This window comes from Glaciecola sp. XM2 (genome assembly GCF_018595715.1).
In the GTDB taxonomy this organism is placed as follows: Bacteria; Pseudomonadota; Gammaproteobacteria; order Enterobacterales; family Alteromonadaceae; genus Glaciecola.
On the sequence record NZ_JAHEOJ010000014.1, the window covers coordinates 287555 to 402897 of the forward strand.

Consider the following 115343-nt stretch of genomic DNA (forward strand, 5'->3'; position numbering starts at 1 on the left):
CCTTGATGGCGTCAGCATGGTCGCGTAAACCTTGAGCCTGAACAGTGCACCCAGGTGTCATTGCTTTAGGGTAAAAATAAACAATTACCTTTTTCCCTTGATAGTCAGCGAGGTTTACCTGCTCACCATTATGATCTTGTAGTGAAAATGACGGTGCTTTATCACCAGCTTTCAATGTATTCATTATCTTCCTTTACCTGTTGATGACTAATTCGACCAGACAAACCAAGTGCGTGCAAGGCTGTCTTTATCTTACTATCGAATTCAACCAAATCTAGATCAGTGGGAGCAGATAAAATCATGTTGCACTCTACATGACATTTATTATCTACCGAGCTTACTTTTTGCCTCACTGCATTGACCGATACATGCTCTTGCGCGAGTAGGCGCGTCACAGAACGCATCAAACCGCTGGTATCTACACCTGCAAACTTCAAGCTAATAATCTGTTCGATATTTTGTTTAATGTGACCGCTAGTGCGTTTCATCATGCACAACAAGTCTTGCTCTGCGCACATCAGTGACATTGCAACCTCTAAACGAGCGATATGATTTTCATTGCCACTGACAATCATGGTGACCGAAAAGTCTTGTCCATAAATAGCATGACGAGAGTCTAAAATATTACATTGGTTATCACTGATACAACCGGAGATTTCACTTAAAATTCCAAGTTTATCGGCGCCTAAAACAGTGACGATGAGTTGTGCTTTCATGAATTACGTTACCCTTTGAAACACATGACAGTAATTTATGCCCAATATAAGGTTTTCTACTTGTTTTTACTAGTTCAGACCTCTAATATTGCGGATTGCTCGAAGGGGGTGGAATGTTTAAGGGAAGTTACGTCGCTTTGGTAACGCCAATGTTACCAAATGGAGAAATTGATAAGGTCAGCCTGCAAGACTTGGTAGAATGGCATATTGCATCTGGCACGCATGGTATTGTAGCGGTTGGAACGACTGGCGAATCAGCGACCTTACCAATGGATGAACACATAGATGTTGTCGGGCAAATTGTTGATTATGCGCAAGGTAAGGTACCTGTTATCGCTGGCTCTGGTGCTAATTCCACCGATGAAGCTATTTTGTTAAGTAAAGAAATGGCGCAGTTTAAGATTGATGGGTTTTTATCCGTCGTACCTTATTATAACAAGCCTCAGCAACGCGGCATGATTGCCCATTTTGAAGCCATTGCTGAAGCCACTGATTTACCCACAATGTTGTATAATGTGCCTGGGCGCACCGTGGCTGATATGTTAACCGAGACGGTTGCTGTGCTCGCTAAGCATCCAAACATCGTGGGTTTGAAAGATGCGACCGGTGATCTTAAACGGTTCGATGAAGCCAAACAGATGCTTGACAGTGATTTTTTGTTGTTCAGCGGTGATGATGCAACCGGATGCGAGTTTATGTGCAGAGGCGGCGATGGTGTCATTTCGGTGTCTGCGAACGTAGCGCCTAGCCATATGTCAAAAATGTGCGAGCAAGCATTAGCGGGCGATACGCAACAAGCCATCTTAACCGATGCTGAGATTGCCCAGTTACATCACTTGTTGTTCATTGAACCAAACCCAGTAATGCCCAAGTGGGCCCTTTATAAGATGGGCATGATTCGGGATGCGTTTTTGCGTCTACCCATGGTATTGCCTGAACTTTCCAGTCAAAAGCAAATCGAAGAGTCGTTGTTCAAATTAGGAATGGTAAAATAGTAATGAAAAGCCATATTATGTTGTCCTTGTGCGCTGTAGCTGCATTAACCGCTTGCACAAGTTCCGAAACACGTAAGCAAGTGTCTGGTAATCTAGACTATTTAGAAGTGGAAACTGCAGAAGCATTAAAAGTGCCGTCAGATTTGCAGCCGCCTAGTATGTCGAATCGTTATGAGCTCCCTCAGCTTCAAAGCGAGCTGAATATCAAAGGCACGGAAATTTCTATTGCGTCGCCACGCTTGGTTCTGCCATTAGTGAACGGTTCTCACGTTGAGGAAGGCTCGGCAGGAGCAGAGGTATTGTTTGACCAGTTGAACGATAACGAACCATTGTCCAAAACGATATGGGATACAGTATTATCATACTTAGAGTTAAATGAGGTCTCGGTTGAAAGTTTTGATCAACAGAAAAACGAACTATACACAGGCTGGGTGGTTACCCAAGAAGAGTTAGAGTCTAACTGGTATGAGTTTGGTAGCGAATTCACCGAAAATGCGAAACGCTTTAAACTTAGCCTCGAATTAGCGCCGCATGGACGAACAGCGGCTCTCAAAGCGGAATTAGTAGAGTTTATAGATGCCGATGGGTCTTCTTTGTTGCCCCAATTAAGTGTGTTTGAAGAGCGTGCGGAGCGAGTAGACTTTTTAAATAATATTATCGCTGAATATGACGTTGGTATTCGTTTAGAGCAAAGCCAGCGACTTGCCTTAATTAGAGATGGCTTTTCGTCTAAGCTAGGGTTCAATCCTAATGGAGATCCAGCGTTCGTAGTTGACGCTGCGTATGAAAACGCATGGCCAAGATTGTTACTTGTGCTGCGCAAAATGGGATTTGATGTCATTGATATGGACCAGTCATCGGGCCTAATGTTTGTAAAATACAATGGTCAAGAAGAATCATGGTGGTCGGGCTTTTTCAGTGAAGAAGAACTTCAGTTGGAGAAGGTCAACTATCGTTTAGCAATAGAAAGTGTAGGCGAACAAACGGCCATCACCTTTAAAGATAGCGAAAATGTTCCGTTTGACGCTCAAACCGTGACTGATTTGTTTGAGCCGTTTGCTGATTATATGGCGCAAGAAAATCTAGATATTTAAAAAGGGCTAAGTGTTTCATGCAAAAAGGCAAAGAGCTGTACCGCGGTAAAGCAAAAACAGTGTTTTTAACCGACAATCCATCATTACTCGTGCTTGAGTTTAGAAATGATACGTCTGCATTTGACGGTGAAAAGATTGAGCAACTCGATCGAAAAGGTGAAGTAAATAACAAGTTTAATCACTTCATCATGCAGCAACTCGAAGCGGCAGGCGTAAAAACGCAAGTGCAGTCGTTGATGAGTGATACCGAAAGTGTTGTAAAGAAACTCGATATGATCCCCGTAGAGTGTGTTATCAGAAACTTTGCTGCAGGCTCTTTGTGTCGTCGACTGGGTGTGGAGGAGGGCATAGCCTTATCTCCACCTACCTTTGAGTTCTTTTTGAAAAACGATGCGCTTCACGACCCAATGGTAAATGAATCTCATATAACCGGGTTTAACTGGGCAACAGAAGCGCAGATAGCGCAAATGAAAGCTATCAGCTTTGAAGTGAATAATGTGTTAAGTCCGTTGTTTGCCAAGGGCGGCATGTTGTTGGTTGATTTTAAGTTAGAGTTTGGGATAGATGCGAATAATGATCTTATCCTTGGTGATGAGTTCACGCCAGACGGTTGTCGTCTTTGGGATAGCGAAACGCGCAAAAAACTAGACAAAGATCGCTTCAGACAAGGCTTAGGCTCTGTTGTGGAATCTTATATTGAAGTGGCCCAACGCATTGGTTTGTCGCTGTAGATATTAGACCGAACTTATTGCTTCATCGCCCTAGTCATCGTACTGGGGTTTTTTATATGTGGACAACGGTGAGGGGGAGCTGTCAAAGAGGCAGTGACTAATATGTTTCTATTTCTACATTCGTAACAGGGATGCAACAGCAAGCCAAGATTTCGTCATCCTCAATACAAGCAAGTGGATCGACTTTATACTCTACTTTTCCGCTTAATAGCTTGGTTCTGCATGCGCCACAAAAACCCTCTCGACAGTGAAAATGCACATCGATGTTTTTATTTTCCATGGCAGTGAGCAAATTGTCTTCTCGCTCAAAGGAAAAGCGTATGGTCTTATTGACGCATACGCTTAACTTTTCGTCTTTAACAATCACAACTATAGTTCAAACTCTTCGAACTCAGCAGAGGCTACTTCACTATCGATTTGTCCAGTGAGGTAGCTGCTTATTTCAGCTTCTTGAGGCGCGACTTGAACGTTGTCTGACGCAAGATAGTTATTCATCCAAGGAAGAGGGTTGCTACTTACGTTAAATGGCTGCCCCATACCAATGGCAGACATACGCTGGTTGGCAATGTATTCAACGTACTGACTCAAGATTTCTTCATTGAGTCCGAGCATGGAACCATCTTTAAATAAGTATCTTGCCCATTCTTTTTCTTGCTCAACGGCTAACAAGAAAATGTCTTTTGCTTCTTGCTCACACTCTTTCGCAATTTCGGCCATTTCAGGATCGTCTTTGCCTTTGATCCACAAATTAAGAATATGCTGTGTTGAAGTAAGGTGAATATTTTCATCACGAGCTATGAACTTGATGATTTTTGAATTACCTTCCATGAGCTTACGCTCAGCAAACGCGAAGGTACAAGCAAATGATACATAGAAACGAATGGCTTCTAATGCATTTACAGAGTTCATGCATAAGAATAATTTCTTCTTCAATGCGCGTAGATTAACGTCATGGGTCTGTCCATCAATCGTGTACACGCCTTCGCCTTGAGTCTGATAAAGCTGCGTATAGTAAATCAAGTCATCGTAATATTTGGAGATATCCGTTGCACGGCGCTTTATCTCTTCATTCGTCACGATATCTTCAAAGATGTCGCTTGGGTCGGAGAAAAGGTTACGCAAAATATGCGTGTAAGAGCGTGAATGAATGGTCTCAAAAAATGACCATGTCTCTACCCAAGTTTCTAGTTCTGGCAGCGAAATAATAGGTAGAAACGCAATGTTAGGGCTGCGACCTTGCACAGAGTCTAACAAAGTTTGGTATTTTAGATTTGACGTGAAAATATGTTGCTCAGCGTCAGTTAACTTTTGGAAGTCAACTCTGTCTTTACTCACGTCCACTTCTTCTGGTCGCCAAAAGAAAGAGATTTGCTTTTCAATAAGCTTTTCAAAAATAGGATGTTTTTGCTGATCATAACGCGCCACATTAACCGGCGCGCCAAAGAACATCGGCTCTTCCATCGTATTCGTTGTTTGTTGATTAAACGTTGTATATTTCATCTATTACATCCACATCCGCGTTAATGATTGCTTTAAATTTTACAAGCGCCGCCGGCACAATCGTCATCATCTTCAATAATGGCAGTTTGAGCTTGAGGCTCTTGAACAACATTTGCCATTTCGACATCAGATTTGTCTGATGCACCGTCACGGGTGTTGTGGTAATACAAGGTTTTCACACCTAACTTATAAGTAGTCAGTAAATCTTTAAGCAAGAGTTTCATTGGAACTTTGCTGCCTTCATATTTACTCGGGTCGTAATTCGTATTTGCCGATATAGTTTGGTCAACAAACTTCTGCATAATCGCTACGAGCTGCAAATAACCATCATTCGAAGGAATATCCCATAGCAACTCATAACTGTTTTTCAACGCCTTATAGTCAGGTACCACTTGCTTTAACACACCGTCTTTACTGGTTTTGATACTAATGTGACCGCGTGGTGGTTCAATGCCATTTGTTGCGTTTGAAATCTGTGAAGAGGTTTCAGACGGCATGAGTGCTGATAGCGTCGAGTTTCGTAAACCGTACTTGACGATATCTTCTCGCAAACTATCCCAATCGTAATGTAAAGGCTCATCACAGATTTTATTAAGGTCTGCTTTATATGTGTCGATTGGCATTAGACCTTGTGAGTAGGTCGTCTCATTAAACTTAGGACACGCGCCTTTCTCTTTCGCTAGGTTGTTAGATGCTTTGAGTAGGTAATACTGCATTGCCTCAAACGTGCGATGTATAAGCGAGTTGGCGCTAAAATCGGAATACTTCACGCCATTTTTTGCTAAGTAGTAGGCGAAGTTAATCACGCCTATACCCAGTGTTCTTCTGCCTTCTGTGGCAGTAAGAGCAGCCGGTACAGGATAGTCTTGATAATCTAGCAAGCTGTCTAATGCGCGGACTGATAAGTCTGCTAGCTCTTCAAAATCATCTAAACTTTCTAGCGCGCCCAAGTTAAATGCTGAAAGCGTGCATAATGCTATTTCACCTTCAGGGTCATCAACGTTGCGAAGGGGCTTAGTAGGTAAGGCAATTTCTAGACATAAATTGCTTTGGCGAACCGGCGCTAGCTTCGGGTTGAAGGGGCTATGGGTATTGCAGTGATCTACGTTCTGTAGATATATGCGGCCAGTGCTCGCACGTTCTTGCATGAACTGACTAAATAACTCGATAGCCTTCACTCTTTTCTTACGAATGCTGTCGTCATTTTCGTATTGTACGTATAAACGCTCAAACTCTTCTTGATCCGCGAAGAATGCATCATATAGGCCGGGTACGTCTGACGGACTAAATAATGTGATGTAGTCGTCTTTGATCATTCGGGTATACATGAGTTTGTTGCACTGCACGCCATAGTCGAGATGGCGAACACGGTTCTCTTCAACACCACGGTTATTTTTAAGCACCAACAACGACTCAACTTCTAAATGCCATATAGGATAGAATAACGTCGCTGCTCCGCCTCTTACACCGCCTTGAGAGCAGCTCTTAACGGCCGTTTGGAAATGCTTGTAAAACGGTACGCATCCGGTATGGAAAGCTTCACCGCCGCGAATCGGGCTACCTAGCGCTCTAATACGTCCTGCATTGATACCAATGCCGGCGCGTTGGCTAACGTATTTAACGATAGCGCTTGAAGTCGCACTGATAGAGTCAAGACTATCACCCGCTTCGATAAGTACGCACGAGCTAAATTGACGAGTAGGGGTGCGCACGCCCGCCATGATGGGTGTTGGGAGCGATAACTTAAACATGGATGTTGCGTCATAAAAGCGTTTGACGTAGTCCATGCGTGTGTCTGCAGGATATTTTGCAAACAAACAAGCTGCTACCAATACATAAAGGAATTGAGCACTTTCGTATATCTCGCCGGACACACGATTTTGCACCAAATACTTTCCTTCTAACTGCTTAACCGCAGCATAGCTGAAGTTCATATCTCGCTGATGGTCAATGAACTCGTCCATTTCTGCGAATTCTTCTGGGGTATAATCTTCTAATAAATGCTTATCGTATTTTCCTGCTTCTACGAGTTTTTTGACATGATTATACAGTGCAGGTGGCTCAAACTGACCATAGGCCTTTTTGCGCAAGTGAAACACCGCTAAGCGGGCGGCGAGATACTGATAATCTGGCGAGTCAGTTGATATTAAATCAGCTGCAGATTTGATCAGCGTTTCATGAATTTCAGCTGTTTTGATGCCGTTATAGAACTGAATCTGCGCCTTAATTTCTACTTGAGAAACAGACACATCTTCAAGGCCTTTGGCGGCCCAAGTAACAACTTTGTGGATTTTGTCTAGTTCAATAGACTCGTTAGTACCATCACGTTTGGTGACCAGCAGATCATTGTTCATTATAATTATGCTCTTAATTTTGTTGCCGACGTGTGCGCCAGCTTAATTTTTATTTTAGCGCTAGAAGTAATTATATTGAGCGAATTTGGGAACCGTCTGCAGGTACGACACTGATCCAGTTGTTCGACGACCAAATCTCAATACACACAAGATAGTGAGTCTTGAGGTGTATTGCAACCACTATATCTAGTGTTTGTCGCGAATATGGGATGTAAGAAATTTAATGTTAGTAACGACTAACCGATAAGCATAAACATGTAAGGAAGTTTATATGTTGCAAGCGTTTTTCGATGAAAAAACAAAAAATAAATAAATCTAAAAATATATTTATTAGGTCAAAATGTGATTATAAAAAATCATCGAAAACTGGATAAAAAATGACTCGTAGATTACGGCGCACTTGTACAGCTGACAAAGTAATTTACGTCTACGTTCACATCCGATAGATAATATTGATTGAGCAAAGGATTGAAGTGCATGCCGGTCATTTCTTCGATGCGCAAACCGGTGCCCTCAATCATATTAACAAGCTCCGATGGGCGAATGAACTTCTTATGATCATGAGTGCCTTTTGGCACCATGTTAAGCAAGTATTCGGCCGCGACGATGGCAAGAACATAAGATTTAACGTTTCGATTGATGGTCGAAAATATCACATGACCATTAGGCTTCACCAAACGAGCGCATGCGCTGACAATTGCGCTAGGGTCTGGTACGTGTTCGAGCATTTCTAAGCAGCACACTACGTCGTAACGCTGTGGATGGCGTTGCGCCCAATCCTCAGCGGTACTGAGGTGGTAGTCTACCGTTACTCCGGATTCTAAGGTATGCAGCTTTGCCACGTCTAACGACGCTTGCACCATATCGATACCGTCTACCTTTGCCCCGCGCTCAACAAGTGCTTCTGACAAAATACCACCACCACATCCAACATCAAGAATATGTTTGTCAAATAACCCGCCGCATTGGGTTTCAATGTAGTCGACCCTTAGTGGATTGATATCGTGTAAAGATTTAAATTCTCCTTCCCGATCCCACCAATGACTGGCTAGCTCTGAAAATTTATGGAGTTCTTGGGCATCAACATTAGACATGGGTAATCTGCTTTGTTTTTTATAACGAGCATTATTGCACCAAAAATGAATTGCTTCAAAAAAACCGGCGTGCTTTGTTCAATTGCACAGCAAAAAAATAAATACGATTTGCCGCGATAAGCCGCTACAAATTATCGAAACACAGTGTTACTATCGCTAGTTGGAATAATGATAAAAACATAGTGTTGATATGAAGGTCTTTTAGGCAATCACACTCTTATGCCTGCGACTCGTCAGACTAGCGCTCATTTTTATGATGAGTAGGGCAGACGCATACAACACATAAAAAAGGACCATGCAGTTCATGACTGACAATGCCAAAGAAATCTCTCCAATTAATATAGAAGAAGAACTCAAGAACTCATATCTTGATTACGCCATGAGCGTTATCGTTGGACGCGCGCTACCTGATGTACGCGACGGCCTTAAACCTGTTCACAGGCGTGTTCTGTTCGCAATGAACGAACTTAAAAACGACCATAACAAGCCTTACAAGAAATCTGCCCGTGTGGTAGGGGATGTTATCGGTAAATACCACCCACATGGTGACTCAGCGGTTTACGATACGATTGTTCGTATGGCTCAGCCGTTCTCTCTTCGTTACATGTTGGTAGATGGGCAAGGGAACTTCGGTTCGGTAGACGGTGACTCCGCCGCCGCCATGCGTTACACCGAAGTCAGAATGGCCAAAATTGCACACGAGTTATTGGCCGATTTAGAAAAAGAAACGGTTAACTTTGTACCGAACTACGATGGTACCGAACAAATTCCAGAAGTCTTGCCAACACGTGTACCTAACTTATTGGTTAACGGCTCATCGGGGATTGCTGTTGGTATGGCGACGAATATTCCGCCGCACAACTTAAATGAAGTGATAGCAGGTTGTTTAGCCCTTATCGAAAATCCTGACATTACCACCGAAGAGCTTCTCGAGTATATTCCTGGACCAGATTTTCCTACCGCTGCAATGATCAGTGGACGCCAAGGCATTATTAACGCTTATAAAACAGGCCGAGGTAAAATTTATCTGAGAGCGAAGGCGGAAATTGAACAAGAAGAAAATGGGAAAGAGACCATTATTGTTCATGAAATTCCGTATCAGGTGAATAAAGCACGCTTGATTGAGAAAATCGCAGAACTCGTCAAAGAAAAACGTGTTGAAGGCATTTCGGCGCTGCGCGATGAGTCTGATAAAGATGGTATGCGCATTGTGATTGAAGTTAAACGCAATGAGTCTGCTGAGGTCTTGCTGAACCATTTATACGCTAATACGCAGCTGCAAACGGTGTTTGGCATCAACATGGTTGCCCTTGACCGCAATCAACCCCGTGTATTTAACCTGAAAGAAATTCTTGAGTTGTTTGTTCTGCATCGTCGCGAAGTGGTTACGCGTCGCACGGTGTTTGAACTGAAAAAAGCACGTGATAGAGCTCATATCTTAGAAGGCCTCGCCATTGCTTTGGTCAATATTGACCCCGTTATCGAAATGATCAAGCAGTCTAAGAGTCCAGCAGATGCCAAAAAGGCACTTATTGCTCAAGGTTGGGATTTAGGCGATGTCGCAGAGATGCTGTCGCGGGCCGGAAATGATGCCGCTCGACCTGATTGGTTGGCTGAAGAATATGGTATTAGAGACGGTAACTACTATCTTACCGAAGAACAAGCTCAAGCGATTCTTGACCTACGTTTAAATAAATTAACTGGTCTAGAGCACGACAAGATCTTAGAAGAGTATCGTGGTCTTCTGGACATCATCGCTGAACTATTGAAAATCTTGGCAAGCTCGGAGCGCTTAATGGAAGTGATTGCCGAAGAACTTGTGGCAGTGCGTGATGAATACGGTGATGAACGTCGCACCGAGATTACCGCTGCATCTCACGATATTGATATTGAAGATTTGATTGAGCGTGAAGAAGTTGTTGTAACACTTTCTCGTGAAGGGTACGTGAAATACCAGAAATTATCTGATTATGAAGCGCAACGCCGAGGCGGACGCGGTAAGTCAGCTACTAAAATGAAAGAGGAAGACTTTATAGAGCGTCTTCTGGTTGCCAATACGCACGACCATATATTGTGTTTCTCTACAAGAGGACGCCTTTACTGGCTTAAGGTATATCAATTGCCACTTGCCAGCAGAAACGCGCGAGGCCGTCCAATTGTGAATATATTACCGCTTGAAGATGGCGAGCGTATTACCGCAATATTGCCCATTAAAGAGTTTGCAGCTGGCTACTATGTATTTATGGCTACGACCAAGGGTACGGTTAAAAAGACTGAGCTTACTCAGTACTCCAGACCCCGTGCAAACGGCATCATTGCGGTCAACTTAACCGATGGTGATGAGCTAATTGGTGTGGATTTGACCAATGGTTCATCAGAAATCATGCTCTTCTCTGATGCGGGTAAAGTGGTTCGATTCAGTGAGGATCAAGTTCGTCCAATGGGCAGAACCGCTACCGGTGTAAGAGGTATCCGTATTGCAGAAAACGAGCGTGTCGTTTCGTTAATTGTTCCCAATGAAACCGGTGACATTCTAACGGCGACTGAAAACGGTTACGGCAAGCGCACACCAATTGGAGAATATCCAGCGAAGAGCCGCGCGACTAAGGGCGTAGTCTCTATTAAAGTCTCAGAGCGTAATGGCTCGGTTGTAGGCGCTGTGCAGGTGGACGAAAACGATGAAATCATGTTGATTTCTGACCAAGGTACGCTAGTGCGCACGCGCGCTGCCGAGGTATCTACCGTCGGCAGAAATACACAAGGGGTAACCTTAATTCGTACCGTTGATGGTGAGCATGTAGTTGGTCTTCAACGTATCGATGAGGTTGAAGAAGTCGCCGAGCTAGTAGACGCAGATGAAAACGCCGAAGGCGGTCAAGAAGTGGTCGCCAGTGACGATCCTTCTCCAACAGATGATGCTCCTTCAGTATCAGATGGTGGAGATGAACCGCAAGGCTAACGCTTAATTGCGTGTCATCCATTGTTAATTCAAGCGACCAATTACTGGTCGCTTTTTTTGGAAAAAATAGATGCAAACCATTTATAATTTTAGTGCAGGCCCAGCTGCATTGCCCAAAGAGGTTTTAAAGCAGGCGCAAGCAGAGATGCTCGATTGGAATAACCAAGGCACCTCAGTGATGGAGGTCAGCCATCGCGGCAAGCCATTTCTCGCCATTGCGCAAAAGGCAGAGCGCGACTTTCGTGAGCTTTTGAACATTCCTGAAAATTATAAAGTGCTCTTTCTTCAAGGTGGTGGTCGCGGTCAATTTTTCTCCGTCCCCATGAATTTAGCCCAGCGTGGTGATCTTTCACAGCATTTAGTATCAGGCCAATGGTCACAAATTGCGGTGTCTGAGGCTGAAAAATACATGAAGGCCGAGATAGTCGCAAAAACCCAAACAAGAGACGATAAATTGTGGGTGCCGACACAAGATAACTGGGAAATAGACCCTAGTGCGGCTTACTTCCACTATTGCCCAAATGAAACCGTTGACGGTATCGAGATAAATTGGGTGCCTAAATCCGAAAGTGTGCCCATCGTTGCAGATATGTCATCTAACATCCTAAGTAAGCCTATCGATGTGAATGATTTTGGCATTATTTACGCGGGTGCCCAGAAAAACATAGGCCCTTCGGGTTTGGCAATGGTCATCATCCGAGAGGATTTAGTAGGGCTTGCGCGTCCAGACACACCTGCTGTGTTTGATTATCAGCAACAGGTCAACAACGATAGTATGTATAACACGCCACCCACCTTCTCATGGTACTTGGCTGGTTTGGTATTTGAATGGCTACTTGCGCAGGGCGGTGTTGAGTCGATTGCGAAGATAAACGAAGAAAAAGCACGACTGCTTTACGAATGCATTGATAGCTCTGATTTTTATAGCAATAAAGTAGCGCATGAAAATCGCTCAAAAATGAACGTGTGTTTTCAATTAGCCGACAATAGTTTGGATGATACCTTCTTAGCTTATACCCAAGAGCAAGGCCTGCAAGCCCTTAAAGGGCATAGATTTGTTGGTGGTATGCGCGCAAGTATCTACAATGCAATGCCTTTAGAGGGTGTTAAAACGCTGGTAGAGTGTATGAAAACGTTTGAACGGAAGTATGGATAAATGGAGCACTTAGTTTTAGCACCCATTGCACAAGTTAATGGGGAAGTCAGGCTTCCAGGCTCTAAGAGTTTATCGAATCGTGCATTGTTGCTCGCGGCGCTAGCAAGCGGCACAACTCACCTCGATAACTTATTAGATAGCGACGATATAAAACACATGTTAGTTGCACTAAAGAAGCTTGGCGTACGTTATGAGTTGTCTGCAGATAAAACCCAGTGCACAGTAGAAGGGATTGGCGGAAAGTTTTCATCCAATGGGCCTTTAGAGCTGTTTTTAGGTAATGCGGGCACTGCGATGCGCCCACTTTGCGCAGCATTAGCATTCAGCGATGTTGACGTGACGCTTGGTGGCGAACCGCGCATGGAAGAGAGACCTATAGGCGACTTGGCTGATGCACTTATCGCATGCGGTGCCAATATTGAATATTTAAAGCAAGCTGGATATCCGCCACTTAGAATCAAAAGTGCCAAAATCACCTGTACTGAGTTTGAAGTAGACGGGTCGGTATCGAGTCAGTTCTTAACGGCTTTATTAATGGCCGCGCCCTTGTTAGTGCAAGATGTGACCATTTCAATCACCGGGACATTGGTTTCTAAGCCCTATATCGACATTACTTTAGATAGCATGCGCCGGTTTGGCGTGAGTGTTCAAAATGACAGCTATGAGCAATTCTTTATTTCAGCAGAACAGGCCTATACGTCACCCGGTGAATTTTGGGTGGAAGGGGATGCGTCATCTGCTTCGTACTTTTTAGCGGCCGCGGCAATTAAAGGCGGCAGTGTGAAAGTTGTCGGCGTAGGTAAAGCATCGATTCAAGGTGATGTGAAATTTGCGGATGTACTCGAGCGAATGGGGGCAAGCATTGAGTGGGAAGACAATGCGATAACGGCATCGGTCGGCTCACTTAGCGCCATCGACGAAGACCTCAATCACATTCCTGATGCGGCGATGACCATTGCAACAACCGCATTATTTGCCAAGGGTACCACCACCATACGAAACATCTATAATTGGCGAGTCAAGGAAACAGATCGTTTGTATGCAATGGCGACAGAGCTTCGAAAAGTAGGCGCACAAGTAGTAGAAGGCGAGGATTATATCTCCGTTACGCCGCCAGAGCATCTAAGCCATGCGGCGATTGATACGTATAACGATCATCGTATGGCAATGTGCTTTGCGCTCGTTGCTCTTGATGATGAGGTGGGCGTGACAATAAACGATCCCAAGTGCACATCAAAAACATTTCCAGAATTTTTCAATGAATTCAATCGGGTGAGTCAACAGAAGGTCTAGACAAGACGATAGGGTCTTTAAGCGCTAATTTGCTTAATTTATACCAAAAGACCCTAACGCATTCATTGCATCTCAAGCACACCTAAGTATAATTGCGCCGTTTTTAGCAATGAGCACAATCATATGCAGCAACACATACCGATTATCACGGTTGATGGTCCAAGTGGCGCAGGGAAGGGCACGCTTAGTGCGATGCTAGCCGACGCTTATCAATTTCAGTTTTTAGACAGTGGTGCCATTTATCGCGTACTTGCTGTTGCAGCCCTCCATCATGACATTCCTTACGACGATAACGATGCGCTTGTGCCTCTAGCAACAGGTTTGGACGTTTCTTTTAATACCACTGACGGTGATACGCGGATTGTACTTGAAGGTGAAGATGTTACCGACGACATTAGAACCGAAGAGATTGGCTCAATTGCCTCTCAGGTTGCAGCCATCCCCGTTGTCAGAGAAGCCTTGTTAAGGCGTCAACGCAACTTCGTGCAAGCACCGGGCTTGGTCGCAGATGGTCGCGATATGGGTACAGTGGTTTTCGCAAACGCAGACGCTAAAATTTTCCTGACCGCTAGCGCACAGGCGCGGGCCGAGCGGCGATATCAACAGTTGAAAGAAAAGGGGCATAATGTTAAACTCTCGCGCCTTTTGGCGGATATACAAGCACGGGATGAGCGTGATGCGAATCGAAAAACAGCTCCTCTTCGCCCCGCTGAAGATGCGTTTCAGATAGACTCTACAGAGCTAAATATTACGCAAGTGTTTGAAAAAGTAAAAGTATTTATCGACAGTAAGCTGTTCTCTGCCGATTAGTAACCGCCCATGACGAGGGCACCACCACGACCGATTTTAGGATGAAAAAGGTCTTATTAATAACCCCGTAATTCTGGATTGAATTGACGGATTAACATTGAAATTAAATATGACTGATAATTTTGCAGATCTTTTTGAAGAAAGCTTACTCCAGCTAGAAACGCGTCCAGGCGCGATCGTAAAGGGTACCGTTGTTTCCATAGACAAAGATATTGTACTTGTTGATGCAGGCCTCAAATCAGAGAGTGCTATTCCTGTTGAGCAATTTAGAGCAAACGATGGTTCATTAGAGATTGAAGTAGGTGACACTGTAGATGTGGCACTTGACGCGGTAGAAGATGGTTTCGGTGAAACAATCTTATCTCGCGAAAAAGCCAAGCGTCATGAAGCTTGGGTTGAGCTTGAGAAAGCTTACGAAGAAAAAGAAACAATCAAAGGCGTTATTAACGGTAAAGTTAAAGGCGGTTTCACCGTTGAAGTTAACACCGTTCGTGCCTTCCTTCCTGGTTCACTAGTAGATGTTCGCCCTGTTCGCGAAACAACTCACCTTGAAGGTAAAGAGTTAGAATTTAAAGTTATCAAACTTGATGCAAAACGTAACAACGTTGTTGTATCTCGTCGTGCTGTTATCGAAGCAGAAAGCAGTGCAGAGCGCGATCAACTTCTATCTAACCTTGAAGAAGGTGATGAAGTTAAAGGTATCGTTAAGAACCTTACCGATTATGGTGCGTTCGTTGACTTAGGTGGCGTTGACGGTCTACTTCACATTACCGATATGGCATGGAAGCGTGTTAAGCATCCTAGCGAAATCGTAAATGTAGGCGATGAAATCAACGTTAAAGTACTTAAGTTCGACAAAGACAAGTCTCGCGTTTCTTTAGGTATGAAGCAAATGGGTAACGATCCTTGGCAAGAAATTGCTGAGCGCTATCCAGAAGGTGCTCGCCTAAGCGGCGCGGTCACTAACCTCACAGATTACGGTTGTTTCGTTGAAATTGAAGATGGCGTAGAAGGTCTAGTACACGTATCTGAAATGGATTGGACTAACAAAAACATCCACCCATCTAAAGTGGTTAACCTAGGTGACGTTGTTAACGTAATGGTGCTTGAGATTGACGAAGAACGTCGTCGTATCTCTCTAGGCCTTAAGCAGTGCATCGACAACCCTTGGGAAACATTCGCTAAGTCTTACGAGAAAGGCGACAAAGTGTCTGGCAAGATCAAGTCAATCACCGACTTCGGTATCTTTATCGGTCTTGACGGCGGCATCGACGGACTTGTTCACTTATCTGATATTTCTTGGCAGAAAACTGGCGAAGAAGCGGTACGTGACTACAAGAAAGGCGACGAAATCAGCGCTGTTGTATTACAAGTCGACCCAGAGCGTGAGCGTATCTCACTTGGCGTTAAGCAAATCGAAGAAGACCCATTCAATAAGTATCTGACAGATAATAAAAAGGGTGCTATTGTTAATGGAGAAATCATCGAGGCCGATGCTAAAGGTGTAACTGTTAAACTTGGTGAAGAAGTTGAAGGTTATATCCGAATTGGTGACCTTGCACGTGATAGAGTCGAAGACGCAAATGATGTAGTGAAAGTGGGTGATACCATCGAAGCAAAATTCATGGGCGTTGATCGCAAGAACCGCATTGTGAACCTGTCTGTTAAAGCGAAAGATCAAGCTGACGAAAAAGAAGCGATCGATAGCGTTAACAAACAAGGCGAAGATGCTGGCTTTGCGAACGCAATGGCAGAAGCATTTAAAGCTGCTAAAGGCGAGTAATCGTACTATCAGGAGCGGCTATTCTGCCGCTCCTTTATCATCTGCACTAAAGGTTACCTCTCAATTGTACAACTTGGGGAATACTTGTGACCAAATCAGAACTTATCGAACGTTTAGCTGACAAAGCGCAGCACCTGCAGGGTAAAGAACTAGAATCATCCGTAAAAGAGTTGCTAGAGCAAATGGCGCAAACGCTTCAGCGTGGTGATCGTATAGAAATCCGAGGTTTTGGTAGTTTCTCATTACACTATCGCGCACCTCGCGTCGGCAGAAACCCAAAAACAGGCGAAACCGTTGAGTTAACGGGCAAGCATGTACCACATTTTAAAGCCGGTAAAGAATTAAGAGATCGTGTAGACCTTTAGGTTACACGTTGTCGCACAAAATCGTTATCGTTAAGGTGAGAAGAAAGGAAGCTTAATGAAAGCCATTTTTATTGCTGTAACAGTTGTATTATTGCTAATGTTGGCAGTAGTGGTTGGGGCAAGAAACTCTGAAGTCATCAGTGTCAATTACCTCATTGCTCAAACCGACATGCGTGTTTCTGCATTTATGGTCTGGTCTATCGGCGTCGGATTTATATTAGGCGTGTGCACCATGCTAAGCAAATACCTTGCGTTGCGTGTCAAACTCTCTTTATTGACCAGAAAACTCAATAAAATGTCCAAAGTAGATTCTTAGATGTTAGAAGCGCTTTTCCTTTTGCTACCTGTTGCGGTTGCCTATGGTTGGGTAATGGGGCGCAATAGCCTTCGAAAGGCGCAACGTAAACAATCCTCCATCATCTCTAATCACTATTATAAAGGTCTTAACTTCCTTCTCTCCGATCAGGCTGATAAAGCCGTTGATACCTTTATGAAAATGATCAGTGTCAATAACGACACGGTTGAAACGCATATTGCCATGGGCAACTTTTTTCGCCACAGGGGCGAATTAGACCGCGCTATTCGTGTACATCAAAATTTGATCAGCAGAGACGAGATAAATAAAAAGCAAGAGGCGATGGCACTCGTTGAACTAGGCACTGATTATTTGCTCGCAGGCTTTTTAGAGCGGGCGGAAGGTGCTTTTTTGCAGTTACTTGATGACGAAAAACACTTTGGTATTGCCCAACAAAAGTTGTTTAATATTTATCAGGTCACCAAAGAGTGGCACAAGGCAGTTGAATTAGCGTCACGCAGTCTAAAAATAACGCCTAACGATAAACACATGTATTTGCTACTCTCGCATTTTTATTGCGAACAGGCCTTAGAGCAAATGCAAGCTGGTGATTTAGTTGCTGCCGAAGAGACCCTGAAAAAAGCCATCATGGTGGAAGGTCAAGAGGTGCGAGCATGGCTAGAGATGGGCAAGTTGTGCATTCAAAAAGAAAATTATACACAGGCAATGGATTATCTGGCCGAAATCCCAAAGCGCGATTTAGACTGGCTCAGTGAAGCCATTCCCTTGTTAGAGGTGTGCGCATCTAAGATTGATGGCTGGGATAAATTAGAAACCTTGCTTGAACCGTATTGGCAAAAATGCGCCTCGTCTTATATTGCCAAGGTTAAAATTCTTGCGCGCAAAGGTGAGCTAAACCAAGCGATTGAAACACTCAACAAGCAACTCGAGCATCATCCGACCATGCGGGGCTTTGAGTCTCTGCTGAGTCTCTATCATACAGCCTTGCCAGACAATCAAACACAACAGAGTCTCGAGAAAATGCAGGCTTTGATTGTAAAACAAATTAAGCAACGTCCAAAGTATCGCTGCCAAAGCTGTGGTTTTGCTGGACGACAGCTATATTGGTTGTGCCCATCGTGTAAAAACTGGTCTGTGATCAAGCCCATAAAAGGCCTCGATGGGGAGTAAATTGCAGCGGTGACCACGGTACTACCTTGTTATTAACTACATTTATTAAACGGATATTGAATACGTGAAACAAAATCGAGTGTCTTCTCCGGTGGTCGTGGCACTAGACTACGACAATCTTGATACAGCTAAATCTTTAGTTTCTCAGCTTTCTCCTGAACAATGCCGAGTCAAAGTCGGAAAAGAAATGTTTACCTCCTTTGGGCCTGAATGGGTGCGTTATTTGGTGGGCGAGGGCTTTGACGTTTTCTTAGATCTTAAATTCCACGACATCCCTAACACCGTTGCTAAAGCGGTCACAGCCGCAAGTAAGCTCGGTGTATGGATGGTAAACGTGCATGCAAGTGGTGGGGCTAAGATGATTGAAGCTGCAAAAGAAGCGGCTCAAAGTGCACATCAAGTGCCGCTTCTTACCGCAGTGACGGTGCTAACAAGCATGGATGAAGCACAATTTAAGCCGGTTTATGATTCGTCGGATATTGCGTCAAAAGTAATGTCGTTGGCAACATTAGCACAACAAGCAGGGGCCGATGGCGTGGTGTGCTCTGCTAAGGAAGCCCGTTTACTAAGAGGCGCAGTTGCTGATGAATTTTGCTTAGTGACGCCTGGCATAAGGCCGCAGGGAAGTAATGTAGACGACCAAAAACGCGTGATGACGCCACAAGAGGCAATGAATGCTGGGGTGAATTATATGGTAATTGGCCGACCTATCACGCAGTCACAAAACCCAGCGCAAGTATTGCACGCGATCAATCAGTCAATTATGTAAAAGATGGGTATGGCTCACCGTTAACTAACGGTGAGACATGACATTGTGCTATCTGCTAAGGGCTTCTGCCGCATCACAGTATTCTAGGTTTAATTGCGCGCCTAACGCATCTACAACAGCCTTGTAAGTCACCAAGCCTTTATGCACGTTCAAACCATTAAGTAGATTTTTGTCATCTAGCATAGCTTGCTTAGCACCTTTGTTGGCAAGCGCTAGGCCAAACGGCAGTGTTGCATTGTTTAATGCCATAGTTGACGTGCGTGCAACGCCGCCTGGCATGTTGGCAACACAGTAATGCACCACGTCGTCAATGATGTACACAGGGTCTTGATGAGTGGTTGCCCGTGAAGTTTCAAAACATCCACCTTGGTCAATAGCAACATCCACTAACACAGAGCCTGGCTTCATTGCCTTGATGTGCTGCGCATTAAGTAGCTTAGGAGCCGCCGCACCAGGTATTAATACTGCACCTACCACTAAATCAGCACGGGACGAATAATGCTCAATGGCATCTGAGGTTGAATAAACTGTGTGAACGCGACCTAAGAAAATATCGTCAAGCTCTCTTAAGCGAGGCAATGAACGGTCTAATATCGTCACATCAGCACCTAAGCCGACCGCCATCTTCGCAGCTTGTGTACCTACAACGCCACCACCAATGATAAGCACTTTACCAGGTGCAACACCCGGGACGCCGCCTAATAATGTGCCGCTGCCGCCATGCGCCTTCTCTAGATAATGCGCGCCCGCTTGAATTGACATACGTCCAGCGACTTCAGACATAGGTGCGAGTAGGGGAAGGGTACCTTTGTTATCAGTGACCGTTTCATAGGCAATACAGGTAGCGCCAGAGGCAACTAAAAGCTCGGTTTGACGTGGGTCGGGTGCAAGATGCAGGTAGGTGTACAGAATTTGTCCTGCGCGTAGCATCTTGCATTCATTTTCTTGGGGCTCTTTGACTTTTACAATCATTTCAGCGCTTGCAAATACTTCTTGAGCAGTATTAAGCATAGTTGCGCCTGCCGACACATACATGTCGTCGGTAAAGCCTATTGCGGTGCCGGCATTTGTTTCAACATGCACAGAGTGTCCATGTGCCACAAATTCTTGGACAGCAGCTGGCGTTAGGCCAACACGATATTCATGATTTTTAATTTCTTTAGGTACGCCAATGATCATAGTTAAACGCTCTGGTTAGGAAAAATAACGAGCGCATTGTACCGAAGAATAATAAAATAATAATTTCGTATTTTCTTTAATTGCAGTATATTATGCTGAATATACATTAATTTGCAAAATATCATTATGCTGGTTAAAACACCCAAACATATTGACCGAATCGACCGCAGAATCTTAAATGAGCTTCAGTCTAACGGTAAAATATCTAATGTAGATCTCGCTAAGTTAGTTGGCCTAAGCGCAAGCCCTTGTCTTGAGAGGGTAAAGCGTCTGGAGTCACAAGGGTATATTGATGGCTACTACGCTAGGCTTAATCCAGACATGTTAGGGGCGGCTATGTTGGTGTTCGTTGAAATCACACTAACGAAAACCTCGGTCGACATCTTTGCCGAATTTTCTGCTGCAGTGCAACAACATGAAGATATTCAAGAATGCCACCTTGTATCAGGCAACTTTGATTTCTTATTAAAAGCAAGAGTGGCCGATATGTCGAGCTATCGTAAACTATTAGGTGACACTTTATTGCGTCTGCCAGGCGTTAGCGAATCGAGAACGTATGTTGTCATGGAGGAGGTAAAACATACCTCCAAAATTAAAATTAATTTGAAGTGATTTTTTGAGCACGTTAAGGCGCATTATCAAGTGAATACAAAGGCAGTGAAAAAACGTTTTTCTAGATGCTCCAAAGCCACGTTTTATGCTACCCTTATCCTGTTAATTTCATCCAACTATTGAGAAATAAATACCCGATGTCGAGATTGTCTGGGATACAGCGTATTATGGAAGTAGGCATGATTATTTCGTGCGCGTTTGCTTTCTTTTTGTTGATCTCGCTTGTCTACTTTAATCCAAGTGACCCCGGTTGGAGCCAAGCTGGCCTAAACGTTGAAGTGCAAAACATCATGGGCGGTGTGGGCGCTTATTTTGCTGATATTCTCTTGTTTACCTTCGGTATGACGGCATACCTTGTACCATTTGGCTTGGCATTTGTCGGCTGGTTCGTATTTTTACATCTGCGCAATTTAAAAGAGTTAGATTATCTCACTATCAGCCTACGCTTAATTGGCATCATTTTGTTGGTATTTGGGTTTACCGGCATTGCGAGCATAAACTTTGACGACATCTACAGCGTCTCTGCAGGCGGTGCAATGGGTGACATTATAAGTGCCGCGTTGCTGCCGCACTTTAGCTTTGTGGGCTCAGTATTGCTATTACTCTGCTTTTTTTGCACAGGCTTCACGCTGGCTACTGGCATTTCTTGGATGTCTATCATCGATGGCATCGGTGCAATCACCATTAAAAGCAGTAAAGGTATGATGGCCTTGCCTAACAAAATGAGCCACTTACGTCTACCTAGTCCAAAATCAGAAGATGAAACAGGCGCTGCAACCAAATCTGATAAAGTCACAATCACCAGTTTGCGTGCGGCGCCGGCTAAACCTCGCAAAGAAGAGCCTGCTTTTTCTATTCCTGATGAAGTATTTGAACAGGACGATGTGCCTTTTACAGCAAATACATCAGCTGACTGGGAAAATCCGGCAGACGCTGCGGATAAGCCCGTACAAGCAAAGACAAAGCCGGTCCCTAAGTCATCTTCTGTTACGCCAATAAGCGGTGAGGATGTTGGTGCAATGCCTTCATTTGAACTTCTAGAGCGAGCGAACAAACGCGAAAACCCAATTTCCCAAGAAGAGCTTGATCAGGTGTCACGCCTCCTTGAGGCTAAGTTAGCGGATTTTAACGTGCAAGCTGAAGTCGTCGATGTTTTGCCTGGCCCGGTGATCACGCGTTTTGAATTGAATTTGGCCCCGGGCGTTAAGGTGAGCAAAATTACCACCTTGGCTAAGGATCTCGCCAGAGCGATGTCCGCAATTTCTGTGCGCGTCGTCGAGGTCATCCCTGGTAAATCGGTCATCGGGTTGGAATTGCCCAACAAACATCGCGAGATGGTAAGGCTGAGTGAAGTCATAGGGTGCAGTGAATTTCAAAACAATGATTCGCCGTTAACGATGGTGCTCGGCGCGGATATTTCTGGTAATCCGGTGGTCGTTGATTTAGCGAAAATGCCACATTTACTTGTTGCGGGTACCACCGGTTCAGGTAAGTCTGTTGGCGTAAATGTCATGATTTTGAGCTTGTTGTATAAATCAACGCCAGAAGACGTACGCTTGATTATGATCGATCCTAAAATGCTAGAGCTGTCGGTGTACGAAGGAATACCGCACCTGTTGGCAGAGGTTGTGACTGACATGAAAGAGGCGTCGAATGCGCTGCGTTGGTGTGTTGGTGAAATGGAGCGTAGATACCGGTTGATGTCAGCACTGGGAGTGCGCAACCTGAAAGGTTACAACAAAAAGATTGCACAAGCGGCAGCGGCGGGGGAGTCAATCTACGATCCGCTTTGGCAGGCAAGTCAAAGTATGGAAGAAAGTGCGCCAGCGCTTGAAAAACTCCCGTCAATAGTGGTTATCGTGGATGAGTTTGCCGACATGATGATGATTGTCGGTAAAAAGGTAGAAGAGCTCATCGCACGCATCGCACAAAAGGCTAGGGCAGCCGGTATACACCTTATCCTTGCAACCCAACGCCCATCTGTTGACGTAATCACCGGACTGATAAAAGCCAATATTCCCACACGAATTGCGTTTCAGGTTTCAAGTAAAATAGATTCCCGCACGATTCTCGACCAACAGGGGGCTGAATCTCTCTTAGGAATGGGAGATATGCTCTATAATCCTCCCGGCACCAGCATTACAACCCGAGTGCACGGCGCGTTTGTCGATGATCATGAAGTGCATGCGGTCGTTGCGGATTGGAAAGCACGCGGTGCGCCTCAGTACGTTGATGAGATTTTAAATGGTGACGCAGTAGGTGATGTACTGCTACCTTCTGAGCAGGGTGAGGGCGGTAACAGTGAAGATTATGATGCGTTTTACGATGAAGCCATAGCGTTTGTTACCGAAACACGCAAAGTGTCTGTCTCTAGTGTTCAGCGTAAATTTCGTATCGGTTATAACCGTGCTGCACGGATAGTTGAACAAATGGAAATGGATGGCGTCATAACAACAGCAGGACATAATGGTAATCGCGAAGTACTCGCGCCACCGCCTCCAAAAGCTTAGTCATAATTGCACATATCGACATTAAGGAATTTCATTGAAGCCAATCAAGGATTATATTCAGCGCTCAATAGCAGCGTCTCGAAAGCGTTATAAAGCACTAGGTGCTTTATGTGCCGCATTATGTTTGTGTATAGGTGCAAATCCATTGGCGTATGCGCAATCTAGCGCCGATGTAAGTGAAACGCAAACTCTAGCAAAGCAAGAGTTAAAAGCCTTGTTGTCGAATTTACAGAGTTATCGCGGTGAATTTACACAAACCATCGAAGATTGGTCTGGAGAAGTGCTACAAACCTCACAAGGCAGATTGACGCTGAAGAAGCCTAATCAGTTGCGCTGGGAAGTGACTATGCCCGATGAGTCGTTGTTTATTGCAGATGGTGCTGTTGTATATAACGTCGATCCATTTGTAGAACAAGTAACCTTGTTAGATCAAGCGCAGATTGTTAATAACAACCCTTTGATGCTATTGATAAGTGACGATCCTTCAGCATGGGATGACGTTGCCATTGAAAAATCAGAAGACCGGTTTATTGTCAGTTCAACAAACCCTAACGCAAATATCACTGAACTACATCTGCGTTTTGTTGATGGGCAATTAAGTGCATTAGTCTCTCAAGACAAGCAACGTCAAATCAACCGTATTGAGTTTGTAAATGCCCAGCAAAACGTGGAGGTTTCCCCCGACGCATTTTTCCCTGTCTATCCTGATAATTTCATTGTTGATGATCAGCGTAGCCTTTCGCAACCATAATGCAGTAGTGTAAATGAGTAGTCGTTCACCGCTTGCCGATGCGTTAAGGCCAAGCTCTTTTGAAGAGTATGCAGGCAACGCAGATTTAATGGGACCGCAAGGGGTACTCACCACATTAGTCAAGGCCAACCAAATACCGTCGATGATTTTATGGGGGCCGCCCGGATGCGGAAAAACCTCATTAGTACATGTATTGAGCCAAGTCTTAGATGTTGAAATCATAAAAATTTCAGCCATCAATACCGGTATTAAAGATATCAAGCAGATTGCTGAGCAAGCACAGCAAAGCCGCGATAGCTTGTTTTCTCAGTCTTCACTCGTGTTCGTTGATGAGATTCATCGTTTTAATAAATCCCAACAAGATGCATTTTTACCGTATGTTGAGAGTGGTGCCATTCGCCTGATTGGCGCAACCACTGAAAACCCTTCGTTCTCTATTAATCAAGCCTTATTGTCTCGTCTACGCGTGTTTACCCTTACACCATTAACCGAAGCAGACTTAGAAAAGTTGACTGTTAGAGGTTTAACGCATTTAAACGCTGGGCGAGAAGGTAAACCGCTCAGTTTAAGTGATTCAAGCCAGCAGGCCTTAATCAAGCACGCAAACGGTGATGCAAGGCGATTGTTAAATGCACTTGAGTTAGCTGCAGATATTGTAGGAGAAGGTAGTGAGCTAACGCTGGCTATATTAGAGCAAGCTGTTGGCGAGACCATAGCAGCTTTTGATAAGCAGGGAGACCATTATTATGATTTGTTATCTGCTTTTCATAAATCCATTCGCGGCAGCGCTACCGATGCCTCGCTGTACTGGTTTGCTAGAATGCTCATTGCCAATACAGACGTATCGCCCATTTGCAGACGTTTGTTGGCCATTGCCAGTGAAGATATTGGCAATGCAGACCCCAAAGCGCTTCAGGTATGCTTAAATGCATGGGATATTTATCATCGGGTAGGAGCTGCTGAGGGCGAACGAGCCATTGCTCAAGCGGTTATTTATTGTGCGCTAGCCCCAAAAAGCAACGCTGTGTACAACGCATTTAAAGCTGCCAAGGCGGATGCCTTAAAGCATGCAAATGAACCTGTTCCTATTCACCTACGCAATGCGCCTACACAGTTAGCGAAAGACGCAGGTCACGGTGCTTCGTACGTTTATCCACATAATCTTAATACCGCATATGCTACGGGTGTTAACTATTTTCCAGAAAACATGCCTCAAAGTGAGTATTATCAGCCAAATCCGCGCGGATTTGAAAAACACTTACAGCAAAAAATCGCATATTTACAAGAATTAGAAGATAATACGCAAAAAAACAAACCATAAGCTGCTAGGGCCTGCGTATGACAATCACTTGGATGACCTACCTCTTCATCGCCATTGGTGGTGCGCTGGGCGCTTGCTTACGGTTTTTTGCAAATGTAACGGTAACTGAAACCTTTGGAAAGAGCCTGCCGTATGCCACTTTGGGCGTAAATGTGCTTGGCTCTTTTTGTTTAGGATTGGCATTTGCGTGGTTTTCTGACAACACCAACATCAATAATGATGTAAAATTAATGATAACCGTTGGCCTTTTAGGGGCCTTTACGACATTTTCGACATTTTCACTGGAAGTGTTTTTATATTTACAAGAAGGTGATTGGATAAGAGCCTTCGCCACCATTTTATTAAACGTATGCCTGTGCCTTGTTGCCGTGTGGTGTGCGTTGTCAATTATGAAAGGATAGTAATAGTTATGTTAGACCCACGTTTACTTCGAAACAACATAGAAGAAACGGCAGCCGCCTTGGCCACGCGAGGATATCAACTGGATGTAGATGCTTACAATGCACTTGAAGAAAAGCGCAAAGCACTGCAGGTTGAAACCCAAGACCTACAGAACGAACGAAACACTCGCTCAAAAGCGATTGGAATGGCCAAGCGTTCAGGGGAAGATATTGCGCCATTATTGGCACAGGTTGAAGCACTTGGCGGTAAATTAGACGAGGCAAAAGCGGCCTTAGAGCAAGTGATGCTCTCGCTCAATATTTTTTATCAAGAAACGCCTAATGTTCCAGCACCCGGCGTACCAAGTGGTAAAGACGAAGACGACAACGTTGAAGTATTGAAGTGGGGTACACCGCCAGATTTAGGCTTTAAAGCTAAAGACCATGTGGATATCGCACAAGCCTTAAATAAAGGCTTAGATTTTGAGACAGCGGCGAAATTATCTGGTTCACGATTTGTGGTGATGAACGGCAGTATTGCCCGCATGCACAGAGCCTTAGCGCAGTTTATGCTCGATTGTCATACCCAAGAGCATGGCTATCATGAAGTGTATGTGCCTTACCTTGTCAATTCTGAAAGCTTGTACGGTACTGGGCAGTTACCAAAATTTGGTGAAGATCTTTTCCATACCAAACCGGCGACCGAAGAAGGACAGGGCATGTCTCTTATTCCTACTGCAGAGGTGCCACTGACGAATATTGCACGAGATCATATATTTTCTAGCGATGAGTTACCGGTCAAAATGACTGCGCACACGCCTTGTTTTAGAAGTGAGGCCGGCAGCTATGGTCGTGATACCAGAGGTCTTATCCGTCAGCATCAATTTGACAAGGTAGAAATGGTGCAACTTGTTGCTCCTGAGACCTCGATGGATGCTCTAGAAGAACTGACCGGCCATGCTGAAGTGATACTTCAAAAACTTGGTCTGCCTTACCGCAAGGTGGTTTTGTGTACCGGAGACATGGGCTTTGGGGCTTGTAAAACATACGATCTCGAAGTGTGGCTACCTGCCCAAGATACTTATCGTGAAATAAGCTCTTGCTCAAATATGGGCGACTTTCAAGCGCGCAGAATGCAGGCCAGATACAAGTCAAAAGACATGAAAAAGCCAGAACTTATCCACACGCTTAATGGCTCTGGTCTGGCAGTAGGCAGGACGCTAGTAGCGATACTAGAAAATTATCAGCAGCAAGATGGTTCGGTCAAGGTCCCTGAAGTATTAGTACCGTATATGAACGGAGTGACTGAGATAACGCCAGCGTAAATGCATTTATAAACACTTGGCTGGTTTAGGTAAACCAGCCAACTTGGTAGCGAGTTTTGCGGGCCCATCAGGAAACAGGCGGTGTAGATAACGGCTGTTGCCTTTTTCGGGGCCAAATTTTTGCTGCATCGCTTTGACTAAGGCTCTTATCGCTGGGCTGGTGTCGTAGCTATCGTAAAATTCACGTACAAAGTAAATCACTTCCCAATGATCATCGGTCAACGTCATGTGTTCGCGCTGTGCAAACGCTAGGGCAATTTCGCGCTTCCATACGGCAGGGTCGGCTAAGTAACCGTTCTTATCGAGTGGGACGCTGATGCCATTTACCTGCAAGTTCTGATTCATTATTGCACCGTGACCACATTGAAATGCTCGGTGGTCATTGCGACCCATTGCATTGGGTTAATGAGGTTTATTTGTTTGCCTTCAAATATGCGCTGGTGTGCCAAGCCACTTGCCAACCAGTCTTGTTCAAGCACAAATACACGTGGCGCAGGCACCTCTTGAAGCAACAACGACAGCATGTACACGCCATCTTGCATTAACACAATGCTGACATCGTCATCTCCAAAATATGGGCTGACTTTATCTGGTTGATTAGAAAGAACTTGTAACAACATACTAAAATACCAATACGTGATGAGCGTTTTTGATGAGCGTCTTGACTTGTTCAGACTCTAAACGAGTACTTTCAAGTTTATCACTTTCAAGACTAATACCTCTATTTAACAAAGCTGTATCGTTAACGTAGATTTTTTCCACATCAAACAAGGGGAACGAACATAGTTTTTTGAACATGTTTTTGTGTGAGATTACCTCAGGGCTTTGCGTCTCTACTAACTGATAAACGCCGTCTTCATCAAACAAAACGCGTACTTCCAACCCAACATTGCTTGCGGCCAAGGCTGCTTCAAATGCGTCTTGGGCAGCGCTTGTGTGGTAGGGCGCCTTAGTATTTATAACTAATAGATAACCATTCAAAACTGAATACTCTTGATGCTATCGTCATGTAAACTAGCGAAGTACTCGCTCATACCCACTGAAGTAAAACATGCTGCAGTGGTATCATCTTCACTGTGTGAGGTAACGATCCCGCGGCGAGTACCCGCCGTTACGCAAAGGTATAAGGGGATCTTGTGCTGGGCGTTGAGCGCTTGCCAACGGTCTTTTACCGATACTTCGTCGGTATTTACACACAAGTGCTTAGAGCTATTGTGCACACCTGCTTGATAGAAAAATACATGTTTGACTTTATACCCTAACGCAACGGCCGCCTCACAAAAGGCAAGCGCGCTTTCTGCATTACGCGAATCGTAGGGACTCTTGGTTATAAACAAAGCGAAAATAGGGCTATCAGACATGATGCGTTTTATAAAATAATCATGATGAAAGTATACAGCCTTATGCTGAAAACAAAAACGCCCCATTCAAGGGGCGTTTTATCATTTGTAAAATAGCTTACTCTTCGCCTGCACCTAGCAGAGCAAGAATAGACATAAAGATGTTGTAGATGCTTAAGTATAAGCTCACAGTCGCGCGGATGTAATTGGTCTCACCTCCATGAATGATGCGGCTGGTATCAAACAAAATCAGCCCCGACATCACAAAGATGATAAGCGCGTTAATCGCCATGCTCATTGCTTGCATTTGGAAGAAGATGTTTGCGATGATGGCAAGTAGCGCAACCACCAAACCAACCATTAAGAACCCGCCTAAGAAGCTAAAGTCCTTCTTCGATACCAAAGCATAACCCGACAACGTGAAAAATACGACTGCAGTTGCACCTAACGCTTGGGCTACAAGTCCACCAGCACCTGCTGCTACATACATACTAATGATTGGGCCTATTGCACCACCAATTAAACCAGTGAATACGAATACCCAAACAAGTCCTGATGCGGAATCAGCTTTTTTCTGAACAATAAACAGACTGATGAACGCACCAATGATCATGGCAAAATAGCCAACCATGCCAATATTCAGCATTGACGTGATGGTGGCCGTTATCGCGCTAAAACCGATGGTAAGTGCGAGTAACATATACGTGTTGCGAAGTACCTTATTAATCTCAATCGCTGATGACTCAGCTGAGGTTGAATACATAGTACGCCTGTCCATTTTTTTCTCCAATATAATGCTAAGTGTAAATACCGAGACTTTTCTCAGTATTTGTTAGTGTCTTTGTATGGTGTTTGGTTCAGTTTTTCAAGTTTTTTCGATTATAAACTGTTTAGGAATAATGACATGTCGGAAATTTGTGCGATCGAGTCAGGTTTTTACGATTTTTTGTTATTTAGGCTTTACATTGAAGCAATTCGCTTTTAATATTCTGCCCCTCTGGAGAGTTGGCAGAGCCCGGTTGAATGCACCTGACTTGAAATCAGACGAACGGTTAAACGTTCCGGGGGTTCGAATCCCTCACTCTCCGCCAAATACTAGAAGCCCCGATTAAGTCGGGGCTTTTTTATGGACGGCCCTTTTGTAGTATTCGGGCTGCAAATATCTGTCTAGCCTGATGCGTGGTTTTGCGCATTATCTTTTCCAACAAACTCTAATAACATCACCAAGCCAAAGCCAAGCAGCATCAAGCCAAGTGCTGGCAACATAAAAGAAGGTTGTTGCGTTACTTGTTCAAACGTATGGGGTAACACGTTGCGTTCATCCAGTGGAACGATATCACCATGACGGTCAATCATCGTGCTCAAGGTTTCTTTCCATGGCCATACTTTGTTTAAAGAACCAAGTACAAAGCCGCCTAGTAGCGCGAGGGTGATTTCTTTATGCTTTGTAAACATCCAATCCAATACGCGTGAAAAACTCAGTATGCCAACGATACATCCGCTGGCAAACAAGGCAAGAAGTGAAAACTGAAACTCCTTAATAGCCAGCATGACATGGCTGTACATTCCTAGTAGAAGCAGAATGAATGCACCAGATATGCCAGGTAAAATCATCGCGCATATAGCCAGCATCCCCGATAAAAAATAATATACTGGGGTGGGTTCAATAGACGTTGGCGATATTTCTGTCAAAAAATAAGCTATTGCCGTACCTAACGCAAAGGTTAGGGCCAGGGGAATACTCCACTTCTTTATATGCCGTAAAAGCGAATATACCGCCGCCGAGATAAGTCCAAAAAAGAAGGACCACAGTAATTCTGGGTAATTGTTTAAAAGGTAGACAACGATTCTAGATAAACTCACAATGCTTAGTAAAATACCGCTTCCTAGCACGAGCAAAAATGCGCCGTTCACATAGTTAAACGCAGCAACCGGTCCTTGACGCCACAGTACTTGTAGCGCGTGCACGCCGCATAGCTTGATTGAGTGAATTAGTTCTTGATAGATACCGGTGATAAACGCAATGGTGCCACCCGACACTCCTGGTACTGCATCAGCCGCGCCCATTAGCATGCCCTTAGCGGCTAAAAACCCATAATCCTTTGTCCGACGCTGAGATTCCATAACTTCTCCAAGTGAATCATTTTATAACTGAATATGCGAGATAACGCTTCTATGCCCGTCTGGGTTGGCAACTATATGACCGCGCCGATTATCATACACTATCACCGCGTTTTACAGTTTTCATTGTGACTATTTTACGAGCGGTTCAACATGTACGGTGGCGTCTTGAATATCAAACTCAGAGCGCAACACCTTTTCAATATCGTCGGTTAGGTCGTGAGACACAGATAAAGACACCTTCGAATCGACGCTGATCACAATGTCGGCAAAATTGGTTTTACCATCGCTACGTGTGCGCACTGAGGTCACCGATAGCACCAGTGGCATTGCTTTTATGCGTCTTGATATGATCGCTTGATCTAATAGGTTTTTATCCACCAAGATAGGAATAGATGAGAGAAACAATTGGTAAGCAAGATACAGTATAATAGCGGCCACCACTAACGCGAATACCGTGTCTAGCCAGTAGTAACCGCGCGCGGCTAATTGCCACCCTACGATGACCGCAATTGACGTTAATACGTCGCTAAAAGTGTGGCTTGCATCTGCTTTTAACAGGCTAGAGTCGAGCCTTTTTGCCCAGTACGACTGCCAAATTGAAAGGCAAGTGTTGAGCACAAGCACAAGCACCATTACGCCCAGGCCATAAGTGCTATTTAAAACCGGCTCTCCAATGCGCTCTAATGCATGCACAATCACCTCAAGTGCTACAACGCAGAGCATGGTAGCTAAGAAAAAGATGGCAAGCGGGATGAATTTACTGTGGCCATAGTTATGATCAGCATCTGCTGGAAGCTCAGCCTGTTTAACGGCGAACCATGCAATAATATTGTTACTGACGTCGGTGAGTGAATGAAAGGCATCCGCTAAAATAGCGGTAGAGTGGGTGACTAAACCCACCATCAGCTTAATTGACATCATTATCAGATTAATGCTGCCTTCAATAATTAATACTTTTTTGACATTCATATCACAGCCAATTCGTGAACGGACATGGTTTTGGTGTGCAGCAACACCTTAGCGAGTGCCAAATATTTTATCTCCTGCATCACCCAGCCCAGGTAAAATATAGCCTTGCTCATTCAAGCGCTCATCAATGGCCGCCACATAAATATCAACGTCTGGGTGTTTTTTTGTTACTGCAGCTATGCCTTCTGGTGCAGCCACTAGAAATAGCCCCACAATACGTTTGCATCCTTTTTGTTTTAATAGCTCGATTGTGGCGTTTAAGGTGCCGCCGGTGGCGAGCATTGGGTCGACGATGAGCGCGGTGCGCATATCAATATCCGCGACTACTTTGTCAAAGTAAGCGACAGGCTCAAGGGTTTCTTCATTACGATAGAGCCCAACGACCGATATTTTTGCGTTGGGAATGAGGCGCAATACGCCGTCTAGCATGCCTAAGCCCGCTCTCAAGATAGGAACAATGGTAAGTTTTTTGCCCTTTACTTGGTCAATTTTTAGCGTGTCGCCGTTCCATCCTTCAACATTGAGGGATTCTACAGTTAGGTCTCTGGTAGCCTCATAGGTTAAAAGGTTGCCCACTTCACTGGCAAGCTCACGAAAGTCTTTACTGCTGACGCCAGACACACGCATCAATCCCATTTTATGTTGAATTAAAGGGTGTTTTATTTCATAAACCGACATAGCCTTTCCTTTTTTTTGATGCACCGTGAATATGGCGGAGAGTTGCATCATGACACACTACTCGGGTCTTTGAGTCAAGTTGCCAAACCGATCAATGTCGACCGCTCGTGAGTATTTTACAACCTCAATGGTGCTAGCGTCGACATTAAACTTTTTGCGTATACAAGACTAAATGGGTGCAAAAAAGGTATTCCATAAAGATGCAGTTTGTATAATACTCTGTGCTCGTTACATTAAGTGCAGCGGAAAACAGATTAAGCAGGCTTCCTAAGAATGATTAAAATTTTAGTAGTGGATGATCATGAACTCGTTAGGACAGGGATTAGTCGAATACTCAATGATGTAAAAGACTTTAAGGTTGTTGCTGAAGTAGGGTGTGGCGAAGACGCTGTCGCATACTGTCGAAAGCACACCCCAGACATTGTGCTGATGGATGTGAGTATGCCAGGCATCGGCGGCTTAGAGGCAACCAAAAAAGTGCTTCGAGTATGTGATGGTACTCGTGTTATTTGTTTATCTATGCACAAAGAAAACCCCATTCCTGCGAAAATCATGCAAGCTGGTGCTTTTGGCTTTTTAACCAAAGACGCTGAGCATAATGAAATGGTCAATGCTATTTATAAGGTGGCCAGCGGGCAGAAGTATTTATCCCCAGAAATTGCACAAAAAATCGCCATTGGTGCGCTAGACGTCAATCAAACGAATCCTTTCGAAGCGCTCACAGAAAGGGAGCTAGAAATTACCATGATGATCACCCGTGGTATTAAAGTCACCGAAATTGCGAAGTCTCTTAGCCTCAGTGCAAAAACGGTTAACACCTATCGTTATCGCACGTTTGAAAAGTTAGGTGTTGAGTCAGACGTAGAGTTGACCCATCTTGCGCTGCGTCACGACTTGATTAAAACCTCCGCATAAGCTCTTTGATACATGGATGAAAAGGCACACAGCTTCGACGCGCAGCAGTTCTTAAAAAACGTTTCATCTAAGCCAGGCGTTTACAGAATGTACAATGCCGCCCAAGATGTGATTTATGTGGGCAAGGCAAAAAACCTCAAAAAACGCCTCAGTAGTTACTTTCGCAAGAATGTCGATAGCGTAAAAACCGAGTCTTTGGTTTCACAGATCGCTCACGTAGATGTGACCTTGGTCAGTAGCGAAACGGAAGCCTTTTTACTAGAAAACAACTATATAAAAAAGTACCGCCCTCGCTATAACGTGGTCTTGAGAGATGATAAATCGTACCCCTTTATCTTTCTATCGGACCATAAACACCCTAAGTTGGGGTTTCATCGAGGCGCGAAAAAAGCAAAAGGACAATATTTTGGACCTTATCCGAGCGCGTGGTCTGTGCGAGAGAGTCTGCGTTCTATGCAACGCTTGTTTCCGGTGCGCCAATGTGACGACAGTTATTATCGCAACCGCTCGCGGCCCTGCTTGCAATATCAACTTGAACGATGCGCAGCGCCATGTGTTGAGGGTTATGTAAGCGATGAAGAGTATCAGGAACAAGTAGATTTAGCGGTTCTCTTTTTGAAAGGCAAAAATGCGCAGGTTATTCAGTCTCTGGTGACTAAAATGGAGACTGCCAGTGCTAATTTACAGTTTGAAGCAGCGGCAAGATTACGTGATCAAATCAGTGCCCTTAGAAAAGTACAAGAACAACAGCTCATTAGTGGTACACAGCAAGAAATGGATGTGTTTGGCTTTTCCTTTAAACATGGACTAGCATGTGTATACGGCATGTTTATACGCGACAACCAGTTGTTAGGCAGTAAGTCGTTTTTTCCTAAAATTCCCAAAGGGGCTACCCCCGAAGAGATTTTTCAGTCATTCTTGCTACAGTTTTATCTCGCGGGTAATAAACTCATTCCTAAACAAATCGTTGTGCCTATCAAATTTGATGAAATGGACAGTGTACAAGAGGTGCTTTCAAAACAAGCTGGGCGCAAAATTCAGTTTTATGAAGGTATTAGAGATGACAAACGTAAATACCTAAAGCTTGCCCATAGCAATGCGGACAACGCCTTAGAAACGCAACAAAACCAACAGAAATCTATGTTTGCTCGCTTTAATGATCTTGAGAAAATGCTCAGCTATGATTCTCCCATAAAGCGCATGGAGTGTTTTGATATTTCTCATACATCTGGAGAGCAAACCGTTGCATCTTGTGTCGTGTTTGACCGTAATGGGCCATTAAAATCAGACTATCGACGTTTCAACATTGAAGGAATTACCGGTGGCGATGATTATGCGGCAATGGCACAAGCATTGAAGCGGCGATACAAGAAACCAAATGATGACGCCAAGATGCCTGATTTATTGTTAATTGACGGCGGAAAAGGGCAGTTATCGCAAGCCGAAAAACACTTTGCTGACTGGCCTGCTCAATATGTGCCTTTAATAGTCGGCGTGGCAAAAGGGACCACTCGTAAACCCGGCTTAGAAACATTGATTATCGCCAATTCCCACGAGACCATTCCGGTCCAAAGCGATGCACCAGGTTTACACCTAGTGCAGCATATCAGGGATGAGTCTCATCGCTTTGCCATTACCGGACATCGGAATCGCAGGCAGAAGGCGAAACAGCAGTCGGTATTGCAGGATATTCCAGGGGTGGGGGCTAAACGCCGTCAAGCATTATTGAAGTATACCGGCGGTATTCAAGGCTTGAAAAAAGCAAGTCGGGACGAAATTGCAAAAGTGCCCGGCATTAGTGAAGAATTAGCGGAAACGATTTATGATTATTTACACGGATGAGGCCATGTTCTGTTATCATTATAAATTAATTAGCTGTAACAAGAATAAACGCAATTAACATGTGGACTGTACCTAATATTATTACCCTGTTTAGGGTGTTACTCATTCCAATTTTCGTTTCTATCTATTTTTTAGATTGGAAATGGGCGCAACAAGCCGGCGCATTTGTATTTTGGCTCGCTGCCATCACCGACTGGTTTGATGGTTATTTAGCACGAAAGCTCAAGCAATCCTCAGCGTTTGGTGCGTTTCTCGATCCCGTTGCCGATAAGCTTATCGTGGCCGCGGCACTAGTGATGATCACGCACACATATGCTTCTTTATGGGTAACCGTACCGGCCATTGTGTTACTCATGCGCGAGATTTTTGTGTCGGCGCTGCGTGAATGGATGAGTAAACAAGGTCAGTCTGATGCCGTTAAAGTGAACTTTCTTGGGAAGGCCAAAACGACGCTACAAATGCTTGCACTCATCGGTTTGCTATCGGGTTTAGAGACATTCATGGGATTCCCAATTTATTGGGTCTCGTTAGGCTATCTGCTATTGTGGGCCGCAGCGGTGTTGTCGCTTTGGTCAATGATAGTGTATTCAGCGGCCGGTTGGAAAACCTTAAAGGCCTTGTAAAAGGTAAGGTAAAAAACCAAAATTGACAGTTATGCATACAACTGTTCAATTTTTAGCTGAACAGCTTATTTGTAGTGTATTTGTGGTTGACACTATTTGTTTTGCAGGTAGAATGCACCGCACATTTCAGAGCGGGAATAGCTCAGTTGGTAGAGCACGACCTTGCCAAGGTCGGGGTCGCGAGTTCGAATCTCGTTTCCCGCTCCAATTCTTTTTGAATTGACGCACACTGAAGTGGATTGCTTTTCAATCAGTAGCAAGTGAAGCAACGTTACGGCGGAATGGCAGAATGGCTATGCAGCGGATTGCAAATCCGTGGATCTCGGTTCGACTCCGGGTTCCGCCTCCATAACGCTTATCAGTGCCCGGGTGGTGAAATTGGTAGACACAAGGGATTTAAAATCCCTCGCTCGTAAGAGTGTGCCGGTTCAAGTCCGGCCCCGGGCACCATCTTTCCTTTTATTTACCTATACACAGTCATAGTGTAATCTTCTGTTTATTATCATTTTATGTGCGATTCTTTTGTGTTGTCATCCGAAATAGCTCCGTCTCAATTATTCGCCCTAATGACCAATGGTCATGACTCATCTCCAAAGATCCTGTTTACCACCCTAAACTCCGCCAAGGCCACTCGACCAGGTAAAGTGGCCGACAAGGAGCGCTTTATTAAAGGGGCTGTGCTGTTTGATTTTGAAGCTGACATTGTTGATAAAGCATCGCACTTAAGCAATATGATGCCAAGCAAAGATGATTTTGAGCAGTGCGTCCAAGCCTTGGGTATCAATGGTGACGATAATATTGTTGTGTATGATGACTTCGGTAATTTTTGTGCGTCTCGCGTTTGGTTTATGTTTAAGGCCATGGGCCATCAAAATGTTAGCGTGCTGCAAGGCGGTTTACCTAAGTGGCTAGATTTAGGTTACGAGGTAGTAGGGGAGCTTTCCACCCCCTCGCAAACAGGTAATTTTACCGCCAAGCCAAACGCCAATTATCAATTTATTGACCAACGTTATGTTGCCCAGCACCTTGCCGTGCCTAATGCGCGCTTACCGCTTTTAGATGCACGTAGTCATGCTCGATTCAGCGGTGATGAAAAAGATCCAAGAGCTGGCGTACGTAGTGGTCATATACCGTCATCTTATAACCTGCATTATAAAGATGTACAAAGCGGCGATGGAGCTTTTAAACCACAAGCCGACATCCAGAGCTTGTTTAATAAATACCCTCCCAGTGAACACGGGATGGCGTTTACCTGCGGCAGCGGTGTAACGGCGTGTATTTTAGCGCAGGCCGCTGATGCAATCGGTGCATCTCCGCTTTACGTCTACGACGGCTCATGGTCTGACTGGGGCGCCACTTGTGACTTGCCGATTCAGACAGGTGATAATGATGGACTTTAGTTTGGCCGTTTGGGCGAGCATCGCCGTTATGCATGCCTTTGCGGTAGCAAGCCCAGGTCCTGATTTTGCGGTGGTAATGAAACAAAGCCTGCAGCATGGAAGACGTCTTGGCATTATTACCAGCGTTGGTGTGGGAGTAGGGATATTGTTACATGTCCTGTACTCAATACTAGGTGTAAGTCTCATCATCCAAGCTACATCATGGCTTTACCAAACGCTAATTTATGCAGCGGCATTGTATTTAGTATGGATGGGGATCAGTGGCTTACGCAGCCGTCCTACTCAAGTGCAGAGCAATGAGACCGCATCAGTACGCACTCAATCTGCACCCAAAGCCTTTATGATTGGTTTTATAACAAATGGTTTGAACCCAAAGGCGACGTTGTTTTTTCTAACCCTCTACACGCTCGCCATACCCGCACAAACAAGCCTTCTCACAAAAGGGGTGTATGGCCTTTACCTAGCGTTTGCGACCGCCTGTTGGTTCATTTTGGTGAGTATATTGGTGAGTCACTCGCGTATTCGCCAAGCGTACCTAAAAAAGGGATTCGTATTTGACCGTGTAATGGGAGCTGTACTTATCATTATGGCGATAATATTAGTGGTCACTCAATGATAATGTTAAGATTCGGGTACTTAATTCCTCATACATTAGCCATATAGGTAGCAATGAAAGACGAAGCACATATACAGCGTATGCTCAACAAAGAGTATGAATTCGATGTCAAACACGTCTTAGTTCGTGCTCGAGACCTCAGTGGTCAAAATAATTGGACGCTGGTGCAAGCCATCCTCATCCTGATTTTGTCTGCTTTGATGTTGGGCTTTTTGTTCGTTTATGCTTTTGATATTCAAGATCCAGATCAAGTACAGGCGTTAAGCCATACACAAAATGCGTTAGCAAGCTTGGTTATTAATGTGGTGTTAGCACCCTTATTTGCAGGCATAAGTATGCTGGCAATCACCACTGCGCGTGGTCAGCAAGCAAAAGCGATCAATGTATTGTCGTATGTTAGTTATATACTACCTTTAGGTGTTGCCACTTTACTTATTTCTATTGCCATGGACATTGGCATGATCATGTTTATTTTACCTGCTTTTTACGTGTTTATGGCCACAACCTTTGCCTTGCCACTGATTGTAGATAAGGGGTTAACCCCTATATCAGCTATCATCTTATCGGTGCGAATGGTCAACGCATATTTGTTTCCCATCACGACCATATTTTTGATTTTTGTTGCGCTTATGGTAGGTGTAGTGCTTACTTTTGGCTTTGCCTATATTTGGGTTGGGCCATATTTCTTTAATGTTCGAGCGGTATTGTACACAGAGCTTCTTTGCTCAAATAGTGAAGATGCGCAGTTAGATATAAAAAATTCAGGAGTGTTTGATGCATAAATTAAAAATCATCTCTTTAGCGCTACTGAGCGTGCTTGTCGTAGTGCTCACAATATACTTTTCTCAGCAATCGCCACCTTCTATAGTAAAAGATATTCCAGAGGTAGATTTTGCTGAAGACCCAGTACCAGACTTTGCGAGTATAGAGGACGTAACAGAGAAGAAAAACGCGTTTTTTAGCTACCTACGCCCAGCCGTTGAAGCGCAAAATGCGTACTTGCTTAATTTAAGAAATTACATTCAAGGCTTGCGTTCAAAAGTGATTTCCAATGAGGAACTCAACGAAGAGCAGCAACAAGAATTAGACTGGCTGATTAAAGAATACCGGGTCGACCCTGATCAAGAGCTATTGGAAATCTTTGATGTTTTGTTACGTAGAATAGACATTATTCCGGTAGAGCTCGTTTTGGTGCAAAGTGCCAATGAGTCAGCGTGGGGTACCAGTCGCTTTGCCCAAGATGGTTATAACTTCTTTGGTATGTGGTGCTTTAAAAAGGGGTGTGGCTTTGTGCCAAGTCAACGCAGTGCTGGCGCTAATCATGAAGTCGCTAAATATGATAACTTATCTAAAGCGATGTATTCCTATATGCGCAACCTTAACCGTCATCCTGCCTATACCGAGTTAAGAAATATTCGTAATCGCCTGAGAATGAATCAACAGGAAATCACAGCGATAAAATTATCAGAAGGGCTAATCCGCTATTCTGAAAGAGGGAATGAGTATATTGAAGAGCTTCAATCAATGATAAGAGTAAACAAGGAGTTGATATAATAGTGAAATCTTTATTCGTCTTTTCAGGACTATTAATCACAGCGCTTATTTTGCCGCCAGTCATGGCTGATGAAATACAAGTAGATTATAAAACGTTCTATTCTCACGTACGTAAAATTGACAATGAAGATACGGCTGCTTTGCAGTTTGCATTCGGCTTTATTCACGTTACTACTGGCAGATTATGTGAAATCAATGCGGCGCGCATTAGTACTCAAAAGCAACAAATTCCATTAGAGGTAAGCGGTGAAAATAGGTTTACGGTCCCCTCTGAGAGGGCGCTGCGAATGGCTGATGCTAAGATCATCATTGATGTTACCGAACCGAGCAATCAGTGTGATATATCCGTGCAGCTTGAGACAAAACCCGAATACCTGAAACGATATTACACCTTTGAAGAACTATCATTCCTATATAAGCAATATGAAGCGTTCTTTAATGAAATGGGCAGCTTTATGTCGTTTATGATGCCGTCAGTCTCCGGCCTAGTCGTGCAATTTGAAGACCAAAGCCTGACACAAACTATGGCAAATGGGTATAGCATTACACAAGGTAGCTTAACCTTAGATGAAGGCTTTTTTGAACGAGAAAAACCGCTAAACCTGCCGGTGATTCCGTTACGCATAACCGCGCTAGCTAATAAGTAATCTAACGTTCATCCCGGGTGATGTTCAGTTGATACGCAATTTGTTCAGCAAGCCTTTGAACGCTCTTATTACCATTTTCAGCAAGCTCCTTGGCTCTATGAAACTCCAATAAGCCAACGTCACGCAGTTGCGGCTCAATCAATACATCGGGTGGGTCTCCGGCAAGCCTTGAGCGAGTGACGCGAGCTTGCAAGATTTCAAGCGCGCTACTCATAACACCCATAATGCCAGGAGGGGTACGTTTATTAGGCTTCGGATCCGGTGAGAACCATTGTTTCATAATGCCACTGGCACCTTTTTCCATAAACTTATCGGTTTTCAATTGAGACGCTTTGTGCTCATTCTCAAACTTTTCAATTAATTGAGGTCGAAAATCAGCACTTAGGTTCACTGCAATGACAAAGTCAGCGCCTAGTTGTCGGCATTGATTGACCGGTACTGGGTTAACGACAGCGCCATCGACTAGCCAACGGCCTTCGTGTTCAATTGGTGTAAACAAAGCGGGGATAGCACATGAGGCTTGAATGGCGTCGTTTATATCGCCTTTATTGAAGACCACTTCTTTGCCTGAGTATAAATCGGTGGCAACTGCGGTGAAGGGTTTGTCCATCTGCTCAAATGTTGGTGCGCAAAACTCATCACGATGTTTATCGAATACTTTTTGCCCGCTTGCCAATCCACCACGTTTAAAGCCAACCCCTAGTAAGGTAAACACTTGCCATTCGGTTAAGCTATAAGCCCATTGCTCTAACTCATCAAGCCTTCCGCTTGCATATGCTGCACCTACGTAGGCACCAATTGAGCATCCGGCAACCACATCAATTTTAACGCCGAGCTCTTCTAACGCTCTAATAACACCAATATGTGCCCAACCGCGCGCAGCACCTGCGCCTAGCGCTAAACCAATTTTCACGAATGCCTCCTTTTATTTAAGTTCAATGATGTCATCAGATACTTGTTTGCTGGTAAATGCCTTTGGTAGTTCGGGTGGGTCAAAACCGGTGTCGCCTTCACTTGCATCGTCAACAACACCAGATAAGGTTTTAAAATCAAACAATGCGTGATCGAGCACGTGGGATGGCACAACATTTTGCATGGCGCTGAATATCGACTCTACGCGTCCAGGAAAGCGGTTATGCCAGTCTTGAAGCATGGCTTTTATGTGCTTGCGCTGGAGATTTTCTTGAGAGCCACAAAGATTGCAAGGGATGATTGGATAACCAGCCTGCTCAGCGTAATGCGCAATATCAGTCTCTTTGCAATAGGCGAGAGGTCGAATTACAGTGTGCAAACCATCATCGCTTTGTAATTTTGGTGGCATTGATTTAAGTTTACCGCCATAAAACATATTCAAAAACAGCGTCTCAATCATATCGTCTCGATGGTGACCAAGTGCTATTTTAGTGGCTTTTAGCTCGGTGGCTGTGCGGTATAGAATACCTCGCCTTAATCTTGAACAAAGCGAGCAGGTTGTTTTTCCCTCGGGAACTTTGTCCTTAACGATGGAGTAGGTGTCTTCTTCTACTATTTTGTATTCTACGCCTAGTGAGCTTAGGTAGTTAGGCAGTATATCTTCAGGAAAGCCGGGTTGCTTTTGGTCTAAATTGACGGCAACAAGTGAAAACGCTATCGGTGCAACTCTCTGAAAATACATAAGAAATTCAAGCAGCGTATAGGAGTCTTTTCCCCCTGATAAGCAGACCATAACGTGGTCGCCATCCTCAATCATATTAAAATCGATAATTGCTTTGCCAATGTCTTTTTTTAGACGCTTTTGGAGTTTTGTAAGTGCTGGCTGTTTGATTTTAGTCGCTGACATAACCTAATAAATAATAAAATAGAAACGCGGCAAGTATAACGTAACTTGCCGCGTCATTTCATGTTTTATGAATACTACAGTGGCGCTATCGCCACTTATACTTGCGGTTTAACCACCAAGGTATCGCAGTTGACTTTATCGATAATATGCTCAGCAGTATTCCCGAGTAAAGCTGCAGAAAGTCCTCGCCTGCCTACAGAGCCAAGTACTAATAATTCTGCATCTAATTCATCACACAATGCCGGTATGACATCTTCAGGGAGGCCTTCGGCAACATGCTGATTATTGCTGTTTATGCTGTAACGTTCGCACATCGCAGCGACATCTTTTTTATGTTTGGCTTCAATATCTTGATTATACGCCTGTGCGTTAAAGCTAGGGACTTCAACCGCAACATGGACCGGCGCACCAGCAAAGGTATTGGCGACATGCACCTGCGCTGCCACTAAATCGGCAAGCTCAATACTAATTTGGGTAACGCGCTCGCTAAGGAGGTTATGGGTCTTGTCATTAGCATCAATACTTACGGAGGCTATGATTTTGCCATTTTCAGGCCAGTCATGCTCTTTGACCATTAACACATTCACAGGGCTATAACGTAAAAGGTTCCAGTCATTAGGTGTGAAGAGCTTTTGCGCGAGTTTTGTGTGCTGTTTGGTGCTTTTTACGATGAGATCGCAATGTTCATGACTAGCGACATCCACAATCCCGCGATACAACGACTTGTGCCAAACGGCTTTTGCTTCCACCTTTACCCCGTCACATTTTTCAATGTATGCGTGCATGGCTTTGTTTTGGGTGTTTATAAGGGCGGTCTTCATGTCAACGCGCTGCTCTGAGGTCAAGAAGTTCGTCATATCGTAGGTTTCGTCGTAGATGCAACTGACGAGCAATAGACTAGCATCTAGCTTTTTGGCCAAGAAACATGCACGGTCAAAAGCGGGTTGTTCTTTATGGTAAGGGTCAAATACAACTAAGATTCGTGAACAATTTAACATCGTTTTCTCCAACATGATGATTATTGATAGTATAAAAAAGGTGGCTTACATATGCATGCAACCACCTTGTGCTGGATCAAATAAGAATGAAATACTTTGCAGTAATTAACCTAACGCTGTATAAGAAATCTCCGATTCAGGCATCCTTTGTTTGACGCCGTCTAAATCGAGAATAGTAATTAGCTTACCGTCTACCTTAATCAAATCCTCTTTTTGGAAACGAGTGAGTAGGCGGCTAATAGTTTCTACGGTTAAGCCTAAGTAGTTACCAATTTCATTTCGCGTCATCGATAGATTAAATTGACGCGCTGAGTATCCACGCTCATCAAAACGCTGGGAGAGATGGCTAATAAAGTGCAACAAACGCTCTTCTGCGCTACGTTTACTTAAAAGCATCATAAGCTCGTGGTCGTGCTTAATTTCGGCACTCATAAACTTCATGATCTGCTTGCGAAGTGCGGGGTAGCGCTCTGAAACGACTTCTAAAGTATCGTAAGGGAGTTCACATACCATTGCGGTTTCAAGGGCTTTTGAATAACTTTGATGTACCTGATCTTTCAAGGCATCAAAGCCAATGATGTCGCCAGGAAAATGAAAGCCGGTAATTTGTTCAACGCCGTCTTTATCGCTAATGTAGGATTTAAAAGAACCGGAACGAACGGCATAAAGCGTATTAAACGGTTGTCCTGCAGACACAAGTTTATCGTGTTTATGTAAGGGCTTTTTGCGTTCGATGATATCGTCTAATGACTCTAGTTCTGACTTTTTCAAACTTACGGGAAGACACAAGTGACTGAAGCTACAGCTCTGACAATGAATGGAAAGCGACTGATGATCCGCCATCTGCTACACTCCTTTTTGTGATTTAGATCACTTTATACCCTGAAAAATTGGTAAAAGCAAAAATATCGCAAAAGTAATTAAAATCAACGCGATAATCATTCTAGACATCGGGTTTTGTAAGATAGGAATTAAAAAACTTGCACCTAAACTGGTTGCAATTAACGCCGGAAATGTCCCCAGTCCGAACATCAGCATAAACAGTGCCCCTGAGCTGGCGCTGCCACTTGCCAGAGACCAAGTTAACGCAGAATACACTAAACCGCAAGGCAACCAACCCCAAATTGCACCGTAGCCGATTGCATAGCCAGGATGCTTAAATGGAATGAGCTTTTTGGAATATGGTTGAATTCTTCTCCATAAATGCCCGCCAAGGCGCTCAAGTGCCGACAAGCCTTTGTACCAGTCACTGATGTACAAGGCCAATAGGATTAAAAAAACAGCACTAATGATATTGAGAATAGGCAAGGTGGTGGTAATACTGCTTGTTGCAATCGAGCCCAAATAGCCGGTAATTGCGCCTGCTATCGTGTAAGAAGATATGCGGCCAATGTTATAAGCTAAGATATACCAAGTAGTGGATTGGTCTTTGGAGATGGCAAAGGAAAATGCGCTTGCGATACCTCCGCACATGCCTATGCAGTGAACACCGCCTGCTAAGCCAATCAAAAACGCCGTTACAAGGCTAAACTCATTCATTATTTGTCTTATTGCTAGACGGCACTGAGTCGATTTCCTCACTCTCGCTTGAAGAGTCGGTCTCAGAATCTGACGACTGATTTTCTTTTTTCAGATCGTCATCAAACAAAATGCTATATCCCTGGCGCTCTAAATCATCAAACTGATTGGATTTAACTGCCCAGAAAAATACACCTATCGCGATTGCAACAATTATGACCGCGAGTGGAATTAAGACAAATATTATACTCATGAGACTTTTATCATCGCATTAAACGGGTTGAATTATAGACCACTATTACCGAGCTTAAAGACATACCCAGTGCAGCCTGCCAAGGTGTTAGTACGCCACTTACTGCGAAAGGTAACACCAACAGATTGTAGCTTAACGCCCAAGCGATATTTTGCTTAATTTTACGTTTTGTGCGATGCGCCATTGTGACAACGTCTGATAATGACGTTAATTTGGGGTTTAATAACACCACATCCGCAGCATTTTTTGCAAGATCGGAAGCATTTCCAACGGCAATTGATACATCGGCAGCCGCAAGCACTGGCGCGTCATTAATACCATCACCTAACATTAAAATGGACTTGTGATTGGCCTGTTGCTTTTGTATATAATCAAGCTTCGCCTCCGGCGTACAGCCGCCCATCGCAGTATCTATGTGTAATTGGTTAGCCACCATCTCTACATTGCCTTGATCATCACCACTTAAAATTGATAAATCATACTCATGCAGGCTGTCGATCACTTCTGCCACGTCTTCTTTTATGGTATCGGTTACCCAAAACGCCGCCACTACTTGTGAATTTACTGCCATAAGGACATTTGCGCCAGCCCAATCAGCATCGTCTTTTTGCTGTGTTTCGTGTAAAACAAACTTTTTGGAACCCATTACGCAGGAGACGTTGTTCACCTTCGCACGAATTCCTCTGCCAATTTCAACCACATACTCGCTCAGGTCAAACTTAAAACGCGTGTCTATTTCTCCATAAGCCTTGGCGATAGGGTGCTCTGAGCGTGACTCAAGTACTTGTGCTAGTGCTGATAAATAGGTTTCGATAGGAAGGTCTTGTGTTGCCGGCGTATCAATTCTCGCGCTATTCGATGTGAATTGATGCTTGCTGATTGAAAACTCACCGCGGGTAAGCGTGCCGGTCTTATCAAAGATAATGTCTGTCGCGTACGTCACCTGTTCTAGTGCGTCCGCTCGCTTGAGCAATATGCCAACTTTATTAAGCTTTGCCATAGCGCAGGTTAGGGCAGATGGTGTCGCTAAGCCCAAGGCACATGGACAGGTCGCAACTAAGACTGAAATGGTGATCCAAAACGCGTGAGGATCGTCTTGTGACCACCAATACCAATAGGTTAGGGCGCTTATAATCAAAACGATAGTCACAAAATAACGAGACAGCTTGTCGGCAATCAAGGCCACTTTGGGCTTGCTCGACATTGCGACTTCTTGGAGTCGTAAAATTTGATTCATCATCGCGTATTTTAAGCTGCTGGTCACCTCAATACTCAAGCTACCTTGTTGATTCAATGCTCCTGCGAACACGCGATCATGAATGCCTTTGCGTACTGGCTCAAACTCACCGGTGAGCATCGACTCATCAACGGTAGATTGACCTTCAAGCACAACGCCGTCAATAGGAATGTTTTCACCGGCCTTGACCAGCACTTTATCACCGGTGACGAGTTGTTTTGCCAATACCGATTGCCAGGCATCACCGGCCCAGCGCATTGCGGTGACCGGAATGAGTTTCAACATATTAGAAGAAATCTCAGACGCTCTGTGACGAGAGCGATGTTCTAAAAATCGGCTGATTAATAGAAAGAAAATGAACATACAAATGGATTCGAAATAAACTTCACCGGTGCTCTTGTTTACTGCGAGCACGCCGGCAATGTAAGTCGCGATGATTGCGATACTAACGGGCACATCCATGTTGACGGTTTTTGCTTGCAGGGCTTTTAACGCGCTAACATAGAACACGCTACCTGAGTAAAGCACTACAGGTGTGGTTAGCAACAAGCAGATTGCGTTGAAAAACTGGACCATTTCTTGGTCGATGTTGCCAAAAACATCAAAGTATTGGCCCATCGCGAGCATCATGACTTGCATCGTCATAATTCCTGCAAGCCCTACTTTTTTCAAATAGCTTTTTTGTTCTTTTTGATAAGATGCTTCATGTCGATCAGTTTGAAAGGGCAAAGATTCGTATCCAATGGACTTCATGCGTCCGAGGATGCCAGAGAGCTTAAGAATATCATTATCCCAAGTGATCAAAGCGCGACGGGCAGAAACGTTTACCGACACCTGTCTTATTCCTTGTAACTTGGCTAGCTGTTTCTCAATCAACCATCCGCATGCGGCGCATGTAATACCTTCCACAGTTAATTGTATTTGCTTATGCACACCTTGGTCGAAGACGAACTCTTCTTGAAGTTCGGGCTCATCATACACCTGCAGTTTTGCCATTGTATTGTCAAGTGCTGCATCGCCGCGGGCAGCGGGTTCGGTGCGAAATTCATAATAACTCTCTAGGCCATTATCGACGATGGCAGAGGCCACTGCTTGACAGCCTGGACAGCACATATAGTGCACTTGGCCCACAATGGTTACAGGGTAGGCGTCGCCCTCGGTATTAGGTAGGCCGCAGTGAAAGCAGCCGCCTTCTTGAATCACAATACTCATTATGGATTAAACTTGAACGCTCGTGCCTGTGGTAAATTAACGGTGTCTTGCACCTTCCAACTTTCATCCATTGGCATCAAGCGCAAACGCCATTTTCCTTGAATCGGGTAGTCGATGGAAGTCCTGTAGACTCCATTTGCATCTCGAGTCAGTAACACATCAAAGTCTTTATCAGCAAGGGTAACGTGGAAGAAGTCTAGCTTTAATGCCTCACCACTATCAGGCGCGCTGGTAACAAACTCTAATGCAATATTACCTGGCTGGACGTCAAGCAAGGTCGTTATGCCCAATTCTCGAGCCCGTTCAATTTTGTCTAAACGCGCATTAATGGCTTTACCTTCTTTGTAATAATCGTCCACCACGAGGGTATTGGTACCATCGGTTGCAAAACGTAAAACAAAACTGCCTACAATCACAGAAGAGAGAGGGATCGCTATTAAAAACCATGGCCAAAACTGTTTATACCAGGGTTGTGTATCTTGTTCTTGCATATCCTGCCTTAGATAGGTGATAAGATAATCTTTTGTTGTTGAATTTACACAAAAAAGCCCCGCAAAACGAGGCTTTTTGTCTACGTATTTACCTGTCAAACGTCAACAGTATTAACGATTATTCTTGTGATAAACTGTACACATAAGCCGCAACAACGTGTACCTTATCCTCACCCAAGGTCTGGTCAAATGCTGGCATTACACCATTGCGACCATAGTTGAGCGTTTCGGTTACTTGACGTTCGCTTCCGCCGTACAACCAAATGTTGTCGGTTAGGTTAGGTGCGCCAATCATCTGATTGCCTTTCCCATCCATTCCGTGACAGGCAGCACAAGCCATAAAGCGTGTTTTACCTGCATCAGCTAACGATTGGTCCACTTCACGACCGCTTAAGCTAAGCGTATAAGCAACGATTTCCTCAATGCCTCGCTCACCAAAAGGTGCTAACCAACCAGGCATCGCGCCAACACGACCCTTGATTAACGTCTCTTTAATCTTATCGCCGCTGCCGCCATACAACCAATCGTTATCCGTTAGGTTAGGGAAGCCTCCGCGTTGACCACGGGCATCTGAACCATGGCACTGGGCGCAGTTTTGAATAAACAAACGTTTGCCTACTTGCAATGCTTCTTCATTGCTCGCTAGCTGTTCTACCGGCGTTTTCGCATATTCTTCAAAAATTGGGTCAAATAGCTCTTCTGCAAGCTTCACCTGCATGGCGTATTCGTTTATACGGCCTTGCTCGATGTCTTCACGCAGCGCTAATCGAGACTCTTCTAACGAAGTGACATGCAAGTTGGCACTTTCCCAACCCAAAAACCCTTTAAAGCCACCTAGTCCAGGATAAAGCGCTAGGTATATAACGCCCCACACCATGGTCAGATAGAACAAAATTGTCCACCAACGAGGTAATTGATTGTTAAGCTCTTCAATGCCATCAAATTCATGACCCATTGACTCGCCTTCTTCTACGCCCGTTTTATTAGCAAGCGTCCATTGTAATAACCAGTAGCAACCGATAATGGTGCCAATGGTGATAACACTAATCCATATTGTCCAAAACATAGTCATGATTTATGACTCCTGATCTTTCTGTGTTGACTGTTGCTTCGCTTTGTTTTGCTCTTCGTCTGCAAAGGGTAGATTAGCGGCTTCGTCAAAATTCTTTTTATTACGGCCGCTAAAAGCCCAAAACAATACGCCTACAAAGGAAACGAATACGATGACAGTAAATATGCTGCCAATTGTGCCTTGGTTCATCACTGTAAATGCGTCCCTAGCGATTGAAGATATGCTATGAGCGCTTCCATCTCAGTTTTACCTTCAACGGCAGCTTTCGCTCCAGCGATGTCTTCATCTGTATATGGCACACCCATCATTCGGTTAACTTCAAGCTTACGGGCGATATCCTTGCCCGTTAATACGTTTGTTTCTAACCAAGGATAACCAGGCATATTCGATTCTGGTACAACATCACGTGGATTGATTAAATGTACGCGATGCCACTCGTCAGAGTAACGACCACCGACTCGAGCCAAATCAGGACCAGTGCGCTTTGAGCCCCACAAAAATGGACGCTCCCAAACTGACTCACCTGACACGGAATAGTGGCCGTAGCGCTCTGTTTCTGATCTAAATGGACGAATCATTTGACTATGACAGCCAACACAACCCTCGCGGATATAGATATCACGACCTTCCATTTCAAGCGCTGTGTATGGGCGTAAGCCTTTAACGGGCTCCAATACGCTTTGCTGGAACATCAAGGGCAGTATCTGCGCCATCGCACCGAAGCTGATGGCGACTAAAATCACGATGGTCAGTAAACCTACATTTTTTTCAAAGAGTTCATGTGGATTTTTCATTTGGCAGCTCCTAGTGCGATGTCTGCATCTGTGCTTTCAGCGGCATCTTGAGGGGCAGCAATTGTCTTATAAACGTTGTATGCCATAAGCAACATGCCAGCTACGACAAACAGACCGCCAATAAATCGTACTACGTAGAAGGGTTTTGACGCCTCTAGTGACTCTACGAAAGAGTAGGCTAGGGTGCCGTCTGCGTTGATTGCTCTCCACATCAAACCTTGAAGTACACCAGAGATCCACATGGCAACAATATAAAGTACCACACCGATAGTCGCCAACCAGAAGTGAATGTTGATTAAGCGTGTGCTGTACATCGCTGGTTGGTTAAACAAAATAGGTACTAGGTGATAAATCGAACCGATTGATACCATCGCAACCCAACCTAATGCACCTGAGTGAACGTGACCTACGGTCCAATCCGTGTAGTGGGATAAGGCGTTTACTGTTTTTATTGCCATCATTGGGCCTTCGAAGGTAGACATACCGTAGAAGCTCAATGAGACGATTAAGAAACGAAGAATAGGATCTGTGCGCAGCTTATGCCATGCGCCCGATAGGGTCATAATACCGTTAATCATACCACCCCAAGATGGGACAAATAAGATAACAGACATCACCATGCCTAGTGACTGAGTCCAATCAGGAAGCGCTGTGTAATGTAAGTGGTGAGGACCGGCCCATATGTATAGCGAAACAAGTGCCCAAAAATGCACAATGGATAAGCGATATGAATAAACTGGACGACCCGCTTGCTTAGGTACGAAGTAATACATCATGCCTAAGAAACCCGCGGTTAAGAAAAACCCTACCGCATTATGCCCGTACCACCATTGCATCATTGCATCAACCGCACCAGCGTAAAGCGAATACGATTTAAAGAAGGTGACAGGAAATGCCATACTGTTACCGATGTGCAGTACAGCAACGGTTAACATAAAGGCTCCTAAGAACCAGTTGGCAACATATATATGGGAGGTTTTGCGTACGACCAAGGTACCGAAGAAGTTGATAATGTACGCGACCCAAACCAAGGCAATAAGAATATCGATTGGCCACTCTAACTCAGCATACTCTTTAGAAGAAGTAATGCCCAGAGGTAGCGTTACCACTGCCGATAAGATGACCGCTTGCCATCCCCAAAACGTAAAGGCTGCCAATTTATCGCTAAACAATCTTACTTGACATGTACGTTGTACAATGTAGTAAGACGTCGCAAACAATGCGCAACCACCAAATGCAAAAATTACCGCATTGGTATGAAGAGGACGAAGACGTGAATATGTGAGCCATGGAATGTCAAAGTTTAGTGCAGGTGCAAACAGCTGAGCTGCTAATAAAACACCAACGGTCATTCCAATAATGCCCCATATAACCGTCATGATTGTAAACTGTCTGACTACTTTATAATTATAATCAGGTTGTACTTGGCTTGTTTCGCTCATAACTGAAAATTTCCGTGTCTAGAAATAAAATGGAACTCGAAGAACAAGTGTTTCGCTAGACTTTATGATAACGTCCTAGTTGAGTAGAGCGTGTTTAAAAAGTAAACCGATCACTAATTCGAAACGAATCATAAAGTTTTTAAATACAAAAAGATACCATATACAACTAAGGTTTGATCTTAGTCAATAAAGGAAAGTTTACGGTAAACAAATTGTGAAAAATATTAGAGATAAAGCACGCATTTTACTGTTCGCCAGCATGCTAATTGCGGTATTTTTAGGCATTTACATAGCAAATGTAAACAAAGAGTTAAATACATCCAGTGAATGTGATATCACGTTTTCATCTTGTGAAATGCGCTTGTTTAACGAACAGTTTCGGGTGAAATTTGAACACCCCCCAGAAATTGAAGAAGAGCTCTTTCTTCAGTTCGACTTAGGTGAACATTTGACTATCGAAGAAGCTTGGATTGAAGGGGTAAACATGTACATGGGAAAAACCCCCGTCATGTTCGAGGATAAATTAAATAACAACCGGGCGGTTACATTTTTGGGTAGTTGCAATCTATCGAAAATGCACTGGCACCTGCATGTAAATGTAAAAACGGACCTTACTGGTGAGGTAAAGTCCGTTGTTGTGCCGTTTACGACCATTACAGGGTAATGCGAACGTATTTACAGTTGTGATTGCAAATAGTTAGAAAGCCCCAAGCGCTTGATTAAGCCAAGCTGTTGCTCAAGCCAATGCGCGTGATCCATCTCGGTGTCATCTAACAATACTAACAGCATGTCGCGGGTGACGTAGTCTTGTTCGGTTTCTGCAATAGCAATCACTTCTTTTAACTTGGCTGCTACTTCGTACTCAACGCGAAGGTCGCTCGCAAGCATATCGGGCACTTCAGCGCCAATTTCTAGACCCGTGCGGGTGACCATGTCGGGTGTACCGCCTAAGAACAACATGCGCTCAATCAGTTTAGTTGCGTGTCCTTTTTCATCGTCAAACTCATGATTAATGCGCTCGTATAACTTGGTAAGGCCCCAATCGAGATACATTTGTGAGTGAATGAAGTATTGGTCCATAGCCGCTAACTCATAACCAAGTAGGCTATTAAGACCTGAAATAACGTTATCTTTACCTTGCATGGTTTAGTCCTCTAATTGTGCTTGTAAGTAGTTTTCAAGACCCATTTGCTCAATCTGCAAATGCTGTGTTTCAAGCCAATCTAAATATTCTTCCTCATCATCGAGGATCTTCGAGAGCACATCGCGGCTGACATAGTCACGATGGCTTTCGCAAGTTGCGATAGCTTGTTTAAGTTGTGGTATTTGCGCGTGCTCGAAGGTCATATCGCATTTTAAGCACTCTGGTGTATCTTCACCGATGTAAAGCTTACCCAGTGCTTGCAAATTCGGTAGGCCTTCTAAAAAAAGAATGCGCTCGATGAGCTTGTCAGCTTGCTTCATGTCTAAAATAGACTTTTTGTAAGCTGCTGAGTTGAGTTTTTCCAATCCCCAGTTTTTATGCATCCGAGCGTGCAAAAAATACTGATTAATTGATGTTAACTCTACCGTTAGCATCTCATTTAAGGCTTTAATAACGGGTGCTTCGCCTTTCATAAATTTCCCCTGGGTAATTGCTTTTGTGTAAAAGCCATTGATTAGGGGTGAAGTCTAACAGTAAATTTTGGTTTATCAAAATATTTTCTATATTTTTCATATAGTTAGTAACTACAATCATTCTCATTTACGATTGCATTTACCTTCTGTTGACAAAGTAATATTCCACTTAGCTTTGCGAGACTGCCGGTTGTGGCGTGATTTGGCCTTCATCGAGTATGGCTAAGCTTTCCTCTGCGAAACCCAAACCTGCATCGGTAAAGAAGTTAAAGACCTGATCAACGCCCTTATCTAGTAGCGGTTGGACCTCGTCTTCATATCGCGCAATTGCGGCTATTTTACCGTTGTAATTGACCATCCTAAGCTGCTCAGTAACGTTTGCAGAGTCTTCGATGGAGGGCAGTGCAAGAAGTACAAGTTTAACGTCTTGAACATTCAAATTTTCCCACAAATCAATATTCTCTCCGTCTCCTACAATCGCATTGTGACCCGTTTGTCGAAGATTGCGCACCTTGTCTTCATCTGCGTCCATGCCGCAAACCGCTGGCCCCACAACTTTTGTCAGAGCGGTAAATGCACCTTTACCGACACGGCCCATACCAATAACCAGCACATCAACATCTTTAAAGCTTGGGTAGGCGTCTTCAGGCAAGGGCTTATGTTTTTGAAAAGAACGTAGTGAAAGTTTAAAGCGCTGATATTGTTCATGGGACTGCTTGTACAAAATACTGCTGATCACAAAAGAGAATGAGACGCTCATTGCAATAATGACTAACCATTCGTCGGTGATCATATTACTTGTCACTGCTACCGCGGCGACAATAAGACCAAACTCACTGTAATTAGACATAATTAAGGAGCTTAAATACGAGGTTCTTGCGCGCAGGCGTAGCTGTGTGAATAGGGCAAAAAACAGCACAAACTTCACCGGTATCACTGCGGTTAGTAACAATGCAATTAAGGTCATCTCGAGGTTAGGCAGCGCAGTGAGCCCAATGGACAAGAAAAAGCCAATTAAGAAAAGGTCTTTAAAACTAAGTAAGGACTTCGCAAGCTCCGAAGATTTTGCATTCCCCGCAAGCAATACACCAATGATCAGTGCACCGAGATCTCCCTTTACGCCTACCAATTCAAACAAATGATAGCCGCCTAACGCACAGACCAATCCACACAACGGCAGTAACTCGCCATGGCCGGCCTCTGCAACAAAGCGCTTTAAAAGCGGCGCTAGCGGAATCAATGCGAATAGTGCAAGAGCGTAGATGGACGGCACTTTTCCAGTTGCCAGCACCAAAAAGACGACAGCAAATATGTCTTGCATAATAAGAATGCCGATTGCAACCTTGCCGTGGCGGGTGCGTGTTTCGCCGCTTTCCTCTAATATTTTTACCACGCAAACGGTTGAGCTAAAACTGAAGGCAAAGCCAATCAGGGCAAGCTGGAACATGCTCAGCTCAGCAAAATAGCTTAAGCCGGCCACTCCCATGATGAACATAAAAAGGGAGATAAACGAAATCCAGAGTGTGCTGTGAGCGATGCTAGCGAACCAGATTTCAGGTTTAATCAGGTCTTTAATGTTTAGCTTTAAGCCGATGGTAAACAACATTACCGTGATACCTAAGTCGGCAATGGTTTGAAGCGTGGGATTTGATGAGAAACCCAGTGCGTTTAGGATGAACCCGGCAATAAGATAGCCAATTAACGGAGGCAGGTTAACAAACTTACACGCAAAGCCACAGACAAAGGCGATAAGCAGCAGTATAAATTCCATTGAGTCTCAGAGGGTTAAGGTAGCAATTGATACCTTAACCATAGCGTATTTTAAAACACTATGGCAATCCTATTGCGCAAGAAACTGTCTATCTTGTTCGCTCAAAGAGTCTTGATATATATAAATAAAACTGGCGACGTAATGTTGCGGGACATGTTCAACGCGTTCTAGTGAACGCAAGGTGTCGAGTTTGCAGTTCAGCTTAGTCGCAATGCAGCTCAGGGGAATGCCTCGTTTAGCGAGAAACCGTATAAATGCTTTTCCTGTCATGACTATTGCTCAATGCCACCTATCAGTTGCCTTCACATTAACAAAGCAACTGACAACCGCGCAGATAATAGTTCATACCCATGTATAAGTTATTCTAGCGACAAAACTCTTTGCATTCGAGATACGTGCGTTTGGGGCACTCCACCATTGGCATATGTCCAATTTCTTCATAAATGCTCAATTTTGCCTGAGTCATCTCTTGCCACATCTTGGCATCTGAAACAGGCAACAGACCATCTTTATCGCCCCATATGATTAATAGCTTGCTTGGGTCGACGCTTTGCTGGTCACTAAAGAATTCGTCAACGTTAAAAAAGTCATGAAACATATGCTTTAGTTCATCATAGCGTCCTAGATAATGCTGTTCCCCGACATAACGCAATACGCTGGGGGGCACGAAGGGCGCTTTTGCCATGCTTCGCATGTAAAAGCTCAAAAAATGCTCAAAGGTTTTGTGCATAAAAGGATTCGCCTGGGCTTCACTCATGCTCATAGCGTATTCAGATTTAGCCCCGGCAGGGTCAAGTAGCACGGCTTTATTGATACGTTGCTTGTCTTGCAGTAATAGCAGCATCGCAATCATGCCGCCCATCGAATTACCGATCACGCTATACCTTTGTACGTTAAGTTGCTGCACAAGGGTGATAAGTGCTTTCGTTTGAGTAAACGTTGAATAAGACTCGCTAGACGAGTAGGGCGTATCACCGTGCCCAAGCATGTCGGGAATCACCAGGTTGTAATCGTTGGTCGCATATTTGGCAAATCGATGCCATATGGTTTTGTCTGCACTAAAACCATGGAGCAATAGCAACGTTTGTCTGCCCTCAACAAACTCGTTCTGGTAAAAGTACATCTTCGTGCCGTTGACATCGGTTGAACGGATTTCTAGCTTTGCTTGTTTGCGCTCAAAATTCATGGCCGCGTGATAAATTCGCGCGCCAACGCGCTGTGATTTGCTGATAAATAGTAGGTACAACAAAATGGCTACTGCTATGCATATCGCTATGACCATTACATCCTCTCTCAATATTACTAAACGCGCCTATTGCAGCGGTTAGCGTGTTGTGAATCTATACAGGTTCGTTATGAAATTAGGTGAGCATCTTGTTTAAAGTTGCGACACTTATGACGAAACACAAATGTAAAGCCAGGAAACATCGCAATGACTTTGCCCGACTTATTTTGATACCAAGATTGACAACCACCATAATGCCATACAGTGCGCTCCATTTCTTTGTGTATCATTTGCGTATACTGTTCTTCAGCGTATTCGGTTGGCTCGATGCTGTTTACGCCAGGGGTTTGGAGCTTTTCAACACATTGCATAATGTAGCGCATCTGCGATTCAATAACGTAAATCGCGCTTGTGTGCCCTATGCCCGTGTTTGGCCCGGTAACGACAAAAAAGTTGGGGAAGTTAGGCACGCTTGTCCCTAAATAAGCCCGCGGATACTCACTCCATTGGTCAGCAAGCGCAATATTGTGTCTCCCTCTCACCTCATACGAAATCAGGCTGTCGGCTGCATCGTATCCGGTTGCATATACAATCACATCGACATCAAGAGATTCATCTTTAGAGGTCACAATACCGGTTTTTGTGATGCGCTTGATACCAGACGATTTATCATGAAAACTGACGTTGTCTTTCTGTAGTGCAGGAAAATACGTATTGGATATTAAAATACGCTTACACCCAATGACAAAGTCTGGAGTGAGTGTTTTTCGAAACGCCTCATCTGGCACCTGTTTCTTTAACAAGCGGTTCGCTGGGCCTTGACCCACAACGGTCAGTAAAAACTTAGAGTATTTAAATGCCAGTACGCGCACTTCATAGTGAACGTAAATCGCGCGTTTTATTAGCCCATACAGCCATTTAACCGACAACAGTTTCTGTATCCACTTTGGAAACTTAGGGTCGAAGCGCGGGATGACCCAGTGCGGAGTGCGTTGAAAAACGTGCAATTTTTTAACTTTTTCGACAATGGCCGGAATGATTTGTATGGCGCTGGCACCTGAACCAATAATGGCAACTTTCTTGTCTTGTAAATCAAGATTATCAGGCCAATCGTTGCAATGAAAACTTTGACCTTCAAAGTCGTCTTTACCCTCAAACTCGGGCACTACAGGGGTGCTCAGCGGACCGGTGGCATTAATCACAGTGCGAGCTTGGAGCACTTGACCGTCTTTAAGGGTCAATTGCCAATGATCGTCCATCCATTTAGCCTGTTTGACCTCAGCGTTTAGCTTTATTTTTTCATTAAGTTGGTGTTTTTCTACTAGATGCGCGGTGTAGGCTTCGAGCTCGTTTCGTTTAGCAAACAAGCGCGTCCATGGGTAGGGTTCACCCTCAACACTATAAAGGGGTGAGGGAACATCAACTGCTGCACCTGGGTAACGGTTTTGCATCCACGTGCCGCCAAAAAAAGAACGGCGCTCCAGCATGATAAAATCGTGTATGCCACGTTGATTGAGTTTAATTGCCGCACTTATGCCGCCAAATCCTGTGCCTATTATTATTATATTATGCATGCTTACTTCACTGTTATTACATTACAACCTGTATACGCTACATTTTCTATGATGTATTTTTACGGGTATCACAAATTAAATCTCAGTCTCTAATATACCGATAACGGGCGATGGTGAACATATAAAGTTAACAGATAGTTAAAAAACGCCGCCTTGTGAAGTTAAATGTGTATATCAAATCCACCATACGCTATAATAACACCCCTGCGCGTTTGTCATTATGAAAACGCGGTGCAGCGCATTCAATGAAAGCCTGCACACATCGCCCGATGCAATTTATCGCAAGCTTTCTACTCATGACTACCCAATAGGATAATTAATGGCAATAGCCTCTACTTTCGTTTGTGCGCAGATGCGTGCAGGCAACATTCTGTATACACCCATTGTAAATAACCATTTTCATCATCGATACGCTACACAACAGCGTCTATGCACAGGAGCATTCGCATGACAGATACCTTTGCAGCGCTAGGTTTATCAAAGCCTTTATTAGATGCCGTTAAAGACCAAGGCTATACAACGCCGTCGCCCATTCAGCAGCAAGCCATTGGTGCAGTATTAAGTGGCAAAGACGTTATGGCTGCCGCCCAGACCGGGACCGGTAAAACCGGTGCATTTGCATTGCCTATTATCGAAATGCTGAGTAAAGCGAATCAACGTCCAAAATCTAATCATATAAGAGCCCTTATTCTTACACCTACCCGTGAACTAGCGGCTCAGGTTTGGGATAGCGTGTCTGCGTGCCATAAGTACACGCAACTGCATTCAACGGTCGCGTTCGGCGGTGTGTCAATTAACCCGCAAATGAAGCACCTTAGAAAAGGCTGCGATATTTTGGTGGCTACACCAGGTCGTTTACTTGATTTGTATTCACAAAATGCTCTTAAATTCGAGCAAGTAGAAATGCTTGTGCTTGATGAAGCTGATCGCATGCTAGACATGGGCTTTATTCACGACATCAAACGTATCATTAAGTTGCTGCCCAAAAAGCGTCAGAATTTACTCTTTTCTGCGACCTTTTCAGACGACATCCGCGCACTTTCAAAGCAGTTTATTCATCAAGCGGTGGAGATATCGGTAACACCTAAAAATACCGCCGCAACTACCGTAGAGCAAGCCATTGTACATGTTGAAAAGTCGAGTAAAACAGCGCTTTTAGCGAAGCTAATTAAAGATAACGATTGGCAGCAGGTGTTGGTGTTTTCACGGACTAAACATGGTGCTAATCGCATTGCCAAGCAGCTTACGGCTAAAGGCCTAACGGCATCTGCGATTCATGGAAACAAGAGTCAGGGCGCAAGAACCAAAGCGTTGGCAGATTTTAAACAAGGTAAACTCAGAGTGCTTGTTGCCACCGATATTGCAGCGCGCGGTATTGATATTGACCTTCTGCCAAACGTGATCAACTACGACTTACCCCACGTGCCCGAAGATTATGTTCACCGCATTGGCAGAACAGGCAGGGCGGGTGCTACTGGGCATGCGGTATCTTTTGTGACGCCAGACGATTCTAAACAGTTAAAAGCGATCCAAAATTTGATTGCCCAGCATATAAATGTGTTAGAGGTGCCGGGTATGTCAATTAAACCAATGGCAAATGCTCCTATAAAGGCACCAAAGCCGAAAAGACCAAAGAAGCCTAAAACAACGACAGCATAATTGCTCTGGTGTTTTACTGGGCAAGGCGAGCTCTTAGAGCTCGCAAATCCTCAAGTTAAGTTACTCGCCAGTCTCTGCTAATTTCTGCTGCTTTTTATACGCACTTCGTAGATAATTTTTACGCCAGAGCTTCTCAAGTGGGCCTTGCTCAAAATGCTTAACGTACCAGTTTGCAAAAACGATTTGTATCAGGGTGAATACAATTGATATCAAAAAGTATTCTGACAACGTTGCTGTGGCATTAAACTCAGGAATGACCCATCTAAGCAAAATGCCCAACACTACCGACTGCGAAATATACAATGTAAACGCTATTTTACCTGGCGCGACGAACCAATTGAGCAGGCTACCAGATGATTGACAAGCCTTAACAATAAAGTGTGCATATACCAAAGCCATGAAGATAGCCGAGACCGATGCTATTAGTGGGATCGCCGCGAAAGGCATGTCGTTATCCAAAAGCTGTGGGAGTAGGCACAATGCACTCGTTACAATGGCCGCTATCACAATCTTTTTCAGAGTGGATGGCTCAAAACCGCTTACAAAAAAGCCGGTACGATACAAATACACACCAAGATACATAAGCCCAAGTACTTGCCACAATATAGCAAGGGGAGAAGTGACAATGACGATTAACCCAAAGGCCGCTTGAGTAATCACTTGATATATGTAATTGCCATACCATTCTTTATTCATCTCAATGAATACTTCAGAGCCTCTTATGGGTTGCTGATCGAGGGGCATAAAAGCGATCGTAAGGCCGGCATACACTAAGCAAAGTATCGAACCTATAATTAACAGTTTCTTCGCTTTTTTAAATAGCGCTTCGTTAGAAAGCTCAAGCCCCTTGATTAACAGCAATGCACTGATGCTATAAAGCATCAATATATCGCCACCAAAAATAAATACACAATGAATCGCCCCAAACAACAGTAGCCAGCGCAATCTTGTTTTCAGAAAGATGGTCGTGTTTAGATGTTTCTTTTGAAGGGATGCAAATTGAATAGCCACACCCGCACCAAACAAGATAGAAAACAGCGTTCTAAAACGCCCATCAAAAAAGATAGTATTAAAGGCGCTCATAACGGTATCGCTGAGCAATCGAGGGTCAAAGGGAGCATAGCCCATCATGATGTGAGCATGAAAGGGGATGTTCATGAATAAAATCCCCAATATTGCAATCCCTCGCATTGCATCTAATGATGTAATTCGCATAGTTTGATTCCCTTGTTTATGCGTTGTAAAACTTGAGTTTATCAAAATTAAGGTGGAACGAAACCTCTGTCATATATGTTTTTTACATTGCATGACCTATAAGCTTAGTAACGCCTTTGAGGTCTGCTCTTCGCTATATACCGATAATTTGTGGTGCCCAGGTGACCACCCCACCAAAAAGCGTTCAAAGTCAGCCCATGCGAACTTCTCTAAGTCTCGCCATTCTCGTTCAAGCAAGTGTTTTTGTGAATCGCTTAATTTGCTGCCAATAGCGTGATGTAAGGCAGTAAAGTATGCGTGTATCATGTCATCTGAATGGGCGAATAGTTCGTTGTCTGAAAAACAGCTTCCTAATAGGTATACAACGTCTTTTATGCCGCAACCTTTGCCGGTGTATTGAAAATCTACCGCTGCCACATGGTCATTATTTTGAGAAAAACAAAAGTTAGCTAATTTAGCATCCCCATGAAGTAGGGTTTGAAATGCTGCATTATTTAGGCGAGCGTCTAATAAAGGGGCTGACTGTTTTAGTTCTGATTCCGGCATTTGCTGCCATTCATCCTGACGAGTAGCAAAGTGCCAATAAGTACCGATGGGCCACAAAGTACTGATATCTTTGTTGATAAATGCAGCATGAAAGTGCGCAAGCCAAACAATACATTGGCTTGTTGTGGCAACGTTGGCTTTGCTGTTTCTAAGGTCAAACCCCGAGGCATCGAGGTCTTCCATGATAATCCAAATACTATCAGCACTTGCTTGTGTGCTTACCAGTGAAGGCACGCGACAATCAGCGGTGGTTGCTTGCGCATATGATTGGTAGAAGGTTTGTTCATTGTAGTAAGAAGACACTTTGCGCTGATGCGACGCTTGTGTATTCCAGCCTCTAGGGTGCTCATCAACCGCTTTGAGATTTATGTGTTTGGCTATACACGTAGTGCCCTTCATCGGTAACGCGTAACGCGCTATTTCACCGTAACCACTCCACAAACTCTGCACGCAAGCAACTTTATGAGCACTCGGCTCATCGTAAATATTTTGAATGGCCCGAAGCAATTCATCTGCCATAAAAATTATTGGCCCAATAACAACAATACAATCCACTAAGAATTACGCAGTATTGATAAAAATACCAGTGGCGTTTAAAAAATGCACACTAACAAACTATCGTAGCTTGTTAACATGCTCGAGCATCTAACGATCATCGATTTTTGTTACCTACGATTGTTACCTACGAATTATAGTAGTGCTTGCCCCCGCGCAATCAATTGCATACTATGAATGTGATCCGAAACAGCTAACAACAAGGAGTAGTAAATGGATTGGTATATTGGCGTATTAAAGAAATATGTTGAATTTAACGGGCGTGCACGACGCACAGAATATTGGATGTTCTTTTTGTTCAACTTCATTATTTCCATCTTATTAGGCTTTATTGATGGGCTTTTAGGTACAGGATTCTTAGGGTTAATTTATGCTCTAGCCGTGTTCTTGCCGAGTTTGGCTGTTGGTGTGCGCAGGTTGCATGATACTGGCCGCTCTGGCTGGTGGGTGCTTATTGGTTTAATTCCGCTTATCGGTTTTATTGTACTGATTTATTTCTTTGTGCTCGATTCAGACACCGGTGATAATGAATACGGGCCATCGCCGAAGTAAAAAGGATAGGGCGCTGATGGCTTTGCTATATAAGCGCCGTTTTTCTCATTGTCATAACCACCAACTTCCCGATGCAACGGTTTGCTTAACAAACTTCATTTAATAAAGGACTATCAATGAAATACTTAGGATTATTCTCAATACTCATTCTACTGGTAGGCTGCGAATCAACTCCCAGTTTCTGTGAGCTCAGCCCTGACTCAGATTTGTGCAACGCTAAAACCTATAACCCCGCCACTCAACAAGCCCTCAAGGATTTTGAGCTTAGAGAAAAATACAAAGCGTTTGCCCTTGCCCAAACTGCAGATGGCTGGGAGTTCTTTGGTTATGCCGAAGGATATCGTTCCCCTCAAAAAGCGCAAAAAGCCGCGTTGGAGCAATGTCAAAAGCGAGTAGATAAGCATGAAACACCTGGTAAGTGTGAGCTGATTCGATAATTGCTACTAAGTTAGTTGCTTTGCTCTGGCTCGTTCATGTAGTCTTTGTGTATCGCCCATGCCTTTGAATCATAGTGAGCCCGACTGAATGCCACAGCCAGAACGCAAACCATACCTACATATTCTCGCATGCTCTATCATTGGCTTAAGTTTAATGGCGTGCAGTGACGCTACTCTAGACAGCGAACCAACCAGCGCACAGGAACAAAATAACAAACAGTCGCCTCCACTTCGGATACTCACTGAGCAAAACCTCGTCGATATACTAGTAGGCTCATGTATTCAATCCACCAGAAACTGCGACCCAAGCCAGTCAATAAGCGATGTAAAACAAGCGCTTGCCGACGGACTGGTGTTTAGCATGATACGACCAGAAGATATTCCGCAAAATGAGATGGTTATTGCGGTGCAGGGCATAGGCGGGGGTGGTCCTTGGCAATATGTGATTGATCGCACCACCGAACAAGGCTTAGACGTGGTAGATAATCCTCACAGAAGAGTTGTAGATTTATTTAGCCGCTATTCAGGGCAGAAGGTAGCTGCACTTGTTAGATCAGAAGCCGCAGGGGCCACCGCAACTGCCTTGTTACTCGGCGCTGAAATGGGGATCCCGACGCTAGACGGCGGAATTACCGGAAGAGCGGTGCCAGAGGTACAGCAATCAATACCATGGATTAATGGTATTGCGTCCATTCCTACTGCGATTATTACGCCTTGGGGGGATGAAATTATCATCGCAAACGCGGTGGATGAATATCGCGTAGAAGACTTAGCCCGAGCAATCGCTGTAGCAAGCGCGGGGGATGCATGGATAAGCATGACGCCAATGTCGGGCGCGCAACTACCACAAGGAATTTTGCCGGGCAATTTAACACTGGCAGAAGACCTTGGTAAAACAGTACGCCAAGCCAGAGAAGCGGGTGAAGACCCCATCGATGCACTCGTTGCCTTCACCAGCGGATATAAACTATTTGAAGGTGTAGTGGTTAAATCAACCGACCGCGGTGAGCGCGGCTTTAACTGGGTTGAGGCAGAGTTTGAAGGAACCGGCGCATTTGAGGGCAAGCAATACAGAATGTTTGTTAAAAATGAAAATATTGTAGGTTGGCTAGATGGTGAATTAAATGCCATGGCACCCGACTATATTTATAACCTCGATCCCACAACCGGTGAATCAACCCTTGGCGTTGGCTACGGCGGTTATGTAGTAGGGGAGAGAGTTGCTATTGTGGGAGTAGAAGCGCCTGCTGCTTGGCGCAGCGAAAAAGGCGTTGAACTCATAGGTCCACGTCATTTTGGGTTTGATTTTGACTATATTCCGATTGAAGTATTGCATGCAAACGAGTCTGACTCACAACTTCTTCAACAAAAGAAAAGGCGCTTGTAGCTCGTTCTAAGTGAAGTTGTTTTAATGTATGAACCAAATAAAACATTCGCAGGCTATACATAACTATTAAACATTCTTAGAGTGCTTACATGAACGCGTTAGCCAACCAATTTTCAGTCTTGTTAATACTAATTTTCACCACACCCATATCATATGCACAAGCCACTCGCTTTGCACCGGTGGCACTCCAACAAGATGGAAAAATAACCCTAACACCGAGTTTTACGCCAAATGGCAATACAATTTATTTCGCCCAATCAGAATGCTCACCTATCTGGAAGTGCCCGCAGAGGTTAAAAAAATCAGAGCGCACCGCTACCGGTTGGACCAAGCCAGAACTCGTTCCTTTGCCTACAGATGCTAGGGTTGATTGGCCTGCTGTAAGCCCAGATGGCGAAACACTAGTATTTTCTTGGGCAGCGCCCCGAAGTGATTATAAAAACCTAGAGATACTAGAGAACTTCGACCTTTATACTCTCGATTTAAATGACGCTAATGCGGTGCCAAGACCCATTTATGGTTCGGATATTAATAGACCCAGAGCCGGCTCATTTAAAACACTGCGGTATGTTCACAATGAAGGCTATCCGAGCCTCACTAGTAACGGTGATCTGTATTTTATGACCGAGCGGCTTGACGGTATAGGTGAGAGAGATATTTATATGGCACCTGCAAATCAAAATGGAGTTTTACAAACCGCATTTCCACTGAGCGGGCCAATAAATTCACCTCAACGTGATGACGGCGTATGGGTCAATGCGGATGGTACGTTGATGTTACTTACATATGGTAATAGAGGCGGTGAAGGTTCGGCTGATATTTTTGTTTCAAGTTTGGTGGAAGGGGAGTGGCAAACACCTATTAACCTTGGCAAGACTATTAACTCACCGTATGCTGATTTTGGCGCTAAATTGAATCCCGCTGGAACACATGTGTATTTTACATCTGATAGGCCGGTAGAAGGGGAGCCTGAGGCCATTTTACAAGTTTGGGAAGCGCCGTTTGATAAAACGTTCTACCTCAAGTAACTGTGTAGAGAAGCCTGGGCGATCCACGAAACATGATATTTCGATTGTCTAAGGGTAGACGTAAAAGCAGCCTGACTCGTGATTCAAAGCTGGTTTTGATTGCGCGGTTACTATGCATGCATGGTAATTACATAAAATAAAGTAGATGTTATCACCGAATAAATAGTAAGGTATTGAAAATAAGTGAGTATTAGGGCGGTACGATATGAACCTGTCTTGTTGTTATTATATGACTCGGAACATGAATGATTAAAAAGGACTCTTTAAATAAATTCAAACGCTATACAAATGTAGCATTTAAATATGTATTCATTGTCTTCTTCTTTTTTACTACCTTGCGAGTTTTTTTACTATTTGCTAATGATGATGCGGAGTCTGTAACACTGTTTTCCATTTTATTAGGTTACAGCATAGTCTTCTTCGGATCTCTTTTTATGGCTATGCTCGTAGCTGCAATTGCAGTTTATAAAGAAGACTATCAATGAGTTTCAAAATTTATTTGTTTAGCTTATGTGTAAGAGGGATGTGTTTTGCTTGTATGAAGGGTTCTAAATAAAATAATAAAGTCGAGAAACAAGACTGTACTGAAAACGTGATATAACAAGTCAATAATATGGATAACAAAATGTTAAAAACCGATAAAAACAAGAGCGGTTTTACCGATTAACGAAGTGTCATGTACTTACGCGAGGATATTAATTGCTTCCTGTAACATTCCTAACAACTATTAAATCATACCAATATTCCTAAACTCCAAACAAAACCTACCTAAACATTAAACAGGGGACTCGATGCTCACTGTTCGCATAAAAATTCTCAATGTGCCGCAGTTTATACACTTATCTGACCATATACACAAAAGGGCACATGTGAATTACCTGTGTATAATATTTAATTTAACATAATATACATTATGAGTAATTTAGTATTGTGTGGATAATTATAACCATATGATTTATATGTTGTTTCGTTGCTCTGTTGATATAAAGTGTTTATTGCGTTAACACGCTGTTTACCATTAAGGACGTTTATGCTTATCACCTGCGAACTTTGTAAATCATTTTCTGTTTCGCAATTTTTTATGTAGCGATTATCGAAGGCGTTAATCACCAGGTGTTGTTACAAATCATACGCCGCATAAAATAGCTGCTCTTCATTGTGCAAACCCGATGAACCTTTTCGCTAATGATCAGTCATTAACAAACGACATTTGAGAAACGCTACGCCATTTTGCATTCCATAGATATCACTGACACGTTTAACGAAGACCTATCGAGCTCCAATAAGCGTGTCCCAAAGCAAACATCACCTCGTGTATTGCTGATATCTGTTGTACTTCATTGTGGATTGCTGGGGCTGCTTTATTTCACTCAATCTAGCGCGCCTAAAGTGGCAAATACCACTACAAATGCACCGCTGCGCTCATATTTAGTAATAAAACCATCACAGCCTTCTGTAGAGTCTGCTCCAGCGCCCTCGGTAACAATGCCTGCAGCACCGGTAAACAACGAGGCTAATGCAACAACGCAAACGGAAGAATTAGTGCCTGTGCCCGTTGTCACACAACCAGTCCCGACGCCTGTTTCAGAGCCATCTCAAGAACAAGTGTTAACCATTACATCTGACGTCGCGACTCAACAAAACCAAACCACCATTTCTAAATCGCAAATTGATAATGCATTTGAGCGCTTTCAAAACAACCTGCAAAGCCAACAAGTACAACGTTTCTCCGAAATCGAGGCTCGAGCATTCCGACAAGCGCAAACGTCTCCTGAAATCATTGCTCCTGAAGTAACCCTCACGCCAGAGCAAAGAGAAGCGCAAAAGCGAAGAATCATCACAGATTGCAGTAATGCAGCTAAAAAAGGCATGAGTATCATCATAGGGTTTATGGGCGGCTCTATAAATTGTCATCAAAATCCCGACTTCGAGCAATACATCGATAAGCGTTTAAATAAAAACAATCAGGACGAATCTCGCCAATAATATAAAGTTTTCTGACATTGAAGATGTAATTGCGGTCAAATCCACCTAAAATAGCCTTACATATAAGACTAATCACACAGGACACGATATGCAGGTTGCATTTATTGGCCTTGGCGCCATGGGTTACCCAATGGCAAGGCATTTGGCTAACGCAGGTTATAGAGTGACGGTTTACAACCGCACCGCTGCAAAGGCAGAACAATGGCTAAGTGAGAACCCTTCAGGCGCCCTCGCCCTTACACCTGCAAAAACGGCATTAAATGCCAGTATCGTGTTTACATGCGTTGGAAACGATGATGATGTGCGCTCGGTTATCTATGGAGATGAGGGAGTCTTAGCAGGCCTAGAGGCAGATGCCTTACTGATTGACCATACAACCACATCTGCAGATCTGGCGGTAGAGTTACAATCGGCATGTGATAAACAAGGCATTGGATTTTTAGACGCGCCAGTATCAGGTGGTCAAGCTGGTGCTGAAAACGGCAAGCTCACCGTTATGTTGGGCGGCAATGAAGGTCATTACCAACGGGCCATTCCACTTTTGGATGCATTCTCCCAAAAACACGCATTAATGGGCCCTGTAGGCAGTGGTCAACGCACTAAAATGGTCAATCAAATCTGTATTGCTGGCGTGGTTCAAGGGCTATCAGAAGCCTTACATTTTGCTAAGCAAGCTGACCTTGATATTGAGCAAGTGGTTGAGGTGATCAGTAAAGGCGCAGCACAGTCCTGGCAGATGGAAAACCGCGCTCACACTATGAATGCCAACCAATTCGACTTTGGCTTTGCGGTAGATTGGATGCGTAAAGACTTAAATATCGTGCTCAACGAGGCCAATAACAACGGCAGCACCTTACCGTTAACAGCCTTAGTTGATCAGTTTTATGCACAAGTTCAGAAAAACGGCGGCGGACGATTTGATACTTCAAGTCTCATTACCTTGTTAAATAAGGGCTAAGCGTCACACGTATCAATTAATGCGGTAGCGCTCATGAGCACTTCCGTTAGCTATAAAGGAGCGCCGCTTTGGCTGTTCATTGGTTCCCAGGGCATATGCACAAAGCCCTAAAAGAGATTAAAGAGATCCTCAATCAAGTAGACGTATTGATTGAAGTGTTGGATGCACGCATCCCCTACTCTAGCGAAAACCCAGAAATTGCTAAGCTTAGAGGCGATAAGCCCTGCATTAAAATTCTCAATAAATCAGATTTAGCCGATCCAGCGATTACCGAACAATGGCAAGCGCACTTAGAACATGATGCTGGCGTAAAAACCTTTACTACATCTATTGATAACAAAGCGAAAACCAAAGAAATTATTCAATTGGTGCGTAAAGCCTGCCCAGGTAAAGATGCATCGGTTAAAAACATCAACGCTATGATTATTGGTATTCCCAATATTGGTAAATCTAGCATAATCAATGTGTTGGCAGAGCGAACAATTGCCAAAGTAGGTAATGAGCCCGCAGTTACTAAAAATCAACAGCGCATTAATTTAGGCAGTGGTATCGTACTTGTGGATACCCCAGGCGTGCTGTGGCCAAAGCTAGAAAACCCCAATACCGGCTATCGCTTAGCGGCACTCGCCGCGGTAAAAGATACTGCGATGGAATACGATGATGTAGGCTTTTTTACGGCAGACTTTCTCATCAAACAATACCCAGAGCTACTAAAAGAACGCTTTAAACTCGATGATATCCCCAACACGGAAATTGAGTTCCTCGAGCTCGCGGCGGCCAAGCGCGGCGCGTTGATGGCCGGTGGTCGCGTTGATCTTTATAAAATATGTAAAACCTTAATTGATGAGTTGCGCAGTGGAAAGCTTGGCCGTATTAGCTTAGAAACGCCCGATATGCTCATAGGTGAAAAACAAGCCATGGCTGAAGCAGCGCAGAAGAAACAAGACGATAAGGCGCGCAGAAAGCAGAAGTTTAAAGACGGCTCACTCACGCCCGATAAGAAAGATCGTAAAGAAAAACGCACCGAAAAGCGCATGGCCACTAGTGAAAGAATGAAAGGCCGTAAATAAGGGCACGGCCAACTGCCCCTAGCGCTGCGCTAAAAGGCGGTCTAGATGATCGGCAAAGACTTTGCGGTCTTTCTGATTAAGGGGCGGCGGCCCCCCGCTTTGAAAACCACTGGCGCGCATGGTTTCCATAAAATCCCGCGTGTTTAAACGGCTCTTTATGGTTTGTTTGTCAAACAATTCCCCTCTTGGAGATAATGCGTTTCCGCCCTTTTCAATTACCTCGTCGGCAAGCGGGATATCAGAGGTAATCACCAGGTCCCCCGTTTCACATCGTCTAACCACTTCATGATCAGCGACATCAAAGCCACTGGGGACCTGTAAGCTCGATATTACGCTGCTCGGTGGTACCCGAATAGCGTGATTTGCGATAAAAATGGTCTGAACTTGCGTGCGCTGAGCCGCTTTGAATAGTATTTCTTTGATAACCACTGGGCAGGCATCTGCATCCACTATAATCTTCATAAAACATGCACCAATAAAACATAGGTAACAAGCCCAAGCATGCTAGATACCGCAAAGCTCAAGACAGCACCCTCCTTTACCATATCCTTTATCTCTATCTCGCCAGTACCGTAGGCAATGGCGTTGGGGGCCGTTGCCACCGGTAGCATAAAGGCGCAGCTTGCTGCCATTGCAGCGGGCACCATTAGAATAGCTGGGTCGACGCCATAGTTTAAGGCGACGAGATACAAAATTGGCATTAACAACGTCGCGGTAGCCGTATTACTGATGATCTCGGTTAAATATGTAACGCTTAGGCATAAAAGTAATAAGGTGATCAACAGCGGATATTCACTAAAGCTAGACAAACCGTCACCAATGACTTGAGACAAACCAGACGCGGTAAAGCCTTTCGCCAGTGCAATGCCTCCGGCAAACAAAAGTAACATGCCCCATGGAATATCAACGGCGGTTTTCCAATCTAATAGCCGCTCACCTCTGCCATTTGGCACCATGAACATTACCACAACGGCGGCTAACGCAACGGTGCTGTCGCCCGCGTTTGAGATCCCCAGAGCATCACTCCATCCACCAAATGGAGCGCTACGCGTAACCCACGCAAGCACTGCCAGACCGAAGACGGCTAATGTTCGTAACTCTTGTACTTCCCAGTTACCTAACAATGGTAAATCTACCGAAAGAGGCCCTTTTAAGTGGCGAGTCAACCATAAGGATATAAGTGGGATGGCTATAATTACGCAAGGAATGCCCACTAGCATCCACCTTAAAAAACTAAACTCCTGACCAGATTGCGCTTCATAGATACCAGCAAAGATAACGTTTGGCGGTGTTCCAATTAAGGTCCCTATTCCGCCTACGCTTGCAGCATATGCAATACCGAGGATCAGCGCGACTTTAAGGCTCTTTTCATCAACTTGTGACAGCACCGCAAGGGCAATCGGAAGCATGATCAGAATAGTCGCGGTATTAGATATCCACATACTCAATAATGCGGTAGCTATCATAAAGCCCAACACCAAGCGTTTTTTGCTGTGTGCGCCAATGGCGTTAACCATAAGTATTGCTAGACGTCGATGCACGCCAGAACGCTCAAGCGATTTCGAGAGCATAAATGCGCCCATCAGTAACAAAATAACGTGACTGCCCAAAGCGGAGCTGGCTTCTTGATGGGTCAACACCCCAAAGATTGGCAGAAGTGCAAAAGGTACAAGAGATGTAATAGGAATGGGAAGCGCTTCAGTCACCCACCATATTACGGTTAACAAGGTAATACCCGCGGTAATGGCGGCACTCTCGCTTAGACCAAAGTGATGTAAGGATATAAAGTAGGTCAATACGCCAATCAACGGACCTATGGCTAAAAAATGCGGTGTTTTTATCATTATAATTATCGGTTTAGGTTTATAAATTGCAAACAATTAACGTTGCTTATTGTTAAAGCAATGCTTTTGGTTTGCGTTATTAGAACTGTTGTGCCATATTGCCTCTAAGTGTTAAGCCTAAGAGGTGCTGTGTCAATGCTTATAGCCGTAGAATCGGGTGATATCGTGCATGCGACTCAATTAGACTCTGTCGACTATAAAGCCGTCATGTCGGTATTAGAAGAACAGCTTTCAGAGCATGCTAAGCGCTTTGGTGCTAAATACGAAATATTTAGGGGCGATGCTTATCAAGTCTACTATCCTGATGCATCGAACGCATTTAGGGCCTCCCTTCTCAATAAATTAAAGCTATTACATTGTTTTGAAGGCAAGCCGGTGCGCCTTACTCAGGCACTGGCATTCGGGCCTGAAACACCATCAACATCGCCCTTGTCAAAAAATATGGGAGAGGTTTTTATAAGCTCTGGCCGCTTGTTAGAAACCACTCGCCGCGCTGACATTTCGCTTAAGTTGCCAGAGGATAATGCGGCGCTTTTGGTAATTGAGGCTTACTTAAACCATCATTTAGCCGGACTCACCCAAAAACAAGCAGAAGTGGTCTATCATTACTTATATGATAATTATCCAGAACAGCATGTTATTGCCGACAAGTTGAATATGACGCGTCAAAACGTTGCAGCACACCTAAAACGCGGAGCTGCGGACTTACTCAAAAATAGTATTGCCTTTTTTACGCAATACTGCGAAGGAAGCCAACTATGACTTTATTCTTGCTCTTACTGCTTGTTCACTTAGTAGCAGATTTTTATATTCAGCGTAAAAGTTGGATTGAGAGTAAGATTAAGCATAAAGAAAAATCCATAGGCCTGTTTAAGCATATCTTAACCCATTTGGGTTTAAACGCAGTTGTGCTCTATGCCTACCTTGGGCTTACCCCGCTTTTCATTATTGCCTTGTTGTTTATCGTGTTGAGTCATTACGCCATTGATATCTGGAAAACCTATCAAGGCTTTTACCTTAAGTCTTTCCTGATTGACCAAGTTGCCCATATTGCTGTCCTAGCCCTAGTAGCGGCTTACGTGGCGCAACCTGATATAGCGAAGTGGCATGTATTTTTAAGCGAGTTTACTACGCCTGCACATTTAGTTGTCATTGCCGTTTTCTTATTCGCTTGGAAGCCTATATCTCTGATTATTCAACTGCTTATGCGTCCTTATACAAATGCAATGAACGAAAATGATAACACCAACAAAGGTCTGCCCTTCGCAGGTGAATGGATTGGAGTGCTAGAACGCTTCTTGGTGATTGCCTTTGTAATGCTCGGGCAGTTTGCCGGTATTGGTTTTTTATTAGCCGCGAAAAGTGTCTTTCGTTTTGGCGACATGCGACGTGAGCAAGACCGAAAGCTCACAGAGTACATTATGCTAGGTACCTTATTTAGTGTAAGCGTGGCCTTTGCGCTTGGTTTACTTGCCAATCAAATGCTTGCGACACTGTCTTAACGCTTAGTGTTAAACTGCGCTTTGTTTGTTGCGCCGGCAACGCTCTGAACAATATTTTACTTCGTCCCAGTTACGCTCCCACTTTTTACGCCAGGTAAATGGAAGCTGACACACAGGGCAGGTTTTTTGCGGCAAATTAGACTTTTTCATTGTTCGCTAGCTTCTCAAAAAATGCCTCAGCGTCTTGTTGCATGTGTGACACCTTCGTTTCGTCCATTTTTTTCAAAGTATTGTAAATCATCCCCATTCTCGGATTCTTCCCGAGTACGTCTTGATGTCGAATTAAGAAGTCCCAATACAGATAGTTAAACGGACAAGCTTGGTGCCCTGTTTTCTCTTTCACGCTGTATTCGCAGTTTCGACAGTAGTCAGACATTTTATTGATGTAAGCACCGCTCGCTGCATATGGCTTGCTTGCCAGTAAACCGCCATCGGTAAACAATATCATGCCGCTGACATTGGGCAGTTCTACCCATTCGTATGCGTCGGCATATACTATTAAATACCATTCGTTTACCTGGTCAGGGTCAAGCCCCGCAAGCAAGGCAAAGTTCCCCAACACCATTAAACGCTGGATATGATGCGCATAAGCGTTTTCTTTGGTTTCTTTTACGCATTGCTTAAGGCAGTTCATCTTTGTCTCTGCGCCCCAGTAGAGATCAGGCAATGCACGAGAGGCAGATAGGTAGTTCTTTTCTTTGTAATCGGGCATCAAATACCAATAAAACCCGCGCACATATTCCCGCCACCCTAAAATTTGGCGAATAAAGCCCTCGACTGAGTTTAGCGGCGCTTGCCCACTTGCATATGCCTGTTCAGCAGCATCCATGCATTCTTGAGGGCTTAATAAACCGGTGTTGATGTAAAAACTTACGTGGGAGTGATACATCCAAGGCTCACCTTCAATCATGGCGTCTTGGTACTGACCAAACTTTGGCAACCTATGCTCAATAAACTCTTCTAATACAACCAGAGCTTGCTTACGTGTTACGGCATAGTGGAAGTCGTCAAGGTCGCCGAAGTGCTCTGAAAAACTATCCTTTACTAATGCAATGACCTCATTGGTAATATCATCGCGTTCAAACACTGTTGGTGATGGAATATCTAAGTTTTTAGGTGCTTTTTCACGGTTTTGATTGTCGTAGTTCCATTTTCCGCCAGTGGGTTGACCAGACTCCATCAGATAATTGTGTTTTTTGCGCATCTCTCGATAAAAGTACTCCATGCGCAGTTGCTTGCGCCCTTCGGCCCAATCGTGGAAAAAGGATTGCTCTGCCATAAATCGATTATCTGGCGTAATCTTAACCGGAATGTTGAGTTCCTCTTCCCACTGTTTAATGTCTTCCAAGAGACGGTATTCGCCTGGTTGAGCAACCGTAACTTCGCTAATGTCATGCTGCCGACAAGCTTTTTTCACTTGTTCAAGCAAACTCCCTGCATTTTCTGCGTCGTCGTACTTGATATAGTCAACTTGATAGCCATTAGCGTCTAGCTGCTGTGCGAAGTGTCGCATTGCCGAGAAAATAAATGCGATCTTTTTCTTGTGGTGCTTAACATAAGTGGCCTCTTGCTTTACTTCGGCCATTAAAATACGGTCTTTTTGCTTATCAATTGACTGGATTGAAGACATATCGAGGCTCAGTTGATCACCGAGCACTAAGCAAAGTTTGCTCATCTTACCCGCCCTTTATGTCATTAAACGCATCTAAAGCACGTAAGCGAGATGCTTTCAAATCCACCAGTGGTTCAGGATACTCTTTGCCAAGCGTAATATTTGCCTGAGACAACACGTCAGAAGGTGCCGCCCACGGTTGATGAATATACTTTTTTGGCATTTTGCTTAGTTCAGGGCAATACTTTTTAACGTACTCCCCTTCTTTATCAAACTTTTCACCCTGCAATACTGGGTTAAATACTCTAAAGTAAGGTGAGGCATCGGCACCGGTACCCGCAACCCATTGCCAACCAGCAGAGTTACTCGCGCTATCGGCGTCGACCAAACAATCCCAGAACCAACGCTCACCATCGCGCCAGTCAATCAACAGGTTTTTGACTAAAAATGAGCCAACAATCATGCGCACGCGATTATGCATGTATCCTGTTTGCCATAACTCGCGCATACCGGCATCTACTATGGGTATGCCGGTTTTACCTTTTTGCCACGCTTTTAAATCGCTTGGTGACTTACGCCATTCAAACTTATCAAACTTACGGTTGAAGTTTTGTGTTTGAAAATCGTCAAAGTGGTATAGCAGATAATACGAGAACTCACGCCAACCTAGTTCGCTGAGGTAGGTATCTACACCTCTTCCCGATACATTGCCTTGAAAGGCGTCATGAATCGCATACCAAGCCTGGTTAGGAGAAATTTGCCCAAAATGTAAGTAGGGAGAAAGTTGCGATGTACCGCGCACAGAAGGCAAATTGCGATCATCAGCATATTTATTGACAGCATTATCGATGAACCAATGTAATTTACTACCTGCGGCCTTTTCGGATACCGTCCATTGCTTGCTTATTGATTCATCCCAAGGGATTGTGGGTAACAATGCTAAGGCTGCAATGTCGTTTTTAGCATTATCAGGCAGGCTCTTATGCAGTGTAACGTTAGCTCTTGCCAGAGGAAATCTAGGCTCTGGCTGATTCAAACAGCCATTACGATAATAAGGCGTAAACACTTTATAAGGCGTTTCGTCTTTCTTTAAAACCTGCATTGGCTCCCATAGCAAAGAACCGTTAAAGCTTTTAACCGTGATATTTTGCTCTTTGAAATACGCCTTTATGGACGCGTCACGCTCTCGTGCCCAAGGTTCATACATGCGATTCCAAAATATGTGGGTTGCATCATACTCAGCTGCAACCTCTTCAAGCACGTCTTTAGGATTGCCTCTTCGCACAATCAGTTTGTTATCAAGGGATTCACTTAGGTCCTCTAACGCATGATGTAACCACCATTTAGACGCACCACCAGGCTGCCCAATGTCGCTGACGGTATCGTCGTCGATATAAACGGGGATAACGTCGCCTTGTTCACAAGCGGCTACAAGGGCTGGATTGTCGTTCATCCGCAAATCTTGTCTAAACCAAATAATGCTTTGGGTCATATAAACGGGTAATCCTTTATGGGGAATTAATTCTTCGAGTTTCATACTAGTAAATCTGATAAATCGATCGGTATTTCTGTGCTGCAATAGTGAAAGCGTACCGTGACTTCTAGGAGCATTATGAAAGCACAAACTAACGGTATTCATTGGTTTAGACATGATTTACGAATTGGCGATAACGAGGCGCTGGCAAAACTTAGCGAAATTGCAGAGCATTCCGTCGGTATTTATGTGTTTGATGAACGATGGGAGCACCTTAATCAATGGGGAGCTTATCATCTCGGCGAATACCGCAGAGCCTTTATCGAAAGTGCTTTGCTTGAGCTACAACAAAAAATGCGCAATTTGGGGAGTGATTTGCTTGTGCTGCAAGGTGATCCCATTTCGCTTTTAAAAAAGCTTGGGGCACATGTTAGCCATATTTCGTACGAATCCCACGCAGGATGGGATGAACGTCAACAAGTACATACTCTGAAGGCCGCATTGCCAGAGTTGACGTTCATTGAAGGCGAAAGTAACTATCTTTATTCGCAAGGAACCCTTCCCTTTACTTTGGAAAACATGCCCGATACCTTCTCACCTACTCGCCGAAAATTGGAAAAGTATACGCAGCCATGTCAACCTTGCCCCAAGATCACAAGATTACCTCCCCCCATAGCTAATCTTCCTGAGTTGACGCATTACGTTTTTGCATCGTCAAGTCCACTTGGTAAGTACTCTGGAGGCGAAACGGCAGCTTTAAAAAGGATTGACGAGTACTTTTGGGGCACCGATGGCATTGCCACATATAAAGAAACACGCAACGGTTTTGAAGGTTGGGACTTTTCTAGTCGCCTTTCCGCATTTTTGGCTAACGGCTGCGTTTCTCCAAGAACGGTACTTGCTAAGCTAAAGGAGTATGAATCACAAAGAGTGGCAAATGATTCAACGTATTGGCTCTTTTTTGAATTGTTATGGCGTGAGTTCTTTCACTTACAACACCTAAAGCACGGTACGGCTTTTTTCGATTACGGTGGCGTTCAAGCAAAACCACCTAATACCTTGTTTGACCCTGTTGCATTTGAACAATGGTGCTTAGGTGAAACTGGCTACGAGATAGTTGACGCAAGTATGCGGCAACTCAACGCCACCGGCTTTATGTCAAACAGAGCTCGTCAATTAGTGGCCAGCTGCTTTGTACATGAGTTAGGACTCGACTGGCGCTATGGGGCGGCGTACTTTGAGCAACAGTTGATAGACTTTGATGTCGCAAGTAATTGGGGAAATTGGCAGTATTTAGCGGGTGTTGGCGCCGATCCTCGTGGTCACCGTCAATTTAATTTAGAAAAGCAAACACAGATTTATGACCCTCACCGCAAATTTATTCAGCAATGGTTGAATCCATAGCGTTTATACTTTGTTTGGAAGGTTTAGTTTCGTTACCTTAATTGAGCAAAGGTGCTTTGATTTTATAGCGCGCAGCACCGTCAGATTCGGTTCGAACAATCACTGAAACACGGTCTCCTTGAGAAAGTCTCATGCCGAACACCGGTGCATTTATGACTGCTCCATCCTCGAGTTTGATTCTTGCAGTCATAAAGGTCACATTGTTACCAGTACGCACACTATTCGTAGTGCCTTGATTTACCTCCATTATTACCCCTGTTGTTTGACTGATAGTCACCTCGCCGGATTGGCGCAACCATAGCCAAGCTCCAATCGTAAGGAGCAGCATAATGATTACGAATATGACCCGATTTCGACGGTAATAATAGGCATATGACATAAATAAATACCCTGAAGTATTAATGCTGAGCATCATAATGATGCCAATCTAATTTCAAAATAACGTTGTTTGACAGCCAGCGCCGGTCTAAAAGCACCTTAAACAACGTGACGATACCTGCTCAATACCCAACAAAGGGTTAACTGTTTTAACTGGTCGCAAACAAATAGAGTAACGATATACGTCTTGCGTTTCGCTAACGCGTCTTTCATCTACCTTAGACCTTACAAAATAATGTGTGGTAAGTATCGAGACATGTCCTGAGTGATGGGTGAAGCATCTTCACGCACTGAGATGCCAGCCGCTTGGTCGTTCACTAACCAAGACCCAATCAAGGTATAGTTATTATTGTATTTTGGCAGCGGCGTAAATGCTTGATAAATAAACCCTTCTTCGCCATACGGGCCATCTGAAGATAAGTCTGTACTGGTTTTACTGAAGACCTCAATATTAGCGCCTTCCCGAGAATATAGCGGCTTTTTAACCCACTTGCTATTGCTGTGCTCAGGTAAATCGAGTAAATGTTTATCAGATTCAAAGAACGCCGGAAGCAGGTTTGGGTGACCTTTAAAGGACTCCCACAAACTCGGCAGTAATGCTTTATTAGAAAGTATGGTCTTCCATATAGGCTCGACCCATGCGGTATTGCTACTAATGGCATAAGGGCCAAATTCATCGCGCTGCATAAATTCCCACGGATACAACTTAAAGCAATGCGATATCACGTTGTCTTGCAAATCGGTGAACTCACCATTAGCCCCTAGCCCAATATCCTCAATATACACAAAATATGTCGTGAGGCCCGCCTCTTTTGCGCAATCTTGCAAATATTGCACGGTTCCTCTGTCTTCAGCGGTATCTTTACAGCATGCAAAATGCATGTAGCTTATCTGATAATAATTCGCGATCACTTTGAACTGGTTAACAAGCTTTTCTTGAAGTGAGTTGAATTGGTCGGCACGTGTGCTCAAAACTCGTTTATCGACGTTATTTTCAAGCCACAGCCACTGCCAAAAACCAGACTCATAAAGGCTTGTAGGTGTGTCTGCGTTATTTTCAAGGAGTTTTGCGGGAGATTTCCCGTCATAAACAAAGTCTAAGCGGGAGTACAATGAAGGTTCTTTTTGCTGCCAAGATGTTAGCACTGCATCCCAATAAGCCTCTGGAATAGCAAATTTGCGCAACAGTTCGTCGTTGTTGGCAACTTGATCAACAATGTGCAGACACATTTGATGAATTTCTTCTGTCGGCGCTTCAAGGTCGCGTTCGATTTGCTCTAGGGTGAACTGATAATAGGCGGTTTCATCCCAATATGGTTCGCCATACATGGTGTGAAACAAAAAACCGTAGTCTTTTGCCATTTGCTGCCAGTTTTCTCTGGCAGCAATTTCGAGTCGAAGCATTTAGCCGCCCCACCCCTTACTTCTGCTGCTGCCCCAGTTGGACTTAGCTCGTACGCTACTACCAAAACCTCCACGAGATATCGTACGCGTGACTGCTGGCTTTTTCTCAAACGCCCCAGACCGAACTCTGTGATTACGCTTTGAAATGTCGCCAATATCCATACCGTCTGCCGTCGTCCAGCGGTAACGATAGGGTGAGGAACGCGAATACGAGGTAAACATTGGCTGATAATAAGGACGTGGAGACATCATATTACCAATCATGTAACCCGCCATAAGCGGCATAAAGAATGAACCACCACCACTGGAATACTGCCGGCATTGATTTGCACCAAACTCGTGTTCACAATCCGATGCGGTATTATATTTAGGTGCAGTGCGGGCGGCCTCTTCGAGGGCCTGCTGATACGCTATTTCACACTTTGCTTGCATGTCTGGGAAGGTATCGGTGCATTCATCTAAGTTGGTAAATACAATGGCCTCTTCTCTTGAGCCTGAACATGCACTGAGCATGATGCCCGCCACGCCCACTGCGAGGGGCTTTAATGCAAACGATTTACGCATTTTTGCTAAATCGATAAACCGACTGCGCTTTTGATTTGCTTGGTTAGTTTCCATGTAGGTTGTACTCCTTTAATAAGTCATACAAGCTGCGTTAATCATACCTACCGCAACAGACATAGCGCCGAGCATAATCCCAGCAGATACTTCGTTATTCTTTATGCGTTCGGCAATTTTCGGCATGAACGTGAATCTTAACAAGGCGAATGCAAGTAGCTGCGCGACAATTGCAACCACGCCCCAAATAACATAATCGATTAAAAATTCTGAGTTACTGACTGCACCTGCTAATGCAATGCTAAAACCAATCATCGCTCCGCCAAAGCCAATTGCAGCGGCAGTACTTTTTTCTTCTTTGACTAATTGCCACTCATCATGAGGGGTAACGAAGGCATACACCACTTTAAAAACAAAGAATAGCGCGATAGAAATCGCAAAATAAAGCGCAAAGTTACCTAAGCCCGCAATTGAATCCAATACTGCATCCATTATCTTATCCTCAACCGTTTATTGTTATATCCGCAGGGGTAAGATCAAAACCAGTGCTTAAGACAAAGCATCGGTCGTGATTGTTCCCTACAATTTTCTCTTCACCTGCCACGAGCAGCGCTTCAAACTCATCTTCACCAATTTGTCTTTCATAAAGCATCACAAACTGATCGGTAGTACTAATATCATCATCTTCTTCGTAGGTAGTTTCGGTCATCGCAACCGGTGGTGACTTGTCTCCAAGGGCATCCCATACCCTGACAAAGGTATCACCGTCGAGCTCAAAACTTGGCTTTGAAATTCCGTTCTCAATCAAGCTTTGCCATTGTGCGTTATCACCGACGGTTTTGGTTTCCCAAAAATACCATAGTTTTACATCGGTTATGTGGTTTTCTGATTCGCCACCATCGGTCACAACCTGTAAGAAAGCATCATCGTCAGTGTAGAATCGAAACATCGTGCCGCCAGTATCAAGCGCTACTTTTCCGACCGCCTGGATAATGTGCTTTGAGGCTGCACCACTGATTTTCAGCTTTGGTTCGCTTAGTTTGAGTTTTAGCGCATCAAGTTCAAAAGAGCCGCCTAAATATAGCCCCATAATTTCGGGCGCATTTGGCTGGTGCGCTTTTTCTTCTTCTTTCTTACCGAATAATTTACTAAACATGCATGTCACCCTGAGATTTTGAGACTCTTTGTTGGCTAAATGTGATGTAAAATGTACCAATAAAAAACGCCAGCACCAATAGTGCCAGCGTTCTTTTACAATACTTTCATGCGTTACGCGTTACTTCCCTAAGATTCGCGCAAGCTCATCATCAGCGCTCGCCTTACCGCCTTTTATACCTGCACCGGCAAGGCGCTTTTCGAGGTCGTCGGTGGACTCACTTTGCGCTAATTCTTCTGCTGCTTCTAATTCAGCGCTGCGCAAATTTTGCTTCTCTTGGATGCGTGCCAACGATTCAGTTGCCGTTTTCATTTTGCTGTTCGCACCTAAATGGCTTGATGACACAGCAACCTGAGCGCGCTGAACAGACTCAGTTGCTTTGACCATATCCACCTGCTGTTCTAAACGACGTAAATTGTTTTTAGCCTGGCCAATGTTCGCAGCAAGTTGCTTTTCAGACTGCACAAACTGGTCTAAATAGCTCTGCTCGGTTTCTAATTGACCTTTTAGCTCGCTGACGCGCTGCGCGCAATCCAGTGCGAGTTGACGATCGGTATCAATCGCTTTGCGAGCATGCTCTTCGTATTCGGCAATAGATTTGTTCAAGCCGTCGACTTTTTGCTGAGCGAGTTTGCACTTTGCTAAAATTTGAGTACGTGCGTGATCAGACTTACGTAACTCTTCTTTTGATTCTCTAATTTCTTGCTCAAGGATTTTAATGGCTTGCGTATCTACAACAGCCTGCGCCGCTTCATTTGCGGAACCTTTAACAGCAGTAAATAATTTTTTCCAAACTGACATGGTTATCTCCGGTTATTTACAATAATTCGTTACTTAAGCTTTTAGAAAGCTTGAATAAGCATCTAAGAAAGCCTCTACATTCTGAAACAGTGTGTCTACTTCAATAAGTACACTTTCGGGTTTTGATTGCGCGCTTAGAGAGCCAAACGCGATATAATATTCATTGCCACTTACTTGCGAGATCCCAATAGTGGTTAGCGGGAAAATCATGTGCGTTCGTAAAATCTCTTCGTTGAGGGCACTGCAATCGTTTACTTCATCGAGTGAAAATAACAATGACTCAACAATGATTTGTTCGCCGCTTATGGCAAGCCATGCATCAATTCCGTCTTCATTTGCAATGAGTAAGCAACCTTCCTCTTGCGTCACTACGTAACCTTCTTTTGCAGATATAATGTCTGCTAATTGTGCTAGCTCCCAGGCCATGCGTTTATCTCCATAATGTTTGAAATTAACCAGTGTCGTTATATATCATAAGAACAACTTGGCTGACTTGCTAGTAGCTTGATGACAAAAGTATAGATAGAACGCAAAAGGAATGTCAAACATTTATTTCACTTTTGAGTAATATAATGTTCTAATGTGAATCATACGTTACATTAATATCGAATGAGTAGAGCTTTTTATGACTGTTAAAACTAACGACTGGCGCAACTTAGTGCAACGCTTACTTAAAGCGGAGCTTTCCAAGAAAGGTATTAAGTATCAAGAGCTTAGTGACAAGTTGAAATTTGTTGGTATAGAGCAAAGCGCAGACAATTTACGTAATAAAATAAATAAAGGAATATTAGGCGCCGATTTGTTGTTACAAATTATGTACGTACTTAATATCAAACATATTCGACACGAAGATATTGCTGACATGCTCAAAGATCTCAACCCAGACGAGTATTAATATCTCATAGAATGTTTTTATATCTGTTTAACTCGCCCTCCTCTTTTAGACTGCAGTTCGATGTCAACAATCACAATTGATCTCCTTTGTTATAACTGTATAATTATACAGTTGCCGATTCGGAGTCGCTATGTCTCTTAGTGTAGTTTGGTTAAAACGAGATCTACGTTTACGTGACCACGCGCCCCTAGCAAATGCTGCGGCGTCAGGAAAGCCCGTGCTGTTAATCTATATGATTGAACCGATTATGCTTAATGATCCGCATATGGATCCTCGTCATTGGCGGTTTATTTATCAGTCAATCATTGATATGAATGAGCAGCTTGCCCCCTTTGGTGCAAAAGTCATCACGATGCACGGTAGCGCAATCGACATATTAAAAACGCTCAAAGACTGCGGGATATCTGAGTTATTTAGCCATCAAGAAATAGGCCTTGCGCACACCTATAAACGGGACAAAGACGTCTCATCTTGGTGTAAGGCAAACGCCATTGAGTGGAATGAATCACACTATGGCGCGGTAAAGCGACCTCTAAATGACCGTTTTACCTGGCGCACACATTGGTTTGAGCGCATTGCCAGCCCTACCATTGATCCAAACCTTAACGATATTTGCTGGTATGAAGACGATTCGCTAGCTAAAGACATGCCTAGCGTTTGGGCACAAAAGCAGGAACACTTTCAACTAGGCGGTGAACGCAGGGCTTGGCACACCTTGTATGATTTTTTTAAAGGCCGCGGCAAGCGTTATTTTGGCAACATTGGTAAACCGCTAGACGCTAGGCAAACATGCTCTCGCATGTCGCCATATTTGGCGTGGGGTAATATTAGCCTCAAACAGGTATATCAACTCAGTACACGTTACGAAAAAACCACTGGTTGGAGGCGCTCAGTGAACGCCTTTCAAGCGAGATTAAGCTGGCACTGCCACTTTATTCAAAAGTTTGAATCGGAAGCTGACATGGAACATCGGCCTGTAAATCGCGCGTATTCGCAATATCCGTATCTAACTTCCTCTGTTGCAAAGGAGCGCCTTGTAGCATGGAAGGCCGGTCGCACAGGTATTCCCATCATTGATGCTTGCATGCGTGCAGTGTTAGTAACTGGATATTTAAATTTTCGCATGCGAGCCCTTCTGGTCAGCTTTTTATGTCATCACTTAGATGTTGATTGGCGTGCTGGTGTCGTGCACCTTGCGAAGCAGTTTTTGGATTTTGAGCCTGGTATTCATTACCCTCAATTTCAAATGCAAGCAGGCGTAACCGGCACTAATACCATTCGGCTTTACAACCCTGTGAAGCAGTCAGAAGATAAAGACCCCGATGGAGTATTTATTCGCCGTTGGGTGCCTGAAGTCTCTAAGCTTCCTGACCAATACATACATGCGCCATGGAATATTCCGCCGCTAGAGGCGGCGATGTATGACTTTAGTCTTGAGCGCGATTACATAGCTCCTGTCGTCGATATTGAAGATAGTGCCCGCATTGCTCGTGATAAGTTATGGAAATTTAGAGCACGCGACGACGTTCGAAAAGAAGCACGAAGAATCTTATATCAGCATTCGGTCATGAACGATTAAGCGAATGTTTACGCATAGATACATAACTGCATTATAAGGCGTAACCGCTTATTGTGATTACATGATTCAAAGCTAGCTTTATCGCGCGGGCATTTGGCTCAAACATATAATGCGATTTTAGCTAATAGGCATCACTCTGTTACGACCGAGGTTTTTAGCTTGATATAGCAGTTTATCAGCACGTTCAATAAAGTCGCCGGCGCTTTCGCCCTTCTCTTTTTGCGCGACACCGACCGATACCGTGACATCACCAAGCACTTTGCCGGTGCGCCTATCTTTTACTGATATCTTTTCAATCGAGCGCCTGAGCACATCTGCAATATGTCTCGCTTTTTGCAAATTAGCGCCGGGTATCAGCACCACAAACTCTTCACCGCCATAGCGAAATACTTGCGCGTCGTCACGACAACCTGTCTGCAACTTTTTAGCAACCGACTTTAACACCAAGTCGCCCATTTGATGACCATGGGTGTCATTTATGACTTTGAAATGATCAATATCAATGAGCATTAAAGACAGTACATCGATACCCAATTTACTTTCTAACTCGGAATCAAAATAACGGCGATTGCATAATCCCGTCAACGCATCATACAACGCGGCTTGTTGGCTTTCTTCAAGCTTCGTTTTTAACAGCTCAATCTCTTTTTCAGCTCGCAACAAAGCGCCACTGAAGCTGATTGTGCTCTGCCTTATCGCTTGGGACTCGTTCACCATATTGCGCACGAGCTTCATCACCTCACTCACCGATAGACCTTCTTTTTCAACTTTGGCTAGATTATCTAAGCGATTATCCATCACCGTTTTGAACTCAGATGTATCTGACTTTGTATCCTTCATGGACTGCGATAATTCTAACAACATAGCCTCGACGCTTTGACGCACTTGCCAAGCATCTACTTCTTCCTTTTCTGACAAATAGTTTCTGTATAGTTCTTTTGTCTTAACGGATGACAGGGGGTAGCCTTTTTCTAAGCTTTCATCTATATCCTGATTCAATTTAGGTGAATCGTTAGACACATAGGTGTACCAAAGTGCATAGTTTGTGGGTATTGCAGAAATATTGTATTTAAGCAGCAGCGGCACTGTGCTTTTTAGAATTTGAAATGATTTTTCTATTTCATGCTTTACCATTAAGTAATACCTGCTTAGCCATACGAGTATAGGGTTAATTAATAGCATATATTCGGCGTTGTTACAGCGGCTAATTACCTTAAACAAAAATACTACTGTTAAGGTTAGATTCGGCGATTAACTCATCTGATTCAACATAATACTCATAATATCAATCACTTACTTGCTTTATTCATACTTGGCTTACACCTTAGCTTAAGGATGGGTGACGTGTTTACTTGGTAAGCATTAAAAAACTGGTTATAGTGGCGTTATGTGTAGAGCGCTGCGCTCAATTTTAGCTGTGGGAACCTGCATTTATAATGGCTTATACCGTCATATCCACTCTTCAACTTCTTAGTGCGATGATCATTAGCATCATCATGGTGGAGTACTTTCGACAGTACCAACGCCCGTATCTAAATTACTGGGCAAAGAGTTTTGCCTACTTATCGATGTTCTTGGTATCAAGCCTATTACTCTCTTACCTTTCTACTCAAGGACTGGCTTATCATAGCCTTAGTATGTATGCCATTAGCGCCATTAAAATGGTCGCAGGCTTCTTACAAATTTTATATTTGTTCATTGGGTGTTATGCGCTGACAAAGCGACGCTCAGATAACAACATCAATGAAAACTTGCTTGTTATCGTATGTTCCATATTCGCGATGGTCTTTGTAAGCATATACGCTTTCGACCCTGACGGGGCGCTTATACGGCATATTATACGCAGCAGCTCTCGTTACATCATTGGTGGTTTATGTTTTATAGGCGCGGCCATTTACCTCTATAACACGCTTACGTTGAGAAACTCTGGTCAAGCATTGGTTATTATGGCTTTTCTAGCGCTTGGTACTGAGATGACCGTGTTAGGCGCGCTAAGCATGACACAATATTTTGAGCTATTAAGCCCTCTCGTGTCTTATCATGGTGCGGTTGAGTTATTTGCTTACTCGGTGCTTGGCTTAGGACTTGTCATGTGGTTACTCGACTCGGAACGAAAGCAACGTCAAGCCATTAGAAATAGGCTGAATTACCTCGGAAATCATGACCCGCTTACTGGCCTTGTCAATCGAGAGGGTTTCGAGCAAGCGATTACGCAATGGCAAAGTGCTCAATCTCAACAAGAAGATAAATTAAAAGTAGTGCTTTTTGGGATTGATAAGTTCAAACGAATCAATGAAGCTGGCGGTGTAAAACAAGGAGATGAAGTACTTGTATCGATTGCCGCTCGTTTTCAGAACATGCCACACAATGCGTTTGCCAAAGCACGACTGACCGGTGACGTATTTGCGTGTTTAATCAACGATAGCGCAAGCACCCCAGAACAGCTTGAGCGCGTTAGAAAGACGTTGTCAAACACTATTCATTTAGCCAATCAAAGTTTTCATATTGATATAAGTGTAGGAGCCGCTAAATTAGAGCCATTCAAAAGCCCTGAAACTGTCATGCTCAACGCTCAGCGAGCACTTCAACAGGCGAAGGAAGCCGGCGGCGCAAGGACTGTGGTATTTAGCGATCTTACGCCAGAAATAAGTAATACCATAGAAATTGAAAATGAGTTACGTAAGGCACTGAAAAACCAAGAGTTCATACTCTTCTTGCAGCCGCTTTATGACGTAAACAAAAATGATATTCAAGGGTTTGAAGCATTAGTGAGGTGGCAACATCCCGTAAGAGGCGTTCTATCACCCGTGGAATTTTTGCCCTATTTGGCACAACTACACCTTATGCCCAAGCTGGATATATGGGTATTAAATGAAGCAACCCGATTGCTAAGCGCTTGGCGACACTCTAATGCGGGAAAGCTCAGCCTTGCAATTAATCTCTCTACTGATGGCTTAAATGATAATGACTATATCACTCGGGTTGTTGAACTCAGTAAAAGCCTTGGTCGGGATATCAATAAATTGCATATAGAAATTACAGAAACCTCGGCAATGAAAAGTATCCAAAGTGGTAAATTAAACATCACAAAACTCCATGATCTGGGCATAACAATTTCGTTAGATGACTTTGGCACAGGGTATAGTTCACTTAACTACCTTAAGTCTTTCCCTGCTGACAAAATCAAGTTTGACCATGGCTTCATTAAAGAAATGCTCGAAAACGAAAGTGCAGAAAAGATATTGCGAGCACTTGTCCCCCTTTGCCAAAACCTAGGTAAAAAAGTCGTTGCTGAAGGGATAGAAACACAACAACATTTAAATATGGCCAAACAAATAGGCTTTGATCAAGTTCAGGGCTACTTCTTTGCTAAACCCATGCCTGTTGATGTCGCATTAGGATTATTGAAAAAGGCGATGTAGACAAGATACACGTCCAACTGAGTGGTTAGTCATTTCAGGTGTACTTCATGCCAACACGCTGATGTCTTCGTGAATGGGTATGTGATGTTACATGTAATGAGCTCGCTTACCGGCGCGGAAAGACAGATGAAATAGGCTCTAATCTATCGGTTAGATAGGCTAGCTTGTCTAAGCAAGTATGCGTATCGATGGATACTATCAATAAGCCTGAATGTGATGACATTTGCTTGAGCAAGTAATCAAAACGGATAGTCAGCAAGCTTTTTTCATTTTCATCGTCGGATGAATAGGCACTGAAAAGAGCATCAGCTTCATCAAAAAACAATAACCACTTTTTGTTTTCTGCTTTTGCCATTAAGCGCGTAATATTTTTTTCTGTCTCGCCTATATAATGGTGAACAAAATCAGCACATGATATGAGACATATTGGCCTGCCGAGGTGATAGGCAGCGCTGTTTATGAGCACGGCTTTTTCTTGACTCGACTTATCAAATAACGTCAGGACTTTGTTCTGACCACGCTCGCTAGCAAACATCCTATCCTGTAAATCTTTCAAGCTTGCGTCTGAGCCATTGATATCAAGAAGTGGCTTAATTGGACGTGTTAACAAGGTTACCTTGCGAAAAGGACCATTGTGATGTTCACTGAAGTACTTTTTATAGTCTGACGTTGACAAAATATCGCTCCTACTAATGACTTTTTACTACTAAAACCTCTGCTCATTACGAAGTGAATTAGTTAACACCAATGCTAGCAGTCTAACCCTAAGTCTTTTATCAACGAAAACTAACTACTCGCTACCCTCTTGTGTTTCTTTGCCTTTTTGTGAGTTTTGCATGTGTTGCTGACGAGCTTTTAGTGCTTGTTTTTTACGTTCATCCTGCTCTAACCATTTATTGAGCGGCCGAATCTGTCCATTTTTATAGGCAGCGTACGTGATTCTTAAGGCATTGGAAAGTATATCACTGTCGGTCCAGTTGGTTTTTTCTACAATCTCATTGTAGTTGTCCATTGCCTCTGGCGTTATGTAGCCGCGCACCATTTTTTTGCCCATGGCCTTTTGGCGCTCTCTGTAGCGCTTTTGTTTCTCGGCATTCGCCTGCAGTTTTTTGTTTCGCATTGTCGTACTCATCCTTTCACTAGGGTAATTGTAGAGGAATTTAATAATAAATTGAAAAAAATCACTGTTCAGAGTTGTTTAGCGTACAAGTGTTCGCTAAATTATGCCCTGATTTTAATTATAAGAAGCCAACATGTCTGAAAAACAAAATGCGTTCACACGCGAAGAATTATTAAAGTGTAGCTCTGGTGAGCTTTTTGGTCCTGGTAACAGCCAACTGCCCGCGCCAAACATGCTGATGATGGACCGCATTACCACTATCACCGACGAAGGTGGAGAGCACGGTAAAGGGTATATTGAGGCTGAACTCGATATCACACCTGACTTGTGGTTTTTCGATTGCCACTTCCCTGGCGACCCAGTTATGCCTGGGTGTTTAGGATTGGATGCGATGTGGCAGCTCGTGGGGTTTTTCCTAGGTTGGTCTGGTGGCCCGGGTAAAGGGCGAGCTTTAGGTGTTGGTCAGGTTAAATTTACCGGTCAAATTCTACCAACGGCGAAAAAAGTGACCTATCGTATTGATTTTAAACGTGTCATTAAGCGTAAGTTATTCATGGGCTTGGCCGATGGCTCAGTAGCGGTCGATGGTCGTGTTATTTATACGGCTGAAGATTTAAAAGTAGGCTTGTTTCAAGATACATCTGCGTTTTAGTAGGTCTGATAGTTCGCTAAAACAAAAACGCCGGGTAATGTTCCCGGCGTTTTTATTATAAATTCTTTAACGAGGACTGAGACCCAGTTGTCGGTCTCCAGCAGCTTCTCGCCAGCCGCCTAGCCAGTGTGATCGCGCGTCAAATGCATGGAACGGACAGTTTTCTTTAGAACGACCAGCAATTCCGGCCTGATAACCTTTAGCGTGAGCTCTGCTCAATTTGTCTCGTTTTTGTCTCTTCATTGATTGCCTCTCTTTGTTAGATAGTATGACCATTCATCTTGCCGTCAGGCGTAATAAAAATGTCATATCTATATAGATACAGCACAATATCAATAGCTTCAACCTAAAAAGTCGCGACATTTAGGACAGTGTTCATAACTTCTTGAATTTTGGTGATTTGCTCTTTGGACTAAATTCACATAAAAAATATGTTTTTATGTGTACTGGTTATTAAAAACAAAAGAGGCCACGTAAAACGTGGCCGCTAGGAAGACATTGAGGGTTAGCGTATTATTTGAATCTTCTGAAACCTAAAATCGATAATACAAATAATAAGAACCATGCAGAGTTTGAGGCACCTTTTCTCTCGAGATTATCAGGGTCATCGGTACCGTCATCTGCGCTGCAATCTGGAACAGGCTGATTGTTTGGTGTTAACTTTACCGTGACAACTCTACTTTGAGTCAGCAATGGCTCACCCGCAGAATCAACGAGCACCTCACCTGTTACAGAGCGCAATTCATCTAATACCACCGCATCAGCGATAATTTCATTGTTATCGTTAATACCCACGGCTGAAATAAGTTGAAGTGGGCTATCACACGCCAGCAAAGTATTTAGATCGATAAACTCATTTGTCGCAGTATCAAATCTAAATGCTGCCCTGGGTCTTGTTCCTTGAGCGACTTCGATTTCTGCATCGCCCACAATGATGCCGTTATTGTTTATATCTCTTGGAAAGGTATTGGAGCTTCGGAAAAAGCCCGGGAAAAATTCAAAGGAATCATCGTTTAAGTTATACACGAACATCTTTGCGACACCCGCTCCGTTTATTGCTTGGGCTTGATATCCTGCAATGAGTCCATCGTCATTGATGCCGATGGCAAAGCTTCCGCCCGTTTCACCTTCTAGCTCTACGTCCTCAGGGAGTAACTGACGCGTCTGTGAATTTTGATACAGCATCGCCAAATTACGCACTGAAAATTCACCGAGTACCTGACCATTGCCTACAGCAATGCCTTGCGTATTAATATCAACCGCTTCGTTTACATAGTTAAACGTATCGTCTGCCTCAGGTGTAAATGATAAACCAAACGTTTCAGTACTTATGGTTTCACCTTGCGCATCTAACTGCCATACCGTCGCTCTTCTTGTGTGGCGTTCGCGCGAAAGCGTGCGAGCTTGATACAGACAGACTTCAATATCGGTAGTCACTTCATCTGAGTTACACGCATCGATACTATCGGTTATAAATGTACTAGCGGAGACCGATGATGTACCAACGGCTTGTAAGTTGCTGTTAATTGCAAATACTTCACTCACCCCACCTAGGGTTTGGTCAATGGGCAATAGCGGCGAGACTTGATCGCCCACTTGCACAAACGCTCTGAGCGGAAAATCATTGATAACCGCAGTACGTTCGACGCCATCGGCGTCGGTATAGTCGTATGGAAAATATAAACCGGGACTGTTTCCTACGATATGCGTCCCGTTGACAGAGCCGGTTAAGGTGGTGTTCATGGAAAAGCTAAATCCGTTTGTTGCGTCGGATTCTTGGTCAAAGCCAGAAACATAAAGATTGTCAAAGCCGTCGGTTTGATAACCAACAAAAGTGGCTAGTTTTTGACCTAGCACGGTAAAGTTGTTGGCATTATCACGGAATACAGCGACCACACCGGTATAGTCAGTCAGGTTAAAATCCCCCTGGGCTGCGCCCACCGGGTCGCTAAGACTTGGAAAGTCATCGACATTGAACAGGGTTAAATCAATCGGAGGATTAAAGGGGTCTTCAACGGTAACCAGCGCTAGCCCCGTGTTATCGATAGACGCCGCAAATTGATAATTTGATAGCTCTATTGTAGGTAATACTTGTACATCAAGTGCTTGCGCCGTAACCATCGCTGGCAGTGAACTGAGGGCAACAACACCCATCAAGTGATTAAATTTCATTCAATATCCTGTAACTACACATTATTTTTTAGTTCTTCTAACTCTTCCCAGCGCTCGAACGCAACTTCCAAGTCGTGCTCACACGCTTGTAATTTATCAAGCACTGGTTGAGTGATGTCCGACCCTTGTTGAAAAAACTCAGCGTCGTTTACTTGTGTTTGCAAGGCTGCTAATGCGACTTCAAGCTTCTCAATTTCTTTTGGAAGCGATTCAAGCTCTCTACTCTGGTGGTATGATAACTTGTTGACCTTTTTTTGAGTAGCCTTGTTTTCACTTATAAGCGGCGAAATGGTCGCTTTTTCAATGTTTTTCTTAGTTTTCGGCTTTTCTTGCTGACTTTGTTGATACCATGCCTGCGCATCTGAATAGCCACCCACAAACTCTGTGATCTTACCGTCGCCTTCAAACACAAGACTAGACGTCACAACATTATCGATAAATTCACGATCATGACTAACCAACAATACCGTGCCGTCATACTCTACCAAAAGGGATTCCAGTAATTCCAGCGTTTCGACATCAAGGTCGTTAGTTGGTTCATCCAATATCAAAAGGTTACTCGGCTTGAGCATTAACTTAGCGAGCATAAGACGATTTTTCTCACCACCAGATAACGTAGAAACCGGAGCATTGACTCGCTCTGGACTAAACAAATAGTCTTGCAGGTAACTAATGACGTGCCTTGGAGCCCCATTCACCATCACTTCTCTTTTTCCATCAGCAATGGCATCAATTAGCGGTTTATCTAGCTCTAATTGACTGCGGTGTTGGTCAAAATAAGCAATTTCAAGGTTCACGCCCCTATGTACCGAACCTTCCTGTGGCTCTATGTCACCAAGTAATAGCTTAATCAAAGATGATTTGCCACAGCCATTAGCACCAATCAGCGCGAGTTTATCACCGCGCGTGATTAACAGATCGAGTTGGTCAATTAACCTTAGATTTTCATAGCCAAAACTCACGTGCTCAAGCTCAAATACGCGTTTGCCAGAGCGGTGCCCCGCTCCACTTTGAATAACCGCTGTGCCCATCACTTTTCTGCGCGCTTTATATTCTTCGCGCAATGCTTTTAGTGCTCTTACGCGTCCTTCATTGCGGGTTCTTCGCGCTTTAATTCCTTGGCGTATCCACACTTCTTCTTTCGCCAGCTTTTTATCAAACTCTTTTTGGTGAGTCGCTTCTACTTCCAAGTCATGTGCTTTTTGTTCGAGGTATTTATCGTAACTTACCGGATATGAAGTTACTTGGCCTCGGTCAATATCAACAACGCGGGTTGCTAGATTCCGAATAAAGCTCCTGTCGTGGCTAATAAATACAAGGGTGCCTGCGAAAGATAACAAGGTTTTCTCAAGCCATTTCACCATATCAATATCTAAGTGGTTGGTTGGCTCATCGAGTAACAATACATCCGGTTGACTAACCAAAGCCCTTGCAAGTGCTGCTTTTCGTCTCCAACCACCCGAGAGGTCGCTTAAAAGTGTATTAGCGGGAAGCGACAGTTGCGTCAACACGTTGTCAATACGTTGCTCTAACTGCCAAGCGTTGCGTGCATCGAGTTGTTCTTGTAACGCTTGAAGTTTTAATAATGCTTGCTCGCTTGCATCTTGCGCGACCAAGTCAGCTTGTGCATGGTATTCAGTGATAAGCGTAGCGTTATCGCCAAGGCCCTGAGCAACATATTCAAAAATACTGGTATCGGTGTGTGCGGGAGGATCTTGTTCTAAACGCGAAATCACCGTTTCACCGGCGACAATTCGCTGGCCATCATCAAGCTTCAGTTCACCGCTGAGTACCTTCAGTAGCGTCGATTTGCCGCTACCATTGCGACCAAGAATACACACTCTTTCTTGGGTCTGGATATTAAGGTCCGCACCATCGATAAGAGGTGGCTGACCAAATAAAATGGACGCGTTTTTTAATTGAATAAGGTTCATATGAGGAAAGTTTCTAATGCTTCTAAATCAAAAGGCCAGCCTAATTCTGCGCTCGAGTCTACGCGCTTAATAACTGGGATTCGCGCGCCATACAGATGATATAGCTCAGTACTGTTGCGAATATTGACTGACTTAACGTTCACCGCGTTGTCAGGCAACTGAGCAATTACGTCTAAGGCGTGGTCACAAAGTTCACAATGTGGACCTGTGTATAAAATAAGTTCGTGGGGCATTTGCTGCGTCATACCGATAGCTCCCAGCAATGATGTATCTTGGGGTTGCGGGCAAAATCTTCTGGAATAGTTTTAGGTCCAATGTTGTTTATTGTCACCCCCATATCTAACAGGCTTTGCTCATCTAACTTAAACTTACGTAAGTTGTTGCTAAAGTAAATAAAACCGTCGGGGGCAAGGCATTTTAGCGCTTTTTCTATTAGCGCTATATGGTCGCGCTGCACATCCCAAGTGTCGTCCATGCGTTTTGAGTTGGAAAAAGAAGGCGGGTCAATAAAAATGGCGTCAAATTTTGGCTGATTACCGTTTGCGCGCTTCTCTATCCACTGCAAGCAATCTTGTTGCTCAAAGGTGTGCATGCCAGTGAGACTATTCAGTGCAAAGTTATCTTTTGCCCAATTGATATACGTTTTCGACATATCCACACTGGTAACAGACTTCGCGCCGTGCAACGCAGCGTGCACAGAGACACTAGCGGTGTAACAAAAAAGGTTAAGTACGTGTTTGCCTTTGCTTTTAGCTGCGAACATTTGTCTGGTGGTGCGATGGTCTAAAAACAACCCAACATCTAGATAGTCACTAGGATTGATATAAAACTTTGCACCATATTCTTCAACCACAATACGCTGCTTAGTGTTGCCTTGCTTTTGATATTGGTTAGGGCCCGATTGAATGGAGCGCTGTTTGACCACAACTCGACTGCTATCGCAGGCAAGTATCTTGGGAATGCGCAACAGAGCTTGCTGTAAGCGCTCAGCGGCAACCGCGACTGGAAGGCTTTTAGGCGGAGCGTATTCTTGTACGATGACATGATCACCATATACGTCTATGGCAAAATTATAATGTGGAAGGTCAGCATCGTAAATACGATACGCTTGTATTTGCTCGCGCTTTATCCATTTTTGTAAACGCTTTTGGTTTTTTATTAAACGATTAGCAAACTCCTGTGCCACCTCACTATGGTCTTTATCAAACTTTGCGAGGTTATCGGTATCAAGCACATAATTTGCTAAAATACATTCTAGCTTGCCGTTGTTTATTGCATACTTTTTGTGGGTTCTAAGCTTTAATGCTTTTAACAACTGTTGATCTGAAGAGAGCAGCGACACGCGCCAATTGGCAAAATGCGCTTTTAGATGCTTTCCAAGTCCATCATACAAAGGCAATAAACCAACATAATCCCCTAGCCTTTCACCATAAGGGGGATTACTCACAATAAAGCCTTCGGACTCTGGCACTTGCGCTTGTAGCGCGTCGCACTGTTTGAAAGTGATGTGCTCTAGCATATTCGCCAGTGCCGCATTTTCTTTGGCTATATCGAGCAATTTAGTGCTTATATCAAACGCATAGATATGGCAGCTTGGTTTTGTGATTGCCGCCTCAGCAGCGTCCTTCACTTTGCTCCACAGCGTGCGGTTATGTCCAAGGTAATGCTCAAATCCCCAGTGAAAACGATTCAGGTTTGGCGGCGTATTGGTTGCCATAAGCGCCGCCTCAATGGCAATTGTTGCTGACCCACACATCGGATCGAGTAAGCACTTATCGCGAGATTCTGCCCAACCACTGCGCATGAGTATAGCAGCGGCAACCTGTTCTTTGAGCGGTGCATCACCGGTTTGTGCTCGATAGCCACGCTGGTGCAAACTTTCACCTGAAAAATCGATACAAATATCGAGTGTTTCTCGGCGTAACCTACCGTGAATTTGCACGTCTGGATCTTGCCTAGACACGTCTGGTCGACGTCCCAATTCTTCTGCAAACTGGTCTACAATCGCGTCTTTAATTTTCAAAGAACCAAACTGTGAATTACGGATTTCCCGGTTAACCCCATTGAAACGGATAGCGAAAGATGAATTGACGTCGAACTGTGCTGGCCAATCCACTTGTTGAGTGAGGGTATAGATATCATCAGCATTTTTGACTTTTCCGCTGGCAACAACAAGCAGCAAGCGATTCGCTAAACGCGTATGTAGATTCAGCTTATAGGCCTCTTCTAAACTCACATTTAAACGGCATTGCCCTGGCGTAACGTGCACATCTCGCGGCTCATTCAAGATTTGTTGAATTTCTAGCTTCAGTAGCTCATCTAGGCCCTTTGCCGCAATTAATAGTACTTCAAGCATTTACGAGTTCCTTGACCAATGCAGGCCCCTGATAGATAAAACTTGAGTACACCTGTAACAAGGTCGCACCTGCTTTAAACCTTTCTCTAGCATCTTGCGCGCTGCTGATACCGCCTACTCCGACAATAGGTAGCTTGCCGCCTAAAGCGTCTGATAGGGTGGCAGTTACGCTTAAGCTCTTTTGGGTAAGTGCTTCTCCGCTCAAGCCCCCTGCTTCATCGGCATGCTCATGGCCGGCAACTGCTGTTCTGTCCAGGGTAGTATTGGTCGCTATTACGCCGTCCATCTCAGTGGCAATAAGCGCTTGCGCAATTTGTGAGATGGCAACTTCGTCAAGATCTGGCGCTATTTTCACAAGCAAAGGAACTTTCTTTTTATGCCTTTCGTTAAGCACTTCGTTTTGTTCGCGTAGGCCACTTAACAAGCGATTAAGCGCATCACCGTATTGAAGATTTCTAAGCCCTGGCGTGTTTGGCGACGAGATATTAATAGTAATGTACGACGCATGCTCATGTACTTTGTTTAAGCATACGAGGTAATCACTTAATGCGTCTTCTTCCGCGGTCACCTTATTTTTACCAATGTTGATACCCAGCACGCCATCATAGTGAGAGCGCTTTACTTGCTCAACTAAGTAATCGACACCCTTATTATTAAAGCCCATGCGGTTGATAATAGAACGATGCTCAGGCAGGCGGAAAAGCCGAGGTTTGTCGTTACCGCTTTGAGGCAATGGCGTAACAGTGCCGACCTCAATAAAACCAAATCCCATTTTTGCAAATGCGTCTATGCACTCGCCATTTTTATCAAGCCCAGCGGCAAGTCCAATAGGGTTTTTGAACCGCAAGCCAAAACATTCAACTGGCTTGTCGTCCAAGCTTTGGGAGTAAAGTGAGCTAAGCACATTGCTGCCGGTGCGCTTTAAAAAGCCAATTGAGACGTCATGGCTCCATTCGGGATCACATGAGAGAAGCAGTTTTTGAGTAATCGAGTACACGCTGTTCCTAGGTTCCTAGATAAATAATGATTATGGCAAGTAAAACAAAAACAGCCCTGCAAGCAGGGCTGTTCAATATAACCTGTAACGCGCTATAGTTTAATGGTTTGCGCTGATGCTTAACAGCATCAATTCGCGTAAAGCGACAGAAAACTTGGCGAATTCATGGTTTTCAGAGGTTTTGAACTCAGTCATCATATGATACCAACGATCCAAGCTAACTTTGTTCTCACTTATCCACTTGTCTAGGATTTTATCTGCGTCCTTACTCTTAGGTGCACTGTTGAGTAACACGGAGGTTAACGCTCGCTGCTGCCAGTCTAGTTCTTCACGGTAACTTGCTCGTGCTAGGGCTTGCCAGTGGTTAGCCACATGTTGCAAGTTTATTTGTTGCAAGAACCAATGCAGTTCAAACTTATTGCCAAGTTGATAATACAAGCGCGCTACCACATCAACCGGGCGCTGCTCGATATCCGCAATTTGCACTAAATCTAAACATGAGAACATATTGCTTAGGCTTGCAACACGGTATGCATGCTCTTTTGGCAAATTCTGTGCAATCAATTGCTCCGTGCGCTTTTCAACTTCAGCCAGCTCACTTTCGACTAAGTAATTGGGTAAGTTTTTGTTTATCACAACGAAGCTAGAGCGATACTTATCAATCGCAGCTTGGATATCTTGCTGTTTATCGCCGTGACGAATATACCATCTAGCGGTACGGCGAAGCGTGCGGCGCATATCGTCGAGCACTTGCAATTGCAAAGTAGCATCAATCTTATTATCAAGCTGCTCCACTTCATTCCATAGCGTTTGCATATCGAACACGCCTTTTACAATACTATAGGCATGTGCAATTTCAGCGGCAGACGCACCGGTTTCTTCCTGCAACCTGAACACAAAGTTAAGACCCATATCGTTGACGATTTCATTGGTCAGCTTAGTGGCAATGATCTCGCTTCGAAGCGGATGGTCTTGCATTTGCGCTTTATACTTCTCGCGTAATACGGGGGGAAATGCGTTAATAAGATGCTTTTCGTAGTAAGGATTATTGGTAATCTCCTCAATATTGAATTCATCTTTTAATACCATTTTGCCATAGGCAATTAATACGCTTAACTCAGGTCGAGTAAAGCCTTGTCCGGTTACAACGCGCTCAGAAATTTCATCATCACTTGGTATGAACTCTAATTCCCGATTTAACGCGCCTTCACGCTCTAAGCCATGAATAAAGCGCAACTGTTCTTTTAATTGTTTCACGCCACCAAGGTGAGTGATTGAGATAGACTGTGTTTGGCGGTAACAGTCTTCTATTACAATACTGCCAACGTCATCAGTCATATCGTAGAGTACTTTGTTACGTTGTTTTATGGTTAGGTCACCATTGTTCACCAAACTATTAAGGAGAATTTTGATATTGACTTCATTATCTGAACAGTCAACACCCCCAACATTATCAATAAAGTCAGTATTAACACGACCGCCATTTGCGGCAAACTCAATTCGTCCTAACTGCGTTAAACCAAGGTTACCGCCCTCGCCCACGATTTTTGCCTTAACGTCCTTTCCGTTAACACGTAAGCTATCGTTTGCTCTATCACCAACATCTGAATGGGATTCTTTAGAGCTTTTGATATACGTGCCTATGCCGCCGTTCCAAATGAGATCAACAGGCATCTTTAAGACATTATGGATGAGTTCGTTAGGCGTCATCGTTAACTGACGGGTGTTGAGCCATTTTTTCATCTCAGGGGAGAGTTTTATCGACTTCTCACTGCGTTTGAAAATGCCGCCACCCTTAGAAATCAGGTCGCGATTATAATCGTCCCAAGACAAACTCGGATCGTCAAACAAACGCTGACGCTCTTTGTATGTGCTTTGCGGGTCTGGTGAGGGGTCAAAGAAAATATGCATGTGGTTGAAGGCACAAATAATTTTAGTCTGTTGAGACAGCAACATACCGTTACCAAATACATCACCCGACATGTCACCAATGCCAACCGCGGTGAACGGCGTAGTTTGACAATCCATGCCAATCTCTCTGAAATGACGCTTAACAGATTCCCAAGCGCCTTTTGCCGTGATCCCCATCTTTTTATGGTCATAGCCTACGCTACCACCGGAAGCAAAGGCATCACCAAGCCAAAAGTTAAACTCTTGCGATATTCCATTTGCAATATCTGAGAAGGTTGCGGTGCCTTTATCCGCAGCCACCACAAGATAGGTATCGTCTTCGTCTAATCTTACGACCTGCTTAGGCGGCACCACCTTACCATCTACAATATTGTCGGTGATATCAAGCAAGCTTCGGATGAAGATTCTATAGCATGCTTGACCTTCAGCGAGCATCGTCGCACGGTCGGCATCTTTGGGCATGCGTTTGCATACGAAACCACCTTTTGCACCTACCGGCACAATTACCGTGTTTTTCACCTGTTGGGCTTTCACCAAGCCAAGTACTTCGGTTCTGAAGTCTTCCATGCGGTCTGACCAACGCAAACCACCGCGAGCAACCTTTCCGCCTCGTAAATGCACGCCTTCTACTCGTGGAGAGTAAACAAATATTTCAAATTTAGGCAGTGGCAACGGCATTTCTGGAATGCGCTCAGGTAACAGCTTAAACGACACATAGTGTTTTGCATTACCATTAGCATCTTGCTGATAAAAATTGGTACGCAAGGTCGCATTAATTAAATCCAAATACCGACGAATGATCCTGTCATCATCAAGATTCGATACGCCATCAAGCTTATGCAAAATACCTTGCTCTAGGGTTTCGAGCTTTTTGGCATTTCGTTTAGTAGATGGGCAAAACTTTTGATCGAAGTACTTAATCAGATCTTTTGCAATATCTGTGTATGAGGCCAATGTATTAGCAATGTAATCGATGCTAAAGGAAGAGCCTATTTGACGCATGTATTTAGCATACGCACGCACGATGGTCACCATGCGCCCCTCGATTTGACCGCCCAAAATAAGACGGTTAAAGCCATCATCCTCAAGGTGGCTGGTCCACACATCGCCAAATGCTGATTGGAAAAGTGCTTGGGCACGCTCCATATCAAAGTCATGGCTCTGTTTGTGTAACATGGTAAAATCCATGACCCAGCTAATTTCGCCTTGCTCGTTAGTGACTCTATACGGGCTCTCATCTACGACGCGAAGCCCAAAGTTTTCCAACATGGGCAATACGTCAGACAAGTGAATAGGCTCATGTAAATGGTACAGTTTGAGTTTGACGATATCAGATTCGCTACCCTCTTCTTGAGGGCGATAAAAGAGAATATCGAGTGGAGAGTCTTGCGTAAGTGTTTCGATATGTTGTATGTCAACTAGCGCAGCACTCGGTAAGTTTTGCTCGGCGTAGCTTCTTGAAAATGCATTGTCATATTTTCTGACTACCGATTTACCATTCTCGTCTCCATAATAGGCGACAATTTTGGCATTTAACTTATCTTGCCACGACTTGGTTAATTCAATGAGATTGTTCTCGATTTCGTTCACATCGAACTCCAAATTATTATTAGTTACGCGCGCGATATAATGGGTTCTTGCGTATACCGACTCAGAAAAGTATGTATTAAATTCAACTTCCCCTTTAGCATTAAACGAACGCTTCAGTAGCGCCTGAGTGTCTTTTCTTAATTGGGTGTTATAGCGTTCTCTTGGCACATATACCATGCATGAGAAAAAGCGGCCAAAGGTGTCACGGCGCACAAAGAGTTTTGACATGCCCCGCTCTTGCATTTGAAAAATGCCCAAAATGATTTGTGCGAGTTCTTCATCTGACGTTTGCAGTAACTCATCTCTTGGATAGGTTTCGACAATATTCACAAATGCTTTGTAAGCATGGGTACCCACTTCAAAACCAGATAACTTGCACATTCTGTTAATTTTTTCTTTTAACATGGGCAAATCTGTAGCACTGCTGTTGTAAAAAGATGCGGAGTAAAGCCCTAAAAAGCGATGTTCTCCACAAACAGCGCCTTTATCGTCAAACACCTTAATACCGATGTAATCCATATATGCCGGTCTGTGAACACGCGAATGAGTATTGGTTTTAGTTAGCATCAGTGGATTGCTAGAGAGCGCTTCATCACGCGCCGATGCTGGCATTTGTGAGAGCAAACGCTCTTTATCGCTAATAGAGTTTTTCATTAAGCCTAAACTGCTGTCGTTGTCAGATACCCAAAGGTGATCACCCTCAATAGCCTTAACATCGTAATAACGATAACCCATAAGCGTGAAGTTATGGTCATTTAGCCAGTTTAAAAACGTTTTGGCTTGTAGGGTTTCCTCTGAACAACTGTCACTTTTTGACGAATCAAAGCTTTTTGTAATTTGCGCTAACTTTTCGCGCATACTTTGCCAATCAGACACCGATAACGACACTTCGCTAACGACCGAATGTAGCTCGTCCGTTAGTTTTTTAATATCTGTTGCTCGAGATAAGCGGTCTACCTCTATAAAAAACACCGTCTCTGAACAGTGTGCTTTATTACGGGACTCACCATCAACAAAATCAATCACTTTCTTGTTTGCGTCACGATTAAAGTGCATGGGGGAATGTAAGATAAGATGCGAGGTGATTTGTAAACGATTGATAGCCATTCGCACAGAATCAACAAGAAACGGCATATCATCGACAATAATTTGAATAATGGTATGGGATGATTGCCACCCTTGTTTCGCAATCTCAGGGTTAAACACCCTGATAAGCGGCTCACCTGTATGTTTCTCTTGAAGCTGTCGCCATAAGCTTAAAGCCGCGCCATAAAGATCACTGTCGCTTCTACCGCTTAAATCATTGAAGGACATGTTCTTATAAAGTAAGTGCGCAAACTGCGAAACTAGATTAGATTCTTGCGGATCCACTTTTTCATTAATTAATGCAAATACCTGATCTAACAGGACCGAGTGTTGATGGTGATTGACCGTCATATGCAATCTCAATTTATGTGTCGTGTGCGTTAAAGTAAAAGGTAGTTACCAACAATCAATATTGCCAGTTTAAAACTACATTTATTGTTAACGGTATTTTCCTAAAAAAATTAATAGTTTACTAGAAAATATTAACGCCTTTTTTACAACTTGAATAAGCATTTGCCTTTTATGCATAAAAAAAGGAGTCAAAAGACTCCTTTAAATTTCTAGACCAGTTGATACGCTTTGAGTGGCGAAATATTCATATATTTTTTGCGCAACAAACGCTATGTAAATGTTGCGCATAAATATTAAAAATTATTTTTTCCCCGATTTGAACCAAAGCAATCTAGCGATGGCCGGCAGTACAATTATTGCACCTAACATGTTCACAACGAACATAAAGGTAAGCAATATTCCCATATCCATTTGGAATTTAAGTGATGAAAACACCCAAGTGCTTACACCAATTGCCAGAGTAATACCGGTAAAGAGCACCGCACTGCCACGCTCTTGAAGCGCTGCATAATAAGCAGCTTCAACTGATTCACCTTCGCGTAGTTTAGCGTTCATCGTAGAAAGTATATAAATACCGTAATCAACACCTATACCAACACCCAGTGCAATTACCGGTAGCGTTGAAACGGTCAGGCCAATTTGCAAATACGTCATCAATGCTTGCGCGAGGATAGATACCACATAAAGCGGAATCACTACCGACAAGGTCGCGCGCAATGAGCGGAAGCTCAACAGACACAGAAGAATAACCGCACCAAACACGTAATACAGCATAGGATCTTGTGAGGATTCTACCGCTTCGTTCGTTGCTGCCATCACTCCCACAGGCCCAGTAGCCAAATTGAAGGTAAGTTCATCTGTTGCATATAAAGCACTGACCTCTTTGACTGCAGAAACAACCGTGTTAATCGTTTCCGCTTTGTGATCTTCCATGAATAAAATCACTGGCATCGCAGAACAATCGGCATTAAGCAGGCCAGACGACGTAGGCACTCTAGAAACTGCCTGTACCATGGTTGCTTGATTGCGAGGTAACACCTGCCACTTTGGATTACCTTCGTTGTAGCCGGCATTGACTTGCTTGGCAACCGATGTAAGTGATATCGCAGACTGCACGCCAGGTACGTTTTGCATTCTCCATTGGAAATCATCAACCGCCGTCATGATGTCATAGTTCATACAAGCAGACTCAGGTGCTTCAACGATAACGGAGATGTAATCTACAGTAATTTCAAATTTATCGGTGATCAGGAAGGTATCCTGATTGTAGCGCGAGTCTTCATGTAAGGCCGGTGCGCCGGCGTGTAAATCGCCAATCTTCAATTCCTGAGACTGATTTAATCCCCACGCAAACAAAACGCCAGTGATCAATACAATGACAAGTGCTGGTTTACCTGAGGCACAGTTCGCTACCGTCTTCCATATAGCAGAATCAGCGCTTTTTGCTTGATATCGGGCTTTATTTTTCTCGCTAAGCGTGACGTACGACATCAATACAGGAAGCAGTAATAAGTTCGTTAAGATAATGACCGCAACACCCATACTCGCAGTAATCGCAAGCTCTCGGATAATACCGATATCGATGACCAGCAGTGTCATAAACCCTACCGTGTCTGATAAGAGCGCTATCCCGCCAGGAATTAATAATGTTCTAAATGCATGTTGAGAGGCAACTTTTACGTCTACGCCTTGAGCAGCTCTTTTGCCTACCGCGTTGATCATTTGCACGCCGTGGCTAACACCAATAGCAAAAACTAAAAATGGCACCAATATCGACATGGGGTCCATGCCAAAACCAAATACTGTCAGCAAACCAAGTTGCCATACCACCGCAATAAATGAGCACAACAAAGGTAAAACCGTCAGCATGATGGAACGGCAGAAGAAAAACACCATGATTGCGGTAATGGCGATGGCAATAGCGAAGAACATTACAACGTCCTTAGCACCATTTGCCACGTCTCCAATCATCTTAGAAAAGCCAATGATGTGAATACTGATTCGATCGGTTTCGTATTGCGTGCGCAGTTTGCTTTCAAGTTCGTCTGCAATAGCAAGGGTATCGAGTATTTCGCCGGTTTCTGGATCGATTTCTAATAATTGAGCTGTGACCATCGCACAGGTAAAATCATTGGATACCTGACGCCCAACTATCCCCGCTTTATCAATGTTTTTGCGCACTAGATCGAGAGCTGATTGACGGCTGGAATCAAAATCTGCAGGAATAACAGGTCCACCAGAAAATCCACCTTCTACAATCTCAGTAAAACGTGTAGATGGCGCAAATAGCGACACCACTAAAGAGCGATTAACGCCATTTATAAAGAATACTTCGTCATGAACGTCTTTTAAGGTGTCAAAGAATTGCGTATTAAAGATATCACTTTCGGTATCACACACCGATACTAGGACGTTGTTTGCACCGCCAAAATCTTCCTTGTGTTCAATGTAGGTCTGCATGTACTCATGATTGAGGGGAATATTTTTCGTAAACCCAGCATCTAACTTCAATTGTGATGCTTGATACACTAAAAATACGGTAATCACTGCAAAAATAGAAATCAGCAAACCGCGATTTCTAAAAATGATTTTTTCAGAAGAATTTATCAAAGAATTCATATTAATTCGGCAACTCTATTGATTGAAGACCATCAGCGCTAACGGCTGTTAATACATTGTTTAGCATCACCGCGCCGGTGATGGCAGAGGAAATATCGGTATCGATTCGCGTTAGCGAACTATGAAGACGGCAACCATCGGCATCGGCTGCCTTCATTTGTTCGCTGTTTATACTCGATGGATCCAGCGAAAACACAACGCCATTGTTACCCAGTACAAGGAATTGATCATTGATAGCGACAATCGCATTTAATGAAGTTGTTGCACAAGTATTGAGGGTCACCCAATCAGAGGATTCAGAAAGCACAAACATATTACCCCGCAGCCCAATTGCAATTAATTCGCCGCTCAGCAGCTCCTTGGTATCAAAAAATGAGCCGTAATAGTCGATTTCATAACGCTCCCAACTATTGCCTTTGTCTGTGCTTTTTGCAACAAGACCCGCCTCGCCCGCAAGATATAGGTTGTCACCTTGCATGCTCAAGCGATTAAAATGTGGGAATATAAAGTCTAACTCTTCTTGGTAAAACGCTTCATCGTCTTTGATACTCTCTAAATAATCAATATCATCTGGCGAGAGCAACGAAACGTATTGCTCTTGCGTCCAAGTTAGACCCGCGTCAACGCTTCTGTAAAACAAACCATAACCACCTACCGCAATGACTTCCTGCTCGTCAATAAACATCACATCCAAAAATGGACGATCTAGCTCCACATTGCTGTAAACCAATTCCCAGGTATTACCTGAATCTGAAGAGCGAAGAATACTCGCGTCATGCCCTACCGCCACGAAGGTCTCGTTAAGGCCGTCAACCGCGGTTAACGTGACTGTCGTTGGCACAATCGCTTGGCTAACGCTCTGGTTATCGCCCACAAGAATGTGACCGCGTTCACCGACTACTACGGTAACCTCGCCTTGGTATGCGTCGAGCAACATCGAATCTTTTACCAAAGGTGCCTGAAAAGCCTGCTGCGCTTGTGCAGCAGTCAGAACAAAAAATAAAGAGAGAGAAATGAAAATTTTAGTAACCACACATATCCCATTTTTTTAGTGATAAAAAAACGGTTGGCGATGCCAACCGTTTATTCTTAACGTTTGCCTTCGCGCCTCAGCGCCTGAGGCGTAAAATCTCCGTCCGTCGGTCGGACAGTAAAGTCATACATGCGCTCTTCATTATCTAATCCAATCGCAATGTAACGACGAGAGTTTAGATCATGATAGACGTCAAGGGTAGACCAATGAGTAAGAATATCGTAATAATTTACACCGTAGGCAATGGCCACACGGTATAGCTCGTCACGGTTATCGTACATATCAGCAACTTGAATCTGCCAGCTATCTTCATCAATGTAGAAAGTACGCTTTTGATAAACATGTCTAAACTCGTCTTTTAGCGTCGCTTCTACTACCCATACGCGATGCTTCTCAAAACGGGTCAAATCTGGGTTGATATGCCCTTCGTGGAGAATGTCCTCATACGTCACTTGGTCGCTATGAACCGCGTAGTTGTTATAGGCAACATACATTTCTTGCTTGCCTTTTAACTCCCAATTGTAACGATTTGGAGAACCGTTAAACATATCGAAGTCATCCGTAGTACGCAAGCCATCAGCAGCTGTACCCGGTGCATCATAGGCAATGTTCGGCGCACGACGAACGCGGCGTTGACCAGTATTGTAGGTCCAAGCTTGACGCGGCTCTTTTATTTGGTCAACAGTTTCGTGCACTAATAGTGCGGTACCGGCCAGACGCGCTGGACTCGTAACCGATTGCTTAAACTTGAACAAAATGTTCTCTTCAAGAAGCTGCTCTGGTGTCATGCCAGGCTCGGCGTATTTAATCATCAGTGTTTCATCAAAACCGATTACGTTAAATGCACCACCGGCAGTTACTGCAGCCTGGCCGCCAAAACGTTGCACTGCAACACCACGATAACGCAAAATGTGGTTCCAAATTGCTTCTAGGCCGTCATTTGGAATTGGAAAAGGGATACCAATTGCTGCGCCCTGAATACCATTACCATCTTGTAATAATTCCGCACGAGTTGCATTTGCTAGGGTTGCATCGTAAACCTCTTGAGGGTTTGACGCTGTTCTGCGAGTTTGATACACCGGCATTCTGTAAGTGTCAGGGTAAGTCTCAAACATTGCTTGCTGACCCACACTTAAAAACTCAGCATACTCTTTATAATTTGCCGCGGTAATAGTAAATAAAGGCTTGTCGTCTGGAAAAGGGTCTATATGAAACTCACCAGGCACATAACCGGCCGGTGGCGCAGTAATCCCACCGGTCCATTCAGGAATACTACCGTCAGCATTGCCCGCTCTCTCAGCACCAAGGGGTGTGAGATCGGCGCCTAGTCTAGCAGCCTCTGCCTCTGATACCTTTGCTGCTACCGAATGACTGGCTACTGCGAATGCGATACTCGCCGCAACTACACCAAATTTCTTCATCATATATAAAGTCCTTAAATTGCGTATTTAATGTTGAACGAAGCGAAGTCTCTATCACTTAATGCATTGGTAGTACCTATACCACCCCAAAACGCACTATAAGAGGCTGTGAAAGACCACTTGCTTAAATAATCGAACGTGAAACCAATGTTGGCTGATTTGCGGTCCTCAATAAACAAGAAGAAAGGATCAGGCGTCGTGCCATTTACATCATGAGCAAACGTTGCACGCGCGCGTAAATTGATACCTGCAAACACGTTATTAAAGTCTGCTACCGCTAATAAACGATATCCCCAAGCACCTTGACTGGCGAACGGGTTAGTTTCTGGGCCGTTTGACAAGCCAGTATGTAGACCTTCACGACGATTATTAGTTCCAGGAATCGGTTCGAGAGAAGGTGTTCTGCTCGTTCCTGGGGCATTTAAACGAATCACTTCAGGATCTGGGAAATCAACGATATTTACGTAACCCGCTTCACCTAAAAGAATTAAGTTATCGGTACCTAATGCTGGGCCAAATACGTGTGATGCTGTTGCCTGAATCTGCCAGGTGTCTGATAATAAGAAACCTTCAGCTGTCTCGCCTGGACCAACACCGCGACCGATGTTGTTAAGTTGAGAAATACCTACTAAATCTGGTCTCAATCCTGCATTTGCAAGCTGCTCAGGCATAGCGGTATATAGCAATTCTACGTCGTCAATTTGTAGCGGCTCGTCAACGCGGTAAGCGAATTCACCCGCTAGTGCTGTTTCGCCAATATTGGTATTAAAGCTCAAGCCGTATAACTGTATGTCTTCTGGGTAAGCAAAGCGCGTTTCGGTAAAGGCACCTAAATCAGTCACGTTATCACGGGTAATTTCGGTGCTTGCAATGATACCTAGGTCGCGCTGAATACTTTCTGCAGAGAAATCAGAGGTTACGCCCGATACCAACGGACGCTGTGAGTGATAGTTAATGTAATACAAACCAAACTCAGTTTCGTTGAGGTCTGCTGCAAACCAACCAAGCTTGACACCAAACTGCCCTGAATCACTCGCTTCATCTTGCGCGGCATTACTTGGTGCACGAACAGCGACTTTCGTTGGATAAGCTAAATACAACTGACCGGCAGTTTCTGGCGTAATTGCGCCAGCGCGCAATGCATCCCCAATACCATTTAAGCCACTTAAAAGTGTGTTTGCATCAATATCTGGGTTACCGGTAAAACCAAGTTGGATATTGTTAAACGAACCGCCCTCGCCCGCAAAGTCGTTCGTTGCGAAATAACTTCCTGCAACAGGTAACAATGAGCGCTCGTATTCATATTGATAGTAGGCTTCTAAGCTCAATGTATCGGTAAGACCAATCGTACCGTAAACCATGCCCACCGGAATAAATACTTCTCTGGCTTCTACACCAGGTGCACGAGCACGTGTCACGTCAACAGGATTGGTCGTGTTTATACCGTGTTGGATGAAAGTGCTCTCACCCCACGAAACCACTTGATCGCCTACACGCAGACTTGCTGGCATATCACCGATATCAAAATCAGCGTAAACGAAGAAGTCTAACATGCGCACATCGCGGCAAAGCTCGTCGCGTGCTTCTGGGTCTTGGCACGGGTCAACCGTTATTCCTGTAATTGGGTTTTGCCAATCACGGTCGCTGTCCATCAACTCAAAATCGTAGAAATAGAAACCACGAGCAAAGAACCCAAAGTTCTCATAAGCAATGTCTAACTCATGCAAGCCGACAAACTGGGTCGAGAAGGCCTGACCTGGGTCAAAACTTAGGTTACCTAAGTCACCGTTTGTTGAATAGGCACCATTTCCAGCAGCCCAAATATCTGCGCTTTGGTAAATCGGATTAGTCGCGGCGTTGTAACCAGTCCAGTTAAACTGAGGGTCGTTGCTGTTACCAATAAGGCTGAAGTCTCTATCTTCAGTACGGATGCTGGTTGCAAGAGTAAAGTTTGAGTCAAGGGTGACATCGACTTTACCAAATCTCCAGCTTGCTGCAGTTGCGTTGTATGAGGCAGCAGCCAAAACAGCAGCAACACCTATTGCTAACGTTGACTTCTTATATGCGCTAGGCTTCTTTATCATGTGGTTACCTTCTCCAAAACTATCGTTACTACGATTAGTGTAGACACAAGTGTTCAATTAACAAAATGATTACATCATTTTACATTATTCGCAAGAACTAATCGTACCAGTTAGCCCTGAAAGCCCTATTTTCTGGCATTTTCTTTGTTATGTGCGCATTTAATACACAAATTAGTTCAATTTTTTTAACGATTTGATTTTATTGTTGGCGTCAGTGATAAGTTCAAACTGACCGTAAATACCATCTGGTAACAAAAAAGGACGCAAATTTTCCTTAGGTAAACGAACCGTCTTGCCAAGATGCGTATGCACCACCACATAACGAATTTGTTGCTGGTACATATCTTGGCATTCTGCATAGCTCATTTGAATCTGAAATAGATATCGTTGCATACCAAAAACCCATCCTACTTACGCTTTTGATAACGTTTTCGATAATTTTTCAAATAAGTCTCTACTCAGACCTTTTGTATTGAACAAACGCGTTAACTGAGACTTTATCAATTCCTGATGGCCTGCAGCATAACGTTGCAATTGCAGCATGGGGGTGACAATACGAGCCGCCACCTGCGGGTTCAAGGCATCTAATTCCATGAGATAATCCACAACGTAGCGGTAACCACTGCCATCTGCAGCATGAAATCCAGCGGTGTTATAAAACGCAAACGTTCCCATGACTGCCCGAACCTTATTTGGGTTTTTTATCGAAAAAGTACCGTGGGCTTTTAATAAATCCAGCCGTGACAAAATATCGGTGCGAACCGCACTTGCCTGCAATGCAAACCACTTATCCATCACGACGGGATCGTGCCCGTATTGGCCTTCAAATCGCTGCATAAGTGCATCAAAAACATCTGCATCGGTTTGCTGCACTGCTTTAATCGCAGCCAATTTATCGGTCATATTGTCACTGCTAACATAGATGTCGGTAAATGAAATTGCACCTTCACCTACATTGGCACTCGCAATCGCGATAAGTTTACAGCACACCGACTTTAGACTGCGCCAGTGCACTTGGCCTTGTTCATAAGCATAGGCTTGATTGCTTTCACGCTTGAGCGTTTTTAGCGCCCAAGTGTGAGCACTTTTTGCTAATGCTTTGTGCACCGAATCTCGTGAAGCATCTAAGGTTAACGGTAAAAGGTTTTGATACTCTACCCCAAGGGTTTCAAAAGACGGGAGGGTTAAGAGCTGGGCTACTACGTCATCAGGAAGGTTTGAGCTTGCGATATACGTCAGCAATTCGTCAAACAGCGGTGCTATCGTGTGCTCAAGTGCAAGAGACATTCCCCCCTGATTTGCATATATTTCACCAATCAACATCGCATATAGCTTTTGGCTTGCATCCCACTTAGCATAGTGGCTCTGAGCAAATCGAATGATATGAATTAAATCATCTTTAGAGTAGTTATACTTCACCGTAACCGGCGCAGAAAAGTCGGCTAGTAAGACTGGAACATAGCGCTGGGTCTTGTCTGGCAATGGCACACATTTTTGCTCTGCGTCTAGGATAAGCGTTCCGTCATTCGTGCCACTAAGTAAATGCTCTTGGCCACTTTCATCAATCACAGAGATATTAAATGGTATGAATAAGTCTTCTTTTACCTGTTGGTCGGCCGTAGGCGCATTGTATTGAGACACAATAAGCTCGCCTATCTCTGAGGCGATCACTTTTATCTGCGGTGTACCTGATTGCGAGTACCAACGTTTAAAATGCGTTAAGTCCACATTATTGGCATCTTGCATAGCCTGTACAAAATCATCACAGGTTACCGCTTGGCCGTCGTGACGCTCAAAGTAAAGGTCCATGCCCTTTCTAAAACCGTCTACACCTAACAAGGTATGCATCATTCGAATGACTTCAGCCCCCTTGTCGTAAACCGTTACCGTATAAAAATTATTCATCTCTACCACTTCGTCTGGACGAATGGGATGACTCATAGGCCCTGCATCTTCAGCAAATTGATGTTCGCGCATCACTTTAACCTGACTAATACGCGTACCTAACTCGCTGCTCATGTCTGCCGAAAAGCGTTGGTCACGGAAAACTGTTAACCCTTCTTTTAAACTTAACTGAAACCAATCGCGACAAGTCACACGGTTACCCGTCCAGTTGTGAAAGTATTCGTGAGCAATAATGGACTCGATATTAAAATAATCATCATCAGTGGCAGTACTAGGCTCGGCAAGGACAAATTTCGAGTTAAATACATTAAGCCCTTTATTTTCCATTGCGCCCATGTTGAAAAAATCTACAGCAACAATCATGTAGATGTCGAGATCGTATGCTAAGCCATAGGTGTCTTCATCCCATTTCATCGCACGTTTTAAAGACGCCATTGCATGATGAGCCTGATGAAGACGACCTTTGTCTACATACACTTGTAGCGCAACACTGCGCCCTTCAGACGTTATAAACGTATCTTCTAAACAATCAAAGTCACCCGCGACGAGGGCAAACAAGTAGCAGGGTTTATAATGCGGGTCGTGCCACACGACTTTTCGACGACCGTCAGGCATAACAAAATCGTCAGTTTTATTACCATTACTAAGTAGTTGCTTGAGGTTTTCATCATCGCTAATAATCGTTACGGTATACACCGACAATACATCAGGCCTATCCAGGAAATAGGTAATCTTTCGAAAGCCTTCGGCTTCGCATTGCGTGCAAAACGCATTACTGACATAGTACAAGCCTTCAAGGGATGTATTGGCCTCGGGCGATAAGGTATTTTCTATCTCCAGCACGGTTGATTCACCGGTGATATTAATTTCTAACGCTGAGTCTGACACGGTGTAATCCGTATTTTCTTCGGCTTTTCTACCGTCGATATACAGACTTTGCAAAACAATATCTTCACCGTCCAAGCTTATTTTTGTTGCGCTATCGTCATTACGCGTAACCAAAAGCTTACTTGTCACGCGACTATTGGCTTTAGATAGTTCGAAACATAGCTCTACGCTATCGATAGAGAAAGCACAAGGCTGATAATCTTGACGGCGCTTAGCCTGCATCATAGATGACATAGGGACCCCTAGTGGAGAATGAGAATAAAATGAAAACCCTTAAGCATAAGCGATGCACTCGAGTATGACTGCGGGTACATCTTTTCAAGGCGTAGCTCTACGCCTTATATGTTGTACGCAATTCTACTTTTGGTGGTTCTAAACGCAGGATTTTTATTCCCGCATAAGCATATATAACAGCCAAAATAGGGTTCAGAAGGTTAAAGAAAGCGTAGAATATGTAGCTAAACGGGTGCACACCGAGAACGCTATGCATGTAGGCACCACAAGTATTCCATGGAATGAGCGGTGATGTAATGGTACCACCGTCTTCAAGGCTGCGTGATAAATTGAGTTGATGTAGGTTACGTTTTTCAAACTCTTTTTTATACATGCGCCCAGGCATCACGATACTAATGTATTGGTCTGCAGTAACAAGATTAGTTCCAATACACGTTAGTATTGTTCTAGACACCATGTCACCGGCGCTATGCGCGCCTTTCAATGCAGTGGATACGATCGCTGTTAGCAACCCTACTCGCTCTAGTACTGCACCGAACGACATGGCGCAGATAATCAGCCAAATCGTATTGAGCATACTTGACATCCCGCCGCGTGATAATAGGTCGTTCAAGTTATCATCGGGGGTTGTAAAACTTACGCCGTCAAACATGGCGGTCCACACCACCATCAGCTTGGTGATAAAATCAGAAAAATCCGTTTCCAACATGTTAGAGACGACTTCTCCTTGAAAAATGAGTGCCCAGATCGCACCGAGTGCCGCGCCAATCGACACCGCTGGAAATGCTGGCATCTTGTTTACGGCTAAAAGCAACAATACGAAAAGTGGAATCAGGTTATACCAAGCAATATGAAACTCTTGCTGGAGCAGCACCTGCATTTGCTCGATTCGAGAGGTAGTGCTTGCGATATCTTCTTGCAGGCCAAGGAGTGAAAACAGGATAAGCGCAATGCAAAAACTCGGTATGGTCGTCCACATCATATATTTGATATGTTCAAAGAGGTTTGTACCAGCAATCGCAGGGGCTAAATTGGTGGTTTCGGATAAGGGTGAAAGCTTGTCACCGAAATAAGCGCCTGAAACAATCGCGCCTGCGGTTATGGCAAGTGATAAATCCATGCCGCTGGCTACCCCAATCAACGCAACACCGATGGTCGCAGCAGTTGTCCATGAACTACCGATACTCATGGCTACCACCGCACAAATGACTGCAGATGCAGCATAGAAAAACGTCGGGCTGAGCATCGATAGTCCATAATAAATCAACGTAGGGACAGTGCCGGCCAACATCCAAGTGCCAATCAGAGCACCAACCGCCAATAAGATTAAACAAGCGCCTAATGACATAGATATGCCGTTAACCATGCCCTCTTCAATGGATTCCCATGTGTGACCATTTTTTAAACCGATGATGGCCGCTAAGAACATGCCAATTAACAAGGCTATTTGATTTGGGCCGTAGGAAGATGCATCGCCGAATAGATAGACGGCACTGCCCATTAGGACAACAAGCATGACAATGGGAATTAAGGCATCGGTGAGTGTCGGTTTTTTTATATCTGTGCTCATATTAGCTTAGCCTTACATTATCGAACGATAGAACATGGTAGCAATCACCACTGGACAGACAAACTTTACATACCAAGGCCAAATTTTCCAGAACAAACTGTTCTCAATGTCAGCACTTCCTTGTTTCAACTCGTCTAAAATCTCATTGCGTCGCCATATCCAGCCAGCAAAAATACACAATACTAACCCTAATAATGGCTGACTGTATTGATTAGTAACGGTAATAACCAGCCCAAACAACAACTCAAAGTTAAGCACAATGGTTGCGCTTAAAACAAACACCAGTATTGTCAAGATGATGGTAGCTTTTTTGCGGCGCATGCCTTTATTATCCACTAAGAATGCCACAGGCACTTCTAGCATCGAGATAGACGACGTTAATGCTGCAATACTCATCAACAAGAAAAAGGCAGATGCTACGACGGTGCCAACAACCCCCATGGTGGTGAACAACGATGGCAACACTTGAAAAATAAGGGTTGGGCCCTCTATTAACTTGCCTTCAGAAAATATTTCAACACCGTTCGCTAGCGCCACATACATCGCAGGAATAATTAACATTCCCGCTAAAATAGCAACCCCAATGTCGACCAAAGCAACCGAGGCTCCCAGTTTTGGCAGGCTTTCTTGAGATTGTATATACGAGCCATATACCAGCATCGTGCCAACCCCTAGAGACATAGAGAAAAACGCTTGACCCATGGCGTCAATCATCAGATCGGGCGAGAGCACACGCTCTACATCGGGGATGAGAAACACTCGCCAACCCTCAAGTGCACCGTTTTGAAAACTGACATACACGATGAGAGACACAATGAGTATCAATAACGTCGGCATCAACCGCACAGACCACTTTTCGATGCCACCGCTTACGCCACCGTTTACCACCACTGCAGTAACAATCAGGAATATCACCATGAAAATTAAACTGCGTACGCTCGAGTCGGCAGTAAACCAAGGGATGTCGACGGTAATGACACTAAGAAGTGCATCAACAAGATGAGAGAGCATCCAACCGGCAACGATGCTATAAAAAGCGAGGATAAAGATAACGGTGATGGCACCAACGCTGCCGGTAATAGTACCAAAGGCATTGCCAGATATGCTGCGCAAAGCATCAATCATGTTTGCGCGCTTGGCTCGGCCAATGATAAGTTCAGCCATTAAAACTGGGTAGGCCAATAAAAAGGCCATACACAGATACATCAGTACAAATGCTGCGCCGCCATTTTCAGCGACCTTAGTTGGAAAGCCCCAGATATTCCCAAGACCAACCGCAGACCCGGCAGCGGCTAAAATAAAGCCGATCCGAGATGTGAACAGGCCGCGTGCCGCCATAACTACCTCTTTTTATTATTATTCTCGGTATTGTTATTTTTTTAAGACCGAGTGTTAAACGCGTAACTTCCAGATTCAATCATATCAAACGTAATATTAGCGGCTTCTGTTAAAAACGGGTCGATTTCTTCAAGTGCCTCTGGTAAATCTCCATCTAGCGACTCTAACAATGGCAACCCTAAGCGACTAAGACGCTCATTGGTACGCTCTAATCGTTTTACTTCATTTTCTTTGCGCTCTGCAAGACGTTCAGCCTTTACGAGTGATATATATTTTCTGTCTTTATCGAGATTGTATTGCTCAATATCTTTAAATATATACTGAAACTCTGGATCTTTCATCGTACGCGCAGCATGCTTGGCTGTAAGCACATCGATGGTATTGCGAGTATCAGGAAGGGTTGAATAGTTCGCGCGTTGAATACTATCCCACGGGAGCGCATTTTCTTCTCGGCTTTCACCCCACTCTTCTGGATCGATTGCAGACGGGTATAGGATATCTGGCAGTACGCCTTTGTGCTGAGTACTTCCACCGCTGATGCGATAAAACTTAGCCATTGTGTATTGCACTGCACCGAGTTTGTTATCAAAGAAGTCATATACTCGGCCAAGTGAACGATGCTGTTGCACAGTACCCTTACCGAATGTCTGTTCACCGATGATGATTGCTCGATTAAAGTCTTGCATGGCTGCTGCAAAGATCTCACTGGCCGACGCGCTGAATCTATCGACTAGCACGGTTAAAGGGCCATCGTATTGAACGATACCATCTTTATCTCGATTCACCTCTATATGCCCGCTTTCATGACGAATCTGAACCACCGGACCTTTATCGATAAACAAGCCACTTAGCGCAACAGACTCGGGCAACGAGCCGCCGCCGTTACCGCGCAGGTCAACAATAATCCCTTCAACGTTTTCTGCTTTTAATTCATCTAGCAACGCAATGACATCAACGTGTAGCTGATGATAAAAAGACGGTATTTCGATGACGCCTATCTTCTTACCGGCGTTCGGACCTTCTAAGGGGTTAATGATTTTTGATTTCGCTTCGCGGTCTTCTAACTTAATCTTGTCACGTACAATAGCAACTTCGACAATGTTTTTAGTGTCGGTTCCGCCTTTTTGCACCTGCAATGTGACCTCACTACCTTTTGGCCCTTTGATTAGGTCAACGACATCGTCTAAACGCCAACCGACCACATCGGTAAAGGAAGTATCGTCTTTTTGTGCCACGCCAATAATTTTGTCTGAAGGCTTAATCGCGCCTGATTTGTCCGCTGGCCCACCAGGGACGACACTGATAATGGTTGTATGCTCTTCTTCAATACGCAGCATAGCACCAATGCCTTCAAGGGAAAGATTCATGTCTTGTTGAAAGCGTTCGGTTCGCTGAGGTGATAAATAGCTAGTGTGAGCCTCTATACTTCTGGCAAACGAGTTCATCACCGCCTGAAACACGTCTTCACTTTTAGTTTGACCGAGGCGTTTAATTGCAAGGCTATAGCGTTTTTTCAAGACCTCTTGGGTTTCTTCCCATGTTTTATCCGCTAACTGCAGATTAAGCGCATCGTACTTAACACGTTGACGCCATAGCTCTTGAATCTCCGCTTCAGTAACAGGCCAATTTGCCTCTTCCCTATCGTAATAGAACTTATCCCCCTCTTTTGAGAAATCAAAAGGCTCGTCTAACAAAGTAAGTGCGTATTCGAAGCGTTCTTTACGGCGCTCGAGGTTGAGGGAATAC

108 protein-coding genes and 4 tRNA genes (2 of these 112 running past the window's edge) are annotated in these 115343 nt (G+C 44.1%); 46 read left to right on the plus strand and 66 right to left on the minus strand.

Annotated elements, in window-relative coordinates; genetic code table 11:
• A protein-coding gene (gene bcp, locus KJ365_RS01745) for a thioredoxin-dependent thiol peroxidase (RefSeq protein WP_214449887.1) crosses the window boundary here: on the minus strand, positions 1 to 184 show its 5' end (the start). 278 nt of this gene lie to the left of the window's left edge; the window shows 184 of its 462 coding nt (coding positions 1–184); its start codon is at positions 182 to 184; its stop codon lies off the left edge, out of view.
• A complete protein-coding gene (locus tag KJ365_RS01750; protein WP_214449888.1) occupies positions 162 to 716 on the minus strand; it encodes a glycine cleavage system transcriptional repressor in 555 nt (184 codons plus the stop codon). Before KJ365_RS01750 ends, bcp begins: the two co-directional genes overlap by 23 nt.
• Positions 717 to 829: 113 nt before the next feature.
• Here KJ365_RS01750 and dapA point away from each other — a divergent pair, with 113 nt between their 5' ends.
• From dapA to purC, 3 genes are read left to right on the plus strand one after another with little or no spacing between them, the layout of a single operon-like run.
• Complete coding sequence (dapA, locus tag KJ365_RS01755) at positions 830 to 1711, plus strand: 4-hydroxy-tetrahydrodipicolinate synthase (RefSeq protein WP_214449889.1); 882 nt, start codon at positions 830 to 832, stop codon at positions 1709 to 1711.
• Between the two features lie 2 nt (positions 1712 to 1713).
• Complete coding sequence (gene bamC / locus KJ365_RS01760; protein ID WP_214449890.1) at positions 1714 to 2805, plus strand: NlpB/DapX family lipoprotein; 1092 nt, start codon at positions 1714 to 1716, stop codon at positions 2803 to 2805.
• Between the two features lie 17 nt (positions 2806 to 2822).
• Positions 2823 to 3536 carry a phosphoribosylaminoimidazolesuccinocarboxamide synthase gene (gene purC / locus KJ365_RS01765; protein WP_214449891.1) on the plus strand — a complete coding sequence of 238 codons (714 nt, stop codon included), beginning with the start codon at positions 2823 to 2825 and terminating at the stop codon, positions 3534 to 3536.
• A 97-nt stretch (positions 3537 to 3633) separates the two neighbouring features.
• Here the strand turns inward: purC and yfaE are convergent, their stop codons facing one another.
• From yfaE to ubiG, 4 genes are all read right to left on the minus strand, one after another.
• Positions 3634 to 3903, minus strand: a complete 270-nt coding sequence (yfaE, locus tag KJ365_RS01770) for a class I ribonucleotide reductase maintenance protein YfaE (protein WP_352109295.1) — start codon at positions 3901 to 3903, stop codon at positions 3634 to 3636.
• 2 nt (positions 3904 to 3905) lie between these two features.
• Complete coding sequence (nrdB, locus tag KJ365_RS01775; RefSeq protein WP_214449892.1) at positions 3906 to 5036, minus strand: class Ia ribonucleoside-diphosphate reductase subunit beta; 1131 nt, start codon at positions 5034 to 5036, stop codon at positions 3906 to 3908.
• Positions 5037 to 5068: 32 nt separating this feature from the next.
• Positions 5069 to 7390 (minus strand): class 1a ribonucleoside-diphosphate reductase subunit alpha, encoded by a 2322-nt coding sequence (gene nrdA, locus KJ365_RS01780; RefSeq protein WP_214449893.1) that lies wholly within the window; start codon positions 7388 to 7390, stop codon positions 5069 to 5071.
• Positions 7391 to 7779: 389 nt separating this feature from the next.
• Positions 7780 to 8484, minus strand: coding sequence for a bifunctional 2-polyprenyl-6-hydroxyphenol methylase/3-demethylubiquinol 3-O-methyltransferase UbiG (gene ubiG, locus KJ365_RS01785; protein ID WP_214449894.1), 705 nt, complete (start codon positions 8482 to 8484; stop codon positions 7780 to 7782).
• Between the two features lie 304 nt (positions 8485 to 8788).
• Between ubiG and gyrA the strand changes: the two genes are divergently transcribed.
• From gyrA to pyrF, 9 genes are all read left to right on the plus strand, one after another.
• The gene (gyrA, locus tag KJ365_RS01790) at positions 8789 to 11443 is read left to right on the plus strand and encodes a DNA topoisomerase (ATP-hydrolyzing) subunit A (RefSeq protein WP_214449895.1); all 2655 of its coding nucleotides are present in this window, start codon (positions 8789 to 8791) and stop codon (positions 11441 to 11443) included.
• Positions 11444 to 11513: 70 nt separating this feature from the next.
• Positions 11514 to 12599 (plus strand): 3-phosphoserine/phosphohydroxythreonine transaminase, encoded by a 1086-nt coding sequence (serC, locus tag KJ365_RS01795; RefSeq protein ID WP_214449896.1) that lies wholly within the window; start codon positions 11514 to 11516, stop codon positions 12597 to 12599.
• Positions 12600 to 13892 (plus strand): 3-phosphoshikimate 1-carboxyvinyltransferase, encoded by a 1293-nt coding sequence (gene aroA / locus KJ365_RS01800; protein WP_214449897.1) that lies wholly within the window; start codon positions 12600 to 12602, stop codon positions 13890 to 13892.
• Between the two features lie 123 nt (positions 13893 to 14015).
• Entirely contained in the window at positions 14016 to 14702 is a 687-nt protein-coding gene (gene cmk / locus KJ365_RS01805; protein WP_214449898.1) for a (d)CMP kinase, read from the plus strand.
• A 109-nt stretch (positions 14703 to 14811) separates the two neighbouring features.
• Positions 14812 to 16485, plus strand: a complete 1674-nt coding sequence (gene rpsA, locus KJ365_RS01810) for a 30S ribosomal protein S1 (protein ID WP_214449899.1) — start codon at positions 14812 to 14814, stop codon at positions 16483 to 16485.
• Positions 16486 to 16571: 86 nt separating this feature from the next.
• The gene (gene ihfB / locus KJ365_RS01815; protein WP_214449900.1) at positions 16572 to 16850 is read left to right on the plus strand and encodes an integration host factor subunit beta; all 279 of its coding nucleotides are present in this window, start codon (positions 16572 to 16574) and stop codon (positions 16848 to 16850) included.
• 55 nt (positions 16851 to 16905) lie between these two features.
• Positions 16906 to 17166, plus strand: a complete 261-nt coding sequence (locus KJ365_RS01820; RefSeq protein ID WP_214449901.1) for a lipopolysaccharide assembly protein LapA domain-containing protein — start codon at positions 16906 to 16908, stop codon at positions 17164 to 17166.
• On the plus strand, positions 17167 to 18336 hold the full coding sequence (lapB, locus tag KJ365_RS01825; RefSeq protein ID WP_214449902.1) for a lipopolysaccharide assembly protein LapB: 1170 nt from the start codon (positions 17167 to 17169) through the stop codon (positions 18334 to 18336).
• A 64-nt stretch (positions 18337 to 18400) separates the two neighbouring features.
• Complete coding sequence (pyrF, locus tag KJ365_RS01830; RefSeq protein ID WP_352109297.1) at positions 18401 to 19105, plus strand: orotidine-5'-phosphate decarboxylase; 705 nt, start codon at positions 18401 to 18403, stop codon at positions 19103 to 19105.
• Positions 19106 to 19153: 48 nt separating this feature from the next.
• On the opposite strand, the gene ald is transcribed toward pyrF, so the two are convergent.
• Positions 19154 to 20284 carry an alanine dehydrogenase gene (gene ald, locus KJ365_RS01835; protein WP_214449903.1) on the minus strand — a complete coding sequence of 377 codons (1131 nt, stop codon included), beginning with the start codon at positions 20282 to 20284 and terminating at the stop codon, positions 19154 to 19156.
• Positions 20285 to 20410: 126 nt separating this feature from the next.
• Between ald and lrp the strand changes: the two genes are divergently transcribed.
• From lrp to serS, 6 genes are all read left to right on the plus strand, one after another.
• Positions 20411 to 20896 (plus strand): leucine-responsive transcriptional regulator Lrp, encoded by a 486-nt coding sequence (gene lrp / locus KJ365_RS01840; protein WP_214449904.1) that lies wholly within the window; start codon positions 20411 to 20413, stop codon positions 20894 to 20896.
• Positions 20897 to 21033: 137 nt separating this feature from the next.
• Complete coding sequence (locus KJ365_RS16990) at positions 21034 to 23406, plus strand: DNA translocase FtsK (RefSeq protein WP_214449905.1); 2373 nt, start codon at positions 21034 to 21036, stop codon at positions 23404 to 23406.
• Positions 23407 to 23440: 34 nt separating this feature from the next.
• Positions 23441 to 24157 (plus strand): outer membrane lipoprotein periplasmic chaperone LolA, encoded by a 717-nt coding sequence (lolA, locus tag KJ365_RS01850; protein ID WP_214449906.1) that lies wholly within the window; start codon positions 23441 to 23443, stop codon positions 24155 to 24157.
• A gap of 13 nt (positions 24158 to 24170) precedes the next feature.
• Complete coding sequence (locus KJ365_RS01855) at positions 24171 to 25478, plus strand: replication-associated recombination protein A (protein WP_214449907.1); 1308 nt, start codon at positions 24171 to 24173, stop codon at positions 25476 to 25478.
• A gap of 17 nt (positions 25479 to 25495) precedes the next feature.
• Positions 25496 to 25879 (plus strand): fluoride efflux transporter CrcB, encoded by a 384-nt coding sequence (crcB, locus tag KJ365_RS01860; RefSeq protein ID WP_214449908.1) that lies wholly within the window; start codon positions 25496 to 25498, stop codon positions 25877 to 25879.
• 8 nt (positions 25880 to 25887) lie between these two features.
• The gene (serS, locus tag KJ365_RS01865) at positions 25888 to 27183 is read left to right on the plus strand and encodes a serine--tRNA ligase (RefSeq protein ID WP_214449909.1); all 1296 of its coding nucleotides are present in this window, start codon (positions 25888 to 25890) and stop codon (positions 27181 to 27183) included.
• 6 nt (positions 27184 to 27189) lie between these two features.
• Here the strand turns inward: serS and KJ365_RS01870 are convergent, their stop codons facing one another.
• The 5 genes from KJ365_RS01870 to KJ365_RS01890 form a co-directional block, all read right to left on the minus strand.
• Positions 27190 to 27528 (minus strand): TusE/DsrC/DsvC family sulfur relay protein, encoded by a 339-nt coding sequence (locus KJ365_RS01870; protein WP_214449910.1) that lies wholly within the window; start codon positions 27526 to 27528, stop codon positions 27190 to 27192.
• Entirely contained in the window at positions 27528 to 27803 is a 276-nt protein-coding gene (locus KJ365_RS01875; protein ID WP_214449911.1) for a DsrH/TusB family sulfur metabolism protein, read from the minus strand. The genes KJ365_RS01870 and KJ365_RS01875 overlap by 1 nt, the downstream gene beginning before the upstream one ends.
• A gap of 1 nt (position 27804) precedes the next feature.
• Positions 27805 to 28164: a sulfurtransferase complex subunit TusC gene (tusC, locus tag KJ365_RS01880; protein WP_214449912.1), complete on the minus strand. Its 360-nt coding sequence runs from the start codon at positions 28162 to 28164 to the stop codon at positions 27805 to 27807.
• Positions 28161 to 28544, minus strand: a complete 384-nt coding sequence (tusD, locus tag KJ365_RS01885; RefSeq protein ID WP_214449913.1) for a sulfurtransferase complex subunit TusD — start codon at positions 28542 to 28544, stop codon at positions 28161 to 28163. Before tusD ends, tusC begins: the two co-directional genes overlap by 4 nt.
• A gap of 97 nt (positions 28545 to 28641) precedes the next feature.
• Positions 28642 to 29301 carry a Bax inhibitor-1/YccA family protein gene (locus KJ365_RS01890; protein ID WP_214449914.1) on the minus strand — a complete coding sequence of 220 codons (660 nt, stop codon included), beginning with the start codon at positions 29299 to 29301 and terminating at the stop codon, positions 28642 to 28644.
• Positions 29302 to 29522: 221 nt separating this feature from the next.
• Between KJ365_RS01890 and KJ365_RS01895 the strand changes: the two genes are divergently transcribed.
• Positions 29523 to 29614 (plus strand) — tRNA-Ser (locus KJ365_RS01895).
• 76 nt (positions 29615 to 29690) lie between these two features.
• On the opposite strand, the gene KJ365_RS01900 is transcribed toward KJ365_RS01895, so the two are convergent.
• The 3 genes from KJ365_RS01900 to upp form a co-directional block, all read right to left on the minus strand.
• Entirely contained in the window at positions 29691 to 30647 is a 957-nt protein-coding gene (locus KJ365_RS01900; RefSeq protein ID WP_250883971.1) for a polyprenyl-phosphate transporter, read from the minus strand.
• Between the two features lie 129 nt (positions 30648 to 30776).
• Positions 30777 to 31616, minus strand: a complete 840-nt coding sequence (locus tag KJ365_RS01905) for a cation diffusion facilitator family transporter (RefSeq protein WP_214449915.1) — start codon at positions 31614 to 31616, stop codon at positions 30777 to 30779.
• A gap of 48 nt (positions 31617 to 31664) precedes the next feature.
• Positions 31665 to 32294: a uracil phosphoribosyltransferase gene (gene upp, locus KJ365_RS01910; protein ID WP_214449916.1), complete on the minus strand. Its 630-nt coding sequence runs from the start codon at positions 32292 to 32294 to the stop codon at positions 31665 to 31667.
• A 273-nt stretch (positions 32295 to 32567) separates the two neighbouring features.
• Here upp and uvrY point away from each other — a divergent pair, with 273 nt between their 5' ends.
• From uvrY to KJ365_RS01965, 11 genes are all read left to right on the plus strand, one after another.
• Entirely contained in the window at positions 32568 to 33209 is a 642-nt protein-coding gene (uvrY, locus tag KJ365_RS01915; RefSeq protein WP_214449917.1) for a UvrY/SirA/GacA family response regulator transcription factor, read from the plus strand.
• Positions 33210 to 33221: 12 nt separating this feature from the next.
• Positions 33222 to 35051 carry an excinuclease ABC subunit UvrC gene (gene uvrC / locus KJ365_RS01920; RefSeq protein WP_214449918.1) on the plus strand — a complete coding sequence of 610 codons (1830 nt, stop codon included), beginning with the start codon at positions 33222 to 33224 and terminating at the stop codon, positions 35049 to 35051.
• A 59-nt stretch (positions 35052 to 35110) separates the two neighbouring features.
• Positions 35111 to 35674: a CDP-diacylglycerol--glycerol-3-phosphate 3-phosphatidyltransferase gene (pgsA, locus tag KJ365_RS01925; protein ID WP_214449919.1), complete on the plus strand. Its 564-nt coding sequence runs from the start codon at positions 35111 to 35113 to the stop codon at positions 35672 to 35674.
• A gap of 131 nt (positions 35675 to 35805) precedes the next feature.
• Positions 35806 to 35881 (plus strand) — tRNA-Gly (locus tag KJ365_RS01930).
• Between the two features lie 68 nt (positions 35882 to 35949).
• A tRNA-Cys gene (locus KJ365_RS01935) sits at positions 35950 to 36023 on the plus strand.
• A gap of 14 nt (positions 36024 to 36037) precedes the next feature.
• A tRNA-Leu gene (locus KJ365_RS01940) sits at positions 36038 to 36124 on the plus strand.
• Positions 36125 to 36198: 74 nt separating this feature from the next.
• Positions 36199 to 37074: a sulfurtransferase gene (locus tag KJ365_RS01945; RefSeq protein WP_214449920.1), complete on the plus strand. Its 876-nt coding sequence runs from the start codon at positions 36199 to 36201 to the stop codon at positions 37072 to 37074.
• On the plus strand, positions 37061 to 37690 hold the full coding sequence (locus KJ365_RS01950; RefSeq protein ID WP_214449921.1) for a LysE family translocator: 630 nt from the start codon (positions 37061 to 37063) through the stop codon (positions 37688 to 37690). Before KJ365_RS01945 ends, KJ365_RS01950 begins: the two co-directional genes overlap by 14 nt.
• A 53-nt stretch (positions 37691 to 37743) precedes the next feature.
• On the plus strand, positions 37744 to 38472 hold the full coding sequence (locus KJ365_RS01955) for a DUF975 family protein (RefSeq protein ID WP_214449922.1): 729 nt from the start codon (positions 37744 to 37746) through the stop codon (positions 38470 to 38472).
• Positions 38465 to 39244: a glucosaminidase domain-containing protein gene (locus tag KJ365_RS01960; RefSeq protein ID WP_214449923.1), complete on the plus strand. Its 780-nt coding sequence runs from the start codon at positions 38465 to 38467 to the stop codon at positions 39242 to 39244. Before KJ365_RS01955 ends, KJ365_RS01960 begins: the two co-directional genes overlap by 8 nt.
• A 2-nt stretch (positions 39245 to 39246) precedes the next feature.
• Positions 39247 to 39891 carry a DUF2987 domain-containing protein gene (locus tag KJ365_RS01965; RefSeq protein WP_352109299.1) on the plus strand — a complete coding sequence of 215 codons (645 nt, stop codon included), beginning with the start codon at positions 39247 to 39249 and terminating at the stop codon, positions 39889 to 39891.
• 1 nt (position 39892) lies between these two features.
• Here KJ365_RS01965 and rssA read toward each other — a convergent pair whose 3' ends face one another.
• The 12 genes from rssA to ccoN all read right to left on the minus strand — a co-directional run bounded on the left by rssA (position 39893) and on the right by ccoN (position 50727).
• Positions 39893 to 40804: a patatin-like phospholipase RssA gene (gene rssA / locus KJ365_RS01970; protein ID WP_214449924.1), complete on the minus strand. Its 912-nt coding sequence runs from the start codon at positions 40802 to 40804 to the stop codon at positions 39893 to 39895.
• A 12-nt stretch (positions 40805 to 40816) separates the two neighbouring features.
• Positions 40817 to 41710: a tRNA 2-thiocytidine(32) synthetase TtcA gene (gene ttcA / locus KJ365_RS01975; protein WP_214449925.1), complete on the minus strand. Its 894-nt coding sequence runs from the start codon at positions 41708 to 41710 to the stop codon at positions 40817 to 40819.
• Positions 41711 to 41805: 95 nt separating this feature from the next.
• The gene (gene uspE / locus KJ365_RS01980) at positions 41806 to 42708 is read right to left on the minus strand and encodes a universal stress protein UspE (protein WP_214449926.1); all 903 of its coding nucleotides are present in this window, start codon (positions 42706 to 42708) and stop codon (positions 41806 to 41808) included.
• A 105-nt stretch (positions 42709 to 42813) separates the two neighbouring features.
• Positions 42814 to 43551, minus strand: a complete 738-nt coding sequence (fnr, locus tag KJ365_RS01985) for a fumarate/nitrate reduction transcriptional regulator Fnr (RefSeq protein WP_214449927.1) — start codon at positions 43549 to 43551, stop codon at positions 42814 to 42816.
• A gap of 27 nt (positions 43552 to 43578) precedes the next feature.
• A complete protein-coding gene (locus tag KJ365_RS01990; RefSeq protein WP_214449928.1) occupies positions 43579 to 44247 on the minus strand; it encodes a sulfite exporter TauE/SafE family protein in 669 nt (222 codons plus the stop codon).
• A complete protein-coding gene (ccoS, locus tag KJ365_RS01995; protein ID WP_214449929.1) occupies positions 44240 to 44479 on the minus strand; it encodes a cbb3-type cytochrome oxidase assembly protein CcoS in 240 nt (79 codons plus the stop codon). Before ccoS ends, KJ365_RS01990 begins: the two co-directional genes overlap by 8 nt.
• 10 nt (positions 44480 to 44489) lie before the next feature.
• Entirely contained in the window at positions 44490 to 46928 is a 2439-nt protein-coding gene (locus tag KJ365_RS02000) for a heavy metal translocating P-type ATPase (protein WP_214449930.1), read from the minus strand.
• Positions 46928 to 47419, minus strand: a complete 492-nt coding sequence (locus tag KJ365_RS02005) for a FixH family protein (protein ID WP_214449931.1) — start codon at positions 47417 to 47419, stop codon at positions 46928 to 46930. The genes KJ365_RS02000 and KJ365_RS02005 overlap by 1 nt, the downstream gene beginning before the upstream one ends.
• Before the next feature lie 118 nt (positions 47420 to 47537).
• Positions 47538 to 48491, minus strand: coding sequence for a cytochrome-c oxidase, cbb3-type subunit III (ccoP, locus tag KJ365_RS02010; RefSeq protein WP_214449932.1), 954 nt, complete (start codon positions 48489 to 48491; stop codon positions 47538 to 47540).
• Between the two features lie 3 nt (positions 48492 to 48494).
• Positions 48495 to 48680, minus strand: a complete 186-nt coding sequence (locus KJ365_RS02015; RefSeq protein ID WP_214449933.1) for a cbb3-type cytochrome oxidase subunit 3 — start codon at positions 48678 to 48680, stop codon at positions 48495 to 48497.
• The gene (gene ccoO, locus KJ365_RS02020) at positions 48680 to 49285 is read right to left on the minus strand and encodes a cytochrome-c oxidase, cbb3-type subunit II (protein ID WP_214449934.1); all 606 of its coding nucleotides are present in this window, start codon (positions 49283 to 49285) and stop codon (positions 48680 to 48682) included. The genes KJ365_RS02015 and ccoO overlap by 1 nt, the downstream gene beginning before the upstream one ends.
• A complete protein-coding gene (ccoN, locus tag KJ365_RS02025) occupies positions 49282 to 50727 on the minus strand; it encodes a cytochrome-c oxidase, cbb3-type subunit I (protein ID WP_214449935.1) in 1446 nt (481 codons plus the stop codon). Before ccoN ends, ccoO begins: the two co-directional genes overlap by 4 nt.
• Before the next feature lie 214 nt (positions 50728 to 50941).
• Here ccoN and KJ365_RS02030 point away from each other — a divergent pair, with 214 nt between their 5' ends.
• A complete protein-coding gene (locus tag KJ365_RS02030; RefSeq protein ID WP_214449936.1) occupies positions 50942 to 51391 on the plus strand; it encodes a hypothetical protein in 450 nt (149 codons plus the stop codon).
• A gap of 11 nt (positions 51392 to 51402) precedes the next feature.
• Here the strand turns inward: KJ365_RS02030 and bfr (KJ365_RS02035) are convergent, their stop codons facing one another.
• The 6 genes from bfr (KJ365_RS02035) to KJ365_RS02060 all read right to left on the minus strand — a co-directional run bounded on the left by bfr (KJ365_RS02035) (position 51403) and on the right by KJ365_RS02060 (position 56914).
• Complete coding sequence (gene bfr, locus KJ365_RS02035) at positions 51403 to 51870, minus strand: bacterioferritin (protein WP_214449937.1); 468 nt, start codon at positions 51868 to 51870, stop codon at positions 51403 to 51405.
• 3 nt (positions 51871 to 51873) lie between these two features.
• Positions 51874 to 52344 (minus strand): bacterioferritin, encoded by a 471-nt coding sequence (gene bfr / locus KJ365_RS02040; protein WP_214449938.1) that lies wholly within the window; start codon positions 52342 to 52344, stop codon positions 51874 to 51876.
• Positions 52345 to 52513: 169 nt separating this feature from the next.
• Positions 52514 to 54115 (minus strand): cation:proton antiporter domain-containing protein, encoded by a 1602-nt coding sequence (locus KJ365_RS02045; RefSeq protein WP_214449939.1) that lies wholly within the window; start codon positions 54113 to 54115, stop codon positions 52514 to 52516.
• A 69-nt stretch (positions 54116 to 54184) separates the two neighbouring features.
• Positions 54185 to 54385, minus strand: a complete 201-nt coding sequence (locus KJ365_RS02050) for a hypothetical protein (protein ID WP_214449940.1) — start codon at positions 54383 to 54385, stop codon at positions 54185 to 54187.
• 94 nt (positions 54386 to 54479) lie between these two features.
• The gene (locus KJ365_RS02055) at positions 54480 to 55397 is read right to left on the minus strand and encodes an alpha/beta fold hydrolase (protein WP_214449941.1); all 918 of its coding nucleotides are present in this window, start codon (positions 55395 to 55397) and stop codon (positions 54480 to 54482) included.
• A gap of 71 nt (positions 55398 to 55468) precedes the next feature.
• On the minus strand, positions 55469 to 56914 hold the full coding sequence (locus KJ365_RS02060) for a flavin-containing monooxygenase (protein WP_214449942.1): 1446 nt from the start codon (positions 56912 to 56914) through the stop codon (positions 55469 to 55471).
• Between the two features lie 447 nt (positions 56915 to 57361).
• Here KJ365_RS02060 and KJ365_RS02065 point away from each other — a divergent pair, with 447 nt between their 5' ends.
• Positions 57362 to 58573 (plus strand): DEAD/DEAH box helicase, encoded by a 1212-nt coding sequence (locus tag KJ365_RS02065; protein WP_214449943.1) that lies wholly within the window; start codon positions 57362 to 57364, stop codon positions 58571 to 58573.
• Positions 58574 to 58633: 60 nt separating this feature from the next.
• Here the strand turns inward: KJ365_RS02065 and KJ365_RS02070 are convergent, their stop codons facing one another.
• Positions 58634 to 59788: a DUF418 domain-containing protein gene (locus KJ365_RS02070; protein ID WP_214449944.1), complete on the minus strand. Its 1155-nt coding sequence runs from the start codon at positions 59786 to 59788 to the stop codon at positions 58634 to 58636.
• A gap of 96 nt (positions 59789 to 59884) precedes the next feature.
• On the minus strand, positions 59885 to 60853 hold the full coding sequence (locus KJ365_RS02075; protein WP_214449945.1) for a phosphotransferase: 969 nt from the start codon (positions 60851 to 60853) through the stop codon (positions 59885 to 59887).
• A gap of 249 nt (positions 60854 to 61102) precedes the next feature.
• On the opposite strand from KJ365_RS02075, the gene KJ365_RS02080 reads away from it, so the two are divergent.
• The 7 genes from KJ365_RS02080 to ylqF all read left to right on the plus strand — a co-directional run bounded on the left by KJ365_RS02080 (position 61103) and on the right by ylqF (position 68307).
• Positions 61103 to 61441, plus strand: a complete 339-nt coding sequence (locus KJ365_RS02080; protein WP_214449946.1) for a DUF805 domain-containing protein — start codon at positions 61103 to 61105, stop codon at positions 61439 to 61441.
• A gap of 116 nt (positions 61442 to 61557) precedes the next feature.
• Positions 61558 to 61878, plus strand: coding sequence for a DUF4189 domain-containing protein (locus tag KJ365_RS02085; RefSeq protein WP_214449947.1), 321 nt, complete (start codon positions 61558 to 61560; stop codon positions 61876 to 61878).
• Positions 61879 to 61966: 88 nt separating this feature from the next.
• Positions 61967 to 63265, plus strand: coding sequence for an S-methyl thiohydantoin desulfurase family protein (locus KJ365_RS02090; protein WP_214449948.1), 1299 nt, complete (start codon positions 61967 to 61969; stop codon positions 63263 to 63265).
• 89 nt (positions 63266 to 63354) lie between these two features.
• On the plus strand, positions 63355 to 64293 hold the full coding sequence (locus tag KJ365_RS02095; protein WP_214449949.1) for a TolB-like translocation protein: 939 nt from the start codon (positions 63355 to 63357) through the stop codon (positions 64291 to 64293).
• 1230 nt (positions 64294 to 65523) lie between these two features.
• Positions 65524 to 66279, plus strand: coding sequence for a hypothetical protein (locus tag KJ365_RS02100; protein WP_214449950.1), 756 nt, complete (start codon positions 65524 to 65526; stop codon positions 66277 to 66279).
• A gap of 88 nt (positions 66280 to 66367) precedes the next feature.
• Positions 66368 to 67237, plus strand: coding sequence for an NAD(P)-dependent oxidoreductase (locus KJ365_RS02105; RefSeq protein ID WP_214449951.1), 870 nt, complete (start codon positions 66368 to 66370; stop codon positions 67235 to 67237).
• Positions 67238 to 67305: 68 nt separating this feature from the next.
• The gene (gene ylqF, locus KJ365_RS02110; RefSeq protein ID WP_214449952.1) at positions 67306 to 68307 is read left to right on the plus strand and encodes a ribosome biogenesis GTPase YlqF; all 1002 of its coding nucleotides are present in this window, start codon (positions 67306 to 67308) and stop codon (positions 68305 to 68307) included.
• Positions 68308 to 68325: 18 nt separating this feature from the next.
• On the opposite strand, the gene KJ365_RS02115 is transcribed toward ylqF, so the two are convergent.
• Positions 68326 to 68769: a YaiI/YqxD family protein gene (locus KJ365_RS02115; RefSeq protein WP_214449953.1), complete on the minus strand. Its 444-nt coding sequence runs from the start codon at positions 68767 to 68769 to the stop codon at positions 68326 to 68328.
• The gene (locus KJ365_RS02120; protein WP_502793478.1) at positions 68766 to 70154 is read right to left on the minus strand and encodes an SLC13 family permease; all 1389 of its coding nucleotides are present in this window, start codon (positions 70152 to 70154) and stop codon (positions 68766 to 68768) included. The genes KJ365_RS02115 and KJ365_RS02120 overlap by 4 nt, the downstream gene beginning before the upstream one ends.
• 132 nt (positions 70155 to 70286) lie before the next feature.
• On the opposite strand from KJ365_RS02120, the gene KJ365_RS02125 reads away from it, so the two are divergent.
• A complete protein-coding gene (locus KJ365_RS02125; protein ID WP_214449955.1) occupies positions 70287 to 70913 on the plus strand; it encodes a sigma-70 RNA polymerase sigma factor region 4 domain-containing protein in 627 nt (208 codons plus the stop codon).
• A complete protein-coding gene (locus tag KJ365_RS02130; protein ID WP_214449956.1) occupies positions 70910 to 71653 on the plus strand; it encodes a DUF3307 domain-containing protein in 744 nt (247 codons plus the stop codon). Before KJ365_RS02125 ends, KJ365_RS02130 begins: the two co-directional genes overlap by 4 nt.
• 9 nt (positions 71654 to 71662) lie before the next feature.
• Here the strand turns inward: KJ365_RS02130 and KJ365_RS02135 are convergent, their stop codons facing one another.
• Genes KJ365_RS02135 through KJ365_RS02145 form a run of 3 tightly spaced genes read right to left on the minus strand, consistent with a single transcriptional unit; the run spans position 71663 to position 74802 of the window.
• Positions 71663 to 71803 (minus strand): DUF2256 domain-containing protein, encoded by a 141-nt coding sequence (locus KJ365_RS02135; protein WP_214449957.1) that lies wholly within the window; start codon positions 71801 to 71803, stop codon positions 71663 to 71665.
• Positions 71790 to 73328 (minus strand): cryptochrome/photolyase family protein, encoded by a 1539-nt coding sequence (locus tag KJ365_RS02140; protein ID WP_214449958.1) that lies wholly within the window; start codon positions 73326 to 73328, stop codon positions 71790 to 71792. The genes KJ365_RS02135 and KJ365_RS02140 overlap by 14 nt, the downstream gene beginning before the upstream one ends.
• A 1-nt stretch (position 73329) precedes the next feature.
• Complete coding sequence (locus tag KJ365_RS02145; protein WP_214449959.1) at positions 73330 to 74802, minus strand: cryptochrome/photolyase family protein; 1473 nt, start codon at positions 74800 to 74802, stop codon at positions 73330 to 73332.
• 75 nt (positions 74803 to 74877) lie between these two features.
• Between KJ365_RS02145 and KJ365_RS02150 the strand changes: the two genes are divergently transcribed.
• Positions 74878 to 76143, plus strand: a complete 1266-nt coding sequence (locus KJ365_RS02150; protein ID WP_214449960.1) for a DASH family cryptochrome — start codon at positions 74878 to 74880, stop codon at positions 76141 to 76143.
• Positions 76144 to 76180: 37 nt separating this feature from the next.
• Here the strand turns inward: KJ365_RS02150 and KJ365_RS02155 are convergent, their stop codons facing one another.
• From KJ365_RS02155 to KJ365_RS02185, 7 genes are all read right to left on the minus strand, one after another.
• Entirely contained in the window at positions 76181 to 76522 is a 342-nt protein-coding gene (locus KJ365_RS02155; protein WP_214449961.1) for a hypothetical protein, read from the minus strand.
• 224 nt (positions 76523 to 76746) lie between these two features.
• Positions 76747 to 77925, minus strand: coding sequence for a glutathionylspermidine synthase family protein (locus KJ365_RS02160; RefSeq protein ID WP_214449962.1), 1179 nt, complete (start codon positions 77923 to 77925; stop codon positions 76747 to 76749).
• Positions 77926 to 78543 (minus strand): DUF1190 domain-containing protein, encoded by a 618-nt coding sequence (locus tag KJ365_RS02165; RefSeq protein ID WP_214449963.1) that lies wholly within the window; start codon positions 78541 to 78543, stop codon positions 77926 to 77928.
• A gap of 15 nt (positions 78544 to 78558) precedes the next feature.
• Positions 78559 to 78975, minus strand: coding sequence for a DUF350 domain-containing protein (locus KJ365_RS02170; protein ID WP_214449964.1), 417 nt, complete (start codon positions 78973 to 78975; stop codon positions 78559 to 78561).
• Between the two features lie 10 nt (positions 78976 to 78985).
• Positions 78986 to 79639: a YjfK family protein gene (locus KJ365_RS02175; protein ID WP_214449965.1), complete on the minus strand. Its 654-nt coding sequence runs from the start codon at positions 79637 to 79639 to the stop codon at positions 78986 to 78988.
• A 120-nt stretch (positions 79640 to 79759) separates the two neighbouring features.
• A complete protein-coding gene (locus KJ365_RS02180; RefSeq protein WP_214449966.1) occupies positions 79760 to 80440 on the minus strand; it encodes a PspA/IM30 family protein in 681 nt (226 codons plus the stop codon).
• Positions 80441 to 80473: 33 nt separating this feature from the next.
• Positions 80474 to 80866, minus strand: a complete 393-nt coding sequence (locus tag KJ365_RS02185; protein WP_214449967.1) for a DUF2170 family protein — start codon at positions 80864 to 80866, stop codon at positions 80474 to 80476.
• A 199-nt stretch (positions 80867 to 81065) separates the two neighbouring features.
• On the opposite strand from KJ365_RS02185, the gene KJ365_RS02190 reads away from it, so the two are divergent.
• Positions 81066 to 81335 (plus strand): DUF6471 domain-containing protein, encoded by a 270-nt coding sequence (locus KJ365_RS02190; protein ID WP_214449968.1) that lies wholly within the window; start codon positions 81066 to 81068, stop codon positions 81333 to 81335.
• A 130-nt stretch (positions 81336 to 81465) separates the two neighbouring features.
• Positions 81466 to 82914, plus strand: coding sequence for a cryptochrome/deoxyribodipyrimidine photo-lyase family protein (locus KJ365_RS02195; RefSeq protein WP_214449969.1), 1449 nt, complete (start codon positions 81466 to 81468; stop codon positions 82912 to 82914).
• A gap of 117 nt (positions 82915 to 83031) precedes the next feature.
• Here KJ365_RS02195 and KJ365_RS02200 read toward each other — a convergent pair whose 3' ends face one another.
• Positions 83032 to 84048, minus strand: a complete 1017-nt coding sequence (locus tag KJ365_RS02200; RefSeq protein WP_214449970.1) for a GGDEF domain-containing protein — start codon at positions 84046 to 84048, stop codon at positions 83032 to 83034.
• A gap of 302 nt (positions 84049 to 84350) precedes the next feature.
• Here KJ365_RS02200 and KJ365_RS02205 point away from each other — a divergent pair, with 302 nt between their 5' ends.
• On the plus strand, positions 84351 to 86336 hold the full coding sequence (locus KJ365_RS02205) for a putative bifunctional diguanylate cyclase/phosphodiesterase (RefSeq protein ID WP_214449971.1): 1986 nt from the start codon (positions 84351 to 84353) through the stop codon (positions 86334 to 86336).
• Between the two features lie 106 nt (positions 86337 to 86442).
• On the opposite strand, the gene KJ365_RS02210 is transcribed toward KJ365_RS02205, so the two are convergent.
• Together KJ365_RS02210 and KJ365_RS02215 are read right to left on the minus strand one after the other, a co-directional pair.
• The gene (locus KJ365_RS02210; protein WP_250883972.1) at positions 86443 to 87012 is read right to left on the minus strand and encodes an AAA family ATPase; all 570 of its coding nucleotides are present in this window, start codon (positions 87010 to 87012) and stop codon (positions 86443 to 86445) included.
• A 114-nt stretch (positions 87013 to 87126) separates the two neighbouring features.
• Complete coding sequence (locus KJ365_RS02215) at positions 87127 to 87456, minus strand: RepB family protein (protein WP_214449972.1); 330 nt, start codon at positions 87454 to 87456, stop codon at positions 87127 to 87129.
• A 133-nt stretch (positions 87457 to 87589) separates the two neighbouring features.
• Here KJ365_RS02215 and fabA point away from each other — a divergent pair, with 133 nt between their 5' ends.
• The gene (gene fabA, locus KJ365_RS02220) at positions 87590 to 88108 is read left to right on the plus strand and encodes a 3-hydroxyacyl-[acyl-carrier-protein] dehydratase FabA (protein WP_214449973.1); all 519 of its coding nucleotides are present in this window, start codon (positions 87590 to 87592) and stop codon (positions 88106 to 88108) included.
• 66 nt (positions 88109 to 88174) lie between these two features.
• Here fabA and rmf read toward each other — a convergent pair whose 3' ends face one another.
• The 16 genes from rmf to prc form a co-directional block, all read right to left on the minus strand.
• Positions 88175 to 88351 (minus strand): ribosome modulation factor, encoded by a 177-nt coding sequence (rmf, locus tag KJ365_RS02225; protein ID WP_214449974.1) that lies wholly within the window; start codon positions 88349 to 88351, stop codon positions 88175 to 88177.
• 270 nt (positions 88352 to 88621) lie between these two features.
• Positions 88622 to 90280 carry a DUF3466 family protein gene (locus KJ365_RS02230; RefSeq protein WP_214449975.1) on the minus strand — a complete coding sequence of 553 codons (1659 nt, stop codon included), beginning with the start codon at positions 90278 to 90280 and terminating at the stop codon, positions 88622 to 88624.
• A 14-nt stretch (positions 90281 to 90294) separates the two neighbouring features.
• Positions 90295 to 92214 carry an ATP-binding cassette ATPase Uup gene (gene uup, locus KJ365_RS02235; protein ID WP_214449976.1) on the minus strand — a complete coding sequence of 640 codons (1920 nt, stop codon included), beginning with the start codon at positions 92212 to 92214 and terminating at the stop codon, positions 90295 to 90297.
• Positions 92211 to 92459 (minus strand): glutaredoxin family protein, encoded by a 249-nt coding sequence (locus KJ365_RS02240; protein ID WP_250883973.1) that lies wholly within the window; start codon positions 92457 to 92459, stop codon positions 92211 to 92213. The genes uup and KJ365_RS02240 overlap by 4 nt, the downstream gene beginning before the upstream one ends.
• Positions 92456 to 94570 (minus strand): bifunctional 23S rRNA (guanine(2069)-N(7))-methyltransferase RlmK/23S rRNA (guanine(2445)-N(2))-methyltransferase RlmL, encoded by a 2115-nt coding sequence (gene rlmKL / locus KJ365_RS02245; protein WP_214449977.1) that lies wholly within the window; start codon positions 94568 to 94570, stop codon positions 92456 to 92458. The genes KJ365_RS02240 and rlmKL overlap by 4 nt, the downstream gene beginning before the upstream one ends.
• Positions 94563 to 95567 (minus strand): quinone-dependent dihydroorotate dehydrogenase, encoded by a 1005-nt coding sequence (gene pyrD / locus KJ365_RS02250; RefSeq protein WP_214449978.1) that lies wholly within the window; start codon positions 95565 to 95567, stop codon positions 94563 to 94565. Before pyrD ends, rlmKL begins: the two co-directional genes overlap by 8 nt.
• Positions 95568 to 95666: 99 nt before the next feature.
• Positions 95667 to 100505: an NAD-glutamate dehydrogenase gene (locus tag KJ365_RS02255; protein WP_214449979.1), complete on the minus strand. Its 4839-nt coding sequence runs from the start codon at positions 100503 to 100505 to the stop codon at positions 95667 to 95669.
• A 300-nt stretch (positions 100506 to 100805) separates the two neighbouring features.
• Positions 100806 to 103124 (minus strand): efflux RND transporter permease subunit, encoded by a 2319-nt coding sequence (locus tag KJ365_RS02260; RefSeq protein WP_214449980.1) that lies wholly within the window; start codon positions 103122 to 103124, stop codon positions 100806 to 100808.
• 1 nt (position 103125) lies between these two features.
• A complete protein-coding gene (locus KJ365_RS02265) occupies positions 103126 to 104157 on the minus strand; it encodes a WD40/YVTN/BNR-like repeat-containing protein (RefSeq protein WP_214449981.1) in 1032 nt (343 codons plus the stop codon).
• A gap of 56 nt (positions 104158 to 104213) precedes the next feature.
• Positions 104214 to 105581 carry a DUF1329 domain-containing protein gene (locus tag KJ365_RS02270; RefSeq protein ID WP_214449982.1) on the minus strand — a complete coding sequence of 456 codons (1368 nt, stop codon included), beginning with the start codon at positions 105579 to 105581 and terminating at the stop codon, positions 104214 to 104216.
• A gap of 11 nt (positions 105582 to 105592) precedes the next feature.
• Positions 105593 to 107662, minus strand: coding sequence for a DUF1302 domain-containing protein (locus tag KJ365_RS02275; RefSeq protein WP_214449983.1), 2070 nt, complete (start codon positions 107660 to 107662; stop codon positions 105593 to 105595).
• Positions 107663 to 107833: 171 nt separating this feature from the next.
• Complete coding sequence (locus tag KJ365_RS02280; RefSeq protein ID WP_214449984.1) at positions 107834 to 108055, minus strand: DUF2835 family protein; 222 nt, start codon at positions 108053 to 108055, stop codon at positions 107834 to 107836.
• A gap of 18 nt (positions 108056 to 108073) precedes the next feature.
• Positions 108074 to 110689, minus strand: a complete 2616-nt coding sequence (gene pepN, locus KJ365_RS02285) for an aminopeptidase N (RefSeq protein WP_214449985.1) — start codon at positions 110687 to 110689, stop codon at positions 108074 to 108076.
• A 97-nt stretch (positions 110690 to 110786) separates the two neighbouring features.
• Positions 110787 to 112259 (minus strand): Na+/H+ antiporter NhaC, encoded by a 1473-nt coding sequence (gene nhaC / locus KJ365_RS02290; RefSeq protein WP_214449986.1) that lies wholly within the window; start codon positions 112257 to 112259, stop codon positions 110787 to 110789.
• A gap of 12 nt (positions 112260 to 112271) precedes the next feature.
• Entirely contained in the window at positions 112272 to 113597 is a 1326-nt protein-coding gene (locus KJ365_RS02295) for a sodium-dependent transporter (RefSeq protein WP_214449987.1), read from the minus strand.
• A gap of 41 nt (positions 113598 to 113638) precedes the next feature.
• Positions 113639 to 115343, minus strand: partial view of a carboxy terminal-processing peptidase gene (prc, locus tag KJ365_RS02300; RefSeq protein ID WP_214449988.1) — the 3' portion only. 347 nt of this gene lie beyond the right edge of the window; the window shows 1705 of its 2052 coding nt (coding positions 348–2052); its start codon lies off the right edge, out of view — the gene reads right to left on this strand; the stop codon is at positions 113639 to 113641.

Bases quoted from the DNA above. Each gene is read 5' to 3' on its own strand.
- KJ365_RS01750 (WP_214449888.1), bottom strand. From the start codon at position 716: ATGAAAGCACAACTCATCGTCACTGTTTTAGGCGCCGATAAACTTGGA.
- dapA (WP_214449889.1), top strand. From the start codon at position 830: ATGTTTAAGGGAAGTTACGTCGCTTTGGTAACGCCAATGTTACCAAAT.
- bamC (WP_214449890.1), top strand. From the start codon at position 1,714: ATGAAAAGCCATATTATGTTGTCCTTGTGCGCTGTAGCTGCATTAACC.
- purC (WP_214449891.1), top strand. From the start codon at position 2,823: ATGCAAAAAGGCAAAGAGCTGTACCGCGGTAAAGCAAAAACAGTGTTT.
- nrdB (WP_214449892.1), bottom strand. From the start codon at position 5,036: ATGAAATATACAACGTTTAATCAACAAACAACGAATACGATGGAAGAG.
- nrdA (WP_214449893.1), bottom strand. From the start codon at position 7,390: ATGAACAATGATCTGCTGGTCACCAAACGTGATGGTACTAACGAGTCT.
- ubiG (WP_214449894.1), bottom strand. From the start codon at position 8,484: ATGTCTAATGTTGATGCCCAAGAACTCCATAAATTTTCAGAGCTAGCC.
- gyrA (WP_214449895.1), top strand. From the start codon at position 8,789: ATGACTGACAATGCCAAAGAAATCTCTCCAATTAATATAGAAGAAGAA.
- serC (WP_214449896.1), top strand. From the start codon at position 11,514: ATGCAAACCATTTATAATTTTAGTGCAGGCCCAGCTGCATTGCCCAAA.
- aroA (WP_214449897.1), top strand. From the start codon at position 12,600: ATGGAGCACTTAGTTTTAGCACCCATTGCACAAGTTAATGGGGAAGTC.
- cmk (WP_214449898.1), top strand. From the start codon at position 14,016: ATGCAGCAACACATACCGATTATCACGGTTGATGGTCCAAGTGGCGCA.
- rpsA (WP_214449899.1), top strand. From the start codon at position 14,812: ATGACTGATAATTTTGCAGATCTTTTTGAAGAAAGCTTACTCCAGCTA.
- KJ365_RS01820 (WP_214449901.1), top strand. From the start codon at position 16,906: ATGAAAGCCATTTTTATTGCTGTAACAGTTGTATTATTGCTAATGTTG.
- lapB (WP_214449902.1), top strand. From the start codon at position 17,167: ATGTTAGAAGCGCTTTTCCTTTTGCTACCTGTTGCGGTTGCCTATGGT.
- ald (WP_214449903.1), bottom strand. From the start codon at position 20,284: ATGATCATTGGCGTACCTAAAGAAATTAAAAATCATGAATATCGTGTT.
- lrp (WP_214449904.1), top strand. From the start codon at position 20,411: ATGCTGGTTAAAACACCCAAACATATTGACCGAATCGACCGCAGAATC.
- KJ365_RS16990 (WP_214449905.1), top strand. From the start codon at position 21,034: ATGTCGAGATTGTCTGGGATACAGCGTATTATGGAAGTAGGCATGATT.
- KJ365_RS01855 (WP_214449907.1), top strand. From the start codon at position 24,171: ATGAGTAGTCGTTCACCGCTTGCCGATGCGTTAAGGCCAAGCTCTTTT.
- crcB (WP_214449908.1), top strand. From the start codon at position 25,496: ATGACAATCACTTGGATGACCTACCTCTTCATCGCCATTGGTGGTGCG.
- serS (WP_214449909.1), top strand. From the start codon at position 25,888: ATGTTAGACCCACGTTTACTTCGAAACAACATAGAAGAAACGGCAGCC.
- KJ365_RS01870 (WP_214449910.1), bottom strand. From the start codon at position 27,528: ATGAATCAGAACTTGCAGGTAAATGGCATCAGCGTCCCACTCGATAAG.
- KJ365_RS01875 (WP_214449911.1), bottom strand. From the start codon at position 27,803: ATGTTGTTACAAGTTCTTTCTAATCAACCAGATAAAGTCAGCCCATAT.
- tusD (WP_214449913.1), bottom strand. From the start codon at position 28,544: ATGTCTGATAGCCCTATTTTCGCTTTGTTTATAACCAAGAGTCCCTAC.
- KJ365_RS01890 (WP_214449914.1), bottom strand. From the start codon at position 29,301: ATGGACAGGCGTACTATGTATTCAACCTCAGCTGAGTCATCAGCGATT.
- KJ365_RS01900 (WP_250883971.1), bottom strand. From the start codon at position 30,647: ATGGAATCTCAGCGTCGGACAAAGGATTATGGGTTTTTAGCCGCTAAG.
- KJ365_RS01905 (WP_214449915.1), bottom strand. From the start codon at position 31,616: ATGAATGTCAAAAAAGTATTAATTATTGAAGGCAGCATTAATCTGATA.
- upp (WP_214449916.1), bottom strand. From the start codon at position 32,294: ATGTCGGTTTATGAAATAAAACACCCTTTAATTCAACATAAAATGGGA.
- uvrY (WP_214449917.1), top strand. From the start codon at position 32,568: ATGATTAAAATTTTAGTAGTGGATGATCATGAACTCGTTAGGACAGGG.
- uvrC (WP_214449918.1), top strand. From the start codon at position 33,222: ATGGATGAAAAGGCACACAGCTTCGACGCGCAGCAGTTCTTAAAAAAC.
- pgsA (WP_214449919.1), top strand. From the start codon at position 35,111: ATGTGGACTGTACCTAATATTATTACCCTGTTTAGGGTGTTACTCATT.
- KJ365_RS01950 (WP_214449921.1), top strand. From the start codon at position 37,061: ATGATGGACTTTAGTTTGGCCGTTTGGGCGAGCATCGCCGTTATGCAT.
- KJ365_RS01955 (WP_214449922.1), top strand. From the start codon at position 37,744: ATGAAAGACGAAGCACATATACAGCGTATGCTCAACAAAGAGTATGAA.
- KJ365_RS01960 (WP_214449923.1), top strand. From the start codon at position 38,465: ATGCATAAATTAAAAATCATCTCTTTAGCGCTACTGAGCGTGCTTGTC.
- ttcA (WP_214449925.1), bottom strand. From the start codon at position 41,710: ATGTCAGCGACTAAAATCAAACAGCCAGCACTTACAAAACTCCAAAAG.
- uspE (WP_214449926.1), bottom strand. From the start codon at position 42,708: ATGTTAAATTGTTCACGAATCTTAGTTGTATTTGACCCTTACCATAAA.
- fnr (WP_214449927.1), bottom strand. From the start codon at position 43,551: ATGGCGGATCATCAGTCGCTTTCCATTCATTGTCAGAGCTGTAGCTTC.
- KJ365_RS01990 (WP_214449928.1), bottom strand. From the start codon at position 44,247: ATGAATGAGTTTAGCCTTGTAACGGCGTTTTTGATTGGCTTAGCAGGC.
- ccoS (WP_214449929.1), bottom strand. From the start codon at position 44,479: ATGAGTATAATATTTGTCTTAATTCCACTCGCGGTCATAATTGTTGCA.
- KJ365_RS02000 (WP_214449930.1), bottom strand. From the start codon at position 46,928: ATGAGTATTGTGATTCAAGAAGGCGGCTGCTTTCACTGCGGCCTACCT.
- KJ365_RS02005 (WP_214449931.1), bottom strand. From the start codon at position 47,419: ATGCAAGAACAAGATACACAACCCTGGTATAAACAGTTTTGGCCATGG.
- ccoP (WP_214449932.1), bottom strand. From the start codon at position 48,491: ATGACTATGTTTTGGACAATATGGATTAGTGTTATCACCATTGGCACC.
- KJ365_RS02015 (WP_214449933.1), bottom strand. From the start codon at position 48,680: ATGAACCAAGGCACAATTGGCAGCATATTTACTGTCATCGTATTCGTT.
- ccoO (WP_214449934.1), bottom strand. From the start codon at position 49,285: ATGAAAAATCCACATGAACTCTTTGAAAAAAATGTAGGTTTACTGACC.
- ccoN (WP_214449935.1), bottom strand. From the start codon at position 50,727: ATGAGCGAAACAAGCCAAGTACAACCTGATTATAATTATAAAGTAGTC.
- bfr (WP_214449937.1), bottom strand. From the start codon at position 51,870: ATGCAAGGTAAAGATAACGTTATTTCAGGTCTTAATAGCCTACTTGGT.
- bfr (WP_214449938.1), bottom strand. From the start codon at position 52,344: ATGAAAGGCGAAGCACCCGTTATTAAAGCCTTAAATGAGATGCTAACG.
- KJ365_RS02045 (WP_214449939.1), bottom strand. From the start codon at position 54,115: ATGGAATTTATACTGCTGCTTATCGCCTTTGTCTGTGGCTTTGCGTGT.
- KJ365_RS02050 (WP_214449940.1), bottom strand. From the start codon at position 54,385: ATGACAGGAAAAGCATTTATACGGTTTCTCGCTAAACGAGGCATTCCC.
- KJ365_RS02055 (WP_214449941.1), bottom strand. From the start codon at position 55,397: ATGGTCATAGCGATATGCATAGCAGTAGCCATTTTGTTGTACCTACTA.
- KJ365_RS02060 (WP_214449942.1), bottom strand. From the start codon at position 56,914: ATGCATAATATAATAATAATAGGCACAGGATTTGGCGGCATAAGTGCG.
- KJ365_RS02065 (WP_214449943.1), top strand. From the start codon at position 57,362: ATGACAGATACCTTTGCAGCGCTAGGTTTATCAAAGCCTTTATTAGAT.
- KJ365_RS02070 (WP_214449944.1), bottom strand. From the start codon at position 59,788: ATGCGAATTACATCATTAGATGCAATGCGAGGGATTGCAATATTGGGG.
- KJ365_RS02075 (WP_214449945.1), bottom strand. From the start codon at position 60,853: ATGGCAGATGAATTGCTTCGGGCCATTCAAAATATTTACGATGAGCCG.
- KJ365_RS02080 (WP_214449946.1), top strand. From the start codon at position 61,103: ATGGATTGGTATATTGGCGTATTAAAGAAATATGTTGAATTTAACGGG.
- KJ365_RS02085 (WP_214449947.1), top strand. From the start codon at position 61,558: ATGAAATACTTAGGATTATTCTCAATACTCATTCTACTGGTAGGCTGC.
- KJ365_RS02090 (WP_214449948.1), top strand. From the start codon at position 61,967: ATGCCACAGCCAGAACGCAAACCATACCTACATATTCTCGCATGCTCT.
- KJ365_RS02095 (WP_214449949.1), top strand. From the start codon at position 63,355: ATGAACGCGTTAGCCAACCAATTTTCAGTCTTGTTAATACTAATTTTC.
- KJ365_RS02105 (WP_214449951.1), top strand. From the start codon at position 66,368: ATGCAGGTTGCATTTATTGGCCTTGGCGCCATGGGTTACCCAATGGCA.
- KJ365_RS02115 (WP_214449953.1), bottom strand. From the start codon at position 68,769: ATGAAGATTATAGTGGATGCAGATGCCTGCCCAGTGGTTATCAAAGAA.
- KJ365_RS02125 (WP_214449955.1), top strand. From the start codon at position 70,287: ATGCTTATAGCCGTAGAATCGGGTGATATCGTGCATGCGACTCAATTA.
- KJ365_RS02130 (WP_214449956.1), top strand. From the start codon at position 70,910: ATGACTTTATTCTTGCTCTTACTGCTTGTTCACTTAGTAGCAGATTTT.
- KJ365_RS02135 (WP_214449957.1), bottom strand. From the start codon at position 71,803: ATGAAAAAGTCTAATTTGCCGCAAAAAACCTGCCCTGTGTGTCAGCTT.
- KJ365_RS02140 (WP_214449958.1), bottom strand. From the start codon at position 73,328: ATGAGCAAACTTTGCTTAGTGCTCGGTGATCAACTGAGCCTCGATATG.
- KJ365_RS02145 (WP_214449959.1), bottom strand. From the start codon at position 74,802: ATGAAACTCGAAGAATTAATTCCCCATAAAGGATTACCCGTTTATATG.
- KJ365_RS02150 (WP_214449960.1), top strand. From the start codon at position 74,878: ATGAAAGCACAAACTAACGGTATTCATTGGTTTAGACATGATTTACGA.
- KJ365_RS02155 (WP_214449961.1), bottom strand. From the start codon at position 76,522: ATGTCATATGCCTATTATTACCGTCGAAATCGGGTCATATTCGTAATC.
- KJ365_RS02160 (WP_214449962.1), bottom strand. From the start codon at position 77,925: ATGCTTCGACTCGAAATTGCTGCCAGAGAAAACTGGCAGCAAATGGCA.
- KJ365_RS02165 (WP_214449963.1), bottom strand. From the start codon at position 78,543: ATGGAAACTAACCAAGCAAATCAAAAGCGCAGTCGGTTTATCGATTTA.
- KJ365_RS02170 (WP_214449964.1), bottom strand. From the start codon at position 78,975: ATGGATGCAGTATTGGATTCAATTGCGGGCTTAGGTAACTTTGCGCTT.
- KJ365_RS02175 (WP_214449965.1), bottom strand. From the start codon at position 79,639: ATGTTTAGTAAATTATTCGGTAAGAAAGAAGAAGAAAAAGCGCACCAG.
- KJ365_RS02180 (WP_214449966.1), bottom strand. From the start codon at position 80,440: ATGTCAGTTTGGAAAAAATTATTTACTGCTGTTAAAGGTTCCGCAAAT.
- KJ365_RS02185 (WP_214449967.1), bottom strand. From the start codon at position 80,866: ATGGCCTGGGAGCTAGCACAATTAGCAGACATTATATCTGCAAAAGAA.
- KJ365_RS02190 (WP_214449968.1), top strand. From the start codon at position 81,066: ATGACTGTTAAAACTAACGACTGGCGCAACTTAGTGCAACGCTTACTT.
- KJ365_RS02195 (WP_214449969.1), top strand. From the start codon at position 81,466: ATGTCTCTTAGTGTAGTTTGGTTAAAACGAGATCTACGTTTACGTGAC.
- KJ365_RS02200 (WP_214449970.1), bottom strand. From the start codon at position 84,048: ATGGTAAAGCATGAAATAGAAAAATCATTTCAAATTCTAAAAAGCACA.
- KJ365_RS02205 (WP_214449971.1), top strand. From the start codon at position 84,351: ATGGCTTATACCGTCATATCCACTCTTCAACTTCTTAGTGCGATGATC.
- KJ365_RS02215 (WP_214449972.1), bottom strand. From the start codon at position 87,456: ATGCGAAACAAAAAACTGCAGGCGAATGCCGAGAAACAAAAGCGCTAC.
- fabA (WP_214449973.1), top strand. From the start codon at position 87,590: ATGTCTGAAAAACAAAATGCGTTCACACGCGAAGAATTATTAAAGTGT.
- rmf (WP_214449974.1), bottom strand. From the start codon at position 88,351: ATGAAGAGACAAAAACGAGACAAATTGAGCAGAGCTCACGCTAAAGGT.
- KJ365_RS02230 (WP_214449975.1), bottom strand. From the start codon at position 90,280: ATGAAATTTAATCACTTGATGGGTGTTGTTGCCCTCAGTTCACTGCCA.
- uup (WP_214449976.1), bottom strand. From the start codon at position 92,214: ATGAACCTTATTCAATTAAAAAACGCGTCCATTTTATTTGGTCAGCCA.
- KJ365_RS02240 (WP_250883973.1), bottom strand. From the start codon at position 92,459: ATGACGCAGCAAATGCCCCACGAACTTATTTTATACACAGGTCCACAT.
- rlmKL (WP_214449977.1), bottom strand. From the start codon at position 94,570: ATGCTTGAAGTACTATTAATTGCGGCAAAGGGCCTAGATGAGCTACTG.
- KJ365_RS02255 (WP_214449979.1), bottom strand. From the start codon at position 100,505: ATGACGGTCAATCACCATCAACACTCGGTCCTGTTAGATCAGGTATTT.
- KJ365_RS02260 (WP_214449980.1), bottom strand. From the start codon at position 103,124: ATGAATTCTTTGATAAATTCTTCTGAAAAAATCATTTTTAGAAATCGC.
- KJ365_RS02270 (WP_214449982.1), bottom strand. From the start codon at position 105,581: ATGATGAAGAAATTTGGTGTAGTTGCGGCGAGTATCGCATTCGCAGTA.
- KJ365_RS02275 (WP_214449983.1), bottom strand. From the start codon at position 107,662: ATGATAAAGAAGCCTAGCGCATATAAGAAGTCAACGTTAGCAATAGGT.
- KJ365_RS02280 (WP_214449984.1), bottom strand. From the start codon at position 108,055: ATGCAACGATATCTATTTCAGATTCAAATGAGCTATGCAGAATGCCAA.
- pepN (WP_214449985.1), bottom strand. From the start codon at position 110,689: ATGTCATCTATGATGCAGGCTAAGCGCCGTCAAGATTATCAGCCTTGT.
- nhaC (WP_214449986.1), bottom strand. From the start codon at position 112,259: ATGAGCACAGATATAAAAAAACCGACACTCACCGATGCCTTAATTCCC.
- KJ365_RS02295 (WP_214449987.1), bottom strand. From the start codon at position 113,597: ATGGCGGCACGCGGCCTGTTCACATCTCGGATCGGCTTTATTTTAGCC.